126 protein-coding genes, 8 tRNA genes, 7 pseudogenes and 2 riboswitches (2 of these 143 running past the window's edge) are annotated in these 115343 nt (G+C 40.3%); of the genes and pseudogenes, 102 read left to right on the forward strand and 39 right to left on the reverse strand.

All coding sequences use genetic code 11. The annotated features are described in order from the left end of the window. Together HC660_RS02355 and HC660_RS02360 are read left to right on the forward strand one after the other, a co-directional pair. Nucleotides 1-1024 carry the end of a BglG family transcription antiterminator gene (locus tag HC660_RS02355; RefSeq protein ID WP_168746955.1) on the forward strand. Its footprint begins 1061 nt before the window's first position, so 1024 of the gene's 2085 nt are visible here — the last part of the coding sequence; the start codon falls outside the window, past its left edge; its stop codon occupies nt 1022-1024. A 210-nt stretch (nt 1025-1234) separates the two neighbouring features. Further along, nucleotides 1235-2746: a class I adenylate-forming enzyme family protein gene (locus HC660_RS02360; RefSeq protein WP_168746956.1), complete on the forward strand. Its 1512-nt coding sequence runs from the start codon at nt 1235-1237 to the stop codon at nt 2744-2746. A 17-nt stretch (nt 2747-2763) separates the two neighbouring features. Here the strand turns inward: HC660_RS02360 and HC660_RS02365 are convergent, their stop codons facing one another. After that, a complete protein-coding gene (locus tag HC660_RS02365; RefSeq protein ID WP_211090767.1) occupies nt 2764-3360 on the reverse strand; it encodes a class I SAM-dependent methyltransferase in 597 nt (198 codons plus the stop codon). A gap of 151 nt (nt 3361-3511) precedes the next feature. Here HC660_RS02365 and HC660_RS02370 point away from each other — a divergent pair, with 151 nt between their 5' ends. From HC660_RS02370 to amj, 5 genes are all read left to right on the forward strand, one after another. Then, nucleotides 3512-4372 (forward strand): SDR family oxidoreductase, encoded by an 861-nt coding sequence (locus HC660_RS02370; RefSeq protein WP_168746957.1) that lies wholly within the window; start codon nt 3512-3514, stop codon nt 4370-4372. Nucleotides 4373-4386: 14 nt separating this feature from the next. After that, nucleotides 4387-4890 (forward strand): D-lyxose ketol-isomerase, encoded by a 504-nt coding sequence (lyxE, locus tag HC660_RS02375; protein WP_045383391.1) that lies wholly within the window; start codon nt 4387-4389, stop codon nt 4888-4890. A 90-nt stretch (nt 4891-4980) separates the two neighbouring features. Then, on the forward strand, nt 4981-5532 hold the full coding sequence (locus HC660_RS02380; RefSeq protein WP_168746958.1) for a GNAT family N-acetyltransferase: 552 nt from the start codon (nt 4981-4983) through the stop codon (nt 5530-5532). Between the two features lie 77 nt (nt 5533-5609). Continuing rightward, nucleotides 5610-6032 (forward strand): pyridoxamine 5'-phosphate oxidase family protein, encoded by a 423-nt coding sequence (locus tag HC660_RS02385; RefSeq protein ID WP_010333067.1) that lies wholly within the window; start codon nt 5610-5612, stop codon nt 6030-6032. Nucleotides 6033-6540: 508 nt separating this feature from the next. After that, the gene (amj, locus tag HC660_RS02390; protein WP_010333068.1) at nt 6541-7350 is read left to right on the forward strand and encodes a lipid II flippase Amj; all 810 of its coding nucleotides are present in this window, start codon (nt 6541-6543) and stop codon (nt 7348-7350) included. A gap of 38 nt (nt 7351-7388) precedes the next feature. Here amj and HC660_RS02395 read toward each other — a convergent pair whose 3' ends face one another. Both HC660_RS02395 and HC660_RS02400 read right to left on the reverse strand, forming a co-directional pair. Further along, nucleotides 7389-7826, reverse strand: coding sequence for a carboxymuconolactone decarboxylase family protein (locus HC660_RS02395; protein ID WP_168746959.1), 438 nt, complete (start codon nt 7824-7826; stop codon nt 7389-7391). A gap of 126 nt (nt 7827-7952) precedes the next feature. After that, nucleotides 7953-8243, reverse strand: coding sequence for a DUF3817 domain-containing protein (locus tag HC660_RS02400; protein WP_010333070.1), 291 nt, complete (start codon nt 8241-8243; stop codon nt 7953-7955). Nucleotides 8244-8428: 185 nt separating this feature from the next. Here HC660_RS02400 and lrpC point away from each other — a divergent pair, with 185 nt between their 5' ends. From lrpC to HC660_RS02450, 10 genes are all read left to right on the forward strand, one after another. Beyond that, nucleotides 8429-8863 (forward strand): transcriptional regulator LrpC, encoded by a 435-nt coding sequence (lrpC, locus tag HC660_RS02405; protein WP_168746960.1) that lies wholly within the window; start codon nt 8429-8431, stop codon nt 8861-8863. A gap of 64 nt (nt 8864-8927) precedes the next feature. Continuing rightward, entirely contained in the window at nt 8928-11111 is a 2184-nt protein-coding gene (locus HC660_RS02410) for a DNA topoisomerase III (RefSeq protein ID WP_168746961.1), read from the forward strand. A gap of 198 nt (nt 11112-11309) precedes the next feature. Continuing rightward, nucleotides 11310-12404 carry a lipoprotein YdaJ gene (locus HC660_RS02415; protein WP_168746962.1) on the forward strand — a complete coding sequence of 365 codons (1095 nt, stop codon included), beginning with the start codon at nt 11310-11312 and terminating at the stop codon, nt 12402-12404. Beyond that, nucleotides 12385-13236: a diguanylate cyclase domain-containing protein gene (locus HC660_RS02420; RefSeq protein WP_168746963.1), complete on the forward strand. Its 852-nt coding sequence runs from the start codon at nt 12385-12387 to the stop codon at nt 13234-13236. The genes HC660_RS02415 and HC660_RS02420 overlap by 20 nt, the downstream gene beginning before the upstream one ends. Further along, nucleotides 13226-14956 (forward strand): DUF2334 domain-containing protein, encoded by a 1731-nt coding sequence (locus HC660_RS02425; RefSeq protein WP_168746964.1) that lies wholly within the window; start codon nt 13226-13228, stop codon nt 14954-14956. The genes HC660_RS02420 and HC660_RS02425 overlap by 11 nt, the downstream gene beginning before the upstream one ends. Next, complete coding sequence (locus HC660_RS02430) at nt 14949-16211, forward strand: glycosyltransferase family 2 protein (protein WP_010333076.1); 1263 nt, start codon at nt 14949-14951, stop codon at nt 16209-16211. The genes HC660_RS02425 and HC660_RS02430 overlap by 8 nt, the downstream gene beginning before the upstream one ends. A 5-nt stretch (nt 16212-16216) precedes the next feature. Beyond that, on the forward strand, nt 16217-18328 hold the full coding sequence (locus HC660_RS02435) for a cellulose biosynthesis cyclic di-GMP-binding regulatory protein BcsB (protein WP_168746965.1): 2112 nt from the start codon (nt 16217-16219) through the stop codon (nt 18326-18328). A gap of 135 nt (nt 18329-18463) precedes the next feature. After that, nucleotides 18464-18608: riboswitch (cyclic di-AMP (ydaO/yuaA leader) on the forward strand. Nucleotides 18609-18797: 189 nt separating this feature from the next. Then, the gene (kimA, locus tag HC660_RS02440) at nt 18798-20621 is read left to right on the forward strand and encodes a potassium transporter KimA (protein ID WP_168746966.1); all 1824 of its coding nucleotides are present in this window, start codon (nt 18798-18800) and stop codon (nt 20619-20621) included. 55 nt (nt 20622-20676) lie between these two features. Then, complete coding sequence (locus HC660_RS02445) at nt 20677-21129, forward strand: NUDIX hydrolase (protein WP_026014663.1); 453 nt, start codon at nt 20677-20679, stop codon at nt 21127-21129. Nucleotides 21130-21191: 62 nt separating this feature from the next. Next, the gene (locus tag HC660_RS02450) at nt 21192-22916 is read left to right on the forward strand and encodes a pyruvate oxidase (protein ID WP_010333080.1); all 1725 of its coding nucleotides are present in this window, start codon (nt 21192-21194) and stop codon (nt 22914-22916) included. Between the two features lie 203 nt (nt 22917-23119). Here the strand turns inward: HC660_RS02450 and HC660_RS02455 are convergent, their stop codons facing one another. The 4 genes from HC660_RS02455 to HC660_RS02470 form a co-directional block, all read right to left on the reverse strand. After that, nucleotides 23120-23389, reverse strand: coding sequence for a hypothetical protein (locus HC660_RS02455; protein WP_010333081.1), 270 nt, complete (start codon nt 23387-23389; stop codon nt 23120-23122). 107 nt (nt 23390-23496) lie between these two features. Beyond that, the gene (locus HC660_RS02460) at nt 23497-24774 is read right to left on the reverse strand and encodes an Nramp family divalent metal transporter (protein ID WP_168746967.1); all 1278 of its coding nucleotides are present in this window, start codon (nt 24772-24774) and stop codon (nt 23497-23499) included. Nucleotides 24775-25006: 232 nt separating this feature from the next. Further along, complete coding sequence (locus HC660_RS02465) at nt 25007-25264, reverse strand: GlsB/YeaQ/YmgE family stress response membrane protein (RefSeq protein ID WP_010333083.1); 258 nt, start codon at nt 25262-25264, stop codon at nt 25007-25009. 77 nt (nt 25265-25341) lie between these two features. Beyond that, a complete protein-coding gene (locus HC660_RS02470) occupies nt 25342-25794 on the reverse strand; it encodes a DUF2188 domain-containing protein (RefSeq protein ID WP_168746968.1) in 453 nt (150 codons plus the stop codon). A 117-nt stretch (nt 25795-25911) separates the two neighbouring features. Here HC660_RS02470 and HC660_RS02475 point away from each other — a divergent pair, with 117 nt between their 5' ends. From HC660_RS02475 to HC660_RS02495, 5 genes are all read left to right on the forward strand, one after another. Then, entirely contained in the window at nt 25912-26730 is an 819-nt protein-coding gene (locus tag HC660_RS02475; RefSeq protein WP_168746969.1) for an EcsC family protein, read from the forward strand. Nucleotides 26731-26859: 129 nt separating this feature from the next. Further along, nucleotides 26860-27231, forward strand: coding sequence for a glucose starvation-inducible protein GsiB (gsiB, locus tag HC660_RS02480; RefSeq protein ID WP_010333086.1), 372 nt, complete (start codon nt 26860-26862; stop codon nt 27229-27231). Between the two features lie 139 nt (nt 27232-27370). Then, nucleotides 27371-27712 carry a cupin domain-containing protein gene (locus HC660_RS02485; RefSeq protein ID WP_168746970.1) on the forward strand — a complete coding sequence of 114 codons (342 nt, stop codon included), beginning with the start codon at nt 27371-27373 and terminating at the stop codon, nt 27710-27712. Next, on the forward strand, nt 27706-28065 hold the full coding sequence (locus HC660_RS02490; protein ID WP_168746971.1) for a YdbC family protein: 360 nt from the start codon (nt 27706-27708) through the stop codon (nt 28063-28065). Before HC660_RS02485 ends, HC660_RS02490 begins: the two co-directional genes overlap by 7 nt. 138 nt (nt 28066-28203) lie before the next feature. Continuing rightward, nucleotides 28204-28590: a VOC family protein gene (locus tag HC660_RS02495; protein WP_168746972.1), complete on the forward strand. Its 387-nt coding sequence runs from the start codon at nt 28204-28206 to the stop codon at nt 28588-28590. Nucleotides 28591-28631: 41 nt separating this feature from the next. Here the strand turns inward: HC660_RS02495 and HC660_RS02500 are convergent, their stop codons facing one another. After that, nucleotides 28632-29453, reverse strand: a complete 822-nt coding sequence (locus HC660_RS02500; protein ID WP_168746973.1) for a manganese catalase — start codon at nt 29451-29453, stop codon at nt 28632-28634. An 82-nt stretch (nt 29454-29535) separates the two neighbouring features. Continuing rightward, the gene (gene dctB / locus HC660_RS02505; protein ID WP_168746974.1) at nt 29536-30588 is read right to left on the reverse strand and encodes a C4-dicarboxylate TRAP transporter substrate-binding protein DctB; all 1053 of its coding nucleotides are present in this window, start codon (nt 30586-30588) and stop codon (nt 29536-29538) included. Between the two features lie 70 nt (nt 30589-30658). On the opposite strand from dctB, the gene dctS reads away from it, so the two are divergent. The 9 genes from dctS (at nt 30659) to HC660_RS02550 (ending at nt 40493) form a co-directional block, all read left to right on the forward strand. Continuing rightward, nucleotides 30659-32266 (forward strand): two-component system sensor histidine kinase DctS, encoded by a 1608-nt coding sequence (gene dctS, locus HC660_RS02510; protein WP_168746975.1) that lies wholly within the window; start codon nt 30659-30661, stop codon nt 32264-32266. Continuing rightward, nucleotides 32256-32936: a two-component system response regulator DctR gene (locus HC660_RS02515; RefSeq protein WP_168746976.1), complete on the forward strand. Its 681-nt coding sequence runs from the start codon at nt 32256-32258 to the stop codon at nt 32934-32936. Before dctS ends, HC660_RS02515 begins: the two co-directional genes overlap by 11 nt. A 119-nt stretch (nt 32937-33055) precedes the next feature. Beyond that, nucleotides 33056-34321, forward strand: coding sequence for a C4-dicarboxylate transporter DctP (gene dctP, locus HC660_RS02520; protein WP_168746977.1), 1266 nt, complete (start codon nt 33056-33058; stop codon nt 34319-34321). A 148-nt stretch (nt 34322-34469) separates the two neighbouring features. Continuing rightward, nucleotides 34470-35522 (forward strand): AI-2E family transporter, encoded by a 1053-nt coding sequence (locus tag HC660_RS02525; protein ID WP_010333095.1) that lies wholly within the window; start codon nt 34470-34472, stop codon nt 35520-35522. A gap of 48 nt (nt 35523-35570) precedes the next feature. Continuing rightward, a riboswitch (cyclic di-AMP (ydaO/yuaA leader) is annotated at nt 35571-35702 on the forward strand. A gap of 72 nt (nt 35703-35774) precedes the next feature. Then, nucleotides 35775-37013 carry a dicarboxylate/amino acid:cation symporter gene (locus HC660_RS02530; protein WP_010333096.1) on the forward strand — a complete coding sequence of 413 codons (1239 nt, stop codon included), beginning with the start codon at nt 35775-35777 and terminating at the stop codon, nt 37011-37013. Between the two features lie 90 nt (nt 37014-37103). Beyond that, a complete protein-coding gene (locus tag HC660_RS02535) occupies nt 37104-38030 on the forward strand; it encodes an ABC transporter ATP-binding protein (protein ID WP_168746978.1) in 927 nt (308 codons plus the stop codon). Continuing rightward, on the forward strand, nt 38023-38790 hold the full coding sequence (locus HC660_RS02540) for an ABC transporter permease (RefSeq protein ID WP_168746979.1): 768 nt from the start codon (nt 38023-38025) through the stop codon (nt 38788-38790). The genes HC660_RS02535 and HC660_RS02540 overlap by 8 nt, the downstream gene beginning before the upstream one ends. A gap of 95 nt (nt 38791-38885) precedes the next feature. After that, nucleotides 38886-39221, forward strand: coding sequence for a hypothetical protein (locus HC660_RS02545; protein WP_003225151.1), 336 nt, complete (start codon nt 38886-38888; stop codon nt 39219-39221). A gap of 129 nt (nt 39222-39350) precedes the next feature. After that, nucleotides 39351-40493 carry an acyl-CoA dehydrogenase family protein gene (locus tag HC660_RS02550; protein WP_168746980.1) on the forward strand — a complete coding sequence of 381 codons (1143 nt, stop codon included), beginning with the start codon at nt 39351-39353 and terminating at the stop codon, nt 40491-40493. 28 nt (nt 40494-40521) lie between these two features. Here HC660_RS02550 and fbpB read toward each other — a convergent pair whose 3' ends face one another. Together fbpB and HC660_RS02560 are read right to left on the reverse strand one after the other, a co-directional pair. Continuing rightward, nucleotides 40522-40668 (reverse strand): Fur-regulated basic protein FbpB, encoded by a 147-nt coding sequence (fbpB, locus tag HC660_RS02555; RefSeq protein ID WP_168746981.1) that lies wholly within the window; start codon nt 40666-40668, stop codon nt 40522-40524. Next, nucleotides 40655-40820: pseudogene (locus tag HC660_RS02560) on the reverse strand (Fur-regulated basic protein FbpA). Before HC660_RS02560 ends, fbpB begins: the two are co-directional and overlap by 14 nt. Nucleotides 40821-41069: 249 nt before the next feature. Between HC660_RS02560 and HC660_RS02565 the strand changes: the two are divergent. Then, on the forward strand, nt 41070-41942 hold the full coding sequence (locus HC660_RS02565; protein WP_010333103.1) for a cation diffusion facilitator family transporter: 873 nt from the start codon (nt 41070-41072) through the stop codon (nt 41940-41942). A gap of 14 nt (nt 41943-41956) precedes the next feature. Here HC660_RS02565 and HC660_RS02570 read toward each other — a convergent pair whose 3' ends face one another. Further along, nucleotides 41957-42277 (reverse strand): thioredoxin family protein, encoded by a 321-nt coding sequence (locus tag HC660_RS02570; RefSeq protein ID WP_010333104.1) that lies wholly within the window; start codon nt 42275-42277, stop codon nt 41957-41959. A 153-nt stretch (nt 42278-42430) separates the two neighbouring features. Between HC660_RS02570 and HC660_RS02575 the strand changes: the two genes are divergently transcribed. The 5 genes from HC660_RS02575 (at nt 42431) to HC660_RS02595 (ending at nt 48992) form a co-directional block, all read left to right on the forward strand. Continuing rightward, a complete protein-coding gene (locus HC660_RS02575; RefSeq protein ID WP_168746982.1) occupies nt 42431-43516 on the forward strand; it encodes a D-alanine--D-alanine ligase in 1086 nt (361 codons plus the stop codon). Between the two features lie 74 nt (nt 43517-43590). Then, nucleotides 43591-44964 (forward strand): UDP-N-acetylmuramoyl-tripeptide--D-alanyl-D-alanine ligase, encoded by a 1374-nt coding sequence (locus HC660_RS02580; protein WP_168746983.1) that lies wholly within the window; start codon nt 43591-43593, stop codon nt 44962-44964. A gap of 422 nt (nt 44965-45386) precedes the next feature. Further along, complete coding sequence (gene cshA, locus HC660_RS02585; RefSeq protein WP_168746984.1) at nt 45387-46871, forward strand: degradosome RNA helicase CshA; 1485 nt, start codon at nt 45387-45389, stop codon at nt 46869-46871. 170 nt (nt 46872-47041) lie between these two features. Further along, nucleotides 47042-47521 carry a PH domain-containing protein gene (locus HC660_RS02590; protein ID WP_168746985.1) on the forward strand — a complete coding sequence of 160 codons (480 nt, stop codon included), beginning with the start codon at nt 47042-47044 and terminating at the stop codon, nt 47519-47521. Further along, the gene (locus HC660_RS02595) at nt 47511-48992 is read left to right on the forward strand and encodes a PH domain-containing protein (RefSeq protein WP_168746986.1); all 1482 of its coding nucleotides are present in this window, start codon (nt 47511-47513) and stop codon (nt 48990-48992) included. The genes HC660_RS02590 and HC660_RS02595 overlap by 11 nt, the downstream gene beginning before the upstream one ends. On the opposite strand, the gene HC660_RS02600 is transcribed toward HC660_RS02595, so the two are convergent. Then, entirely contained in the window at nt 48989-49588 is a 600-nt protein-coding gene (locus HC660_RS02600; RefSeq protein ID WP_168746987.1) for a rhomboid family intramembrane serine protease, read from the reverse strand. The two genes, HC660_RS02595 and HC660_RS02600, sit on opposite strands and share 4 nt — an antisense overlap. Nucleotides 49589-49682: 94 nt before the next feature. On the opposite strand from HC660_RS02600, the gene acpS reads away from it, so the two are divergent. The 14 genes from acpS to HC660_RS02670 all read left to right on the forward strand — a co-directional run bounded on the left by acpS (nt 49683) and on the right by HC660_RS02670 (nt 60583). After that, nucleotides 49683-50048 (forward strand): holo-ACP synthase, encoded by a 366-nt coding sequence (acpS, locus tag HC660_RS02605; RefSeq protein WP_010333111.1) that lies wholly within the window; start codon nt 49683-49685, stop codon nt 50046-50048. A 165-nt stretch (nt 50049-50213) separates the two neighbouring features. Continuing rightward, a complete protein-coding gene (locus HC660_RS02610; protein WP_081720864.1) occupies nt 50214-51230 on the forward strand; it encodes a LolA family protein in 1017 nt (338 codons plus the stop codon). A gap of 116 nt (nt 51231-51346) precedes the next feature. Then, nucleotides 51347-52516, forward strand: a complete 1170-nt coding sequence (gene alr / locus HC660_RS02615; protein WP_168746988.1) for an alanine racemase — start codon at nt 51347-51349, stop codon at nt 52514-52516. A 117-nt stretch (nt 52517-52633) separates the two neighbouring features. Next, nucleotides 52634-52915: a type II toxin-antitoxin system antitoxin EndoAI gene (gene endB / locus HC660_RS02620; RefSeq protein WP_003225183.1), complete on the forward strand. Its 282-nt coding sequence runs from the start codon at nt 52634-52636 to the stop codon at nt 52913-52915. Nucleotides 52916-52919: 4 nt separating this feature from the next. Beyond that, nucleotides 52920-53270: a type II toxin-antitoxin system endoribonuclease NdoA gene (ndoA, locus tag HC660_RS02625; RefSeq protein ID WP_003156187.1), complete on the forward strand. Its 351-nt coding sequence runs from the start codon at nt 52920-52922 to the stop codon at nt 53268-53270. A 116-nt stretch (nt 53271-53386) separates the two neighbouring features. Then, nucleotides 53387-54211 carry an RsbT co-antagonist protein RsbRA gene (rsbRA, locus tag HC660_RS02630; protein WP_081720860.1) on the forward strand — a complete coding sequence of 275 codons (825 nt, stop codon included), beginning with the start codon at nt 53387-53389 and terminating at the stop codon, nt 54209-54211. Nucleotides 54212-54215: 4 nt separating this feature from the next. Beyond that, nucleotides 54216-54581 carry an RsbT antagonist protein RsbS gene (rsbS, locus tag HC660_RS02635; RefSeq protein ID WP_010333115.1) on the forward strand — a complete coding sequence of 122 codons (366 nt, stop codon included), beginning with the start codon at nt 54216-54218 and terminating at the stop codon, nt 54579-54581. Between the two features lie 3 nt (nt 54582-54584). Further along, the gene (gene rsbT / locus HC660_RS02640) at nt 54585-54986 is read left to right on the forward strand and encodes a serine/threonine-protein kinase RsbT (RefSeq protein ID WP_010333116.1); all 402 of its coding nucleotides are present in this window, start codon (nt 54585-54587) and stop codon (nt 54984-54986) included. Between the two features lie 11 nt (nt 54987-54997). Further along, nucleotides 54998-56005: a phosphoserine phosphatase RsbU gene (rsbU, locus tag HC660_RS02645; RefSeq protein WP_010333117.1), complete on the forward strand. Its 1008-nt coding sequence runs from the start codon at nt 54998-55000 to the stop codon at nt 56003-56005. A gap of 61 nt (nt 56006-56066) precedes the next feature. After that, nucleotides 56067-56396, forward strand: coding sequence for an anti-sigma factor antagonist RsbV (rsbV, locus tag HC660_RS02650; protein WP_010333118.1), 330 nt, complete (start codon nt 56067-56069; stop codon nt 56394-56396). Further along, a complete protein-coding gene (gene rsbW / locus HC660_RS02655) occupies nt 56393-56875 on the forward strand; it encodes an anti-sigma B factor RsbW (RefSeq protein ID WP_010333119.1) in 483 nt (160 codons plus the stop codon). The genes rsbV and rsbW overlap by 4 nt, the downstream gene beginning before the upstream one ends. Continuing rightward, nucleotides 56841-57629 (forward strand): RNA polymerase sigma factor SigB, encoded by a 789-nt coding sequence (gene sigB, locus HC660_RS02660; RefSeq protein ID WP_010333120.1) that lies wholly within the window; start codon nt 56841-56843, stop codon nt 57627-57629. Before rsbW ends, sigB begins: the two co-directional genes overlap by 35 nt. Further along, nucleotides 57629-58228 carry a phosphoserine phosphatase RsbX gene (gene rsbX / locus HC660_RS02665; protein WP_010333121.1) on the forward strand — a complete coding sequence of 200 codons (600 nt, stop codon included), beginning with the start codon at nt 57629-57631 and terminating at the stop codon, nt 58226-58228. Before sigB ends, rsbX begins: the two co-directional genes overlap by 1 nt. Before the next feature lie 195 nt (nt 58229-58423). After that, a complete protein-coding gene (locus HC660_RS02670) occupies nt 58424-60583 on the forward strand; it encodes a Tex family protein (RefSeq protein WP_168746989.1) in 2160 nt (719 codons plus the stop codon). A 9-nt stretch (nt 60584-60592) separates the two neighbouring features. Here HC660_RS02670 and cmpA read toward each other — a convergent pair whose 3' ends face one another. Then, the gene (cmpA, locus tag HC660_RS02675) at nt 60593-60706 is read right to left on the reverse strand and encodes a cortex morphogenetic protein CmpA (RefSeq protein WP_003225207.1); all 114 of its coding nucleotides are present in this window, start codon (nt 60704-60706) and stop codon (nt 60593-60595) included. A gap of 102 nt (nt 60707-60808) precedes the next feature. Between cmpA and HC660_RS02680 the strand changes: the two genes are divergently transcribed. The 8 genes from HC660_RS02680 (at nt 60809) to HC660_RS02715 (ending at nt 62100) form a co-directional block, all read left to right on the forward strand. Continuing rightward, nucleotides 60809-61261: a SprT family protein gene (locus tag HC660_RS02680; protein ID WP_168746990.1), complete on the forward strand. Its 453-nt coding sequence runs from the start codon at nt 60809-60811 to the stop codon at nt 61259-61261. Between the two features lie 122 nt (nt 61262-61383). Continuing rightward, nucleotides 61384-61458 (forward strand) — tRNA-Asn (locus HC660_RS02685). A gap of 5 nt (nt 61459-61463) precedes the next feature. Further along, nucleotides 61464-61554: transfer RNA gene (locus HC660_RS02690), tRNA-Ser, on the forward strand. A 29-nt stretch (nt 61555-61583) separates the two neighbouring features. Beyond that, nucleotides 61584-61655, forward strand: a tRNA-Glu gene (locus tag HC660_RS02695). 12 nt (nt 61656-61667) lie between these two features. Further along, a tRNA-Gln gene (locus tag HC660_RS02700) sits at nt 61668-61742 on the forward strand. Between the two features lie 27 nt (nt 61743-61769). After that, nucleotides 61770-61845, forward strand: a tRNA-Lys gene (locus HC660_RS02705). 11 nt (nt 61846-61856) lie between these two features. Then, a tRNA-Leu gene (locus tag HC660_RS02710) sits at nt 61857-61938 on the forward strand. A gap of 78 nt (nt 61939-62016) precedes the next feature. Next, nucleotides 62017-62100 (forward strand) — tRNA-Leu (locus HC660_RS02715). Between the two features lie 241 nt (nt 62101-62341). Here the strand turns inward: HC660_RS02715 and HC660_RS02720 are convergent. The 5 genes from HC660_RS02720 to HC660_RS02740 form a co-directional block, all read right to left on the reverse strand. Next, complete coding sequence (locus HC660_RS02720; RefSeq protein WP_081638236.1) at nt 62342-62485, reverse strand: YvrJ family protein; 144 nt, start codon at nt 62483-62485, stop codon at nt 62342-62344. A gap of 15 nt (nt 62486-62500) precedes the next feature. Next, the gene (locus HC660_RS02725) at nt 62501-63046 is read right to left on the reverse strand and encodes an N-acetylmuramoyl-L-alanine amidase (RefSeq protein WP_168746991.1); all 546 of its coding nucleotides are present in this window, start codon (nt 63044-63046) and stop codon (nt 62501-62503) included. A 6-nt stretch (nt 63047-63052) separates the two neighbouring features. Beyond that, nucleotides 63053-63256, reverse strand: a complete 204-nt coding sequence (locus HC660_RS02730; protein WP_168746992.1) for a hypothetical protein — start codon at nt 63254-63256, stop codon at nt 63053-63055. A 1-nt stretch (nt 63257) separates the two neighbouring features. Beyond that, entirely contained in the window at nt 63258-63509 is a 252-nt protein-coding gene (locus HC660_RS02735; RefSeq protein ID WP_128473627.1) for a glutaredoxin family protein, read from the reverse strand. Nucleotides 63510-63538: 29 nt separating this feature from the next. Beyond that, nucleotides 63539-63609, reverse strand: a tRNA-Cys gene (locus tag HC660_RS02740). A gap of 195 nt (nt 63610-63804) precedes the next feature. On the opposite strand from HC660_RS02740, the gene HC660_RS02745 reads away from it, so the two are divergent. The 3 genes from HC660_RS02745 (at nt 63805) to HC660_RS02755 (ending at nt 65502) form a co-directional block, all read left to right on the forward strand. Further along, nucleotides 63805-64374 carry a sigma-70 family RNA polymerase sigma factor gene (locus HC660_RS02745; RefSeq protein ID WP_024120311.1) on the forward strand — a complete coding sequence of 190 codons (570 nt, stop codon included), beginning with the start codon at nt 63805-63807 and terminating at the stop codon, nt 64372-64374. Nucleotides 64375-64386: 12 nt separating this feature from the next. After that, nucleotides 64387-64620 carry a hypothetical protein gene (locus tag HC660_RS02750; protein ID WP_168746725.1) on the forward strand — a complete coding sequence of 78 codons (234 nt, stop codon included), beginning with the start codon at nt 64387-64389 and terminating at the stop codon, nt 64618-64620. Nucleotides 64621-64728: 108 nt separating this feature from the next. After that, nucleotides 64729-65502: a phospholipase A2 family protein gene (locus HC660_RS02755; protein WP_168746993.1), complete on the forward strand. Its 774-nt coding sequence runs from the start codon at nt 64729-64731 to the stop codon at nt 65500-65502. Between the two features lie 35 nt (nt 65503-65537). Here HC660_RS02755 and HC660_RS02760 read toward each other — a convergent pair whose 3' ends face one another. Continuing rightward, nucleotides 65538-65795, reverse strand: a complete 258-nt coding sequence (locus HC660_RS02760) for a YesK family protein (RefSeq protein ID WP_168746994.1) — start codon at nt 65793-65795, stop codon at nt 65538-65540. 392 nt (nt 65796-66187) lie between these two features. Here HC660_RS02760 and HC660_RS02765 point away from each other — a divergent pair, with 392 nt between their 5' ends. Together HC660_RS02765 and HC660_RS02770 are read left to right on the forward strand one after the other, a co-directional pair. Beyond that, the gene (locus tag HC660_RS02765) at nt 66188-66523 is read left to right on the forward strand and encodes a DUF3139 domain-containing protein (RefSeq protein WP_164907159.1); all 336 of its coding nucleotides are present in this window, start codon (nt 66188-66190) and stop codon (nt 66521-66523) included. A 23-nt stretch (nt 66524-66546) separates the two neighbouring features. Further along, nucleotides 66547-67107 carry a YiiX/YebB-like N1pC/P60 family cysteine hydrolase gene (locus tag HC660_RS02770; RefSeq protein WP_168746995.1) on the forward strand — a complete coding sequence of 187 codons (561 nt, stop codon included), beginning with the start codon at nt 66547-66549 and terminating at the stop codon, nt 67105-67107. Between the two features lie 258 nt (nt 67108-67365). Here HC660_RS02770 and HC660_RS02775 read toward each other — a convergent pair whose 3' ends face one another. Genes HC660_RS02775 through HC660_RS02785 form a run of 3 tightly spaced genes read right to left on the reverse strand, consistent with a single transcriptional unit; the run spans nt 67366 to nt 69400 of the window. Further along, complete coding sequence (locus tag HC660_RS02775; protein WP_168746996.1) at nt 67366-68472, reverse strand: tyrosine-type recombinase/integrase; 1107 nt, start codon at nt 68470-68472, stop codon at nt 67366-67368. Between the two features lie 11 nt (nt 68473-68483). After that, complete coding sequence (locus tag HC660_RS02780) at nt 68484-68999, reverse strand: ImmA/IrrE family metallo-endopeptidase (protein ID WP_168746997.1); 516 nt, start codon at nt 68997-68999, stop codon at nt 68484-68486. A gap of 17 nt (nt 69000-69016) precedes the next feature. Next, nucleotides 69017-69400 (reverse strand): helix-turn-helix domain-containing protein, encoded by a 384-nt coding sequence (locus HC660_RS02785; protein WP_168746998.1) that lies wholly within the window; start codon nt 69398-69400, stop codon nt 69017-69019. 154 nt (nt 69401-69554) lie between these two features. Here HC660_RS02785 and xis point away from each other — a divergent pair, with 154 nt between their 5' ends. The 7 genes from xis to nicK all read left to right on the forward strand — a co-directional run bounded on the left by xis (nt 69555) and on the right by nicK (nt 73589). Next, a complete protein-coding gene (xis, locus tag HC660_RS02790; protein WP_168746999.1) occupies nt 69555-69785 on the forward strand; it encodes an ICEBs1 excisionase in 231 nt (76 codons plus the stop codon). Continuing rightward, nucleotides 69751-70002: a hypothetical protein gene (locus HC660_RS02795; protein ID WP_375805082.1), complete on the forward strand. Its 252-nt coding sequence runs from the start codon at nt 69751-69753 to the stop codon at nt 70000-70002. The genes xis and HC660_RS02795 overlap by 35 nt, the downstream gene beginning before the upstream one ends. Nucleotides 70003-70055: 53 nt before the next feature. Next, nucleotides 70056-70316 carry a hypothetical protein gene (locus tag HC660_RS02800; protein WP_168747000.1) on the forward strand — a complete coding sequence of 87 codons (261 nt, stop codon included), beginning with the start codon at nt 70056-70058 and terminating at the stop codon, nt 70314-70316. A gap of 202 nt (nt 70317-70518) precedes the next feature. Beyond that, on the forward strand, nt 70519-70635 hold the full coding sequence (locus HC660_RS02805) for a hypothetical protein (protein WP_168747001.1): 117 nt from the start codon (nt 70519-70521) through the stop codon (nt 70633-70635). 47 nt (nt 70636-70682) lie between these two features. Beyond that, nucleotides 70683-71060, forward strand: coding sequence for a YdcP family protein (locus HC660_RS02810; RefSeq protein WP_129093543.1), 378 nt, complete (start codon nt 70683-70685; stop codon nt 71058-71060). A gap of 35 nt (nt 71061-71095) precedes the next feature. Continuing rightward, entirely contained in the window at nt 71096-72538 is a 1443-nt protein-coding gene (gene conQ, locus HC660_RS02815; protein WP_168747002.1) for a coupling conjugation protein ConQ, read from the forward strand. Further along, the gene (nicK, locus tag HC660_RS02820; RefSeq protein ID WP_168747003.1) at nt 72531-73589 is read left to right on the forward strand and encodes a DNA relaxase NicK; all 1059 of its coding nucleotides are present in this window, start codon (nt 72531-72533) and stop codon (nt 73587-73589) included. The genes conQ and nicK overlap by 8 nt, the downstream gene beginning before the upstream one ends. Nucleotides 73590-74003: 414 nt before the next feature. Here the strand turns inward: nicK and HC660_RS02825 are convergent, their stop codons facing one another. Continuing rightward, a complete protein-coding gene (locus HC660_RS02825) occupies nt 74004-74858 on the reverse strand; it encodes a hypothetical protein (protein WP_168747004.1) in 855 nt (284 codons plus the stop codon). A gap of 125 nt (nt 74859-74983) precedes the next feature. Here HC660_RS02825 and HC660_RS02830 point away from each other — a divergent pair, with 125 nt between their 5' ends. The 13 genes and pseudogenes from HC660_RS02830 (at nt 74984) to HC660_RS02890 (ending at nt 86092) form a co-directional block, all read left to right on the forward strand. Next, on the forward strand, nt 74984-75250 hold the full coding sequence (locus tag HC660_RS02830) for a hypothetical protein (protein WP_168747005.1): 267 nt from the start codon (nt 74984-74986) through the stop codon (nt 75248-75250). A gap of 16 nt (nt 75251-75266) precedes the next feature. After that, complete coding sequence (locus HC660_RS02835; protein ID WP_010331229.1) at nt 75267-75545, forward strand: hypothetical protein; 279 nt, start codon at nt 75267-75269, stop codon at nt 75543-75545. 17 nt (nt 75546-75562) lie between these two features. After that, entirely contained in the window at nt 75563-75712 is a 150-nt protein-coding gene (locus HC660_RS02840) for a hypothetical protein (RefSeq protein ID WP_003328171.1), read from the forward strand. Nucleotides 75713-75739: 27 nt separating this feature from the next. Next, on the forward strand, nt 75740-76804 hold the full coding sequence (locus HC660_RS02845; RefSeq protein WP_168747006.1) for a conjugal transfer protein: 1065 nt from the start codon (nt 75740-75742) through the stop codon (nt 76802-76804). 11 nt (nt 76805-76815) lie between these two features. Continuing rightward, nucleotides 76816-77064, forward strand: coding sequence for a transposon conjugation system subunit ConC (conC, locus tag HC660_RS02850; RefSeq protein WP_003328173.1), 249 nt, complete (start codon nt 76816-76818; stop codon nt 77062-77064). 12 nt (nt 77065-77076) lie between these two features. Continuing rightward, nucleotides 77077-77601: a conjugal transfer protein gene (locus tag HC660_RS02855; protein WP_072183615.1), complete on the forward strand. Its 525-nt coding sequence runs from the start codon at nt 77077-77079 to the stop codon at nt 77599-77601. Continuing rightward, nucleotides 77489-79984, forward strand: a complete 2496-nt coding sequence (conE, locus tag HC660_RS02860; RefSeq protein WP_168747007.1) for a VirB4-like ATPase ConE — start codon at nt 77489-77491, stop codon at nt 79982-79984. Before HC660_RS02855 ends, conE begins: the two co-directional genes overlap by 113 nt. Nucleotides 79985-80001: 17 nt before the next feature. Beyond that, nucleotides 80002-80328 (forward strand): YddF family protein, encoded by a 327-nt coding sequence (locus HC660_RS02865; RefSeq protein ID WP_095292607.1) that lies wholly within the window; start codon nt 80002-80004, stop codon nt 80326-80328. A 3-nt stretch (nt 80329-80331) separates the two neighbouring features. Beyond that, nucleotides 80332-82776, forward strand: a pseudogene (locus HC660_RS02870) (CD3337/EF1877 family mobilome membrane protein). Then, the gene (locus HC660_RS02875) at nt 82773-83762 is read left to right on the forward strand and encodes a bifunctional lytic transglycosylase/C40 family peptidase (protein ID WP_168747008.1); all 990 of its coding nucleotides are present in this window, start codon (nt 82773-82775) and stop codon (nt 83760-83762) included. Before HC660_RS02870 ends, HC660_RS02875 begins: the two are co-directional and overlap by 4 nt. Nucleotides 83763-83772: 10 nt before the next feature. Continuing rightward, a complete protein-coding gene (locus HC660_RS02880; RefSeq protein WP_168747009.1) occupies nt 83773-84279 on the forward strand; it encodes a YddI family membrane protein in 507 nt (168 codons plus the stop codon). Between the two features lie 62 nt (nt 84280-84341). Next, nucleotides 84342-84728: a cystatin-like fold lipoprotein gene (locus HC660_RS02885; protein WP_168747010.1), complete on the forward strand. Its 387-nt coding sequence runs from the start codon at nt 84342-84344 to the stop codon at nt 84726-84728. A 218-nt stretch (nt 84729-84946) separates the two neighbouring features. Continuing rightward, a complete protein-coding gene (locus tag HC660_RS02890; RefSeq protein ID WP_168747011.1) occupies nt 84947-86092 on the forward strand; it encodes a response regulator aspartate phosphatase in 1146 nt (381 codons plus the stop codon). Between the two features lie 158 nt (nt 86093-86250). Here the strand turns inward: HC660_RS02890 and HC660_RS02895 are convergent, their stop codons facing one another. Genes HC660_RS02895 through HC660_RS02905 form a run of 3 tightly spaced genes read right to left on the reverse strand, consistent with a single transcriptional unit; the run spans nt 86251 to nt 90461 of the window. Further along, nucleotides 86251-87342 carry a DNA cytosine methyltransferase gene (locus HC660_RS02895; protein ID WP_168747012.1) on the reverse strand — a complete coding sequence of 364 codons (1092 nt, stop codon included), beginning with the start codon at nt 87340-87342 and terminating at the stop codon, nt 86251-86253. A 54-nt stretch (nt 87343-87396) separates the two neighbouring features. Beyond that, nucleotides 87397-88731 (reverse strand): LlaJI family restriction endonuclease, encoded by a 1335-nt coding sequence (locus tag HC660_RS02900; protein WP_168747013.1) that lies wholly within the window; start codon nt 88729-88731, stop codon nt 87397-87399. Further along, entirely contained in the window at nt 88731-90461 is a 1731-nt protein-coding gene (locus tag HC660_RS02905) for an AAA family ATPase (RefSeq protein ID WP_168747014.1), read from the reverse strand. The genes HC660_RS02900 and HC660_RS02905 overlap by 1 nt, the downstream gene beginning before the upstream one ends. Nucleotides 90462-90699: 238 nt before the next feature. Between HC660_RS02905 and HC660_RS02915 the strand changes: the two genes are divergently transcribed. Then, nucleotides 90700-91353 (forward strand): GntR family transcriptional regulator, encoded by a 654-nt coding sequence (locus tag HC660_RS02915; RefSeq protein WP_168747016.1) that lies wholly within the window; start codon nt 90700-90702, stop codon nt 91351-91353. A gap of 333 nt (nt 91354-91686) precedes the next feature. Here the strand turns inward: HC660_RS02915 and HC660_RS02920 are convergent, their stop codons facing one another. Together HC660_RS02920 and HC660_RS02925 are read right to left on the reverse strand one after the other, a co-directional pair. Further along, on the reverse strand, nt 91687-92196 hold the full coding sequence (locus tag HC660_RS02920) for a hypothetical protein (RefSeq protein ID WP_168747017.1): 510 nt from the start codon (nt 92194-92196) through the stop codon (nt 91687-91689). 10 nt (nt 92197-92206) lie between these two features. Further along, nucleotides 92207-93928: a ribonuclease YeeF family protein gene (locus HC660_RS02925; RefSeq protein ID WP_168747018.1), complete on the reverse strand. Its 1722-nt coding sequence runs from the start codon at nt 93926-93928 to the stop codon at nt 92207-92209. A gap of 472 nt (nt 93929-94400) precedes the next feature. On the opposite strand from HC660_RS02925, the pseudogene HC660_RS02930 reads away from it, so the two are divergent. The 3 genes and pseudogenes from HC660_RS02930 to HC660_RS02935 all read left to right on the forward strand — a co-directional run. Continuing rightward, nucleotides 94401-94633 (forward strand): annotated as a pseudogene (locus HC660_RS02930) (lysozyme family protein); the annotation flags it as partial. Further along, nucleotides 94619-94708: pseudogene (locus tag HC660_RS21315) on the forward strand (hypothetical protein); the annotation flags it as partial. The pseudogenes HC660_RS02930 and HC660_RS21315, both read left to right, overlap by 15 nt. 183 nt (nt 94709-94891) lie before the next feature. Beyond that, nucleotides 94892-95416: an NAD(P)H-dependent oxidoreductase gene (locus HC660_RS02935; RefSeq protein ID WP_168747019.1), complete on the forward strand. Its 525-nt coding sequence runs from the start codon at nt 94892-94894 to the stop codon at nt 95414-95416. Between the two features lie 695 nt (nt 95417-96111). Here the strand turns inward: HC660_RS02935 and HC660_RS02940 are convergent. Further along, the gene (locus HC660_RS02940) at nt 96112-97113 is read right to left on the reverse strand and encodes an LLM class flavin-dependent oxidoreductase (protein ID WP_168747020.1); all 1002 of its coding nucleotides are present in this window, start codon (nt 97111-97113) and stop codon (nt 96112-96114) included. 264 nt (nt 97114-97377) lie between these two features. Here HC660_RS02940 and lrpA point away from each other — a divergent pair, with 264 nt between their 5' ends. From lrpA to HC660_RS21320, 4 genes and pseudogenes are all read left to right on the forward strand, one after another. Beyond that, a complete protein-coding gene (gene lrpA / locus HC660_RS02945) occupies nt 97378-97788 on the forward strand; it encodes a transcriptional regulator LrpA (RefSeq protein ID WP_168747021.1) in 411 nt (136 codons plus the stop codon). Nucleotides 97789-98141: 353 nt separating this feature from the next. Further along, nucleotides 98142-98906, forward strand: coding sequence for an MBL fold metallo-hydrolase (locus HC660_RS02950; protein ID WP_168747022.1), 765 nt, complete (start codon nt 98142-98144; stop codon nt 98904-98906). 222 nt (nt 98907-99128) lie between these two features. Then, on the forward strand, nt 99129-100439 hold the full coding sequence (locus HC660_RS02955) for an MFS transporter (RefSeq protein ID WP_168747023.1): 1311 nt from the start codon (nt 99129-99131) through the stop codon (nt 100437-100439). A gap of 65 nt (nt 100440-100504) precedes the next feature. Further along, nucleotides 100505-100587, forward strand: a pseudogene (locus HC660_RS21320) (phosphatase RapI inhibitor PhrI); the annotation flags it as partial. 150 nt (nt 100588-100737) lie between these two features. Here HC660_RS21320 and HC660_RS02960 read toward each other — a convergent pair. Then, nucleotides 100738-101061, reverse strand: a complete 324-nt coding sequence (locus HC660_RS02960) for a YfzA family protein (RefSeq protein WP_168747024.1) — start codon at nt 101059-101061, stop codon at nt 100738-100740. Nucleotides 101062-102055: 994 nt separating this feature from the next. Continuing rightward, the gene (desA, locus tag HC660_RS02965; protein ID WP_010333135.1) at nt 102056-103084 is read right to left on the reverse strand and encodes a Delta(5) desaturase DesA; all 1029 of its coding nucleotides are present in this window, start codon (nt 103082-103084) and stop codon (nt 102056-102058) included. A gap of 61 nt (nt 103085-103145) precedes the next feature. Between desA and HC660_RS21325 the strand changes: the two genes are divergently transcribed. From HC660_RS21325 to cspC (HC660_RS02980), 3 genes are all read left to right on the forward strand, one after another. Beyond that, nucleotides 103146-103430, forward strand: a complete 285-nt coding sequence (locus HC660_RS21325; RefSeq protein ID WP_168747025.1) for a molecular chaperone TorD family protein — start codon at nt 103146-103148, stop codon at nt 103428-103430. Between the two features lie 488 nt (nt 103431-103918). Further along, on the forward strand, nt 103919-104122 hold the full coding sequence (cspC, locus tag HC660_RS02975; protein WP_010333136.1) for a cold shock protein CspC: 204 nt from the start codon (nt 103919-103921) through the stop codon (nt 104120-104122). Nucleotides 104123-104945: 823 nt separating this feature from the next. After that, nucleotides 104946-105149: a cold shock protein CspC gene (gene cspC, locus HC660_RS02980; protein ID WP_010333137.1), complete on the forward strand. Its 204-nt coding sequence runs from the start codon at nt 104946-104948 to the stop codon at nt 105147-105149. A gap of 961 nt (nt 105150-106110) precedes the next feature. Here the strand turns inward: cspC (HC660_RS02980) and HC660_RS02985 are convergent. Further along, complete coding sequence (locus HC660_RS02985) at nt 106111-106572, reverse strand: CarD family transcriptional regulator (RefSeq protein ID WP_168747026.1); 462 nt, start codon at nt 106570-106572, stop codon at nt 106111-106113. 358 nt (nt 106573-106930) lie between these two features. Further along, entirely contained in the window at nt 106931-107314 is a 384-nt protein-coding gene (locus tag HC660_RS02990) for a VOC family protein (RefSeq protein ID WP_168747027.1), read from the reverse strand. Nucleotides 107315-107470: 156 nt separating this feature from the next. On the opposite strand from HC660_RS02990, the pseudogene HC660_RS02995 reads away from it, so the two are divergent. Further along, nucleotides 107471-107637 (forward strand): annotated as a pseudogene (locus HC660_RS02995) (tetratricopeptide repeat protein); the annotation flags it as partial. 168 nt (nt 107638-107805) lie between these two features. Continuing rightward, on the forward strand, nt 107806-108183 hold the full coding sequence (locus tag HC660_RS03000) for a YdeH family membrane protein (RefSeq protein WP_010333140.1): 378 nt from the start codon (nt 107806-107808) through the stop codon (nt 108181-108183). A gap of 43 nt (nt 108184-108226) precedes the next feature. Here the strand turns inward: HC660_RS03000 and HC660_RS21330 are convergent. Continuing rightward, nucleotides 108227-108391 (reverse strand): annotated as a pseudogene (locus tag HC660_RS21330) (hypothetical protein); the annotation flags it as partial. Between HC660_RS21330 and HC660_RS03005 the strand changes: the two are divergent. Next, nucleotides 108385-108978, forward strand: coding sequence for a YdeI/OmpD-associated family protein (locus HC660_RS03005; RefSeq protein ID WP_168747028.1), 594 nt, complete (start codon nt 108385-108387; stop codon nt 108976-108978). The pseudogene HC660_RS21330 and the gene HC660_RS03005 overlap by 7 nt on opposite strands. Before the next feature lie 200 nt (nt 108979-109178). Here the strand turns inward: HC660_RS03005 and HC660_RS03010 are convergent, their stop codons facing one another. Further along, nucleotides 109179-109871 carry a YdeJ family lipoprotein gene (locus HC660_RS03010; RefSeq protein ID WP_168747029.1) on the reverse strand — a complete coding sequence of 231 codons (693 nt, stop codon included), beginning with the start codon at nt 109869-109871 and terminating at the stop codon, nt 109179-109181. Between the two features lie 231 nt (nt 109872-110102). Next, nucleotides 110103-110747, reverse strand: a complete 645-nt coding sequence (locus tag HC660_RS03015) for a YczE/YyaS/YitT family protein (protein ID WP_168747030.1) — start codon at nt 110745-110747, stop codon at nt 110103-110105. 114 nt (nt 110748-110861) lie between these two features. Between HC660_RS03015 and HC660_RS03020 the strand changes: the two genes are divergently transcribed. From HC660_RS03020 to HC660_RS03030, 3 genes are read left to right on the forward strand one after another with little or no spacing between them, the layout of a single operon-like run. After that, nucleotides 110862-111314 carry a MarR family winged helix-turn-helix transcriptional regulator gene (locus HC660_RS03020; RefSeq protein WP_010333145.1) on the forward strand — a complete coding sequence of 151 codons (453 nt, stop codon included), beginning with the start codon at nt 110862-110864 and terminating at the stop codon, nt 111312-111314. Between the two features lie 23 nt (nt 111315-111337). Further along, nucleotides 111338-111856, forward strand: a complete 519-nt coding sequence (gene paiA / locus HC660_RS03025) for a spermidine/spermine N(1)-acetyltransferase (protein ID WP_168747031.1) — start codon at nt 111338-111340, stop codon at nt 111854-111856. Nucleotides 111857-111879: 23 nt separating this feature from the next. Beyond that, on the forward strand, nt 111880-112503 hold the full coding sequence (locus HC660_RS03030; protein ID WP_168747032.1) for an FMN-binding negative transcriptional regulator: 624 nt from the start codon (nt 111880-111882) through the stop codon (nt 112501-112503). A 355-nt stretch (nt 112504-112858) separates the two neighbouring features. Here the strand turns inward: HC660_RS03030 and HC660_RS03035 are convergent, their stop codons facing one another. Continuing rightward, nucleotides 112859-113749, reverse strand: a complete 891-nt coding sequence (locus HC660_RS03035; protein ID WP_168747033.1) for a DMT family transporter — start codon at nt 113747-113749, stop codon at nt 112859-112861. 479 nt (nt 113750-114228) lie between these two features. Between HC660_RS03035 and HC660_RS03040 the strand changes: the two genes are divergently transcribed. Continuing rightward, nucleotides 114229-114861, forward strand: a complete 633-nt coding sequence (locus HC660_RS03040) for a type 1 glutamine amidotransferase family protein (RefSeq protein ID WP_168747034.1) — start codon at nt 114229-114231, stop codon at nt 114859-114861. 392 nt (nt 114862-115253) lie between these two features. Here HC660_RS03040 and HC660_RS03045 read toward each other — a convergent pair whose 3' ends face one another. Beyond that, nucleotides 115254-115343 carry the end of a DMT family transporter gene (locus HC660_RS03045; RefSeq protein ID WP_010333149.1) on the reverse strand. It continues 774 nt past the right edge of the window, so the window shows 90 of its 864 coding nt (coding positions 775-864); its start codon lies off the right edge, out of view; it ends in the stop codon at nt 115254-115256.

The raw sequence follows: 115343 nt of genomic DNA on the forward strand, positions 1-115343 counted from the left end.
CGATATTTATAATCCATTGAAGGAACAGATCAAGCGCGATTATTTTCTGCTGTATATGGCGATAGAAGAGGGTGTGGAGAAATTTTTCCCGGACATGTCCTTTTCCGATGATGAAATCGCCTTTATCGTTCTACACTTCGGTTCAGCGCTTGAAATCAAAAAAGAAGAAGCTAAAGTGAGAGCCCTTGTTGTCTGCTCAAGCGGAATTGGTTCTTCGAAAATGCTTGCTTCGAGATTGAAGAAAGAGCTGCCGGAAATTGAATCGTTTGATATGTCCTCACTGATCGAGCTGAAGGACCGCGACACTCAAGCCTATGATATGATTGTGTCCACTGTGCCGATCCCATATCAAAACATCGACTATATTATGGTCAGCCCGCTTTTAAATGAGGAAGACGCAAACCAGGTGAAGCAATATATCAAGCGGAAAATCCCGCTCATTCTTGAGAAAAAAAGGAGCCCGAAGGAAGAGACGCGGCAAGCCGACATCCCTGACATGCTGGCAACGGCGGAAAGCGTCGGACGATACATGGCGGTCATTCAAGACGTCTTGCGCCATTTTTCACTCACTGAAATGAAAACAAAGCCGGATCACGGCGAGCTGCTGTTCGAGCTTTTTCAACAGCTGAAAAACGATGGCCTCATCCGAGATCCGAAAAAAGCGGCTGATTGCCTTGCAGAACGCGAAAAACAAGGGGGATTGGGCATACCCGGTACAAACATGGCGCTTTATCATCTCAAAAATGATCATATCGTCCTGCCTTTTTTCAAAATGTACGATCTCAGCACATCTTTTGAAGTCAATGGCATGGACGGAAATACCCTCAGGATGACGAGAATTCTCGTCATGATGGCGCCGGCCACATTATCAGCAGAAGGCTCAGAGGTTTTGAGTGCGATCAGCTCTGCCATTATTGAAAGCGGAGAAAGCATGGCGGGCTTTCAGGAGGAAGGGGAACGAGAACTGTATCAGCGTTTAAACCGCATCTTTTTCAATTGGATGAAAGAAAAAAACATCCCGTAATCACACATTTCACACGCCAAAAAAAGGCGTGTGTTTTTGTTTGGATGCAGAACAAAATAAAAAAATGCGGGACTATTTTATCATTCTGTAATGGAATAATTCCAAAATGAAATAGTTTTACAAGTTATCTTTTTTGGGTTAAAATGGGTGAGGTAAGGAAGATAATCTAACAAATTATAGAGGATTCAAGAGATATAGGAGATGACCAATATGGAAACATTACAGCATCTGATTCTGCATGACATGCCGGATAGCGAAGAAATAGAAGCTGTAAAAAGCGGAGCTCACACGCTGACATACGCAGCATATCGCAAACGAATCAATCAGCTGGCGAATGCTCTGCTTCAAAAAGGAATTCAAAAAGGCGACCGTGTGGCATTACTTTGCAAAAACGGCCACCCTGCATCAACACTTATGTTTGCCGCACTTGAAATCGGCGCCGTTGTTGTACCTGTCAGCTGGCAGCTGAAACCATACGAGATGACAGGCATTTTAAAAGCAAGTGAACCGAAAGCATTGTTTTACGGATCGGAATTTAAAGAGACAATGGATGAAGTGCTGCCTGAGCTGTCTTCTGTGTATTTGATCATGGAAACAGGTACAGCGTATGAGACATCTCCAGTGTTTGAAGCGCTTTTTGCAGGTCTTGATCATTTGCCGGAAGCAGAAATAGTTTCTCCAGATGATACAGCGCTCCTGATGTTTACGTCAGGGACAACAGGGAATCCGAAAAGATGCATGATCACCCATGGCGGTATTTACAATTACGTATCAAAATCAAATAGCTCAAGCGCACGAATGAAAAATCTGCGTTTTCTGGCGTGCCACCCGATTTATCATACGAGCGCACTTATTTGTATCATGCTTGGAACGTTTGCGGGAACCACGTTTATTTTTACAAAGGACCAAGATCCTGTTGATATGCTGAAGGTTATTGAAGAAGAAAAAATTCAAACGATCATGGCCCTTCCTGTGTTTTACACTTATTTGCTTGAGGCGTGGGAAAAACATCAAACCGATCTGTCCTCGCTCATCATTTTGATGACAGGCGGAACAAAAGTGCCTAGCAGCCTGATTCAACGTTATCTTGATATCGGCATACAGCTCGCTCACGGTTACGGAAGCACAGAAGCTTGGGGAATCAGCACATGGATCCCTGAAATGGGAATGGATAAAGCGGCCTCTGCCGGTAAACCTGTTGCTGATGTTCAAGTCAAGGTAGAAGATCCTGAGACGAGAGAAGAACTGCCGCAAGGTGAAATCGGAGAAATCGTTGTGCATAGCCCATTCTTATTTAAAGGCTATGAGGAAAACCCTGAAGCGACAGCAAAGGTGCTGCAAAACGGCTGGTTCAGAACCGGAGATTCAGGCTACGTGGATGAGGACGGCTTTATCTTCATCACCGGACGATACAAGGATGTCATTATTTACGGAGGCGATAATGTCTATCCTGATCAGGTTGAAGAAGTTATCCAGCAGATCCCGGGCATCCTTGAAACAGCAGTTGTCGGGATACCGGACCCGCTGTACGGAGAAAAACCAAAAGCCTTTATCGTTACTAATGGCACTCAGGAAATAACGGAAGCGGATGTCATTGCATATTGTAAAGAACGCTTGTCCGCTTACAAAATTCCTGAAATCGAATTCGTAAAGGAACTTCCGAAAAATAATCTCGGCAAAGTAAAAAAAGACGTCTTGCGCAAGCAAGCCGTACATTCATAAAAGAAAAAGCCCGTCATTTATGTGACGGGCTTTTTTGCGGTTGCGCAGACTGAAAGCTCAGGTTTAATGTCTTTATATTGGATATCAATGTCTTTGAAGCCTGCCGTTTTCAGGTCAGTAAGCATCTGTTTTCCGAACGATTCAGTTTTTTCAGGACTGGCATCTGCTTCCCGGGGCTGCATCGTAATGGCTGCTTTGCCGCCGGGTTTTAATGCTTGATAAATCTGTTTGATGCCTTCTTGCTGGTTATTCCAAATCGTGTAGTTGTTAACGGAAATGACTTTATCATAATACGTGGCGGGGAGGGGAAACGTTTCAATGCTGCCCTGTATCAGCCGAACACGGTCTGTTTTTAATCTATGTGCCGCCAGCTTCAGCATAGCCTCTGATACATCAAGCCCATGGATATGAACGCTCTTTTCGCGTTTCAGCATCTGCTTCATGCAATAACCCGGTCCAAAACCGACTTCTAGAATGCGGTCTCCGCGTGTTAATCCAAGCTGATCTATTGTCCACTGATTCAGTGTTTTATTTTCAGCAGCCATGATGTATCCGGCAAGTATGCCGAACATCCCCTTCGGTCTGCTGAATTTTTTAGAAAGCATGTTAATCATTCAGCAACCTCCTTTTCACATCATTTTCCTCCTTGCGTTCCATGTGAAACATTTTTCTGATAAAGCATTCCGAAGGTGCTGAACCATGTTTATCCAAAGTAGGCACGAGGTACACAACAAATAGACATGAAAAAAAAGGAGGAGAATCATTATGGCAAACTATCCGAAAGAACTGCCGGCACAAACCCAAAATCGCCAGCCGGGAATTGAAAGTGAAATGAATCCAAGTCCCGTATATGAGTACGAGCATTATAAAGGTGCTGATAAATTAAAAGGAAAAGTCGCACTCATTACAGGCGGCGACAGCGGAATCGGACGTGCGGTATCCGTGGCTTACGCAAAGGAAGGTGCTGACATCGCCATTGTATATAAGGATGAGCAGGGAGATGCTGAAGATACCAAAAAACGCGTTGAACAAGAGGGCGTGAAATGTCTCTTAATCTCCGGAGATGTGGGCGACGAGGAGTTCTGTAATGAAGCGGTTGAAAAAACCGTGAATGAACTCGGCCGTCTGGATATCCTTGTGAACAATGCCGGTGAGCAGCATCCGAAGGAAAGCATCAAAGATATTTCAAGCGAACAGCTTCACCGCACATTCAAAACAAACTTTTATTCACAATTTTATTTGACTAAAAAAGCAATTGATTATATGAAACCAGGCAGCGCGATCATCAATACGACTTCTATTAACCCTTATCGCGGTAATCCGATGCTAATTGATTATACAGCTACGAAAGGTGCGATCAATGCCTTTACTAGAACAATGGCGCAGGCACTTGTCAAAGACGGCATCCGTGTAAATGCCGTAGCGCCGGGACCAATCTGGACACCGTTAATTCCGTCTACATTCTCAGAAGATACAGTCGCTCAATTTGGGCAAAATACGCCGATGGGCCGTCCGGGTCAACCTGTTGAGCATGTCGGATGCTATGTGCTGCTGGCATCAGATGAATCATCCTATATGACAGGACAAACGCTGCATGTAAACGGCGGAGACTTTGTGACGACGTAAGAGGGAGTGAGGAAATGAGCATCACGAAAGAAGAAGTAAACAGCTACTATCAAAAAGCTGGTATTGTCTTAACAGATGATGAAGTAGAACAAATTCAGCTCATGGACTACGGCTTGGGAAAAGAACGAAAAGTCGGGCTCCAGCTCTTTGTCTATGTGAATACAGACCGGTATTGTTCAAAGGAACTGGTGCTGTTTCCGGGACAGACGTGCCCGGAGCATCGCCATCCGCCGGTCGGTGAACAGGAAGGCAAGCAGGAGACCTTCCGCTGCCGCTACGGAAAAGTATATCTTTATGTTGAAGGAGAAAAAACACAGCTTCCAAAGGTTCTTCCTCCACAAGAGGATAGAGAATACTATACAGTCTGGCATGAGATTGAGCTTGAACCCGGCGGGCAATATACAATTCCACCGAACACCAAGCATTGGTTCCAGGCCGGGGAGGAAGGCGCAGTCGTAACGGAAATGTCTTCAACCAGTACAGACAAACATGATATCTTTACCGACCCTAGAATTTAAGGATGAGGCTTAAAAAGCCCATCCTTTTTTTATATTGAAAAAAACGGAAACACCGTTATAATGGGTAAAAAAGGAAAGAGGGCGAGGGAGATGTTCACCTGCAACGTAAACGAGCACATTACCATCCGGTTATTGGAGCCAAAAGATGCGGAGCGGCTGGTGGCGATCATTCATGAGAACCAGCAGCGAATCAGCCAATGGCTATTCTGGGCTGAAAATCCAAGTGATGCCGAAACGTACAGGGAAACGCTCATTCCGGATTGGCGGCGTCAGTATGCTGACCTAAACGGCATTGAAGCGGGGATTCTATATGACGGCAGCTTGTGCGGCATGATTAGCCTGCATAACCTTGACCAAGTAAATAAAAAAGCGGAAATTGGCTATTGGATTGGCGAGGAATACGAAGGCAAAGGCATTATCACTGCCGCCTGCCGAACACTCATCACATATGCCTTTCAGGATCTGCAATTGAATCGTGTTGCGATCTGTGCGGCTGTCGGAAATCACAAAAGCAGAGCGATCCCGGAGCGCCTCGGTTTTCAAGAGGAAAGAATAGCGAGGGAAGGCATATTCATTAAAGGCAAGTTTCACGACCTCGTCTATTACAGTCTGTTAAAGCGTGAATGGGAAGCAAAAAATTAAAGAGCACATTTTCTTGTTTAAATCGGTCCCGAATGTGGAAAAGTAACAGCGGAGACGTTAAAAAGGAGTGATTCGAGATGAATCAGCAAGATATTAAACAAAAAGTGCTTGATGTTCTAGATCACCATAAAGTAGGTTCGCTCGCAACGGTTCAAAAGGGCAAACCGCATTCCCGCTACATGACTTTTTTCCATGACGGGCTGACGATTTATACACCGACAAGCAAAGAAACTCATAAAGCTGAAGAAATTGAGAATAACCCCAATGTGCACATTTTATTAGGTTATGATTGTGAAGGCTTTGGCGATGCGTATGTCGAAGTCACAGGAAAAGCAAAAATAAACAATTCAACAGAATTGAAAGACAAAATCTGGAGTTCTAAATTGGAACGCTGGTTTGACGGGAAGGATGACCCGAACCTGGTGATTCTTGAAATCGAACCGGAAACTATCAGATTAATGAATGCAGGAGAGAAAACACCAGTCTCACTTGATTTATAAAAAAGATTTGTGTTTTCAGGGGCGATATGTTATCATGAATAGCTAAGCAAGAAAATAAGCAAATAAAAAAGAAAGTAAACTTCTTTTTTCTGTTTGAGAGAGAAGCTTTTACCGCTTCACAAGCAGCAAACCAGCTGCCCTTATTCTTTTCCTTCATAACAAATCGCCCCTAACGATGAGATGGAAAAAAGACTTTTTTGTTTTACAATTCACACCGGCGCGGCTTCGGAGCCGCAGTGACGATTGAGAGGTAGGGCTTTCGTTGTCTTGTGTTCAAGAAATTTCCATGGTGTTTACTTTCCAGAATGATTCTTCGGAACAATGCTTTAGAATCGAACCCGCCCGACTTGGCGGATGATATAATCTTTATTTGCGTATAGAAAAGAATAAGACAAACCGCTCGGCATACGCCGGCGGTTTTTTATTGTGAAAAAAACAAATCACACATGAAACTTCTGGCTGTTTCCTTCAGTCTTATCACTAGGATGAAACTGGAGGAAAGAATACCGTGCATGTTATTACAACACAAGTCGTTTTTATTTTCTGTTTTTTGTTATTGATTCACTCGATAGAAACCCTTGCCTATGCCACAAGGCTTTCAGGGGCCCGGGTAGGGTTTATCGCGTCGGCGCTTTCCTTGTTTAATGTCATGGTCATCGTGTCAAGAATGTCAAACATGGTCCAGCAGCCCTTCACGGGGCACTTAATTGATGATGCCGGAAAAAACGCGCTGGCGCTCGTAGGCGAGCAGTTCCGGTTCCTGATCTTTGGCTCGACGGTCGGGACTATTGTGGGCATTATCCTGCTTCCGTCTTTTGTCGCCCTTTTTTCACGTGCGATCATCCACTTGGCGAGCGGGGGCGGCTCCGTTATTCAGGTCTTTCGGAAAGGATTTTCTAAGAATGGATGTAAAAATGCCTGCTCCTATTTGCGTCTGCCGTCTGCTTCGTATTTGAAGGGATTTCACATGCGTTTCATTCCAAAACGGCTGTTTGTCATTAACATGCTGATCACGTCCATTTATACAATCGGCGTGCTTTCCGCACTTTACGCAGGGCTTCTTGCACCCGAGCGCAGCACGACGGCGGTTATGGCATCAGGCTTAATCAACGGGATTGCGACGATGCTGCTGGCCATTTTTGTTGATCCGAAAGTGTCTGTTCTTGCTGATGATGTGGCAAAAGGAAAACGAAGCTATGTTTATTTGAAATGGACCTCTGTGACAATGGTGACGTCAAGGGTAGCGGGCACGCTTCTTGCCCAGCTTCTGTTTATCCCTGGCGCTTATTATATCGCGTGGCTGACAAAATGGTTTTGATGGAGAAAAGCTGACCTGATGAAAGGTCAGCTTTTTATTTATTCGGCGATGTTGCCCATAGAAATGGCGATTCGGTTCCAGCTGTTAATTTGATTAATGATGAGGATTAAATCAACATATTCTTTTTCATTATAATATTTACGCACCTCTTGATATACATCATCAGGCACACGTTTGTTAGAAATAAAAGTGACATGCTCCGTCAGCAATAACGCTGCTTTTTCTTCAGGGGTGTAAAAATTGCACTCTTCCCAAGCGTTTAATCCGTAAATACGCTGTTCGGTTTCTCCCATTTTTCGGGCATCTTTCGTATGAATGTTAATGCAGTAGGCGCAGCCATTTAATTGTGATCCTCTTATTTTTATTAGCTCTCTTGTAGTCCAGTTAATATTGGACGTTTTTGTGTATGCCTCCATTTTCATCATGATTTGTAATCCATCAGGGGCTGTTTGGTCGTAGGGAATCCTCTTCGTCATCATTCCATCTCCTTTCACTACTGTATAATGATGACATGATGATTGGATTTAAAAAAGAAAACAGCCTGAAGCAGATTCAAGCTGTTTTCTTAATAGTGGCGGCATCACATCATGCCGCTTTATCGTTTATTTAAAGTTCCTTAATCCGCGGTCGTACAAAAAGTTTCCGAATGGGACGAATGCGGCGACGAAACCGGCGGCTGACCATTTCAGCGACCATTTCACAGAAAACGTCACATAGGCCAACACAAGCAAATACAAAATAAACAATCCGCCGTGAACAGAACCGACAATTGTCACCGCAAGCGAAAGGCCTGCCCAATATTTGAGCGGCATGGCGACGAAAAGCAGGATTAAGAGTGACATTCCTTCAATAAAACCCATCGTGCGAAGTCTTCCGATCGGCGTTTGCAGCATAAATCGCCCTCCTCGTGGACACGTTTTCATCTATACTATAAACAATCCGGCGGGCATATATGACAAGTTTCAGAAAATGTTCGGAAAACATTCATATTTTAATAAAAATCTATCTTGGGCTTCAGTCTTGTCATTTACACAAATTCCCGAGATAATGTGAACAAAAATAAAAGAAGGATGTTGATATGAAAATTGACCAAATTGATCTGAATATCATTGCGGAACTGAAAAAAGACAGCCGTTTGTCCATGAGGGAGTTAGGACGGAAAATTAAGCTGTCCCCGCCATCAGTCACCGAACGGGTGAGACAGCTGGAATCGTTTGGCATCATTAAGCAATATACGCTGGAGGTTGATCAGAAAAAACTTGGGCTTCCGGTTTCCTGTATTGTCGAAGCAACCGTCAAAAACGGGGATTACGATCGATTCAAAAGCTACATTCAAACGCTGCCGAATATTGAATTTTGCTATCGGATTGCGGGAGCGGCCTGCTATATACTGAAAATCAACGCGGAAAGCCTTGAAGCAGTTGAAGCTTTCATCAATAAAACAACACCTTACGCCCAAACCGTCACTCACGTCATTTTCTCAGAAATTGATACAAAAAACGGGCGCGGTTAGAGAGTGCCTGGTCAAGTCTGTTATAATAAAAGGATGAGCGTGAAAGAAAGAGAAGTGATCAAGCATGTCAAAAACAGTTGTATTAGCTGAAAAACCTTCAGTCGGCCGCGATTTGGCCCGGGTGCTGAAGTGCCATAAAAAAGGGAACGGTTATCTCGAAGGAGATCAATATATTGTCACATGGGCTTTAGGCCATTTGGTGACACTTGCTGATCCGGAAGGCTACGGAAAAGAATTTCAATCATGGCGGCTTGAGGATCTGCCGATTATCCCTGAACCACTAAAGCTAGTGGTCATCAAAAAAACCGGAAAGCAGTTCAATGCGGTGAAAGCGCAGCTTACCCGCAAGGACGTCAATCAGATCGTCATCGCGACAGATGCCGGCCGGGAAGGTGAGCTCGTCGCACGCTGGATCATTGAAAAAGCGAACGTCCGTAAACCGATCAAACGGCTGTGGATTTCCTCAGTAACGGACAAAGCGATCAAGGAAGGTTTTCAAAAGCTGCGCAGCGGCAAAGAATATGAAAATCTGTACCACTCAGCCGTTGCCAGAGCAGAAGCGGATTGGATTGTCGGCATTAACGCGACCCGTGCGCTCACCACAAAATTCAATGCCCAGCTTTCATGCGGACGCGTGCAGACGCCGACACTAGCCATGATTGCGAAGCGCGAGGCGGACATCCAAGCCTTTAAGCCTGTTCCATATTACGGCATTCGCGCAGCGGTCGATGGAATGACGCTGACGTGGCAGGACAAAAAATCGAAGCAGACGAGAACATTCGACCAAGGCGTGACAAGCCGTTTGCTAAAAGAACTTGATGGAAAACAGGCGGTGGTCGCTGAACTGAAAAAAACAGCGAAAAAAAGCTTTGCTCCTGCGCTTTACGACTTGACGGAACTCCAGCGGGACGCCCACAAACGCTTCGGATTTTCCGCCAAAGAAACGCTCTCAGTTCTGCAGAAGCTGTATGAGCAGCACAAGCTTGTCACATATCCGCGGACAGACTCACGGTTTTTATCCAGTGACATTGTCCCAACCTTAAAAGACCGGCTGGAGGGCATGGAAGTGAAACCGTATGCCCAATATGTCACCCAAATTAAAAAGCGCGGCATCAAATCGCATAAAGGCTACGTCAATGATGCTAAAGTGTCAGACCACCATGCGATTATCCCGACTGAAGAGCCGCTTGTTCTCAGCAGTCTCAGCGATAAAGAACGCAAGCTGTATGACCTGATTGCCAAACGTTTCTTAGCTGTGCTGATGCCGGCTTTTGAATATGAAGAAACAAAGGTCATGGCAGAAATCGACGGAGAAACTTTTACAGCGAAGGGAAAAACTGTGCAGTCACAAGGCTGGAAAGCCGTTTATGACATGGCTGACGAGGATGACGAGCAGGAGGACGACAGAGATCAGACGCTTCCGGTTCTGCAAAAAGGCGCCTCGCTCACTGTCCGCACATTAACTGAAACAAGCGGACAAACCAAACCGCCAGCCCGTTTTAATGAAGGGACGCTGCTGTCAGCTATGGAGAACCCAAGCGCCTTTATGCAGGGAGAAGAAAAAGACCTTGTCAAAACACTTGGCGAAACAGGCGGCCTCGGTACGGTTGCAACGCGTGCCGACATTATCGAAAAACTGTTCAACAGCTTTTTAATTGAGAAAAAAGAAAAAGACATTTTTATCACCTCAAAAGGAAAACAGCTCCTGCAGCTCGTTCCTGAGGATTTGAAATCACCTGCTTTAACGGCAGAATGGGAACAAAAGCTGTCCGCCATTGCGGCTGGAAAATTAAAATCCGCTGTCTTTATTAAAGACATGAAGGCTTACGCTAAGCAAACGGTAACAGAAATCAAAAACAGCAGCCAAACCTTCAGACATGATAACATCACGGGAACGGCATGTCCGGAGTGCGGCAAAATGATGCTGAAGGTAAACGGCAAGCGCGGCACCATGCTCGTGTGCCAGGACCGGGAATGCGGAAGCAGAAAAACGATCGCCAGAAAAACAAACGCGCGCTGCCCGAACTGCCATAAAAGAATGGAGCTTCGAGGCCAAGGAGAAGGCCAGACCTTCGCGTGTGTTTGCGGGCACCGTGAGAAGCTTTCTGTATTTGAAAAACGGAAAAACAAAGACAAAGGGCGCGCTACAAAGCGGGACGTCTCTTCCTATTTGAAAAAACAAAATAAAGATGAACCGATTAACAATGCGTTGGCGGAACAGCTGAAGAAACTCGGTTTGGATAAATAAAAAGAAACCTGTGCGATTCGCACAGGTTTTTTTATTGGACTTAGGTCCTGTTTTTTGAAAGTTCAAAAAGGGAAAAAAAAGCTAGTAATCTTCGTTTTTTTCTTTTATAGTTAATATAATTTGTAACATGGCAGTAATAATTTCGTCATATATTGGTGTGCGTCTGATTCGCTTCGGACGACAAAGGGGGACTTGCCTGTGCGGCATGTGTTGGTCGCTGCTATCTTATGTTGCTTATCTATCGGACTTTCCGCAGGGTGTGTTGAAGCTGGAAATAAAATCCTATATCAGTCGGAGGCAGATAGGAATACCCGACCGCTTCAGCCGGCGGAGTATTTCATCTATCACAATCTTATGAATGACCAGGGGCTTATTAAAACGGATTTCTCAGATCAGCCCTCCTATTTATCAGAATCGATTGGCCTGTGGATGGAGTTTTTGATCAGCAGACAAGACGCCTCGCATTTTCAGGAGCAATATCAGCATCTGACGGATTCTTTTCTTCTGAATCATCAGCTGGTGACATGGAAGATACAAAACGGTCAAGCGAGCGGAACAAACGCGCTGATTGATGATATGAGAATCATGGTGTCTCTCGATCAGGCAGCTGCTCTTTGGGGGAGCAGCCAATATGAAAAAACGGCCCGTGATATCGGCACGGCTTTAAAGACATACAACATGTACAACGGGATGTTTACAGACTTTTACGATTCAGCCTCTCAGGCCGCTTCAAAGGACGTGACGCTTTCGTATGTCATGCCCGATGCACTAGCTGTTTTGAAAAAGTATGGAATCATAGACGAAGAAACAGTACAGCGAAATGCCGATGTTCTCTATCTGGCCCCTTTAAAGAATGGTTTCCTTCCAAAAACGTACAGCGCAGAGTCAAAGCAGTACAAATATGACAGTGAAGTAAACGTCATTGACCAGCTCTACGCCGCGTGGCATTTGCCGGAAGGGAATGAAAAAGCCGCTGTGATAGCGGAGTGGGTCAAAAAGGAATTTCAGGCAAACGGAAAGCTGTACGGACGATATTCAGCAGATACGAAGGAGCCTGCCGTCCAATATGAGTCGCCGTCCGTATACGCGTTAGCTGCTTTATTTTTGGCAAAACAACATGAAGACAGCTCGGTCATCAAAGCGATTTATGATAGAATGAATGACTTTGAAATTCTTGATCCGGCGAAACCGTATTATGGGGGTTACATGAGCGGCTCCGACACGCACTCGTTCGACAATCTGCTGCCGCTGTTAGCCGAAAGGAAGCTTTTTAATGAAACGATCATTCAATGAATCACAAAAATTATTTGCTTATCTTTCAGGGCTTATCGCAGCCCTGTCTCTGTTTATTTTTTATGTGTCCGCCGAGCAGTCGGAGGGCTTTCTGATCATTTGCATCACATTTGTCGTGATCGGAGCCGGCATTTGGTTCGGTCCGATTTACGCGCTGGCGGTCACTTTAATCGTTCTCTTTGTTCTTGGCACGCTCATGATGTTTTTTCAGACTGGACAGGCTGTGATGTTTTCGGCTGAAGACGGGCTGCGCATGCTGATCGTGTGGGGAATTGCGCTTTTGCTGTTTTCCTTTATGTCAGGAAGAATCCACGATATTGCAGCAGAGCTGCGCCGTTCAGTCAAACGTCTTCAATCTGAAATCAAAAGCTTCGTGGCTGTCGACAGAGTGACGGGTTTTGATAACAAGCAAAGAATGAAACTGGAATTGTCAGAGGAAATCAAACGGGCGGAGCGCTACGGCAATTCCTTTGTCTTTTTGCTGCTTCATATGCATTATTTCAAGGAATTTAAGTCTTTGTACGGAGAGAAAGAGACCGACCGCCTCTTTCAATTCGTCAGCCTGCAAATCAGGTCAAGCGTCCGGGAAACGGACAAAAAATTCCGCCCCTCTGACGAGCGCTTCGGCATTGTGCTGACACACACGCCGGCTGAACATATGCCGGCCGTTCTGGCAAAGCTGAAAAAACAGCTGGACACGTATCAGCTGACAAACGGAAAGTATGTGTCGCTTACGTTCCATGTCTGTTATTTACCTTATCGAAGAGATATAAGGACAGCTGATCAATTTTTAGATGAACTGGAAAACGAGATGATGATGAATGAACTTTAGAAGAATAACGCTACTCTGTGTGACCGTTCTGATGCTGACAGCTATTGCTTCTTTTCCCGTGTCGGCCCAAGCAAAGGGGCAGGATGACGGTATACTCATCATCTACTCAACCTTGGACGGCAAAGAGTCGCCTCAAGTCAAAATGCTCGATTTATTGGCTGGCCATTTTACATCTCATGTCACGGTCAGAAAAGATTCGGATGTTACAGCATCTGATGTGAAAGGCAAAGAACATGTTATTTATTACGGGCAAACGAAAAGAAAGCTCAGCAAAAAACTGGTGTCCCTCATCAGCGGCGTAAAAGAACCTGTCGTCGCGATCGGCTATAATGCCGGACAAATCAGCCAATTTTCCGGCCTTTCCTTAACCCGCAAAGAACATGTCTATCAGATTCACAGCAGCACGGAAAGAAACGATGTATCCTTAGAGAGCGGGCTTCACGTGCTGAGCGTATCAGGCCTGAAAGGAAAGGCGCTGTATACCTTTACATCTGGTGACGGCAAAGCGCGTCCGTTTATATGGAAAACGGAAAAATCAAATGTGTATATCGGCTTACCCAATCTGTTAAATGACAATTTGATCGTGGCGAAAGAGCTTCGAGAAGCATTTGGAGAGAAGGCTGGAACCACGCTTTTATATTTGCGGCTGGAGGATATCAGCCCGATGTCTGATGAAACCTTGCTGCTTCAAGCCGGTACATATCTGTACAAGAGACATGTGCCTTTTATCCTGTCAGTCATTCCTGTGTATCTGAATCCGGAAACAGGCGATAAAGTGTATTTGTCTGATAAACCCAAGATGGTCAAGGTATTGAAAAAACTGCAAAGCATGGGCGGCAGTATCATTGTTCATGGCTATACACACGCCTATCGCCACAGTGAAACAGGAGAGGGCTTCGAGTTTTGGGATGCCAAGGCGGACCAGCCAATCACTTCGGAAAATGCCGATGACCCCCCGTCCATTTTGGAAAAGGAACAGGCTTTTCCGAATGAACAGGCCTATAAGAGCTATTTGAAGCCGTTTCAGGAAAAGGAAGAAACATATACAAGGCAAAAGCTGACGCACGCCATTGAGGATTTAACCTCGGCAGGGCTTTATCCGCTGGCATTTGAAGCCCCGCACTATACGATGTCTGAGTACGGCTATCAAATAGCTTCACAGTATTTTTCAAGCATGTTTGGGCAGGTGCAGCTCAGCAATACAACATGGAAAACCTCCGGTGCTTCCCCGTTTTTGACCAAACCAGCTATGCTGCATGGGATGACGCTGTATCCGGAAACAATCGGTTTTGTCGATACATCAAAACAAAACCCGCTCAGCGATATGCAGGAGAACATATCACAGATGATTGATTTTGAAGGCGGAGTGGCCGGAGGGTTTTATCACCCGTATCTTGGGATGAAATATTTGCCGGAGCTTGTTGACCAGATGGAACGCATTCCGGACAGTGAATGGCTTGATTTGAAGAAAACGAAACAAACCGTCAAAACAGACAAAGTGGAAATTCATACAAGCGGTGACGGAACGATTCAGGTGAAAAACGGCGTAAGTGCCGTCGGCGAGTTTTTCGACCACCATCGGCAAACCCCGTTGGAAAAGGCGTTATGGATTCTCTCCGCAGTTGTGCTCTTGTTTGTCATCATGTTTGTCAGCTATACGTTTTACTTGAGAGCCACATTAAAAAAACGAATGTTTAAGGAGAGAAGAAGCCTTGGGTAATATGCTGTTCTTTATCTCGCTGAGTTTAATATGGGTCATGCTTCTCTATCACATGTTTCTCATGCAGGGCGGATTCCGCCACTACATGACCTTCGAGCGGAACATTCCGAAGTGGAGAGAAAACATGAAGGAATTGCCGAAGGTCAGTGTGCTCATCCCGGCCCATAATGAAGAAGTTGTCATTCGGCAGACGCTGAAGGCTATGGTGAATCTTTATTATCCGAAGGACCGGCTGGAGATTATTGTGGTAAACGATAATTCTTCAGACCGGACGGGTGATATCGTCAATGAATTTTCCCAGAAATACGATTTTATCAAAATGGTAATCACAAAACCGCCTAACGCCGGAAAAGGCAAATCCTCGGCGCTCAACTCCGGTTTTGCTGAATCGAACGGTGATGTCATTTGTGTATATGACGCCGACAACACGCCTGAAAAAATGGCCGTGTATTATCTTGTTCTCGGTCTGATGAATGACGAGAAGGCAGGTGCAGTGGTGGGGAAATTCCGTGTCATCAATGCGGCAAAAACGCTGCTGACGAAGTTTATCAACATTGAAACGATCTGTTTTCAGTGGATGGCGCAGGGTGGCAGATGGAAGTGGTTCAAAATCGCTACCATTCCCGGAACCAATTTCGCAATCCGCAGAAGCATTATTGAAAAGCTCGGGGGCTGGGATGATAAAGCGCTGGCTGAAGATACCGAGCTGACCATCCGGGTGTATAACCTCGGCTATCACATCCGCTTTTTCCCGGCTGCTATTACTTGGGAGCAGGAGCCGGAAACGTGGAAGGTGTGGTGGCGCCAGCGGACGAGATGGGCGCGCGGCAATCAATATGTCGTCCTGAAGTTTTTGGCGCAGTTTTTCAAACTGAAACGAAAACGGATTATCTTTGACTTGTTTTACTTTTTCTTTACGTATTTCCTGTTTTTCTTTGGCGTGATCATGTCAAACACGATATTTGTGGTCAATCTGTTTTATGATTTGCATTTGTCGGTCGGTTTTTTGGCAATGATTCTTTGGATTTTGGCGTTTTTCTTATTTATGACCGAGGTCATGATTACGTTAAGCATCGAAAAAACAGAAATGAACAGGCAAAACTTCTTTATCGTATTTCTGATGTACTTTACGTACTCGCAGGCATGGATTGTGCTCGTGATCTATTCTTTATTCGTAGAAATCAAGCACCGTTTATTCAAGCAGGAGGTCAAATGGTACAAGACAGAACGATACAATCAACATAAAAGCGGGTGACCTTTTTGAAACAACTACTTATTTTTCTGACAAGCATTATGCTGCTGGCAATGACCGGACAAGCGGCCTTCGCCCAAGAGATGCAGGTCGATGGCTCTCTTCTAGGCAAAAGCAGCCGTGAACAAGCCAAACAGCAGGTGCTGACAAGCGACCTCATGACACTGTATGGATCAAAAGACAGCGCGGAACTGACGTATCAGATTCCCGCAGGCGCCTCTTCCGGCAGCCAGCAATTGGTGATTGAATACGAGGCATCGGATCTATTAATTTCTCCTTCTTCGTTAACGGCTGTGATTGACGATGAACCGGTCAAAACGGTAAAGCTAAACGGTGATTCAAAACGGAAAACACTGAAGCTGAACTTGACCAAAAGCCAGTCCGCCCAAGGCTACCACAGCATATCACTGAAATTTTACGGCGTCATGAAAGAGGGCGTCTGCGTCAGACAGGATACGTCCGGCAACTGGATCAAAATTTTTCCGGACAGCCGCCTGACACTGGCGGACAGCAGCGAAGCGAAGGGAACGTCACTTGAACATTACCCATACCCATTTGCCCAATCGGGTAATACAGCGGAAGAGACTGCTATTGTCATTCCGGATAACCCGACTTCGGCAGAAATTGAAGCGGCTGTCAAAACAGAAGGATACCTGAAAACTGCGGACAGCAGTGTCAGCATTTCGTTTGTGAAGGAATCTGAAGTGAAGCAAATCGACAAGCCGACCATTTTCATCGGTGTGGACAAGCATTGGAACGGCAAGGTGAAAAAGCTGATCAAACAAGCCGGCTTACAGGCAAAGGGAGAAACACTTCTGCTTGCGGAGCGCGTGCTGAAAGCGCAAGGCAAGCAGCAGCCGGTTCTGTTTGCTCAAGCGGCATCTGATGATGTGCTCTCAGAAAAAATCAGCGTCATCACTGATCAGACTTACACCGGCCAGCTAAGCGGAGAAACACTTTCTATTGGCAAGCTTCACAAGTCTGAAAAGCAGGAAAGCAATAAGCTGACCCTTGAGAAATTTGGGGCAGAAGATATGACTATTGGAGCTGACAAAACATCTTCAGCGCATTATTTTTATCCGGCTTCGGCGGTGATAGATCAAAACCAATCAGCCAAGCTGTCGCTTAAGCTAAAGAAATCGGAAACGATTCAAGCAGCCGCCGCAGAAAGCGATTCATCTTCTCAAGCAGCAGAGCTGAAGGTCCTAATCAACGGGCAGCCGCATTCGGTCCGCCTCAATGAATTAGGAAAAGAAGATAAAAACGGATACTATCATGTCACGCTGAAAGTAGACCCTAAGCTGCTGCAGAAAAACCGCTACATTGATATGCAGTTTATCACCACGGGCTTAAAGGAAGACAATCCTTGCAATACAACTGACGAAGAGAAATGGGTCTTTATTGATAAAAGCAGCACATTGTCTTACACCGTCAAAGGCACAGCTCCGTCAGCGAATTTTCAGGAGTGGCCGCTTCCTTACGCCGGAAATCAGGAACAGGCAACACTGATTGTGCTTCCTGACAGTGTGAGCCAACCTAAGCTTAAAGAGCTTTCTCTCGTTACTGATTCCTTCGGAAGCGAAGCCCAGCAATCATTTACAGTAAAGAAAGCATCTGAAGTCAAAGCGGATGACGCGAAAGGCCGGAACTTAATTTTCATCGGCGGTGTCAGCCAGTTCTCTCTTTTGAAAGAGAAATCTTCTGATCTGCTCGTGCCTCAAGCGAAAAACGGCTCGTTTGACGTGTCGGGCTTTGAAATGCTGAACGAGACAACGAAACAAGTGGCATTTACCCAGGCGTCTTTATGGGATGCAAATTATACGATGGCTGTTTTTGCGCCGCTGAAAGAAAATGGTGCAGCCGTCACAAAAGAAATGATCAGCTTTTTGAACAGCAATGATGACACGGCGACCGTCATCAATGAAACAAACAGCCAGCAGGTGTTTACAAACCACCAGCAGCTCAAATCGGAAACAAACAGTTCTGAAGCAGAAAAAACAACCCAAGATCAAGGCCAAAAACTGCTGTATATCGGCGTGCTGGCTCTCATTATGGTGATTGCGGCATGCTTCATTTGGGTCACCGTTAGACGAAGAAAAAGAAAGATAGATAGAGAATAAGACAGAGGCTGATATCAGCCTCTGTTTTTTTAATTTGGTTCAAATTTTCCATTTGTGGAACCTGTCATTTTATTTTTTTCTCAGGGCCGATAAGCCTCTTTACAACATACGTAAACGGGAGTATGATCTCTTTTAGAAAACAAATCGCTTAATCTGAAAACAGAGCGGGGGACCCATTTTGGCGGCATTTTGCCGCTCGGGGTGAATCCTTTTTAGGTAGGGCAAACTCTCATATGCCCGAATCCGTCAGCTAACCTCGTAAGCGTTCATGAGAGGAGATGAATGAAACCTGTGTTCGATGTTAAGGCACAGGGGCATCCGTTTGCCTCTGTGTTTTTTGCTGTTCAATTTTCAGAATGTAAATCGCATACAGAGACATCATAGCAGAAAGGACTATTATAAAATGTGAGAACAGATGCGGATGTTTTATTGTTTTAATGAAAAATGAAATTAAAAGGGGAAGACATCGATGTATCATTCAATCAAACGTTTTTTGATTGGGAAACCGTTAAAATCACAAGCAGCAGGAGAACAAAAACTGACAAAATTAAAGGCACTTGCCATGCTTTCCTCAGATGCTTTATCATCTGTCGCTTACGGAACGGAACAAATTCTTATCATATTGGCGGCGGTAAGCGCTGCTGCATTTTGGTATTCCATTCCGATAGCGGTCGGCGTACTCATTTTGCTGCTCGCGCTGATTCTCTCATACAGGCAAATTATTTACGCTTATCCGCAGGGCGGCGGGGCGTATGTTGTATCAAAAGAAAACCTCGGCGAAAAGCCCGGGCTGATTGCAGGCGGTTCATTGCTCGTCGATTATATATTAACTGTAGCAGTAAGTATTTCCGCAGGAACGGACGCCATCACCTCGGCGTTCCCGGCACTGCATGATTATCATATACCCATTGCTGTTTTGCTGGTTTTAGTGATTATGATTTTAAATCTGCGGGGGCTGTCAGAATCAGCATCAATACTTGCCTACCCGGTCTATCTGTTTGTGGCGGCTCTTTTCATCCTGATTGCCGTCGGTTTATTTAAGCTTATGACAGGGCAAATAGATCAGCCTGTCCACCATACACCGATCGGCACACCGGTAGCCGGCATTACGTTGTTTTTGTTGCTAAAGGCTTTTTCATCCGGCTGCTCCGCGCTTACCGGAGTTGAAGCGATCTCCAACGCGATTCCAGCCTTCAAAAACCCGCCTGCGCGAAACGCGGCGAGAACGTTGGCTATGATGGGGATCTTGCTTGCGGTTCTGTTTGCCGGTATCACAGTACTTGCATACGGTTACGGGACGGCTCCGAAACCGAATGAAACGGTCATTTCACAAATTGCGTCGGATACCTTCGGAAGAAATGTGTTTTACTATGTCATTCAGGGTGTGACATCGTTAATTTTGGTCCTTGCGGCGAATACGGGCTTTTCAGCTTTCCCGCAGCTTGCCTTCAACTTGGCGAGAGACCAGTACATGCCGCGCATGTTTACAGTAAGAGGCGACCGCTTAGGCTTCTCGAACGGAATTATCTTTTTAGGCGTTGCCTCAATTGTGCTGATTCTGTTATTTGGAGGGCAGACGGAGCACTTAATTCCGCTATACGCGGTTGGTGTGTTTATTCCATTTACGCTTTCGCAAACAGGAATGTGCATCAAATGGATCAAACAAAAACCAAAAGGCTGGATTGGAAAAATGCTGATCAACTCCTGCGGCGCATTGATATCGTTTATGGTTCTGTCCATCCTGTTTGTCACGAAGTTTAATGTCGTATGGCCTGTTTTGATCTTTATGCCGATCGTCGTTTTTTTGTTTTTCGCGATTAAGAATCACTATACGGCTGTCGGTGAGCAGCTTCGTATCGTAAACAAACAGCCGGAAGAAATCAAAGGTACGGTCGTGATTGTGCCTGTAGCGGGTGTCACGACCGTCGTGCAAAAATCCATTCAATACGCAAAGTCACTGTCAGATCAGGTCATTGCCGTTCACGTATCGTTTGACAGAGAACAGGAAAAGAAAGTGGAAAAACGCTGGGAAGAGCTGGATAATGGAGTGCGTCTTGTCACGCTTCACTCTTCGTACAGAAGCCTGATCCATCCGTTTGATAAGTTCTTGGAAACTGTTGAAGCAAAAGCAAAGAAGAAACAGTTTTCTGTCATGGTGCTGTTCCCGCAGTTTATAACAAAAAAACGCTGGCACACCATTCTGCACAACCAGTCAGCCTTCCTGCTGAGAGTCCGGCTGTTCTGGAAGAAGGACATAATCGTTGCCACATTGCCGTATCATTTTAAAAAGTAAGCAGCTAAGACCAAGGGACATCCCTTGGTCTTTTTTAAATAAAGGGGGAATGGCGGTGTATACGGAAGGGGCATTTGTTATAGTGACAAACGCAAAGCGGCAAATTCTGCTGGTCAAACGGAAAGACGTTCCTTTATGGGATTTGCCGGGCGGACGGGTTGAATCAGGAGAAACCCCGGAGGCAGCGGCGATCCGTGAGGTAATGGAAGAAACGGGATATCTGATAGAGCTTTCCGGGAAATTGGGTGTCTATCAAAGACCTAAGTTTCAGGACGAACAGCATGTGTTTGCAGGGAACATAACAGGCGGACAAGCGATAGAAAACGGCATGGAAACGGCCGGGCTGAAGTGGTTTTCGCCGGAGCGTCTGCCGCTTTTGATGGTGCCAAACCGGAAAATGCAAATCAGAGATTTTCTAAACGGTGCCGCGGGCATCAAGAGTACCGTCAAGGACAACAGCTTTTTGGCGGCTCTAGACCTGTTCAGAAGGAAATACAGCAAGCGATAGTTGCCTCCGGGTTTTAAACGGCTCCCCCTGTGGTATTGAAAAAGGAAAAAGGAGGATACGGCATGGCACACAAAACAGCAGGACAAACAATGACAGAACTGCTTGAACAATGGGGAGTTGATCATGTTTACGGCATCCCCGGAGACAGCATTAACGAATTTATTGAGGAACTGAGACACGAAAGAAATCAATTGGAATTCATCCAAACCCGCCATGAAGAGGTGGCAGCGCTGGCAGCCGCGGCTGAGGCAAAACTCACCGGCAAGATCGGTGTCTGCCTGTCAATTGCAGGGCCGGGTGCGGTGCACTTATTGAACGGTTTATACGATGCAAAAGCGGACGGCGCCCCTGTGCTTGCGATTGCAGGTCAGGTTTCCTCAGGCGAAGTCGGGCGGGACTACTTTCAGGAAATTAAGCTTGAGCAAATGTTTGAAGACGTGGCAGTGTTTAACAGGGAGGTACATAGCGCGGAGTCACTGCCGGATCTGTTGAATCAGGCGATCCGCACTGCCTACAGCAAAAAAGGCGTTGCGGTATTAAGTGTGTCAGATGATTTGTTTGCGGAGAAAATCAAACGGGAACCCGTTTATACATCACCGTTGTATATTGAAGGGAATCTTGAACCGAAAAAAGAACAGCTTGTGACATGCGCGCAATACATTAACAATGCGAAAAAGCCGATCATTTTGGCGGGACAGGGAATGAAAAAGGCAAAGCGGGAGCTGCTGGAATTTGCGGATAAAGCAGCGGCGCCGATCGTCGTCACGCTCCCCGCAAAAGGCGTTGTTCCCGATAAGCACCCGCACTTTCTCGGTAACCTTGGGCAGATTGGGACAAAACCGGCCTATGAGGCAATGGAAGAATGCGATTTGTTAATCATGCTCGGCACCTCGTTCCCGTATCGTGATTACTTGCCGGAAGACACACCGGCAATCCAACTTGACTCAGACCCGGCGAAAATCGGCAAACGATATCCGGTAACAGCGGGGCTTGTCTGTGACTCGGCTCTCGGTCTGCGTGAACTGACGGAGTATATTGAACGGAAGGAAGACAGAAGATTCCTAAATGCCTGCACTGAACATATGCAGCATTGGTGGAACGAAATCGAAAAAGATGAAACTGAGGCGACAACACCGCTTAAACCCCAGCAGGTCATCGCGCGTCTTCAGGAAGCAGCAGCAGACGACGCGGTGCTGTCAGTAGATGTCGGCACTGTCACCGTCTGGATGGCGCGGCATTTCAAAATGAACGCGAACCAGGATTTCATCGTTTCCAGCTGGCTTGCGACAATGGGCTGCGGCCTGCCGGGAGCTATAGCGGCGAGCTTGTCTGAACCGGAGCGCCAGGCCATCGCAGTCTGCGGTGACGGGGGATTTTCCATGGTCATGCAGGATCTCCCGACCGCGGTCAAATACAAGCTCCCGATTACGGTCGTTATTTTAAACAATGAAAATCTCGGCATGATTGAATATGAACAACAGGTCAAAGGCAACATTGACTATGTCACAAAACTTCAGAATGTTGACTATGCCGCATTTGCAGAGAGCTGCGGAGCAAAAGGCATCAAGGTGACCAGAGCGGAAGAGCTTGCGCCGGCCTTTCATGAGGCGCTACACTCCGATCAGCCGGTCGTTGTTGACGTAATGATCGGAAATGAACCGCCGCTGCCCGGCAAGATCACCTACGGACAGGCAAAAGGCTTCAGCAAATACATGCTGAAAAACTTCTTCGAAAATCAAAAAATCGAAATGCCGTCATTAAAGAAAAGCTTAAAACGGTTATTCTAAAAAAACAGGGGCGAGGCCCCTGTTTTTTGGATTTTATTGAATCATAAAATTGGTGGTTTGAACCTTTAAAATGACTCGTATACTTATTGGGATCAACATTTTCGCCGTGCCCAAAACGGACACAAGGACAAATGCATCTGCTTTGAAAAAGATCAGCGCATTTGTCCTTGTCTGTTTCATTCAAAATTAATGTCTTTATATGCTTATTTCCCTTTTTTCGAAAGTCCGAAAAAGAAAGGAAATGCAGAACCAACCAATAAAGTGCCGAATAAAAACATGCCGCCGATAAACACGTGAAAATTAGCGCCACCGGCTGTAAAAGCGGTAATTAAGGAAATGATACTGAGCACCACCATGGCGATGCCAGGCGCGATCCTCATTTTTTTACCTGTTGATTTATAAGCGATAACAGAACATAAAATTCCGATAACAATAGGGACAATCCATAAATAAAACAGAATAAATACTGACATTATCAAAACTCCGATTTTTTCTTCTATCATAACAAATTTCTGTAAAAAATGATATCAATGAGCTTTGAAGCCAAAATAAAAAACCGGCTCTATCAGCCGGTTTTTTTCTAACGAAACGTATCGACGATCAAAAACACATTCAAAGCAACAATCAGTACAGCGATCAGCCAAGAAACAACTGTTACCCATTTGGCATTGATCAGTGAACCCATAATCCGCTTATTGCTTGTGAACATAATAAGCGGAATTAAGGCAAAGGCAATGCCGAAGGAAAGAACCACCTGGCTCAGCACAAGAGCCGACGTCGGATTGACGCCTGATGCGATGATCAAGATTGGCGGAATGATTGTGATGAACCGCCGTACATACAGCGGGATGCGGTAATTGATAAATCCCTGCATAATCACATCGCCTGAAAGTGTTCCGACAGACGAACTGGATAGGCCCGCAACCAGTAGGCCGATTCCGAATAGCACGGCTGAAACAGGACTGACAAGATGACCGAACTGCTGAAACGCGACATCAAGATCCTCGACAAACAGCCCGTTTTTGAAGAATAATGCGGCAGCCACAATCAGCATACTCGCATTAATAGCCCCTGCAATCAGCATCGCTATTAAAATATCAATAAATTCAAATCTGAAGATTTTTTTCCGTTCGGCATCTGTTTTGCCGACAACCCGCCGCTGTGTGAGGGCAGAGTGTAAATAAATGGCGTGCGGCATAACGGTTGCGCCGAGAATCCCTGCGGCAAGAAGAACGCTGTCGGTCCCGTGAAATGTCGGAACGAAAAGCCCCTTCATCACTGAGACGGCATCCGGCTTTGCGAAAAAGGTCTGCAGCGCAAAGGCGATGACCACTACAAACAGCATGCCGGCAATACCGGCTTCAAGTGAACGATAACCGCGGCGCTGAAGCTCCAAAATCGCGAAAGAGCCGATCGCCGCAATAATAGACGCTTCGAGCATCGGGATGCCGAACAGCAAATACAGTCCCAGCGCCGCTCCGATAAATTCTGCCAGATCAGTCGCGATAATGACGAGCTCGCCTTGAATCCATAAGCCGATGGAAACGGGCTTAGGAAATTCCTCACGAGCGACCTCAGGCAGGTTTTTGCCTGTCGCGATACCGAGTTTGGCGGAGAGTGATTGGATCAAGAGCGCCATGATATTAGAAAATAAAATCACCCATAGCAGCATATATCCATATTTAGAACCGGCTGATATATTTGTTGCGAAGTTACCGGGATCGATATAGGCAATAGCTGCAATAAACGCCGGGCCTAAAAAAGGCAGTAGTCCTCTGAATCCTCTGCTTTTCCCGTCAAGCGCATCTTGGACTGCTTTGGAACGGGGAGATTGTGCTGTGATGTCCTTATTCATCATGTACTCACCTGAATTCTAATTGTTTTTGCCATACAACAAAGAGTTTCCTTAAACCAAATTATTTTATCTACATCATATGACCATCCCGATTTCTTGTCAACCAATGATGATCAAAATCACTTCTTAAATTTTTCCCTGTTATGTAACATGATATGTAGGGCATCTGATAAGGGTCCATACATAAAAAGACATCGTTTCTGTATGAAACGATGCCTCCTGAATAATCTAACATTTAGGCTTCCTTCCGCAATCCGCGGAATACGAGGCTCAGTAAGAATACGAAGATCGCTGCCCCGATAATTGCCGGAATAATGGCAAATCCTGCAAGGCTCGGTCCCCAAGTTCCGAGTAGGCCATGCCCGATCCATGCACCGATCAGACCTGCAATCATCGAACCGAAGATTCCTCCAGGCATGCGATTGCCGACGATGGCACTTCCGATTAGTCCAATTAAGATAGCAATAACTAATGAAACCAAAAAGCTAAGCATGATATTCACCTCTCCTTAATGATTTATATATCAATAGCCGTTCTAGACAGATCCGAAACGTACAAAAGCACATTTGCTTATGAGTCTGTTTTTATCTTTCTCTGCACACTGCCGTCAGCCAAATGAACAATTACGTCAGTGCCTTTATGCTCAGCAATTTCCTTTGCCCTTTCAATTGCTTCCGTTTTTGTCTCCTTGATTTCAGATACACGTTTGGCATCCTCAGCTTTGACGGCCCAGCCATTTTTATGCTTAATGACATGTTCCGCTTTATTCATCAGCTCGGGTCTGGCGTCATCGTTTGCCTCCTCATCGCGTTCTGTTTCATCATCATGTTTAAGAAAGTCGTCAATTTCTTTTTTTGAGGCGTTTTCAGCCCATTCCTTTGCTTTGCTCGTCGCAATCGGAATGGCGCGTCCGTCCTCATAGCCTTCATCAATCATGGCATTCGCAATTTCAATCGCCTTTTTCTTCACAGGCTTCTCGAGATTTTTCAGTGAAGCGGGGTAATCCTTCATAGACCAAGGCATTTCCATCACTCCTTTTGCTTTTATAAAAAGGGTACCCGCAGGTGAAAAATAAAAACGTTTTAGAGAAAAATGAAGGTATACTATATAGTAGAAAAACGGAAGGGAAGTGCGAGTTGGGTGACAACAGAACGAAAAGAAGACTTACATCAGCAATTAAAAGAAATAGAGAAATGGGAAAAGGAGCAGCAAAAAGTCTGGTTTTGGGAAAAACTCAGCCGTCTCCCGTTTCAGCTGCTGGACAAGCTGACGCCGGAATTCATTCAGAAAAAGATCGGCAAGCTTTTGGATGAGGTGGGCACCTTTGTTCAGACTGGAGGACAGTACCTGACATCGGAAAAACAGATTATCAAAACGTTTCAAAAGAAACTGCCCGAGCAAACCTTTGAATCACTGGAGGACGTACAGAAAGCGCCTCTGGCTGTTATGGATGATGTTGCTGAAGCGATGGGCAAAAACCGAATCAATGCTGCAACCGTTCAGGGAGCGACCACGGGTGTGGGCGGCGTATTTACACTGGCGGCAGACATTCCGGCTGTGCTCGGTTTATCATTAAAAACGCTGCAGGATATCGCAGTGGCCTATGGCTATAATCCAAAGGAGAAAAAAGAGCGTGTCTTCATCGTAAAATGTTTGCAGCTTACTTCAGCAGATGTTGTCGGTAAAAGATCCATTCTGAAAGAATTAAAAGACTATGATCAGGACCGTACATATAAGAATGTCGCTTCCCAAGTCCAAGGCTGGCGGGAAGTGGTTTTAGGCTACCGTGACACCTTTGGCTGGAAAAAGCTTTTTCAAATGGTGCCGGTCGCGGGAATGGTCTTTGGCGCGGCAGCCAATCGCTCGACATTAAATGACATTACCGAAACAGGCATGATGCTCTATAAAAAGCGGCGCATCCTCGAGCGGCTCAAAGAAACAGCACAGAATCATGAATAGAAGAAAAGCAGACGGGCACCGCATTCCGTCTGCTTTTTTCAGTCAAAACACACTCAATGTGTTTTGTTTGTTTAAAAGAAATGACAGGGGGAAAACAACAACCAACACCAATTAAAGGAGGAATTCAAAATGGCACAAGATAACAAAATGAGCAGAGAAGAAGCAGGTAGAAAAGGCGGAGAAACGACTAGCAAAAACCATGATAAAGAATTCTATCAAGAGATTGGTCAAAAAGGCGGAGAAGCCACTAGCAAAAACCATGACAAAGAATTCTATCAGGAAATCGGCGAAAAAGGCGGAGAAGCCACAAGCAAGAATCATGACAAAGAGTTCTATCAAGAGATCGGTGAAAAAGGCGGAGAAGCCACTAGTGAAAATCATGACAAAGAATTCTATCAAGAAATCGGCCGTAAAGGCGGAGAAGCGACAAGCAAAAATCATGATAAGGAATTCTACCAAGAAATTGGCTCAAAAGGCGGAAACGCCCGCGACAACGACTAACTAAGTAAAGCATAAAAGGCAGACAACCTGTAGATAAAAAGCGATCCGGCGCAGCAGCTGGATCGCTTTTTATTTTTGATTTTTTCTCAATTTATGCCAGTGTTGCGATACAATAAGTGAAAAAAAGGGGTTTTCGCCAATGTCCGAGATGCAAAATGTGCTCGCCATCGCTAATGAAGTCAAAGAAAAACACGCCAATTTTTCAATCTCAGAGGTCAACGACCACTGTGTGCGCCTCGCTGTGTTTACAGGAGAATATGACTGGCACCATCACCCTGACTCAGATGAATTATTCATTGTTCTTGAAGGTGAGCTACTGATCGATTTTAAGAACAAAGAAACCGCGGTACTCAAAGCGAATGACAGCCTGCTGATCCCAAAAGGAACGGTTCACCGCACGCGCTCTTACGTCAGAACGGTGAATCTCTGTGTCGAGCATATACAAGCGAAAACAGTCACGATAGAGGAATTGCCATGCTGATCAAAAAGATTGTATGTGAAGTAGACACTGCAAATGCTAAAGCATTTTCAAACGCGCAGTCAAAGTGGGGAGCACTATCACATGTAAATGGCTTCATCAAACAGACCGGCGGTTGGCGGAAAACAGCAGATGGGCTGTTCACCGCAGAGATCATCAGCGTTTGGGAGAACAGAGCTGCCTATGATCATTTTATGGAGAACGAACATGACGTTATCTATGAAGAAATCGGGCAAAAGGCTACGTTATATTCAATAGAAGTGGCGCTTACTCAGGTTGATGCAGAGGGGGTCGCTTTCTTATTTGAGAACTGGGAAATTGAATACGAGCCTGGATGGACCGTGACAAAAGCTTAGTGATGAGAAATCGCCCTCAAAAAGAGGATAAGCTGAGTTTATCGCTCATAATAACAATTAAGATATTCTCCTGTTATTTTGATTGAATTAGAATGAAGAAAATGGCATTCAATTGTGAAATCAGGGGGATTAATTCGGATGACTTTTCATTTTCATGAAATTGACCATATTCAGCTTGCGGCTCCTAAAGGCTGTGAAACTGCTGCAAGACAATTTTACGGCGGGATATTAGGTTTTCAGGAAATTGAAAAACCAGATGAGTTAAAAGCCCGGGGCGGAGTCTGGTTCACTTTTGGGAACAGACAATTGCATATCGGGATAGAAGAACCTTTTGTCCCGGCTAAAAAAGCACACCCTGCATTTGAGGTTTTGAATATAGAAGGCTTAAAAGAACATGTAAAATTAAATGGAATTGCAATTGTTGAGGACAATAAACTTCCGGGAGCGGACAGATTCTATATTTCAGATCCATTTGGCAATCGTCTGGAGATGCTTGAGTGGCAGACAACGCACAAAAAAGGATAGATCACGGTTAATGATGATCTATCCTTTTTATGATAGTGTCTTTATTCGCGTCCTGGAAGTGTATCATGAACAAAAGGCGGTGCTGGTTTTAACTCCGGTTTTTCTCCAAACGCTTTAGCTTCTTTCACATATTCAAAGGATTCTCCATCCGGGGCTTTCTCCTTCAGCCAGTTTTGCTCGGCACTTTCTTCACCTTCAGAGAAATTGATCAACTGATGCGAGAACTCTTGTTTTTCGAGTGCTTTCGGGAATGTCCCCGGCACAATCGGGCCTTCCTGTGCTTCTAATTCTTTAATGGCGGCGAGCCATTGGTTTTGGTGCATCGTGTCACGCGCCAGCAGGAAGCTGAGCATATCTTTGACGCCTTTGTCATCCGTCATTTCAAACAGGCGTGCGACCTGCAGACGGCCTTGTGATTCCGCATTCAGATTGGCGCGGAAGTCTGCCAGCAGGTTTCCGCTTGCTACGATATAGCCGCCGCTCCAAGGTACGCCTGTACTGCTTTCCGGCATGGCGCCAAGTCCTGATACAATGGCATGGTGAGGGTTCATGCCGCCCAGGATGGAGCCGATGACCGGATCTTCAGCGGCTTTTTCCTGCTGATCAAGCGGAGCGTCCTCAAGAAGTCTGGCGATCATCGTAGCGATCATTTCAACATGCCCGAGTTCCTCAGTTGCCGTATCCATCAGCAAATCCTTGTATTTTTCATTTCCTCTTGTATTCCAGCCTTGAAATAAGTATTGCATGGCAACAGAAATTTCTCCGAATTGCCCGCCTAAAATTTCTTGCATTTTTTTAGCGAATAATGGATCTGGACGATCTGGTTTAGCAGGATGCTGCAGCATTTTTGTGTGCTTAAACATGTACCCATCTCCTTTTCGTTTGTCTCTTTTATATTTCCGATCGTATGAAAGATAAACGAAACACAGCGTATCGAGATGGGAACTATGAATCTTTTCGCAGCTCCAAAAGCTCCTGAATCAGCTTCCGGCCGAAGATGGGCTCGTACTGCCGGTAAACAGGATCAAGGCGCTTCATCCATTCTTTTTTCTCTTTATCTGACAGCTCATAAATATGTATAGTAGAATTCTTTTTAATTTCTTCCAGCTGTTCTTTATTCATTTGTTCGGCATACGTTTCATTCCACTCCGTCGTCTCCTTCATCGCTTCAGTTAAAATACGCCGTGTTTCTGGTGTTTGCGCCTTCCAGAAGTGTTCATCAGTCATGACAGCGTAGCCGAGATAACCGTGGCTGCTTATTGTCAAATAGTCCTGAACATTATAAAATTTTTTAGAATAGATGTTTGAGATTGTATTTTCTTCGCCATCGACTATATTGTTTTCTAACAGCTGAAAGGTAGAATTGAAGGATTCCTGATGAGGCGTTGCGCCAAGCAGCTTGAACTGATCCTCGATCACATCGCTTTGCATAATGCGCAGATCTTGCCCTTTTAAATCACCCGGTGTTTTGACCGGCCCTTGATTTGTCGTGATTTGTTTAAAGCCGTTTGTCCAATAGGCCAGTCCTTTTAGCTGGTTTTTCTTTAGAGAATCAAACAGCTGTGTGCCGATGCTTCCGTTCAGCCCTTTTTTGACGGCATTGTAATCTGTAAATGCATACGGCAGATCCAGCACCCCCCATTCAGGAGAGAGCATGCCGAGCTTCGATGTGGAGGGGGCGATAAATTGAACATCGCCGTTTTGCAAGGCTTCAATTTCTTCAATGTCCGAGTACAGGCTTCCATTCGGAAATACTTCAATTTTTATTTTCCCGCCTGATTTTTCGTTCACCAAATCAGCGAATTTATTGGCGGCCAGTCCTTTTGGCGTATTTTCAGCAACGACATGGCTGAATGTAAACACGATTTGATCCTGCAGGCCTTCCTGGTCGTCATCATAAACAATCTCTTTATTGCCGGTATGATCATGGAATCCGATAAATAAAGCGGTTGCAATTCCAGCGATCATCAGACCGAGACATGCAAGCAAACTCTTCACGAAAAGCCCTCCCCTTATGTTAAGGATAATGGGGGCAATGCCATTCGTAAAGACCTGAAAGGAGAAGCTGATGAACAAAAAGAAGCTCTCAATTCGCTGGAAAATCACAATCCTCTCCTACATACTCGTCATTTTCTCCTTTTTGATCGGCGGCATTGTGCTCATAGGCAATATTCAGCATACAGAGGAAAGGGAGCTGAAAAAACGGCTGATGAATACGGCTCGGACGGTGTCGGAGATGACCGAAGTGAAAGAGGCATTATCGCGAAAAGAACAAACAGAAGCCGTCCGTCATGCGGTTGAAGAGATCCGTATGATCAATGAAGCAGACTACATTGTCGTCATGGACATGGATCATATTCGTTATACTCATCCTGTCAGCGCAAACATCGGAAAAAAGTCAAAGGGTGCAGATGAAGAGGCGGCGTTTGCGGAGCACATTTATTTCTCAGAAGCAACAGGCGAGATCGGAACGGCTGTCCGGGCCTTTTATCCGGTAAAGGATCAGGATTTGAATCAGATCGGAGCGGTACTCGTTGGAAAAACACTGCCGGGGATGGCTGATATATTGTTTCATTTAAGAAGGGATATCGCCTTCATTGTAGTGCTGACACTCGGATTCGGCCTGGCGGGTTCGTTCCTCTTGGCCCGTCATATCAAAAAACAAATGTTTCAGCTCGAGCCCCATGAGATTGTCCGCATGTATGAAGAGCGAACCGCTACCTTTCACTCTATGAACGAAGGCGTGATCGCCATTGACAACCGGCATATCATCACAATATTTAATGAAAAAGCCAAACAGATTTTTGTGGTGCAGGGCGATCTGGTCGGAAAGGTGATTTGGGATGTGCTCAAGGATTCGCGCCTGCCTGAAATCGTGGAGCGGAACAAAGCGGTTTATAATGAAGAAATTCGTGTCAGCGGAAAGGTTATCATGAGCAGCAGGATTCCGATCGTTATGAAGAAAAAAGTCATCGGCGCCGTCGCGATTTTCCAGGACAGAACAGAAGCGGCCAAGATGGCAGAGGAATTGACGGGTGTCAAAAACTTTGTCGAAGCGCTCCGCGTCCAAAATCATGAGCATATGAACAAGCTTCATACCATCGCAGGCCTGATCCAGCTCGGCAAATCCGAAAAAGCGCTGCAGCTGGCGTTTCAGACTTCAACCGAGCAGGAAAACGTTACTGAATTTCTGCATCGCTCCATTCAAAATGACGCCGCGGCGGGGCTTTTGCTAAGTAAAATCAGAAGGGGAAAAGAACTCGGCATTGCTGTGCATATTGATGAAAACAGCAGCCTGCAGCAATTTCCCGAGCATGTCGACCAGCATGATATCGTCGTGCTTCTCGGCAACCTGATTGAAAATGCCTTCGGCTCGTTTGAAACCGTTCAGTCTGACGATAAACGAATTGACATCAGTATAGAACAAACGGAGGATATCCTAGCGATATTAATAGAAGATAACGGATGCGGGATTGAACACACACATATGCCGTACCTCTATGAAAAAGGATTTACAGTGAATAAAACAGGCGGCACAGGCTATGGCCTCTATTTAGTCAAGCAAATAACAGACAAAGGGTCGGGTGCGATAGAGGTCGATTCGCACCCGGGACAGGGCACGTCTTTTTCAATCGTTTTTCCGATGAAGGGAGAGGAATCGCAGCATGGCTCGTAAAGAAATCAAGGTTCTGCTCATTGAAGACGATCCGATGGTTCAGGAAGTAAATAAGGATTTCATCACAACCGTTAAAGGCTTTACCGTCTGTGCGCAAGCAGGAAACGGGGACGAAGGCATCAAGCTGATCAAAGAAAAGCAGCCTGAACTCGTAATTCTGGATGTATACATGCCGAAAAAAGACGGAATCAAAACCTTGCAGGAGATCAGAAGGCAAAAGCTTGAGGTAGATGTCATCGTCGTATCCGCTGCAAAAGACAAGGAAACAATTTCTCTTATGCTGCAAAATGGGGCAGTTGACTATATCTTAAAACCGTTTAAGCTCGAACGTATGAAACAGGCGCTTGAGAAATATAAGCGGTATAAACAAAAAATAGAGGAAAACGACACGCTGTCCCAGGATCAGCTCGATGCCATCCTCAATATCCCGCGGCAGACCGTACAGGATCTGCCGAAGGGGTTGAATCATTTTACGATGAATGAGCTCATTGCTTTTTTGAAGCAGCAAACTTCGCCTCTTTCTGCTGAAGAGGTTGCCAAGGCTCTCGGTATCGCCAGAGTGACAGCGAGGCGCTATCTTGATTATCTCGAAAAGAACGGAACGATTCAGCTTGATGTTCAGTACGGGGGAGTCGGACGCCCCGTCAACCGCTACATATTTAATATGTAAATCCGAGACCAAAAAGACCAAAATGTCCGTTATGAACATAAACTTCCCTGGCCTTTATGAAAACGCTATCATTCTAGTAAGAAAGACACAAAGGCGACTAGGACAGGGGGAGGAAGAATATGAAACTGTTTAAAAATTTAACAGTTCAAGTCATAACCGCGGTCATCATCGGGGTCATTGTCGGATTGGTTTGGCCGGATGTCGGCAAAGAAATGAAACCGCTTGGCGATACCTTTATCAACGCTGTGAAAATGGTAATCGCTCCAATCATTTTCTTCACAATCGTTCTCGGGATTGCAAAAATGGGCGATATGAAGAAGGTTGGAAAAGTAGGGGGAAAAGCATTTATTTATTTCGAGGTTGTTACGACCCTTGCACTCATTATCGGTTTATTTGTCGTTAATATGATGAAGCCGGGTGCGGGCCTCGATTACAGCAAGCTTGAAAAGGGAGATGTCTCACAATACACGCAAAATGGCGGTCAGGGGATCGACTGGGTTGAATTTGTCACACACATCGTACCGTCCAACATGGTTGATGCCTTCGCAAAAGGGGACATTTTGCAGGTCTTATTCTTTTCCATTCTTTTCGGAGTCGGTCTAGCGGCGTTAGGTGAAAAAGGGAAAAGCGTCATTGATTTCTTTGATAACATTTCACATGTCTTTTTCAAAATTATCGGCTATGTTATGCGTGCGGCTCCAATCGGCGCATTCGGAGCGATGGCGTATACGATTGGGCACTTTGGACTCGATTCCATCAAGCCGCTTGCCAGCTTAATGCTGTCTGTGTATATCACAATGTTCCTGTTTGTGTTTGTCGTTTTAAATATCATCTGCAAGCTATACGGATTCAGCCTTTGGAACTACCTGCGCTTTATCAAAGATGAGCTTCTCATCGTGCTCGGCACAAGCTCATCAGAATCAGTTCTTCCGAGAATGATGGATAAAATGGAGCGCTACGGCTGTTCAAAATCAGTCGTCGGGCTAGTTATTCCGACCGGCTATTCGTTTAACTTAGACGGAACATCCATTTATTTATCAATGGCGACTGTCTTTCTGGCTCAAGTGTTTGGAGTGGATCTCAGCATCGGGCAGCAAATAACGATTATCCTCGTTCTGATGCTGACTTCGAAGGGAGCAGCCGGTGTGACAGGAAGCGGATTTATCGTTCTTGCATCAACCCTCTCAGCCCTTCAGGTCATCCCGCTTGAGGGCCTTGCGCTTCTGCTCGGTGTCGACCGTTTCATGAGTGAAGGAAGAGCGATTGTGAACCTGATCGGAAACGGAATCGCCACAATCATCGTTGCAAAAAGTGAAAAAGAATTCGATGAAGCAAAAAGCGTAGAGGCTGTGGAAGGCTTGAAAAAAATGAAAACAGCAGTTTAAAAAAAGAGCGGCCCATCCATGGGGCCGTTTTTTTCATTGTTTAGAAATTATTAAGGTTTGGACAGAGACCTCAGCATTTTTTTGTTATATAATTTACAAATGGATACTATATTGAGTGAAGGACGTTTGTCCTAACAGGAGTGTATAAATGGCCGCTTTAGTAAAATTTTTTCAGCACCCGGGAGTAAGGCGTTTTTCCATCTTTGTCGTGTTAACTGGTGTGTTATATCTATTTAAGAGCATGATCAACTTAATATTGCTGACCTTCATTTTCACATTTCTTATGGATCGTTTGGAGCTTGTCGTCCGGCAGTTTTTGAGCCGTTTCTTCCGAGTGAGCCAGCGGATTGTCATTACATTTCTCTACATTTTGCTGGCCGTGCTGCTTACAGTCGGAGGGTTTGTGTTTTATCCGGTCGTTGCCGCACAGATTCAGCAGCTGATCAAGCAAATTAAACATATTGCGTATCATCCAAGCAGCATTCCTTTCTTTGATGAGATCACAAGTGTTTTCGGAGATATCAATATCAGTTCGTATGTCAAAGAGGGTTTCAATGTACTTTATACGTATCTGGCCGATATCAGCACATTCGGCTTGCAGATCGTGATGGCGCTCATTCTCAGCATGTTCTTCTTATTTGAGAAAAAACGGCTGTCTGAATTTATGGAGCAGTTTAAAACGAGCAAGCTTGCTGTGTTTTATAATGAGATTGCTTTTTTCGGAGGAAAATTCGCGAGAACGTTCGGCAAGGTGCTTGAGGCACAATTTATCATCGCCCTCGTGAACTGTATACTGACTTTTATTGCGCTCTGGATTATGCATTTCCCTCAGCTGTTGGGACTCTCCATCATGGTTTTCTTTCTCGGATTGATCCCGGTAGCAGGCGTTGTCATCTCCCTGATTCCGCTCAGTATTATTGCGTACAGCACAGGCGGCGGAATGTATGTGCTCTACATTGTGCTTGTCATTTTCGCCATCCATGCGATTGAGACATATTTCCTCAATCCGAAGCTGATGTCAGCGAAAACAGAGCTGCCGATCTTTTTCACATTTACAGTCCTGATTTTTTCTGAGCATTTTCTAGGCATTTGGGGCTTAATTATCGGAATTCCGATCTTTGTATTTCTTCTTGATATACTTGATGTGACGAACAAGGAAGATGGGCCCAAAAGATTCCGAGAAAAAAGTAACAAAAAATAGTTTACAAAATTGGATCTTTTCTGTATAAATAAACTACATCATACAATAGTAAGCCACACGCTTAATCCTTTTTAAAAGGAGTGGGGGACCCAATCTTTTGGGGTTTATTTTTCATCTGAAAAACGGACATCTCTTCGTCCGAACCCGGCAGCTAACCTCATCAGCGTGAAGAGAGAATCCTGTGGTTTTATGATACAGCCAAAGCCCGCGGGAGTCTCTCGCGGGCTTTTTTTCAAAAAAGGAGGAATGCGGATGAAACTGGCAACAAAGATTATCATTGCATTGGTTCTGGGCGCCGTCACGGGGATTATTTTGAACGTAACATCACCTGAATTATTTGAAAATTTGAATAAGTTTGTATTTGGCCCTCTTGGCACCATCTTTTTAAACCTCATCAAAATGCTTGTCGTACCGATTGTTTTTTTCTCTCTTACATTAGGAGTTGCCGGGCTTGGCGATCCTAAAAAGCTTGGCAGAATCGGTGTGAAGGCCATCTCTTATTTTCTCATCACAACAGCGGTGGCGATTACGATCGGGCTTATACTGGCGCTTGTCATTAAGCCGGGTGAGTTCGGCACTTATGATGTCTCATCCGCTAAATTTGAGGCAGAAGAAGCACCGAGTATTGCTGACACACTTCTGAACATGATTCCGGCCAATCCCGTTCAAGCGATGACTGAAGGAAATATGCTCCAAATTATCGTGTTTTCCATTTTTGTCGGACTCGGGATTACGATGCTAGGCAAAAAAGCAGATATGCTTTTGAAAGTCGTTGAGCAGGGCAATGAACTGATGATGTATCTGGTCAACCTAGTCATGAAGTTTGCGCCATACGGCACGTTTGGTCTCATTGCGACAGCTATCGGCAGCCAGGGATTAAGTGCAATAAAAGCGATGGGGCTGTACATGATTGTTGTTACGCTGTCTCTTGTCATACATGCAATCGTCACCTACGGTTCAACAGTGGCCCTTTTAGCAAAAAGAAATCCGATTACGTTCTTTAAAGATTTCTCAGAAGTTATGGTCGTTGCGTTCAGTACCTCAAGCAGCAATGCAACGCTTCCGGTATCAATGGATGTAGCCCAGAAAAAACTAAAAGTGCCTGAGCCGATCAGCAGCTTCGTTCAGCCGCTCGGCGCGACGATTAACATGGACGGTACAGCCATTATGCAAGGGGTGGCCACCATCTTTATTGCACAGGTATTCGGACATGATCTTACATTTACGCAATTGCTGATGGTGATATTGACGGCTGTATTAGCAAGTGTGGGAACCGCGGGTGTTCCGGGAGTCGGCTTGATTATGCTCGCCATGGTGCTTCAATCAGTCGGCCTGCCTGTTGAGGGCATCGGTTTGATCCTCGGAATAGACCGCTTGCTCGATATGCTTCGTACAGTGGTCAACACAACAGGAGACGCGGCCTGTGCCGTCATCATTACAGAAACAGAAAAGAACAAACAGACAGAGCAAGCACCGACTCTATCGGTTTAACCAAACATTTGGAAGCAACAAATGCTATAATACAAACAGTGCCTATTTTTAGGCACTGTTTATTTTTTGTCGAAAAAGGAGGAAGGCTTTATGGCTGAGCCGATTTTACATATTGAAGGCCTTGATAAAAAAATAGGGTCTAAACAGATTTTAAAACAGATCAGCATGGACGTCAGGCAGGGAGAGATTATCGGTCTTCTCGGTCCGAACGGTTCCGGAAAAACGACACTTATCCGCATCATCGTCGGGCTGTTAAAACAAAACAGCGGAAGCGTAGCCATCAACGGATTCAAGCATGATACTGAGTTCGAACAAGCGATGGAAGCTGTCGGTGCGATTGTGGAAAACCCTGAGTTTTACCCGTACCTGTCAGGCTGGGAAAACCTCAAACACTTTGCAAATATGCACAAAAAAATAGATGATGAAAGACTGGACGAAGTTGTGGAACGAGTCGGGCTGACGTCAGCAATTGATGATAAGGTGAAAACCTACTCACTCGGCATGCGCCAGCGTCTCGGCATTGCTCAGGCCATTCTTCACCGGCCGAAGCTTCTCATTTTAGATGAGCCGACAAACGGTCTTGATCCTGCCGGTATGAAGGATTTTCGCGACCATATTAAGGAGCTCGCCGAAGAGGAAGGAACGGCGGTTTTATTCGCCACTCATTTATTGCGTGAAGTTGAAGACCTGTGTGACCGTGTCATCATCATACAAAAAGGCGAGATCAAAGCAGAAGTGAGCCTGAATGGAGCCGGTCAGAAAACGGAAAAAGCCGTTATTGAAGTGCAGCCGGCGGAAAAAGCGATCGCTTGGCTGGTGGGCAATGGGTACACAGCTGAACGTAAAGACGGCTCCATCGTGGTGGATATAGCGAAAGAAAATATACCAGAGCTGAACCGCTCACTAGTCGGACAAGGACTGAACGTATTTTCAATTATGACTTATACGCAGTCACTGGAAGATGAATTTATAAAAGCGACAACCGCTCATCAAGAGGAGGGAGAAGAGCTTGTCTAAATTAATATGGAATGAACATATGAAACTCTTTAATCGAAAAGTCACATTTGTTTCGCTTATATTGATGGCCGTTTTTCAATTTTTTATGGCGCTGATCATTAAACGGATCGTCATCAGTGCCGGAACTGACGAAAACTTCATCGGCTACTTTTCCTATACACCGAGCCTGAATATCTTGCTGCAGGCGCTAACCATTGTGATTGCAGCCACGATTATTTCTAATGAATTTGATAAAAAGACAATTAAATTTCTGCTCATTCGCCCGGTCAAGCGGCAAAAGGTTTTTTGGTCGAAATTAATGACAGTTATAATGGTCAGCTTCTATCTTTATCTGACATACTACATTCTGGCTTTATTATTCGGTCTTGTCTTTTTTGGCACGTCCGTGACATCTGAATCAAAAACATTGTTCATCAATACATTGGAACTAATTGGCACAAACTGGCTTGAAGCGGTGCTGATGGGATTATTCGGTTTGCTTTGTTCATCACTGTTCCGCAACAGCGCCATTTCAGTTGTCGTTTCCTTTGTCGTTTTATATGGAGCAAGTTCACTTGTGCAAATCATGAAGCTGTTTGAAAACAAATGGGGAAGCTTTTTGCTTTTTGCAAACACAGACTTTACTCAATACAAAAGCGGACAAACGGCTCTGTTTTCAGGCATGACACCATTGTTCTCTGTAGGGATACTTGTAATTCATGCTGTTTTCTTCATTGCCGTTGCCTGGTGGAGCTTCTGCAAACGGGATGTTCGAATCTAAAGGCAAGGAATGACATTTTTGTGAAAAAGCTCACGTAAATCAATATCAAACGATGTTTTGGTTTATAATAAAGGTACTGACGGAGGTGTCTCGAATTGAGAAACTTTATTACCGCTTTACCGATTGTATTGCTGCTTGGATTCTCATTTGTGTCATTTATGTTCCAGTTTGAACATCTTGTGTATTTCAGGCTCGCGCTGGGGTTGTTTTCTCTCGTGGGGCTGTACATGATATATAAAATGAAGACGGGTATCCGTTATTTTATCATTTATCTGTATGCAAGCTGGATTGTGCTTGCGGCAGTTACGGCCTTTGAAGAGCCGATCTTCTCAAGTTTTTTCTTCGGCGGATTGGTCATGACAATGGGTTACCTGACTTATATGCTTATTTATCTCGGTATGAAACAAGACCGGGATGCAAATCCGGTTTAAACACGCTGTTCCCTTGGGAACGGCGTGTTTTTCTATAGTGGACAAAATGTTAACAGTTGCGGAATCAAGGCTGGAAATCTATAATACATATTAAATTTATCGGAATTGAAAAAATGGGGGGGCTGCCGGATGTCATTATTTGTACGGAACGAAAAACAGCGGCAATGGATAGAGAAAATAGGACAGCTAGCGGATGAATTTCAGCAAACAGCCGCTGAGGATGATGAACAGGGACGATTTCCTGCCGAAAAAATCCAGAAATTGCGTGATTCGGGATATACGGCGATAACCGTGCCGAAATCCCATGGAGGAGCAGGAATATCTGTTTATGACATGCTGCTATTTCAAGAGCGGCTTGCACAAGGAGATGCTCCTGCAGCTCTGAGCATCGGCTGGCATTTAAGCGTGATGGGAGAGCTCGGAGAAGGAAACAGCTGGGATGAAGATGTGTTTGCGTTTATCGCAAAGGAAGTTCAAAACGGCGCCGTGATCAATAGAGCGGCGACAGAAGCGAAAACCGGGAGCCCGACCAGGGGAGGGCGCCCCGGGACTGCTGCCGTCAAAAAGGACGGCAAATGGGTGGTGAATGGAAGAAAAACGTTTACGACAATGTCGCAAGCGCTTGATTATTTTTTAGTAACGGCATGGATTGAAGAAAAACAAACAACAGGTGTGGTGTTGGTTCATAAAAATGATCCTGGTGTAACAATTGAAGAAACATGGGATATGATGGCGATGCGGGCTACTGGCAGCCATGATCTTGTATTAAACGAGGTAACGCTCGATGACAATAAACTGGTGGAACTGCTTCAAGGGCCGCGGGGAGCAAAGCCAAACGGCTGGCTGCTCCATATTCCGGCGGTTTATCTTGGTGTGGCTCAGGCCGCCAGAGACTATGCGGTGCGTTTTGCCTCCGAGTATTCGCCAAATAGTTTGAAGGGGCCGATCAAGGACGTTCCGGCCGTTCAGCAAAGAACAGGCGAAATGGAGCTTGAGCTGCTGAATGCCAAGCATTTTCTTTTTCATGCGGCTGAATTGTATGACGATCCGGAGCGCCGCCCTTACTTGAAGAATGAGCTCGGTGCGGCAAAACATATCGTTACAAACGCCGCGCTTTCTGTTGTAGACAAAGCGATGAGAATTGTCGGGGCCAAAAGCCTTGAACGCACCAACCCGCTTCAGCGCTATTACCGGGATGTGCGCGCAGGTCTCCATAACCCGCCGATGGACGACGCGGTTATTCAAAAGCTGGCCGCAGAAGCCTTTCATTAAATAAAAAAGAGCCTTTGCCGGCTCTTTTTTATGTATTGTTTTGTTCCTGGAGATTTTTCTGATGCTTGCGGTCAATTTTGTCGTAAATGACGTTCATCAGCTTTGGATTGCCCATGATCGCCTCTTTGTTTTCCTGGATCAGCTGTTGGTAGGTTTTTATTTTACGCTTTGGCATGCCCTGGCGCCTCCTGACAATGTTTGATATTCCCTTTCCAGCTCCATCAGCGACAATTCATATAAATGTCGCGTTGACTTTTTGTATATACCATTCTGTATTAACAGATGAATGAGATGTTTTTTTCTGATTTCTGCAGACTGAGGTGTCATTGTGTCACCAACCTCCAATCAATCGATATTGATAATCATTATCAATTAACATCAGTATACAATGTCCGCCACAGCCTGTAAAGGTGAAAACAGTCCTATTCTTTCATAAGTAAGCAAACCTTCAACATATCGACAAAAAGTTTCCCGGGCAATAATTTGCTGTCGAAATTTCCCTTCCCGTTGAGAACCGCTGCTGCTATTTTTCATGTTTTTAACCATACTATGTAATAGAATGGAGGCTGGTATTCAATGGGGAGGACAGATAATCTTAAAAAGGGAGAAAAAGGAGCACTCCTCAATATTTTGGCATATATCATTCTTGCTGCTGTTAAGCTGACAATCGGAATATTGTATCATTCTGAAGCACTAAGAGCAGACGGATTAAACAATGGGACAGATATTGTGGCGTCAATAGCGGTACTGATTGGACTGCGAATTTCCCAAAGGCCGGCTGACAGCGACCATCCATATGGCCATTATCGGGCTGAAACAATTTCGTCCCTTATTGCGTCTTTTATTATGATGGCTGTCGGGATTGAAGTGTTAATCGGCGGAGGAAAAGCGATTGCGGGCGGCACCTCAGAAACGCCAAGCCTTATCGCGGCGTGGACGGCTTTAGGCAGTGCGGTGTTTATGTACGGCATCTATTTATATAACAAAAGGCTCGCAGCATCCATTAAAAGCTCTGCACTTATGGCGGCGGCGAAGGACAGCAGGTCAGACGCATTTGTCAGTGCCGGAGCATTTATCGGTGTTTTTTCTTCCCAGCTGCAGCTGGCTTGGATAGACCCGGTTACGGCTTTTGTGATCGGAATCATCATTTGCAAGACAGCCTGGGATATCTTCAAAGACGCTTCGCATTCATTAACGGACGGGTTTCACTTGAAGGACCTTGAACCTTATAAACAGACTGTCGGCCGGATAGAAAATGTGCATCGTCTTAAGGATGTGAAAGCGCGATACTTGGGCAGCACAGTACATATAGAGATGGTCATTACAGTTGATCCGAAGCTGACAGTAGAGGAAGGCCACGGGGTCGCAGATGAGGTGGAAAACAAAATAAAACATGAACACGATGTCACTCATGTTCATGTTCACGTAGAACCCGACGACACAAAATAGGGCTGCTTATCGAATTAGCTTATATGTTCTGATAAGAATTCAGTCACTTCTTCAGGCGTTTTGGCATTGGCGCTGTGAAGATGGCCTGTTTTTTCTCCATTTTTGAAAATGAGCAGGCTTGGAATACCCATCACCTGATATGTTTCAGCCAGTTCAGGAAGCTCGTCCTTATTCAGCTCGTACCAATCGTTTTGATTATACGTTTCCAAAATATCGCCGATGAACATATTCATGCGTGTGCAGTCAGGGCACCAATCAGCATAAAACTTTACAATTATTTCTTTATCAGATTGAATCAGTTCATTAAATTGTTCTTTTGTTGTGATTTTTTTCATATGTCACATCTCCTTTTCAATGCCATTTTAATATAAAATAAAAAGGAATTACATACAAATGCATTCAGCTTCAGCATGCCCAAAAATAATTAGATCATTTTCTTGTGAAAGTGATAAGATAGTAAAGATGAATTGTAGTGGGGGGAGTATCCATTGAAAACAAGTCTAGGATTAGTGTACGGCGGTAAGTCAGCCGAACATAATGTTTCGCTTCAGACAGCTCTGGCTGTAACAAAAGCGCTAAATACTGAGAAGTTTGATATACATCCAATTTATATAACTGAAAAAGGCGAATGGATAAGAGGCGCACGTTTAACAGAGCCTGTTTCCAACGTAAAAATGCTTCAGCTTGAGCAGGGCGGAACCGCTTTTTCTCCATCTGCTCTCAACCAGGAGATGTTTCCGCAGGAAGTATCACAGCAAAATGAAGCAATTGATGTCGTATTCCCGCTCCTGCACGGCCCGAACGGAGAGGACGGAACGATTCAGGGAATGCTTGAACTTTTAAATATTCCTTATGTCGGCAATGGCGTGCTTGCTTCCTCAGCTGGTATGGATAAAGTAGTCATGAAGCATTTGTTTGCACAAGCCGGCCTTGCACAGGCGAAATACACAGCCTTCCTTAAAAAAGACTGGACTCGTTCTCCTGAAGAAAGCTGCGAGCAGGTAGAACAAGAATTGGGCTATCCTTGCTTCGTGAAGCCGGCCAACCTTGGATCAAGCGTCGGAATCAGCAAATGCCGCAATCGTGAAGAACTGCAAAAAGCATTTGAGCTTGCGTTCCAATATGATCGGAAAGTCGTGGTAGAAGAAGGCATCAACGGCCGCGAAATTGAAATCGGCGTTCTCGGAAATGATGATCCTAAATGCTCTGCAGTGGGAGAAATCGCACCTAAGACAGATTTCTACGATTACAAAGCGAAATACGAGGATGGAGACACCGATCTGATTATTCCTGCGTCTGTAACAGATGAGGAATACGCGAAAATCAGTGAGATGGCCATCAGAGCGTTTAAATCAATTGACGGCTCAGGACTTGTCAGAGCGGACTTTTTCCTGACAGCTGACGGCGAAGTGCTGATCAATGAAGTAAACACGATGCCTGGTTTTACACCGTTCAGCATGTTCCCGCTTCTCTGGAAAGAAGCCGGAGTGGAATACGCTGACCTCATTGAACAGCTTGTAGAGCTGGCTAAAGAACGCCACGCTGAAAAACAATTGATTAAACATACATTCTAAATGGAAACTGACACTGCCGGTAAAAGGGCAGTGTCTTTTCCCGTATACCACCAAAAGAAAGAGAGTGACCTTACTTGATTAAGCGAACCGTAAAGCAAATTGCCGAAATGGTCAAAGGCACACTAACAAACCCGCAATATGAAAATACAGTCATTCATGGAGTAGCTACAGATACAAGAAAGCTGGAAAGCAATCAGCTTTTCATCCCGCTGAAAGGGGAACATTTTAACGGCCACACTTTTGTGCCGCAAGCTTTTGAAGCTGGTGTGTCTGCCGTTCTGTGGAACCGCTCTGAACCCAATCCGCCCGAGAATCAAGCCGTGATTTTAGTGGAAGATACTTTGTCAGCGCTCCAGCAGCTTGCAAAAGCCTATTTACAGGAGCTCGGCACACGTGTCATCGGAGTAACAGGAAGCAACGGCAAAACGACGACCAAAGACATGATTCACGCTGTCCTGCAAACGCGGTACCGCGTCCATAAAACAGGAGGAAATTTCAACAATCATATCGGGCTGCCGCTTACAGTGTTAGCGATGCCTGAAGATACAGAAATTGCCGTATTGGAAATGGGAATGAGCGCAAAAGGAGAAATTGACCTCCTGACGCGCTTGGCAAATCCGAATGCGGCAGTGATAACAAATATCGGCGAATCCCACATGCAGGATCTTGGTTCAAGAGAAGGCATCGCGGAAGCAAAACTGGAAATTATCAACGGCCTGAAAGAAGACGGTGTGCTGATTTATATCGGAGACGAACCGCTTTTGCAAAAGGCTTACAGCTGCCAAACGAAAACATATGGTACTGGAGCGCAAAACGATTATCAGCTGCAGGATGTCAGCCAGAGTGAAGCGGGGACCCATTTTACGATCAAAGGCATAGAAAAACCGTTTTTTATCCCTATACTGGGCAAGCATAATGTAATGAACGCCATGGCGGCAATCGCCGCAGGGGTTTATTTCGGCATCACGCTTGAGGATGCGGCAAAAGGATTAAGCAGCCTGAAGGTCACCGGCATGAGACTTGAATTGATGAAAACAGACAGCGGCATTTCTATTATTAATGACGCTTATAACGCGAGCCCGACGTCGATGAAGGCTGCGATCCAATTGACAGAAAGCCTTGAAGGATACGGAAAGAAAATGGTCGTGCTCGGAGACATGCTTGAACTCGGCGATCTTGAAGAAACGTTCCATAAAGAATGCGGCGCTGTGATCAGCCCGGACAAAATTGACCACGTCTTTACGTATGGCAAACTTGGGGCATTTATCGCGGAAGGTGCGATGGAACATTTTGATAAAGAGCGCGTCAGCCACTTCAGCGAGAAAAAAGAGCTTACTCAGGCCCTGAAGAATAAAGCGGCAAAGGGAGATTTGATTTTATTCAAAGCGTCAAGAGGTATGAAGCTTGAAGAAATCGTTAAAGATTTAATGGAGAGCCCGTTTTCTTAAAAAATCCTGCGGAAAAAAGCAGATTGCAATCATAAAATAAAAATGATGTGCAGACACTAATGTATGCCGGCCCGAAATAATTTATGTATGACTGGCTCAGGCTATGGTACAATAATGACAGGTTTATTTCGCGATACGAAAATATGTGTACGGACCGCCATCCGCTGACCTTAGGTTTTCCGCGGACACAAGGAGCGGGATTGGGCATGTCCGGCATATTTGGTTAGCAGGTCAGCGAGCGCATTCAAAATGCTGATCTGCTTACCGCGTTATTGAAAAACAAGTAGTGTAATGGTAAGATAAAACTTAAAGTAATTCGGGCTTTGTATACGTAAGGATCCTGTCCTTTTTCCATGGAGGGCAGTTTTTAAGTGGTAAATCACGACATTACTGAAACAGCAATTAGAAGGAGTTTGAATAATTTGACTATAACGTTTCAAGATTTTCAATTAAGTTCTGATCTCATGAAGGCAATTAACCGTATGGGATTTGAAGAAGCAACGCCGATTCAGGCACAAACGATTCCGCTCGGACTTTCAAATAAAGATGTCATTGGACAAGCGCAAACAGGTACAGGTAAAACAGCTGCGTTTGGTATACCCCTTGTTGAGAAAATTAACCCCGAGTCTCCTAATATTCAAGCAATCGTAATCGCACCAACCCGTGAACTAGCCATTCAAGTATCTGAAGAATTATATAAAATCGGACAAGATAAACGTGCGAAAGTTCTTCCTATTTACGGTGGGCAGGATATTGGACGACAAATCCGGGCGTTAAAGAAAAATCCGCATGTCATTGTCGGAACACCGGGACGTCTTCTTGACCACATTAACCGCCGCACGATTCGTTTAAACAATGTAAATACAGTTGTAATGGATGAAGCGGATGAAATGCTGAATATGGGGTTCATCGACGACATTGAATCTATTCTTTCAAATGTGCCGAGCGAGCATCAGACGCTTCTGTTCTCAGCTACAATGCCAGCGCCGATCAAACGCATTGCAGAGCGTTTCATGACTGAGCCTGAACACGTAAAAGTAAAAGCAAAAGAAATGACTGTTTCTAACATTCAGCAGTTCTATTTGGAAGTGCAGGAACGTAAAAAGTTCGACACACTGACTCGTCTTCTTGACATTCAGTCTCCTGAGCTTGCGATTGTATTCGGACGTACCAAACGCCGTGTTGATGAACTGGCAGAAGCCCTGAACCTTCGCGGATATGCAGCTGAAGGAATTCACGGTGATTTAACGCAGGCGAAACGTATGGTTGCGCTTCGCAAATTTAAAGAAGGTGCAATCGAAGTACTTGTTGCAACTGATGTTGCAGCTCGCGGACTCGATATCTCAGGTGTTACACACGTGTACAACTTCGACGTGCCTCAAGATCCTGAAAGCTATGTTCACCGTATCGGAAGAACAGGCCGCGCAGGAAAAACAGGTATGGCGATGACGTTTATCACACCGCGTGAGATAAGCATGCTTCGCGCAATTGAACAAACAACGAAACGCAAAATGGACCGCATGAAAGAGCCGACACTAGATGAAGCGTTAGAAGGCCAGCAGCAGGTTACAGTTGATCGTCTTCGTACGACAATCAGCGAAAACAACTTGAACTTCTACATGACAGCGGCAGCTGAGCTGCTTGAAGATCATGATGCAGTGACAGTGGTTGCAGCAGCTATCAAAATGGCTACAAAAGAGCCGGATAGCACGCCTGTTCGCTTAACAGACGAAGCGCCGATGATCGGCAAACGCTACAAAAACCAACGCACTTCTAAACGCAGAGACGGACAAGGCGGCGGCTACCGTGGCGGTAAAGGGAAAAGCAACAACCGTTCTTCCTATGATAAAAAGCGTTCAAGCGATCGCCGTTCTTCAGGTGACAGACGCCAGAAAAAATCATACTAATTCTGTAAAGAATATAAGAGCCTAAAACATGAGTTGTTTTGGGCTTTTTTTATGTTCAAATGCATGACCATTAAGCTGACGGAACCGTTTATTCTATGTATGCTTAAAGATGAAACTTTTTCTGCATAAGTGCGTATAAGTAACGATGATAAAAACGGGAGGTAGGTATTTTGAGAGAGCAGCCAAAAAACCAAATCAGTCCAGACGGATTAAAGGTTTGGCGACTTCAGGAGATAATGATATCCGCTGTCTGCTTGCTTATTGTCATAGCAGTTGCAGTGTTAAGTTATTTTTTTCATTGGCCGTACTGGATCAGCGGCGTGCTCGGCGCAGTTTGGCTGCTGGGTTCGATCGTGACGGTTTATCTGATTCCAAAGGTCCGGCACAAAGTGTGGCGTTACGAGGTTCATGAAAATGAAATAGACATTCAATCGGGTATCTTTGTTGTGACACGCGTGATTGTACCGATGGTCAGGGTCCAGCACGTAGACACCTCACAAGGGCCGTTATTAAGAAAATACAATCTGGCAACAGTGAAGATTTTTACGGCTGCAACTGTGCATTCGATTCCTGCTTTAGAGATGAAGGAAGCGGATCAGCTGAGAGACTCCATTTCGCGCCTGGCAAGGGTGACTGACGATGATGTCTGAACCGAAGCGCCTTCACCCGGCGGCAGTCATTTTGAATTTATCCCATACCATTATTCAAACGATAAAAAATATCATTCTGCCATTCTTTTTTGTGTATATCGTCGACTCTAATCACACTGTCCGTTTTTACGGAGCCATCGCGCTCGGCGTTTTGTTCATCTGGCTCGTGGCAGCAAGCATTATCAAATGGAGAAAGTTTTCCTATCGAATCGAAGATGATGAATTTAGAATCGAAGAAGGCTTGTTTGTAACGAAAAAGAGGTACATATCGATTGACCGGATTCAGACAATGAATACGAGTGCGGGAGTGGTCCAGCAAATTTTCAAGCTTGTCAAACTGCAAATTGAAACGGCTGGAGGCGGCAAAGAGGCGGAAGCGGTATTATCGGCTATTTCAGTTGAAGAAGCTGAAAGAATTAAAGAAGCCGTATTTAAGAAAAAAGCAGAAAGACATTCAATCGATACTGAGGAAGGCCTGTCAGAAGCTAAAGAGGCGGTCCCGGATGCGGAGCCGCAGGTGAGCTACAGCATGAATGCAAAAGAATTACTCATGGCCGCTTCAACATCTGGAGGGATCGGCGTAATTATCTCTGCTGTATTTGCGCTCATTTCTCAGCTGGACGAGGTGCTGCCGATGGATTGGCTCTTCGGGAAATTCTCCTTTCTGCAGCACGCCAACATAGGCATATACGCCGTGCTTATCTTTATCGGTTTATTTATCACCTGGATTCTCAGCATAGCCGGCATGATGTTCAAATATGCTAACTTTCAAATCATTAAAAAAGAGCAGGAATTGGTGATTTCAAGGGGAATTATTGAAAAACATCAAGTCACCATACCGCTTCGCAAAATACAAGCCATCAAAATAAAAGAAAACATCATCCGCCAGCTTTTCGGTTTTGCGACGGTGTCAATCGTCAGCGCGGGCGGCGGAGGAGACTCGGAAAAAGCAGAGGGCGCTTCGACCATTCTGTTTCCGATGATTCACAAAAAAAAGCTTCCCGGCATGCTGCGTACTTTTACGCCGGAATACACGGTGGAAGAAAATCGCCGCCATCTGCCGCAGCGCGCATTGAAGCGGTACTTATTCCGCGCAACCATTTTCTCCATTTTTTTAATCATTCCACTCTGTATTTTCTTCCAGCCATGGGGCTATTTCTCGATTGTCCTGCTGCCGATTGAGTTGTTCTTCGGGTATCTTGCCTATAAGGATGCGGCCTGGGTAATCAGCGGAGACCGTCTCCAGCTGACATCGAGGTTTATCGGCAGAACGACTGCAATTGTGTTGAGAAAGCGAATGCAGGTATGCAAGGCGAGCCAATCTTATTTTCAAAAGAAGGGGAAGCTGTATACCCTTTCCACCTCGGTAAAATCGTCGAGCCATATGGAAGAATTAACGGTGAGAGATGTGGGAGAAGAGGATACAGATTTCATTTTAAATTGGTACTCATATGAAAAAGCGGACGGTTAATACCGCCGCTCTTTTTTTTGTACACATAAAAAAGACAGGAGAAACCCGCCGCAAAGTCCAAACAGGTGGGCCATCATGTTAATATTGGAGTTGATAAACGACATGAGAACGGCAAAGGCAAGCAATGTGAGAATCATTTTGGAATTGTCCTGTCCGATCAGCTCTTTACGAAAAAGAACCATAAACAGATAAACGCCGAACAGCCCGAAAATCGCGCCAGAAGCCCCGACATGCAGATAATCCAGCGGTTCTGTAAAATACGTGCCGATGTTTCCGATCATTCCGGAGCCTGCATACACAAGAAGGAAACGCGCTTTTCCAAGCATTCGTTCCAGAGCCGGTGCAAATAAAAAGATGGACATTGAATTAAACAGCAGATGGGTAAACCCTGCGTGAAGGAAAATCGGCGTGACCAGCCGCCACCATTCTCCGTTAGCGACGCCAAGGTTATAGCCTGTGAGAGCGTCTCTCCACAACGCGACTGAAGGAACAGGAAGTGAAAAGAACAGCCAGAGAACGGCCTGAAAAGCCAATATAAAGGTGACAACGGGATAAAGCCTGACAAAGGTTTGAAAGTTTTCAGTCCGTATAAACATGCCTAGCCCCATTTCTTCATTTTGGTATTTCTATAGTAACACGTTTATGAGACAAACCATTCAAATAGTACGAGGGCAAAGGAGGTTGTAAAATATGATTTACGGTATAGGATTGGACATCATTGAACTTAAGCGGATCGCTTCAATGGCTGATCGCCAGAAACGATTTGCCGAGCGCATTTTAACAGGCAGCGAGTTTGCTCAGTATCAGGAGCTTTCTGAGAAAAGAAAAATCGAATTTCTCGCAGGGAGATTTGCGGCAAAAGAAGCTTTTTCGAAAGCATACGGTACAGGAATAGGCAAGAACCTAAGCTTTCATGACATTGAAATCACAAAAGATTCGAATGGCAAGCCTTTTATTGTTTGCGCAAAGCTGAGCCAAGCCGCCGTTCATGTATCGATTACTCATACGAAGGAATATGCGGCTGCACAGGTTGTCATTGAAAGGTTGTCAAGCTAGTCTGCATATTAGGGACACCCCTCTCATATATTTGATAATGCATTAAGGGAGACGAGTTGTTTGAGGCTTTTATGGTACGCCTCTGTTCTGTTTAAACGTTTACCGAGCGTACCGTTAAAGTCAAACAAGCGATTTCTTCCTTTTACATCAATTGAGAAAAAGGGGTTGAAAAAGGTGAGAAAAAGCTTTGTTTTGCTTTTAACGGGACTGCTGGCTGTCCTTATTCTTTCTGCCTGCGGACAAAAATCACAGGAAGATGTCGTTACCGGGCTGGACGAGAAGGCGAAAGAATATACCTCGTACAAAGCAAAAGCAAAAATGACCATTGAGACAGGGAGTGACCCGCAAGTATACAATGTGGAAATTTGGCACAAAAAACCGTCTCTGTATCGGGTCTATCTAGAAAATCCGAAAAAGGACCAAAACCAAGTCATTTTACGAAACGAAAACGGAGTATTTGTTCTCACACCGTCTTTAAATAAGAGCTTCAGATTTCAAAGCGACTGGCCAAACAACAGCAGCCAAGTCTATTTGTTTGAATCGCTAGTGAAGGATATTCAAAACGATTCGGATGCAGTCTTCACTTCAAAAGAATCAAAATACGTATTTGAAACAAAAACGAACTATCAGCATAACAAAATGCTTCCGACACAAGAAATCACATTTAACAAGAAGGACATGAGCCCGTTATCTGTCAAAGTCATGGATACCGACCGAAAAGTGATGGTGAAAGTAGAGTTCAGCAGCTTCCAATTCAATAAGCAATTTGATAAAGAGTCCTTTGACGAAAAGAAAAATATGACCCTTTCTCAAATGGATGTTGCCACTAGCGCGAAACCTTCCGACTCTTTTGCCGTTAAAACGCCGCTCGAACTGCCGCTAGGCGTAAAACTGCTTGAAGAAAAAGATATTTCAACGGAAGATGGCAAGCGCGTCATCATGACTTACGGCGGAGAAAAATCGTTTACCCTGATTCAGGAAAAAGCCCAGGTTGCGAAAGCTTCCTCCTCAGTTACGCTAAACGCGGAACCGGTTAATCTTGGCTACACAATCGGCGCCTTATCAGATGCCTCGCTAACATGGACTTACGAAGGCGTAGATTATCTTCTGTCATCTAAAGATCTGTCACAAGAGGAGATGGTGACAGTCGCCAAAAGCATGCAGGGACAATCATCCAAATAATCTCCTAAAGGCCGAATACAATTTGGCCTTTTTTTCGTCAGGCAGAATTTCACTTTGCCCTATAATTTTAGTATGATATGTAAATGATATTGAATAAACGCTAGGAAGTGTCATAAATGAGCACAAAACCTTTTTACAGAGACACGTGGGCGGAAATTGATCTGTCCGCGATTAAAGAAAATGTCAGTAATATGAAAAAACACATTGGTGAACAGGTCCACCTGATGGCGGTTGTGAAAGCAAATGCCTATGGACATGGGGATGCAGAAGTAGCGAAGGCTGCTCTTGAGGCAGGTGCTTCATGCTTAGCCGTGGCGATCTTGGATGAAGCGATTTCTCTTCGCCAGCGGGGCCTGACAGCGCCGATATTGGTGCTCGGCGCGGTTCCTCCGGAGTATGTGAAAATCGCAGCGGAATACGACGTGACTTTAACGGGGTATTCTGTTGAATGGCTTCAAGAAGCTGCTCGCCACCTCAAGAAAGCTTCCCTTCATTTTCATCTGAAAGTCGATACGGGAATGAACAGGCTCGGCGTGAAAACAGAAGAAGAGATTCATCACGTGATGACAATCCTGGAGCGAAATCCGGGCTTGAAATGCAAAGGGGTCTTCACTCATTTTGCGACTGCTGATGAAAAACAAAGAGGCTACTTTTTGATGCAGTTTGAACGCTTTAAAGAATTGATTGCTCCTCTGCCTTTAAAGAAACTGATGGTTCACTGCGCCAACAGCGCCGCCGGACTGCGTCTGAAAAAAGGCTTTTTTAACGCGGTCAGATTTGGCATCGGCATGTACGGCCTTCGTCCGTCAGCGGAAATTACCGATGAAATCCCGTTTAAACTGCGACCCGCATTCACCCTGCATTCGACCCTGTCGCATGTCAAAAAAGTACACAAAGGGGAAAGTGTCAGCTACGGGGCGGAATACACAGCGGAAAAAGACACGTGGATCGGAACGGTGCCCGTTGGCTATGCGGACGGCTGGCTCCGCAAATTAAAGGGAACAGAGATACTCGTGAAAGGAAAACGGCTGAAAATCGCCGGCCGAATCTGCATGGACCAATTTATGGTGGAGCTGGATCATGAATATCCACCTGGCACAAAGGTCACATTAATCGGCCGCCAGGGGGATGAATATATTTCCATGGATGAGATCGCAGGCAGGCTAGAAACCATTAACTACGAGGTGGCTTGTACAATAAGTTCGCGCGTCCCCCGTATGTTTTTGGAAAATGGGAGTATAATGGAAGTGAGAAATCCTTTATTGCAGGGGAATGCAAGCAAATAGCTCATGTCACGATAGAGAATTTTTAAAACAGCTTTGCTTGATGAGTGAATAATGGTATCATTATCACTGGATGGATAAAAGAGTCGTATCCGTAAGTTTGGTGGAGGTGTATGTTTTTTGTCTGAATCCAGCGCAAGAACCGAAATGAAAATCAGCTTGCCCGAAAACCTAGTAGCTGAATTGGATGGTGTAGCGATGCGGGAGAAACGAAGCAGAAACGAACTGATATCACAAGCAGTGAGAGCCTATGTCAGCGAACGAACAACTCGTCACAACCGTGATTTGATGAGACGCGGCTATATGGAAATGGCGAAGATCAACCTGAATATTTCTTCCGAGGCTCACTTTGCGGAGTGCGAGGCTGAAACGACAGTTGAGCGCTTAGTCAGCGGAGGATAATCATTTGATTGTGAAACGCGGCGATGTTTATTTTGCTGATTTATCTCCTGTTGTTGGCTCAGAGCAAGGCGGGGTGCGCCCGGTTTTAGTGATCCAAAATGACATCGGAAATCGCTTCAGCCCAACTGCTATTGTTGCAGCCATAACAGCCCAAATACAGAAAGCGAAATTACCAACCCACGTCGAAATTGATGCAAAACGCTACGGTTTTGAAAGAGATTCCGTTATTTTGCTGGAGCAAATTCGGACGATTGACAAGCAAAGGTTAACGGATAAGATTACTCATCTGGATGATGAAATGATGGATAAGGTTGATGAAGCCTTACAGATCAGTTTGGCACTCATTGATTTTTAGTAATATTTGCCTAGTTGCTCAAATAGAGCAACTTTTTTTGTTTTCAAAAAAAATTAACGATATAATAGTGGAATAACGAAAAAAATATGTTGTTTTTTATCGGGAGGTAAGCGAATTTGATGTCGAACCAGACTGTATACCAGTTCATTGCCGAGAATCAAAATGAACTGCTCCAACTGTGGACTGACACACTAAAAGAATTAAGCGAACAAGAATCCTATCAGCTGACTCACCAAGTGTATGAAAATATATCTAAAGAATATATCGACATCCTGCTCTCATCTGTTAAGGATGACAGTGCTGCTGAAAGCCAAATCAGCGAACTGGCGTTAAGAGCTGTTCAAATCGGACTCTCTTTAAAGTTTCTGGCTACGGTGCTAGCTGAATTCTGGAAACGCCTCTACACGAAGATGAACGATAAGAGATTGCCAGATCAAGAGAGTACGGAATTAATCTGGCAGATCGACCGCTTTTTCAGCCCGATTAATACTGAGATTTTTAACCAATACTCAATTTCATGGGAAAAAACGGTATCTCTGCAAAAAATTGCGCTGCAGGAGCTATCTGCGCCGCTCATCCCAGTGTTTGAAAATATCACCGTAATGCCGCTGGTCGGAACAATTGATACCGAACGCGCAAAAAGAATTATGGAAAACCTTCTTAACGGCGTTGTTAAACACCGGTCACAAGTCGTGTTGATAGACATTACAGGTGTTCCTGTCGTTGACACGATGGTTGCCCACCATATTATTCAGGCGTCTGAGGCTGTAAGGCTTGTCGGAGCGAAATGCCTGCTCGCCGGAATCCGGCCGGAAATTGCTCAGACAATCGTCAACCTGGGCATTGATTTATCTCAAGTTATAACTAAGAATACCCTGCAAAAAGGAATTCAAACAGCATTGGAAATGACGGATCGAAAAATCGTTTCATTGGGGGAATAACATTGTGAGACATCCGAAAATCCCGATCTTGAAACTGTATAATTGCTTATTAGTATCTATTCAATGGGAACTAGATGATCAAACCGCATTAACCTTTCAAGAAGACTTATTAAATAAAATTTATGAAACAGGTGCTAACGGAGTCGTGATTGACCTGACATCTGTAGATATAATAGATTCATTTATCGCTAAAGTGCTGGGCGACGTCATTACAATGTCTAAGTTAATGGGGGCAAAAGTTGTCTTAACCGGCATTCAGCCTGCCGTTGCAGTTACGCTGATTGAACTTGGAATTGCACTTGAGGAAATCGAAACTGCGCTCGACTTAGAGCAGGGGCTTGAGACATTGAAGCGGGAATTGGGGGAATAGCGAATGAACGACCAATCCTGTGTAAAAATCATGACAGAATGGGATATTGTGGCCGCCAGACAACTGGGACGAAACGTTGCAAAAGAGCTGGGTTTCGGCACGGTAGACCAGGCAAGGATCACAACGGCTATATCAGAATTAGCCAGAAACATTTATTTATATGCCGGCAAGGGCCAGATAGGGATTGAACAGGTCACAGATAGAGGAAAAAAGGGCCTGAAAATTATAGCGGAAGACAAAGGGCCGGGGATTCCAGATATCCGTAAAGTCATGGAAGACGGGTTTTCCACGTCAGGCGGACTCGGAGCGGGACTTCCCGGTGTGAAAAGGCTGATGGATGAATTCAGTTTAAATTCCGTAACGGGGGAAGGTACAGAGATACAAGCCATTAAATGGCTTCGGTAGGAGGTAAGAAAGTGGATTTTAGGGAGGTTATTGAGCAGCGGTATCATCAGCTGCTTAATCGATATATAGCCGAATTAACGGAAACATCTTTATATCAGGCCCAAAAATTCAGCCGAAAAACAATCGAGCATCAAATTCCTCCGGAAGAAATCATCAGCATTCACCGAAAAGTGCTGAAGGAGCTGTATCCAAGTCTCCCGGAAGATGTTTTTCATTCGCTGGATTTTTTAATTGAAGTCATGATTGGATATGGAATGGCTTATCAGGAGCATCAAACCCTTAGGGGGATACAGCAGGAAATCAAATCAGAAATTGAAATTGCAGCTAATGTACAGCAGACGCTTCTAGGAACAAAAATTCCGGAGGAAGAAGCGCTGGACATTGGCGCGATCAGTGTGCCCGCCAAACAGATGAGCGGTGATTATTATCATTTTGTTAAAGACAAAGAGTCCATTAATATTGCCATTGCTGACGTCATCGGTAAAGGGATTCCGGCAGCTTTATGTATGTCTATGATTAAATACGCAATGGATTCTTTGCCGGAAACAGGCATTCACCCATCACAGGTGCTGAAAAACTTGAATCGCGTTGTTGAACAAAACGTTGATGCCAGTATGTTTATTACGATGTTTTATGCCAATTACAATACGGACAATCATCGATTTACATACGCTTCAGCGGGACATGAACCAGGATTTTACTATTCTCAAAAAGATAATACATTTTATGATTTAGATGCTAAAGGGCTTGTTCTCGGAATTTCGCAAGATTATGACTACAGGCAATTTGACAAGCAACTTGAAAAGGGAGATATGATTGTTTTATTTTCTGACGGTGTTACAGAATGCAGGACGGAAAACGGTTTCTTGGAGCGTCACGATATACAGAAGCTCATTGAGGAACATATGTGTTGCGATGCCCAGGAAATGGTGAAAAACATTTATGACAGCCTCCTTAAATTGCAGGATTTTCAGCTTCATGATGATTTTACGTTAATTGTTTTAAGAAGAAAGGTTTAGCGTTCGCCGGCCGTGGGTATATAACTACTAGTTATTTAAAGGATAATTTGAGGTGAAACGAATGAATATAAATATTGATGTGAAACAGAATGTCGATGATATACAAGTAAACATTGCTGGAGAAATTGATGTGTATTCAGCGCCGGTTCTCAGAGAAAAGCTCGTTCCTCTGGCGGAAGAAGGCGCAGACTTAAGGATTTGTCTGAAGAATGTCAGCTACATGGACAGTACCGGACTTGGCGTCTTCGTAGGCGTTTTTAAAACAGTGAAAAAACAAGGCGGTTCCCTTAAGCTTGAAAATCTGTCTGACCGGCTGATCCGTCTGTTCGAAATTACTGGTCTTAAGGACATCATTGATATTTCAGCAAAGTCAGAAGGTGGAGTGCAATGAATAACAAAGCTGATTACATCGAAATGAAAGTGCCGGCCCAGCCTGAATACGTAGGGATTATACGGCTGACTCTGTCTGGCGTTGCAAGCAGAATGGGCTATACGTACGATGAAATTGAAGATCTGAAAATCGCAGTGAGCGAAGCTTGTACAAATGCGGTTCAGCACGCTTATAAAGAAGACAAAAACGGGGAAGTGTCAATACGATTCGGCGTGTTCGAGGATCGTTTAGAGGTCATTGTGGCAGATGAAGGCGACAGCTTTGATTTTGATGAAAAGCAGCAGGATCTTGGGCCGTACACACCTTCACACACAGTCGATCAATTATCAGAAGGAGGGCTCGGTCTATATTTAATGGAAACGCTCATGGATGAAGTCAGAGTGCAAAACAACTCCGGCGTCACCGTAGCGATGACAAAGTATTTAAATGGGGAGCGAGTTGATCATGACACAACCATCAAAAACTACGAAACTAACTAAAGATGAAGTCGATCGGCTCATAAGCGATTACCAAACAAAACAAGATGAACAGGCGCAGGAAACGCTTGTGCGGGTGTATACGAATCTGGTTGATATGCTTGCGAAGAAATACTCAAAGGGCAAAAGCTTCCACGAAGATCTCCGCCAAGTCGGCATGATCGGGCTTCTCGGCGCGATAAAGCGCTATGATCCTGTGGTGGGCAAATCGTTTGAAGCTTTTGCGATCCCGACCATCATCGGGGAGATTAAACGTTTCCTCAGAGATAAGACGTGGAGCGTTCATGTTCCGAGACGAATCAAAGAACTGGGGCCGAGAATCAAAATGGCGGTCGATCAGCTGACGACAGAAACACAAAGGTCGCCGAAAGTGGAAGAGATTGCTGAATTCCTCGATGTATCAGAGGAAGAGGTTCTTGAAACCATGGAGATGGGCAAAAGCTATCAAGCCTTGTCTGTTGATCACAGTATTGAAGCAGATGCGGACGGAAGCACAGTTACCATTCTCGATATCGTCGGTTCACAGGAGGATGGATATGAGCGGGTGAACCAGAAAATGATGCTGCAGAGCGTGCTTCATGTCCTGTCAGACCGTGAAAAACAAATTATAGACCTAACGTACATTCAAAACAAAAGTCAAAAAGAAACTGGGGACATTCTCGGTATATCTCAAATGCACGTCTCGCGTCTGCAGCGCAAAGCTGTGAAGAAGCTCAGAGAGGCCTTGATTGAAGATCCCTCCATGGAGTTAATGTAATGATCCAGGTTGAAGAAAACGAGCATATTCAAACCCTTGTATACCAACTGAATAAAGAAGGAAAATCGATTTGCGGTGACAGTTTTTTTATGAAAGCTGATGATCAAGAATTAATTTGTGCGGTAGCTGACGGACTTGGAAGCGGATCGCTTGCCAACGAATCTTCTTCAGCAATCAAAGACTTAGTGGAAAACTATGCGAACGAAGACGTACAAAGCATCATCGAACGCTGTAATCAGGCGATGAAAAACAAAAGAGGGGCTACAGCTTCTGTTTTGAAAATTAACTTTGAACAAAGGCAGTTTACGTACTGCTCCGTCGGAAATGTACAGTTTATTCTGCATTCCCCGTCTGGTGAAAGCTTTTATCCTCTCCCGATTTCAGGCTATTTATCAGGCAAGCCGCAAAAATACAAAACGCACACCGCTACCTATGAAAAGGGTTCTAAGTTCATTATACATACAGATGGACTCAACGTACCCGATATCCGCTCCCACTTAAAAAAAGGCCAATCGGTAGAAGAAATATCAAATTCGCTGAAAATGTATACGACATCTAGAAGAGACGATCTGACATATATTCTTGGACTGCTGTCCTAGGAATGTAGAAAAAAGAAGCTGGGAAAGCCGGCTTCTTTTTTTGTAGCTGGCTATTAATAAGCCACTTACGGAACTTTATGAGCGGCGGTTTACAGAAACTTTTAGAAATGAATACATCAGCTGTCTTTTTTTATGTGTTTTTTTCTGTTTTTGATACACTAGAGAAAGAACGACAAAATTGGAGGCTATGGTTACATGGAAACGTCAGCCCTTTTGAAACAGCAAATTGCGAAAGAAATAGGTTTATCACAAAAACATGTTGAAAGCGTCATCCGCCTTCTTGAGGACGGCAACACAGTTCCGTTCATCGCCAGATATCGAAAAGAGCAGACGGGTTCAATGGACGAGGTTCAGATTCAGACCATTTCTGAACGATGGCAATACATACAAAACCTGAATCAGCGAAAAGAAGAAGTGATCAGGTTAATCGCTGAGCAGGATAAACTAACAGATGAATTAAAACGCAAAATTGACCAATCCGTAAAACTTCAGGAAGTAGAAGACCTCTACCGTCCGTATAAACAAAAGCGCAAAACGAAAGCGACAGTCGCCAAAAGCAAAGGTCTTGAGCCGCTTGCCGACTATATCATGACCCTTCCGCAAGATGACCGCCTTGCAGAAACAGCAGACCAATATATCAGCGAAGAAAAAGAAGTGTTCACCAGAGAAGAAGCCATTGAAGGCGCCAAGCATATTATTGCGGAACAAATCTCGGACGAACCGAATTTCAGAAAATGGATTCGCCAGGAAACCTTTAAAAAAGGAACGATCAAGTCAGCTGCCGGAAAATCAGCAGACACAGATGAAAAAAACGTGTACGAAATGTACTACGAGTATGAAGAACCAATCGCAAAGGTCGTTCCGCACAGAGTGCTTGCCATGAATCGCGGCGAAAAAGAAGACATTTTAAAGGTGTCTATCGAACCGCCAGCAGATCACATTAAGGCTTATTTAGAAAAACAAATCATCAAAAACCGTTCAACGTCTGTAAAAGACATTTTGCAGGAAACGATTGAAGACAGCTACAAAAGACTGATTCAGCCGGCCATTGAACGTGAAATCAGAAAAGAGCTGTCAGAAAAAGCAGATGAACAGGCGATTCATATTTTTTCTGAGAACCTCAGAAAGCTTCTCCTTCAGCCGCCGATGAAAGGCAAGACGGTTCTCGGTGTAGATCCGGCTTTTCGAACAGGCTGTAAGCTGGCAGTGTCAGATGAAACCGGGAAAGTCTTAAAAATTGATGTGATTTACCCACATGCACCTGTCAAAAAAACGAAGGAAGCTCATGAGAAAGTGAAAGCGATTCTTGAAAAGTATCAAGTGGAAATGGTGGCGATTGGAAACGGCACAGCCTCCAGGGAGACAGAGCAATTCATTGTGAATGTGCTGAAGGACACGCCGCGTGATATTTATTATGTGATTGTCAATGAAGCGGGGGCAAGCGTATATTCGGCTTCTGAGCTTGCCAGAGAAGAATTCCCTGAGCTTCAGGTCGAGGAACGCAGTGCAGTATCCATCGCACGGAGACTTCAAGACCCGCTTGCGGAACTCGTCAAAATTGATCCGAAATCTGTAGGTGTCGGACAGTATCAGCATGACGTCAGCCAAAAACGCTTAAATGAATCCCTGCGTTTTGTCGTTGAGACAGTCGTAAACCAGGTAGGAGTAAATGTCAACACAGCTTCCGCGGCGCTGCTTCAGTATGTAGCGGGATTATCAAAGTCCGTAGCGGGCAACATTGTCAAAAAGCGGGAAGAGCTCGGTAAATTTTCGAATCGAAAAGAACTGAAAGACATTCCAAGGCTCGGCGCGAAAACCTATGAACAATGTATCGGCTTTTTAAGAGTGCAGGAAGGGACAGAGCCTTTGGACAGAACAGGAATCCACCCGGAAAGCTATAAAGAAACAAAAACGCTTTTGAAAAAGCTCGGTGTTTCAACAGAGCAAATCGGCACGGCGGAATTGAAGGACAAAATCAACAAACTGGAGCTTTCTGAAACAGCAAAAGAACTGGGAATCGGTGAAATTACGCTGAAGGACATATGTGAACAGCTGACAAGACCTGAACGTGATCCGCGTGATGAGGTGCCTAAGCCTCTGCTGAAAACAGACGTCCTTCAGCTGGAGGATCTGAAAGAAGGAATGGAGCTGCAGGGCACCGTGCGCAATGTAGTGGACTTCGGAGCGTTTGTTGATATTGGAGTCAAACAGGACGGGCTTGTGCACATTTCAAAACTCAGCAATCAATTCGTCAAGCATCCGCTTGATGTTGTATCCGTCGGTGACATCGTGACGGTTTGGGTTGACGGTGTCGATGTGCAAAAAGGCAGAGTATCACTGTCTATGGTAAAATAAAAGCACTGCTTACGAGCAGTGTTTTTTCCTATAGAAATACCAGCATTGATTCAGCAGTTTAATTTGATAATTATCTTTTTCAAGGAACGCTTTTTGCATCTGTTTTTTCAGCCAATTTGGCATAGGCTCATTCCTCCTCAGCTTTGATATAAGAGGGGCGGTGATTACCCTATTGTATGCGAACAGTGAATTGTCCCGTTCAATGTTTTTTTAGTGAGGTGCACCATGGATAACAAAGATTTGCAAAAGCTTACAGAGGATATTTCCAACACATTTTTCAAAAAGCCGTTTCGACATCAGGCTGTTTTCAACGACAAACTTAAAACGACCGGCGGAAGATACCTGTTAACCTCTCATAACATCGAATTGAACAGAAAATATTTGATTGAGCACGGCAGAGAGGAACTGATCGGCATTATCAAGCATGAGCTGTGCCATTATCACCTTCACCTTGAAGGAAAAGGATACAAGCACAGGGACAGAGATTTCAGAACGCTTCTCCAGCAAGTCAATGCGCCCCGCTTCTGTACGCCTCTAAAGAAAAAAACAGAAAGCAAAAAAACATATAGGTATATATGTACGGCTTGCGGCCAACAGTATATAAAGAGACGCGCCATGAATCCTGACAGATACAGATGCGGAAAATGCCGCGGGAAAATAAAAAGAATTTTTTCGTAAAAAAGGTTGACGAAACTGGCAAGCCTATGTTACATTATAAAAGTCGTCACGAGAGATAAATAAAAAACATTTCCTCTTGACTCTGAATGACAAGCCTGATATAATGAATCTTGTCTCATTATTCCACAGTAGCTCAGTGGTAGAGCTATCGGCTGTTAACCGATCGGTCGCAGGTTCGAATCCTGCCTGTGGAGCCATATTTGGAGAAGTACTCAAGTGGCTGAAGAGGCGCCCCTGCTAAGGGTGTAGGTCGCGTAAGCGGCGCGAGGGTTCAAATCCCTCCTTCTCCGCCATAAGATTGCGATATAAGTTCTCAACCATCGGCCCGTTGGTCAAGCGGTTAAGACACCGCCCTTTCACGGCGGTAACACGGGTTCGAATCCCGTACGGGTCATTCCATTTTCGTTGGGCTATAGCCAAGCGGTAAGGCAACGGACTTTGACTCCGTCATGCGTTGGTTCGAATCCAGCTAGCCCAGCCATTTTTATTTTTTGAAATTAAATAGTAAGAGCCATTAGCTCAGTTGGTAGAGCATCTGACTTTTAATCAGAGGGTCGAAGGTTCGAGTCCTTCATGGCTCACCATTTGTCTTTTTGCGGGTGTGGCGGAATTGGCAGACGCGCTAGACTTAGGATCTAGTGTCTTACGACGTGGGGGTTCGAGTCCCTTCACCCGCACTTTATTTTACAAAGTGCACGCAAATTGGTTTTACTAGGTTAAGAGCCTGAAAACCAGCACAACATTTTAATAGTCACGCGGTCGTGGCGGAATGGCAGACGCGCTAGGTTGAGGGCCTAGTGGGTGAATAACCCGTGGAGGTTCAAGTCCTCTCGGCCGCATCCCAATAATACCAAGGGTTTAACCGCATTTGGTATTATTTTCTTATGTGGAAAATAAGGCTATGGAAGAAGACTTACTCACCAAAACTCACCAGTTACTTAAAGTAAGTTGGTATTGCGGTGTGTGTTTCCTAGGGGAATTATTCATATAAACGTATAGTACTTTAATATATCCGAAAAAAAACCAGTTCTTTGAAATGTTAGCCGCCACAGTAAGCATTTCCCGAACTGGTTTTCTTAATTATTTTTTGTTTTTGAGTTCAATAATTGCTTCCGTCAATGCATCTAATTTGCTCTCTAGCCGTGTTAGTAAATAAACAGCAACTAATATAGGAAAACCAAAATTTCCAATGATAGCAATAAGCGTTTCAGTAGATAAATTCAAGCAACTCCCTCCTTTTTAAAGGTTAGTTGCGATACTGGCAATACTATTAGCCATTGTTTGGCTCAATTCTTCAATAAATGTCGGTTTCTTTAAAAGAGACGCGTCTTTTTTGGAATCTAAAAAAAGATTCTCCAACAAAATAGCTGGCATTTTAGTTTGCCTCAAAACCGCAAAATTTGCTTCACGTTGTCCTCTATCAGTCATACCCTGCAGTTTTAAAAAGTTTATAATATCTTTATGCATCTCTTGTTGGATTTGTCCTGTGATAGTATTCTTTAGACCAGGATAGATGTATGATTCAAATCCTGTTCCCCCACCTGCATTATGATGAAGAGAAACAAAGAGGTTACTATTTAGTTTGTTTGCAATCTGTGATCGTTTATTTAAAGACACAAATTCATCAGTATTTCGAGTTAGATGAACTATCACGCTCTGCTTTGTTTTTAGATGTTGTTCTACTTTTAATACTAAGTCCAAAGTTAAATTTTTCTCAATCAAACCATTGCCTGTTGCCCCACTATCGTTACCTCCATGACCCGCATCTAAAACTATATTAGGCATTCAAAGTCACTCCTCATCAGAACACAACTTCAGACCATACTTTTTCTCTAATAACCTATTTATTTCTTTCAAATGTTTACTGTAACAGAGCACAATATCTTGATACATCTCTTTTTCTTCAATATTGCATGAGTTTAACTTTTGAGCAACTAACAATAAATCTTTTTTCAATTGATAATACTGATTCAGTGAATTATCAAATTGTTTCATTTTAATCCCCCAATAGAAGACTCTCTAATTTATTAACATTAAATCCTGCAACAGTAATCTCTTTTGGCTCTCTTTCAAAAGTAATAATGGTAAAGGGTACCCCTAAAACCTTTCTTTCTAATAGTTCTCGTTTGTGTTTTTCAACTTCTACTTTTTTTTCTAGGTATTCAATAGAATGTTTATCTAACCATTCTTTTTGTTTCTTGCAAAAAATGCAATTAGCAGCTGTAAAAACAATAATATTTGGTTTCATTAATATTCACCTTCCTAAATTGAAATTAAAGGCAGCAATCGGATTCGAACCGATGATAAAGGTTTTGCAGACCTTTGCCTTACCACTTGGCTATACTGCCATTTGTACCAAATAAAGTGAAAAATCCACCATGGATGTAAACGTTCTTTATAAACTTTTAACTATTTCCTAAATTTCTCATGAAAAATTGAAAAAATTTAATCATTGGTTTAAAATAGAACATGCGTTCCCTAATTTTACATAATCGTTTACTTCTTCTAATTTAATTTCACTAAATAGGTAGAGGTGATTTTTCATGAGCAAACAAACATTGTTAAATTTTCAATTTTTGAATGAACCAATAGTTAAAAAATTTCTTACAAACTCTACAAACAAAAAAGTTTTTAAAAAGGCCACCGAACATCCTACTCTACAAAATCAACAGTTATTGGATCAGAGATTCAAAAAGTTTTATAAAAAAGCGCGTATACTTAAGTACCTAACCACAATGATTAAAGTATCTTCAATTGATTTTGACAAGCGAAACCGCAGAATGCAGCAAAGATTTTTACTTACACTAGATGCTCCATTAAAACAAGATGAAGAAATAACTGCATCTAGAATAGAAACTATTCCAGATAAGACTGAAGTCGATACTCTTACAAAGTGTTGTATCAGCTTGGATGAATGTATCACAGATCCACAATTACATCAGGCTTATACAAATCTCAATGAAAAACAGAAAAAAATTCTAAATTTAATGTATATAGAAGGTCTAACTCTCCAAGACATAGCTACTTTTCTAGGGGACTCAAGGCAAAACGTTTTTAATATCTACAAAAGAAGCCTTAATAAATTGAAACAGACTTGTAATCAAGAAGATTAGGAGGAAATTGAAGTGGATTTTTTGTGTAAAGATGAAAACATTCTCTCTCAAAAAGAAAAAGAAGAAATAATAAAGATGATGGCACCCCTTATCAAAAAATGTTTATATAATGTTTCTTTTCAAGAAAGAGAAGATTTTGAACAAGAAATAATAGCTAAAATGTTGAGTAAATTAAACTGGCTCTACCTTCAAGATGTTCCTGGTTTTTGGGAGTTTGCAATTATCCATGAAAATAAGCTTGAATAATTTTTAAAGAGAGTTTACTTTTCATATACTCAATTCACTTTGTAGATCAGGAGGCAATAATCAGTAAGAGCAATTAGCGCCTCTAAAAAATTAAAGGAGTTGGGATATTTGCAAATCTTAAATGGTGTTTACATGGAAGGTCAAGAACTGCAAGAATTAAAAGAAAGGGCATTTAATGACAGTTCATTTGATGATCTATTAGTAGTGGTAAACCAGCAGTTCAATAATGAACAAACAGTTTCAAAAAAAGATTTGAAAGTAGACAAAGGTTATAAAAGTGACATTGAACTTGAGGAAGGATATGTTGTCTCAGGTAAACAAATTGTCTTTATTAATGAATCTAAAACTGTACGAATTGCATATTACGAACTAAATGATTATGAATTACCAATAGAGTATAAAGAAGTAGCTCAGGTTTTAACAACAGATAAAACTGATTCGCATTATTTATTAGGTATTACCTTTAATACAGAAGGTGAAATTGAAATTGATACCCTATCTGTTGATTATCCAGAATCACAACTTCCAGATATAACTGAGCCTTTGCCTAATGATCCTAATTATATTCCTCAAGATACAGGAAACTTTATGGATTCGGGGGAAGAAACCTCAGGAGATTTCACAACAAAAGTATGGTGGACTTCAAATGGATGTTTGCCAGGAGGATACCAACATTGCGGTGGAAACTGTGGCTACAACGGAGATCATGGCGGCGGAAAACCAATCAATTATACCGATAGTTGTTGTGTGTTACACGATAGATGCTATGGTAAGGGGTTAAGGAAATGTAAGTGTGATACAATGCTAGTTGAATGCGTAAGAAATGAAGTAACCTGGGCTGCATTTGGAATTAGAATGTATTTTGGACCTAAAGGCTGTTAAAAGGGTGCCTGGCTAATGACTAGCCAGGCTTTTCTTTAGTCCTTCAAAAATCCTAATGCGCTTATAACGATCAAAGCGATTACTGATGAAACAAACAAAGAGACACTGATAGCCCCTAACCCTATTCCTTCCCATCGACCAACAATGAAACTTACAATAAATAAGATTATACTTAGCACCATTAAAACTGATGGGATACCATACTGTAGAGGAGATTTCTTTTTTTTAAATAATAAAGAAATGCCCACAATAATAACACAAAAAATAGCTGTCATTAGCCAGAGTGTCATCATTACTCATCCCCTTTTAAAAAGTTTTGGAAAGTTTTATTATAACAGATAATTTATAGATGAAGGCCTCTCATACAGGATTAGTGACAATATGAGCAGAAGCAAGGGGAAGGGGGAGAGAAACTGAATCCATATGCCTAAAAAAGACTATTTCCCCTTTTAGTTCAGTTGCTTAGAAAAAATAATCGAATAGAAGCAACTTTCCATTTTTAGTAGGAAAGTGTTATCTATTCTGCAATTTTCTTCGAAAGGTCTTAAAACTGAATCCTTTGTGATAACAATGTAAACATTTTTAGGAATAGGGTTAACATTGATAGAGATATAGTGTACAATTGTCTCAACATCCCATTTTATACAAGTACTCTTAATGTTTGGAAAAGGAGATGGATCACTTAATGAACAAGAAAATAGCTTTAATTATTATTGCAATAGTTGCGTTAATTGTAATTGGGTTCTTTTCAGTAAACTATTTCTATGATTATCAAGCCAAGAAAATTGCATCTAAAACTGAAAATTATTTGATTAATGAAGAGGATAAGAAAAAAGAAGATATCAAAGAAGTTAAAGGTATTCGATCTAAGGTTGGAGATTATGGGATTTTGGTTAGAGTCATATATAAAAACGAGCCTAACATACATTATTTCTACATTTCGAATAACGGCAAAATAACGTTTGAAGGAAAGGAGGATCTTAGTAAAGCCAAAGATCCCATTCTTAATAAAAATGAATGACAAATCGAAGGGGGAAATAAGTTTTGTTTGCTAGGATTTTAACTATTTTCTTTGTTGCTTTAGGATGTTTGTTTACTAACGGATTGCATTCAGCACAAGCAGTAAAATACAGCAATGGTCAAACAGCAAAAGCTGGAGATGTATTGATCTCGAAAAAGTCATTGGACAATTACTTTGTTGGACACGCTGCAATAGTTGGGGGAGATGGTGCTACTGCAGTGGAAGTATATAAAGGAAGAAGCACTGTAAAAAGCTCTAAGTTAAGTGATTGGTTTAAAAAGCAAGACAGAGGATATAATGTAATGCGTTACAAGAGTTCTAGCATAGCATCAGGTGCTGGATATTGGGCGAGTTATAATGTAGGAGCAAAGTATAACTATAGGATTGTTTCTTCTTCTGCCTTAAGAGATTGGAAAGATCTTTATTGTTCCAAATTTGTATATCAAGCGTTCTATTATAGTGGTGGTGTTAAACTTAAGATTTTAGGAGATCAAGCTGAAATGTGGGAATACCCTCCTACGTCAAACTGGGTTATCAATCCTAACTTAATGGTTGTTATGGAGGACTTCACTCGGATTAAATGAGGTCATATAATTACATACTAATTTAACATTAAGTTTTAAGTAATGTCTTGAATAGTCTATATAGCCAGAAAAGAGAGATAAGTTTATTCTTATCTCTTTCTTTTTTGGGGAAAATTAGTTTGATTACCCTAATCAATACTAAAAAATTTGAGTTGTAGTGAGATTCATAATCTGGAGACTAATTATTGGAAACCTTGCTGGTGATATGAATAGGTCTAAATTTATTGGGAATTTTCAATCCTTCGATATCTGAGTTATTTATAGCAATTCGTCCAAACGATCTGCAGTTTCCTTCTGTTTATTAGGAAAAAGATGTCCGTAAGTATTCATTGTGAAAGAAACGGAACTATGCCCTAATCGTTCTTTTATTACTAAATAATCTTCCCCTTGATGGATAAGTAAGGCTACATGTGAATGCCTCAAATCATGGAAGCGGATAGGATCAACATTTCCTCTCTGACAAATCTGTTTTATTTTCCTGCTGAAAATATCTTTGGTAGGCGGTCTGTCTTTGTACTGGAACATATAAGTTTCTTCTGATTGATGAATTCCTAATTCATCAAAGATTTCCTTCTGATGTCGTCTCCATTCATCAAGCAATGTTATAAGTTTTGAATTGATACTTATACGGCGAATAGAATTTTTAGTTTTTGGAGATGTAATTATATATTCTTGGTTTATATATGTTAAAGCTTTGTATACATTGATTTCTCTTCTAAACTTGTCTAAATCCTTCCATTGAAGTGCTAAAATTTCTCCTAAGCGCATTCCAGTCAGATAATCGGTCGTATAGAACACCTTAAAAATAAATTCGTCTTTTTCTATGAGACTAATAAATTCTTTGAACTGATCAGGAGTCCAAAACTTCATCTGTTTTTTGACAACACTTAAATTTTTCACCTTTGCACATGGGTTTTTGATTAAAACATCTTCTACGATACCTATATCAAAAATTTTGCTGAGAATAATCATTGTGTTGTTTATTGTCTTATTTTCAAGTCCTTTATCAACTAGTAATTTTTGAAAGTCTTGAATTTCATTATGGGTAACCTTTTTGACAATACAATTTTCAAAATGCGGGATGATATGTTTTTCTATTGTATATTTTTCAATATTATAATAATTGGGCTTATGGTGAAGCTTACATTGTTCCAAATAAATGCTCACTAGTGTAGAGAAACTGACTTCCTTATGGCTTGTTAGTAAACCATCACTGTGTGCTTTTTTTATTGCATGATACATTTCTTCAGCATGTTTTTTCGTTTTTAAGGTCATTGTTTTTCTTTTGCGTTTTCCTGTTACTGGATCAAAACCAAGACTAACGTCGATTCTATATCTTCCATCTTTAGTTTTCCTTATAGACATTATTTTGCTCCTTAGAATTGTGCTATTAGTTTATTATCGAAAACGTTGAAACCTCTTGAAGAAGAAAACTTCAGCTGCTCAATTTTATGTTTGATTACAAAAGTAGGGACATTAAAATAAGTTGCAATGTCGTTTAACGTATATTCATTGAAGTTGATATTTGCATCTTGAATCATTTTATCAGTTACCAAAAGTTCAGAAGCGAATATGTTGGCCTGATGTTCCAACTTTTCTTCCAAGATGAGTGAACAATTAGACAATTTGAAAGAATTCAATTTCTTGTGGAGAAAAAAGTGCCCAAGTTCATGGGCAATAACAAAATTTCTGTAACTGGCATTTTCATTGATGTGAATAATGTACTCATCTTCCTCTTCACAGTATTGAAGGAAGCCATTTACGTTGCCTAGGTTACTTTCTAAATGAAAAATTCTTAAATTGTTACAAATGATATTTACATTGTTGGTTTTATTTTTTTTAATAATTTCTTGTGCTTTGTGTTTTATACTTTTTGAAGTGTAAATGTTCATCACTCTTTCAATGTTTATTATTTGTCTTTGCGCTTCATTTCGTTAACAAACCGGACTCCATTCTTTAATGCTTTTTTTATTAATTCAGCTGTTTCTTCGTCAATATCACCATTTTTCATAAAGAGAAGTGTTTCTTCGTCTTTAAGTTCTTCAATTGCTTCATTAAATGCTTTTTCTAGATTAGATTTTTTCTTTTGAGGAGGTTGAGGTCTATCTAATAAGAAATCAATAGATACATCAAAATAATTTGCAATCTTACTTAATGTTTCGCTTGTAGGTAGGATTTCGTCTTTCTCAAACCTTGTTATGGAACTTTGACTTAAAAATAATTTTTCAGCTAATTCTTTTTGGGTTAATCCTCTTTGTTTTCTCAAAGTTTTTAATTTATGACCAAAACTCATTTTTAAGACCTCATTTTTATTTTTATATTACAACTAGTCATATTTTTTTAAAAGAAAATATGCGTATTTTGCATTTTTTGTGTTGACATCATGCGTATAGTCATTTATTATATAGATAGTTAATGATTATACGCATTTTTCCGGGGGTGATAATTTGAATGAGTTTCTGAGTGCAAAGGATATTCAAAATATTTTAGGTGTAAAGCAAGCAAAGGCATATGAAATAATTCGATCACTTAATAAAGAAATGGAGAATGACGGCTATATGGTCATTCAAGGTAAAGTTAATCGTGCAAAATTTGAAGAACGTTATTGTTATAAAAGCAGAAGACAGGAACAGGATGATCATTATGAATCTAAGCCAAACTCATTCATTTATGCGTAAAGCAATTCCTTTGGCCAAACAAATGGAAGGTGATTGGATAGCGCGAATGAAGATTGCTCTTAATTCGGTCATCATAAATCATTATTTAAACCTTCCTTTAACAAATGAAAATGTTAATGAATTACTGCGGAAAGGCGTTTCGTATCGCAGGATATGTAAGCATTATGGCATTGGAAGAAAAGACATTGAAAAGCTGCGGCAATCATCCATAGTGTGACGCTATATACCACTATAGGGAGCCGTTATGAACTCTTTGAAAGGGGGGATGCGATGAAAATAAAGGTGAATGCAACAATCATTACTGATGTTGAAGCTTTAAAGGCTGATAAGGATTTGAAGCATTTTAAAGATTATGCCACCTGTGAATCATATGTTGTTGATGCTGATAATTATTTGAAGGCCAATAAAGAAATATCTGAGCTGTTAAAAGGCTGGGATTGGTGGTGTATATGGTCAACTCGTCCATTGAATAAGAAAGAAAACCAAGTATTTACTTTGTATAACGATGAATTGTATAACTTGTGTCGCTAGGGGTGTTTGTTCTTTGAAAACTATATACAGACAAAAAAAGCGCCTTGACGAATGATCATCAAGAACGCCGTGTAAAGATTAGACACCTTTATTATACGGCACTTTTATAAAAATGTCATGCGTGAGTATTTGAGTGATGAACAGCAATCATTTTAAATGCTGTAGCAGGCTAGAATAAGCGTGCGGAATAGCTGTAGTCAGCTTGATGGCTATAATTAGCCTACTAGGTTGCCATGAGGGCATAACGCCGTTAGCAACTGATAAGCGCCAAGATGGATACAGAACCGGAGCGAATCCAAGAAATAAAATCGAAATTTAATGATCTTTTGAAAATAAATAATAAAAAATGAAATGGGGATATGAAAAATGAACTTAAACTTTATTGTACCGGACATCAATATGACTTTTGGTGAACTGAAATTTTTAGGTTTAAACCGTGAGCGCTATGCCTATGTGGATGGAAAAAGAACGGATACTTTGGAATCGAGGATTTATAATCTAGGGTCAAGTGTGCAAGGTGGGCAGATCGAAGTGACAATTCCTGCTTATGTGGATTTGAAGGAATTTGATTTCTTTAAGGATGTTGAATTGAAAAATCCGAAAATCATGGCTTCTGCTAGAGCAAATGGGACTTTTGCTAATGTTAACTGGACTGTTGAAGCTGAAGACCTTGTATTAAAAGGTACGGGATCTGCTGTATCCTCTAAACCTACCGCGGCAACTGGCGGGAATGAAAAGAAATAAAATGATCCTCTCATATCGACAGGCGGGTGATGTATATGAGTGATTTCTTTAATAAAAGGTTTTGGAAGTACAGGGGCAAACGAATCCGCCCATACATGAGAAACAACGTAAAATTAGCAGGCGCAATTATCTTTGTGCCTGTTTTTTTATTGTCTATGTTCATCTTTTGGAGAGAACAACTCATTCATTTTGATCTATCTCAAGCGATAAAACATTTTGAATGGAATGTACCTTTAATCATTAAAAGCGTTTTATGTTCTGTGCTAATTGCTGTTGGAAGCATAGTTGCATCTTACTTTCTTTTGTTTGACAGCTATAAGAAAATCCTTCACAGGCAAAAGATTGCTAAAATGATTTTCTCTAACAAGTTTTACGAAAAAGAAAATGTGAAAGTAAGAAAAATCTTTTCAAATGAAACTGACTCAAAGGAAAAGATCACATACTTTCCTAGAATGTATTACCAGGTCAAAAACAACCACATCTATATTCGTATTGCTATGGACATGAGCCGTTTTCAGAATCGCTTCCTAGACTTAGGAAAGGATTTGGAAAACGGCTTATTTTGTGACTTGGTTGATAAACAAATGGAAGAAGGTTTTGTATGCTTTAAACTTCTTTACGATGTCAAAAAGAATCGTATTTCCATTGATGATGCAGTAGCTGAGAATGGAGTCCTTCCGTTAATGAAGCATATCTCATGGCAATTTGATAAGTTGCCGCACATGCTTATTGCAGGTGGTACAGGTGGAGGAAAAACATACTTCATGCTGACGATTATTAAGGCAAGCGTAGGACTGGGGGCAGATGTAAGAATATTGGACCCTAAAAATGCAGATTTAGCAGACTTGGAAGAAGTCCTTCCGAAAAAGGTATATTCCCAAAAGAACGGCATTCTTATGTGCCTAAGAAAGTCTGTGGATGGCATGATGGAACGAATGGATGAAATGAAACAGATGCCTAACTATAAGACAGGTGAAAATTATGCCTATTTAGACTTAAAACCTGTTTTTATCTTCTTTGATGAATATGTAGCGTTTATGGATTTGTTAGATATGAAAGAAAGAAATGAAGCCCTTTCTTACATGAAACAGTTGGTCATGTTGGGGAGACAGGCGGGGTATTTTCTCGTTTTAGGCGCACAACGTCCAGATGCAAAATATTTAGCTGACGGTATTCGTGATCAGTTTAGCTTTCGTGTTTCATTGGGTTTAATGTCCGATACGGGTTACGGAATGATGTTTGGCGATGTTGAAAAAGCATATGTGAATAAAAAGGAGACAGGGCGAGGGTATGCCAATGTGGGCACAGGTTCAGTGTTGGAGTTTTACAGCCCTATCGTGCCGAAAGGATATGATTTTATGTCATCTATTAAAAATGCGCTGGTTGGAGTCGAGGGAGCGCAGGCGACGGCAGTCGCCAGCGGCAGCGTAAGCGACCAGACGGCCAGCGGCGAGGGAGTGAGCGAAGCGAATGGATGAGCTAAAACAACCCCCCCACGCTAACAGGGGGGTAGTAATCGTAAAAGAAAAAAATGAAACCGTTGAAAGTCCTTTGGTATCAATGGTTGACTATATTCGAGTCTCTTTTAAAACTCATGATGTTGACCGAATTATTGAAGAGGTTCTTCACCTTAGCAAAGACTTTATGACTGAGAAACAATCTGGTTTCTATGGCTACGTTGGCACGTACGAACTGGACTATATCAAAGTCTTTTATTCTGCGCTAGATGATAACAGAGGTGTTTTGATAGAAATGTCCGGTCAAGGTTGCCGTCAATTTGAATCCTTCTTGGAATGCCGGAAAAAAACATGGTACGACTTCTTTCAAGATTGTATGGCACAAGGTGGTTCATTTACTCGCTTTGATTTGGCTATTGATGATAAAAAGACATACTTTTCTATACCGGAATTGTTAAAGAAAGCTCAAAAGGGCGAATGTATTTCACGGTTTAGAAAATCGGATTTCAATGGCTCCTTTGATCTATCTGATGGCATTACAGGTGGAACGACAATATATTTCGGTTCTAAAAAGTCAGAAGCATACCTTTGCTTTTACGAAAAAAACTATGAACAAGCAGAAAAGTATAACATTCCGTTGGAAGAACTAGGCGATTGGAATCGTTATGAACTGCGGCTTAAAAATGAACGTGCACAAGTGGCTATAGATGCGTTATTGAAAACAAAGGATTTAACCTTAATTGCTATGCAAATTATTAATAACTATGTAAGGTTCGTTGATGCTGATGAAAACGTCACTAGAGAGCATTGGAAAACGAGCCTTTTTTGGTCTGAATTTATAGGTGATGTTGGGAGACTTCATTTGTACATCAAGCCACAAAAAGACTTCTATCAAAAATCAAGAAACTGGCTTCGTAACTCTTGTGCTCCCACTATGAAAATGGTGCTGGAAGCTGATCAGCACTTAGGGAAAACTGATCTGTTAGATATGATCGTAGAAGCTGAACTGGCAGACAAACATAAAAAAATGTTAGATGTGTTTCTTGCTGATGTTGCTGATATGGTTGTTTAAAAACAATCTGCTAAACCTTTATAAGAACAGGTGATGCGATTAAACGTATGTGTCAACGGTACCGGAACGAAGTGAGGATAAGGAGTTGACATATTCAGCGCTACCCAAACCCTCTTGGCATTGAACAAACAACCGTTTGTTCCTGCCTACCGGCGAGGGAGTCCCCCGATGATTCGGGGGAATAGGGGGCTAGATAATTATTATATATGGGGTGATTAAGACTGAATAAATTAATAATGATAGCAGAGAGAGCTTATGTTTTCCTTTGGATTATAAATTATTTACTATGGTCATTTGTCACTTTTTTAATTTTGTATCAATCCGTGTATTCACGTAATTTTGTTTATGCATTCACTAGTTTAATTTTATTTGCTATGCTTTCAAGCTACCATGTTTTAAAAATTTATAAAAAACTTAAATTAAAAACTGAAACAACAAAGGAATAGCAAACAACAGTAATATAGCAATCCCAAAATTGTATTTTGCTTTCGTGGAAAAAAACCGATCTTTTATGAGTAACATCTTTAATAAATAGGTTGCAACTATTAAAGAAGCGACTATAAGTAAGCCCATTAAGAAGGGAGGGGTTATCTCTAGTAAAGAATGAATTGTGACGTTTTCTTCTGGTTCAGGAGCTTCATTAACAATTTTAAAAAACTCGTCACCTAAATTCTTAATTTTAAAAACTGTGAGAGTAAGGAAAGCTCCTATATTTATAAATAAAAGATATATCCAAGTAAATATGTTTTGAATAGATACTTTCTTCGTAGAAAGTAACAGCAAGTTTAAAAACAAAGCAATACTTAATCCGAAAATTAAATGTAGAGTTAATTGCCCAATACTTTCAAATGCATTCATGACGGAGGCTTCAAATGTTTGTATATTGCTCATAATACCCTTATTTGAATCCCAAGCTGAAGAAATGTTATTAATCATAATGATAGCGCCCGTTATGTAAATAATGGATATAAAAACTTTATCAATGATACTAGAAAAACGCTCAAACTTTAACTTTTTTTGTTTAGCTTTTTCCAGTTGGTTTTGCAAAGAGAAGTATTCTTCAGTTTCTTTATTATGGACTACATTAATATTCATCTCATTATACAAGCCATGTTGAGTGTAATTTGTGACTTTACTGTATTCGTTTTGGGTGCTCATTTCATTTTTTTGCAACACGTATTGCCTATAGGTAATAACGAAGGACACAACAGGAATTATCATTTCGACAAAAAAAGTTGCCCAGTTCTGCAATTGATTAACAAATAACATCCATAAAATCCCTTTCTTTTTTGGTATATACTACACCAATACCTAAAACTGGTCAATTCCCCTTTAGCAATTTTTGTCGAAATTTGACGTTCGGTAAACATAAAGTACTAACTTGGAGGGATAAGATGTTTAACATTAATCTGTTGAATAAGGCCCGACTGGAAAGTGATTTGGAATCTCTTGGCTGTTTGGATATTGCTGAGGAATTGATTGAAAAAATGATGGAAGATGTCTTTTACAGTGACGTTGCTCAAAGAGTCATAGTCCAAACTCTTGCGGTTATTGATAACGTTAATGCTAAACTTCAAGCCACATTCAACATACTGGAGGATGAAGACGATGGGACAGAAGAAAGAATTGTGGAGTTTGAAGGAATTAGCTACTACCAATAAGGGGTGAAAATGAGCGGTGTCTGCTGTAGACAAACGATTCAAAAGCTTGGGTTTTAATGTGGGTATTCCCTCTTTAGTTTTTGTGAGAAGTTTAAGCAGAGATTGTATGTTGGTTGTCGAAGGCGAACGAATAAAAGGGTTTGCTGAATATCGTTACACATTTTACAAGACAAGGTATTTGCCGGACGGTCGAATGACTAGCTTAAAAGTTTATATGGAGAATCAAAGCATAAAAAGGGTGTTACATCGTGTAGCATCCTTTTTATTATTCCTTGAAAAAACAAAACAGGTTTAAAGAAAGCGAGGTCTTTCATGAAACAGAGTGTTGAGGTTGTTGAAATTAAAGGTAAGCCAGTGGAAGTTATCGTGACGGAGTTAAATGAACCGAACTATGAAAAAATGGCGAGAGCCATTTTGAAAATGACAAGAAACATGAAAGTAAACCAGGAGGAAAGTGCTTAGAAATCTATGAAAGGAGAGTGAAACAAATTGCTCCATAAAGAAATAGGCTCGGATAAAAAAGATGATTCCTTTTTTCGATCTGCCTTTCAAAAGCTGAAACGAATTGAAAGACCGGAAAAAGATAAACAGAAAGTTCCTCGTGACAGGTCGAAGCTGATAGCCGTCACATTGTGGTCTTGTGTTGGGGGTTTACTGTTTATCTGCTTGCTCGCTGTGCTTCTATCAATTAACACACGATCCCAAATTAATGACATGAAAGAAGAAGCTAATAAGCCAACAAATGACGATAAACAAAAAATTTCGGTGACTGCTGCTGAAAACTTTCTATCAGGGTTCATCAATGAATATGTGAATGTGAAGAACGATCAAGAATCTATTGAAAAACGCATGCAGAGCCTTGAAAGCTACATGGTGAAACAGGAGGATAACCATTTTGAAGATGAAGAACGCTTCAATGTGGATGGTTTAAAAGGTGATCGAGAGTTGAAAGATTACAGCTTATATAACGTGAAAGAAGGTGATAAATACAGCCTTTTTCAATATAAGGTCACATATGAAAATCTATACCCTGTAGAAAAGGAAGTTGAAAAAGAAGTTAAAGACGGAAAGAAGAAAAAGAAGGTGAAAGAAAAGGTTAAAACAAACGAAAAATCTGAGAAACAAATGTTGCTGAATATTCCAGTCACAAATAAAGATGATTCCTTTGCGGTGTCTGCTGTCCCTTACTTTACACAGATTTATGATCTGAAAGGCGATATTGCTTTTAAGGGAAAAGAAGAAACTAGAGACGAATATGGAGGCGAGAAAAAAGAATCTATCGAATCATTTCTTCAAAATTTCTTTGAGAAATACGCTTCTGAAAAGAAAGAAGAAATGGTTTATATGATGAAAAAGCCGGAAGCATTGGAAGGAAACTTGTTATTTGGGGAAGTGCAGTCAGTGAAAATCTTCGAGACGAAAAAAGGTTTCGAGGTTTTTTGTGCTGTCCGATTTAAGGAAAAAGAAAATGACATTCCGGTAAATGAAAAATTCAGTCTAGAGATTACGGAAAACAGCGGTCAGTTTTATGTAAATAAACTTAAACATCAATAGGAGGTTTAAATATGGATTTCATGAATTTCTTTATTCTTGGCGCAGACCTTCCAACACTTGGAGGGGTAAAAGGTTGGGCATCAGATGTTGTTATCCAATTCATTACGATTGTGGTCATGTTCATAGCCGCAAAGAATCTTATGAAATTAAAAATGGGCGGCATTATCTTTGTTTGCTGTATTGGTAGTGCGGTGACGTGGGTTATTAAACACTGGTCAGAATTCTCCGGCTGGATCAATGCGCTAATGGAAAAATTGTAAGGGGGCATATGAATGGGGCGTCTGGTATTCAACTACCGGAAGGCAATGAGAGAGCCGAAAAAAATTCAGCAATTAACCGAAAATTATTCGTTACCCTTTGCAGTTGAGTTAATACCGGCTATTAACTATTTCATTTTTGTTGGTCTCTGCTTTGGATTCTGGTACGGCGTGAGGATGATTTTCCCTCACGCTTTTGATAACAGTTACGTCATCGTGATTTTTGGGATACCATTTTTTTTAACGATGCTTGTAACGAAAATAAAGCCGGAAGGCAAAAACATCTATTTATACTTCTTTGATTTTGCAAAGTATTACTTCTTCATTAAGCTTCCACAAAAGAAGTTTTGCAATGACCGAAAGGTTGATTTAAGTAATGAAAAACAAATTGAGTTTCGAAAACTTGTGAAGGTGGTGGATTATTCAAATGAGACTAAAAACGCCTATGAAGGCAATACACAAGAATTTGCTGTTAACAAGAACGGGCGACGTGTGGGCGTACTACCGAATAAAGAGCAATTCGATTCCTATGCAAAATAAAGAAAAAGTTGAGTCGTACAAAAAGAAATGGCAACATCTTTTTGAAGAAATTACATCTTATGAGGATTTTCACTTGATGATGTATCCAAGTGAGTATGAATTAGAAAAACGATTTAAGGATTTAGAAACAGATATTGCGGCAGATGCAATGGATGTGGCACGTTACTACAATGAAGAAACCGTAAGGCTGTTAGAACAGCGATTAGGAAGGCTGACAAAGTATGATTTCATTTTAGGTGTAAAACTGAAAAGCAGTCTTGTCAATATTAGTGTGGAACTTAAAGACAATATACTATCTTTTTTCAATACGGCGACTGATACAGTTGTGAAAATGCTCGGGTGGGAACAAAATGTTTCCACCTCTTTTTTTGAAAAATATGAGGAAGTTGAAGAAACATTAGCCAATATCATGGCTTCTGTTCGCGGAGAAAGGCTTTCAGAATCCGAAATGACATACATTAACCGTTATCACTTTGTACGTGGGTTAAAGCACCAAACGAATGAAGAAAGTGAGATAAAGGATGTTCGCTCTATTACAAACACGATCATAGACCCCACTGACCCATCCGTTTTACATCTGCATAGTGACCAAGATGAAGGCTATTCAGCTTTTGTAGTGATTGACGAATTTCTTCACAATATGTCGGAAAGTGATTTGTTTTATGAAGCGCAGTCTCTTCCCTTCCCTGTTGAAGTACAGATGAAAATTCAAACGGAATCAAAGTCCATTACCAAGCCTGCCCTCAACCTCAAAAGACAGCAATTGAAAGAAGAACAAAAAGAACAACAAAGCACAGGCGATCGAAGTGATGTTTCTACTGTCACAAGTGCCACAATGATAAGGCATTTACAAGATGAAATAAAGAAAGAAGATGTGCACGTGATGAACTGGCTGTCTGTGATAGTCGTTCATGGAAAGACAAAAAAAGAATGTGTGGGGAAAGCAACGATTGTCAAAAGGCATTTAAAAGGCGCTGGCATTACATGCCGACTTCCGGTGGCTGATCAACTAAACCTTTTTTATAAAATGCTCCCTGGTGAAAAGTTAGATATAACCGATAAGAACTGGATTCAAAAAACGACACAAGATGGAGTTGCAGAAGGTCTTTTCGCTGTTAACTCTGATATTGGTTCGAAAATTGGATTCTTTCTCGGTTGGGTTGATCGTTTTCAAGAGCACACAGACTTAGAAAGTGCCATTATGTCCAGCCGTGATTTTGTCTTATTCCACCCTTTCTTAGCGAATCAACAGTTAAAAGGTTCAAAGACACGTTCTCCCCACTGCTTAATCACAGGAGACACAGGAAACGGCAAGTCGTATTTGGCGAAACTGATCTTTAACTATATCAGCATGTTAAACATCAAATCTCTGTATATAGACCCTAAAAAGGAAATGAGAAAGTGGATTCAAAGAGTCTTGAATGATAAGTACATCCGAGAGAACTTCCCCTTATATATTGCACATTTAGAGAAATACAACTATATCACGCTAGATCATGAAAATACGCACAACTGGGGAGCGCTTGATCCTGTTTCTTTCCTCCCTCCTATGAAAGCAAAAGAGCTAGTTCAAGTCATTTTTGAACAAGTATATGACTTTAAAGGGAAAGACGATGTGAACACAGCTTTCCTTCGTGCTACGTCAGAAGTAATTGAGTTGAAGCAAAAAGGCGAACAGGTCGGCTCACTTGATATTATTCGGAGGATGCAGAACCATCCGGAAGAAGCTGTACAAAAAGCTGGCGACTATTTAAATGAGGTTGTGTCAGATTCCATTTTGAAACTTTGTATTCATGATGGTTCAAACCCTGCATTGTCACTTGAAAAACGAATCACCATTTTAGAGGTTGAAAATATGGATTTGCCTGATCATGCTGAGCGACTTGAAAACTACACCATATCACAATTAAAGTCTAGTGCCGTCATGTTTGCGCTTGGTAAGTTCTGCGAACTATTCGGTATGAATCAAGATGAACAAACTGTTGAATTTATAGATGAAGCATGGATATTCACCACTTCCCAACAAGGAAAAAAAGTAGAAAGACAAATGCGCCGGATTGGTCGTTCATACAACAATGCGGAATACTTCATTTCACAATCCACAAAAGACGCTTTGAAAGAAGAAGATTCCGGAAACTTCGGTGTTGCCTTTGCCTTTGACGAACCAAACGAACGTGAAGAAGTGTTGAGGTGGATGAATATGGAGGTCACAAAAGAAAACAAAAAAATGATGGAATCCATGTTCCAAGGTCAATGCTTATTTAAAGATTACTATGGCCGCACCTCCAAAATTTCGATTGAATGCCTATTCGAAGAATGGCAAGGTGCTCTGAAAACAGTTGAGAAAAAAGCCGTCGCATATGCGGAAGAAAAATATTTGTAAAAGGGGTTGAATCGTACATGGAAATAGCTTTCTTAAACTCTCTTGTTGTCACGAGTCCAGGCTTTTATAAAGCTGAAAAAATCACATTGGACGAAGTTAAACAATGGTTGAGACATTATGACGGACGATACAAAAGTTTTATTGGGCATAAATCAACGGCACAGTTTCTTCAAAAATTATTAGGCATCAAGATTGAACAAAACCGAAAGACTTTCAGACATATGAAATATCAAAAAGCAATCTGTTTCTCTCTGTATGAACGATATCCCGAAAACGTGCTGCTAACACAAAGAGACTTAGAGAAAGCCAGATACCAATTTTATTTATTAACTCGATTAGATTAGGAGGTGGCTGTAATGAAAAAGAAAAGGATACTGATTGTGTCGGCTATCGTGTTGTTGTTTCTAACTGTTGCTTCAGCTGTAACAGTATTTTCGGCTGACGGAGATACCACCACACAGCCAAAAATCGAAAAAGCCGGCGGCGTGGAATTGAAGGTGAAAAGATTTCCTATCTCACGCTATCAAGCGAATAATGAAGCATCTGACGACTTAATCAAGGGGGCGTTTGTTGGGCTGACAAACGTCACTTTTTCTTTTGCGGGCAATATTGTCCGTGTGGTTGATGCGGGAATGGATATTTTGTATAACTTGCAACCGATTGACGAGTTCGCAAACTCCATTACAAACGTCTCTAAAACAGTTTATAAAACCCTGAAAAAGAATTTCGGTGAAGCCTTATTCATCTTCACGTGCGCCTATGTTGTCTACCTGTTCTGTGTGAGAGGTAGCGTAAAAGAAGCAATGCGACGGAGTATTCTATTTATTTGTGTCATGGTGATCGGCGGGCTTTGGATGTCAAACGCTGGTTATTACATGAAAGCATTGAATGCCTTGTCTGTAGAAGCACAAGGAAAGCTTTTAACTGCGGGAAATGGATTGGTGGGCATTGTTCAAGATGAAGGGAATTTTGCTGACAGTTCTGCGATTGAAAAAGGAAAGGAAATGGAAGGCACAGTCGCAGTTATGCGTAATCTATACTTTGACATTGCTTTGATGAAGCCATTTCTAATCGTGAATTTTGGAGAAACAAGTGAAGCAAAAATTAATGAAAAAGGTGATTCGAAAGAGAAATTATCAAGGGTCGATAAATTGCTTTCATACAAGCTGTCAAAAGGCGGAGAAAAAGAAAAACAGAAGCATATAAAGGATACTGAAATTGAAGAATATGAAAATGAGTCTATGACCTCTGGGAATGTTTTTAATCAACTTGGAGAATCTTTTATTGCTGTGGTCGCTTCTATTGTCATTGGGATACCATTTTTAGCATTAGCTTTCTTTAACTTCTTGCTCCAAATAATCGCTCTAGTGATTGTATTCTTTGTACCATTCGCTTTCATCTTAGCGTATGTTCCCCAATTAGCTTACTCGGGATTTGTCACCCTTGGACGCTTGGGGAGTGTTTACCTACTAAAAGCAATGTTAGGGGTTATCGTTCTGTTTGTGTACGTGACTTGTTTTATCGTTGACAAGTTAATACCGCCAAATGGTTTTGGAATGTATCTTTTAAATGTTGCTGTCCTTGCCTCAATCTTGTGGATTGGTTTTCACAAGAGGGATGCCATTATCAAGTTTGTGACTGCTGGAAAAGTTGTATCAGTTGATAATAATATGATGGAAAATATGAGACAAAACATTGTTCAGCCTGCTTGGGAACATGCAAAAAAAATAGGTGGAACATTGGGTAACGGTGGGGGCGTATTTACTGACTTTGCAAAGAATTTTAAGGGGAGAAAAGATGGTTCGAATGCTGATGGTGTAAATGGTGCTCCAAGTGGAAGTGGTAGTAATTCACCGAGTGGTGCTGCTATGGGGTATGATAATACTCATGCTATTTCAAGAACCCCGCAAAAAGAGACTCCTAACGGAATATCTAATCATAATAGCCGAAACTTAAAACGAAATCCTCAAACTCTGTCGAAAGAACAAGAGAAACAAAAAGAAGCATTTGCGAATGCAAAAGAAAATAAACAGCAATCCCATTTAGATAGATTGAGAAAAGACGGAATAAACTCTCCTATGCTGAAGGACGTTTTGCAAGAAGGTAATGAAGAGTTATCCAAAAGAGCGCCTATCTTACAGGATAAAAAGGATGAATCAGCTAGAACAGATCAAAAAGAATATGTTGAACAGCTTCTTAAACAGCCAGATAATCAGCAACAAACTGATGATGCATCATTACAACATGAAGAAGAAACTGCTTCTGATCGAGCACCAGTCTTACAAGAGAGTGATAAAGACACAGAACGTACTGATCAAAAAGCGTATGTTTATGAAGAACAAAACCAGAATCCTGAACCAGATATGCAACAAGATTTTGAAGTCCAGAAAGATGATTCTGTTTCCAAAAGTGAACCTGTAGCACAAGAGAGATCAGCAGACATCAAACGTTCAGACCAAAAAGTCATAACGAGTCAATCTGAACCACAAAATGGCTTTGAAAGCTCTCAACCTACAAAAGTAGAGAATCAACCTGTTGTCAATAATGAACGAAAAACCAGATCATCTGAACCCGCAAAAGTTCATTCAGATGGTATTCGTGCTGAGAAAAAACAGACGGATACACCTGCTGAAAGTAAGACTGTTTTAAGAGAAAATCAGCCTTCATCACAAACGATTAAGCGAATTTAACAAAACGTAAATACATTTGAACAAGTATCGTTAAATGAAATTGCAAGACGTTCTTCATCAAAAGTAGAAGATCGACTGAGAAGGGATGAAAGAACAAGATGATGAGTAAAAAGGTAGTTCTTCCTTTGGTGTTCTCGGCTCCTTTTATCTTCTTTTTTGTTTTATGTATCGTAGTGGTTATGACGATTTCAAGGGAGAATCAAGTCGGAGACGATTTTATAGGGGGCGGTGATGGCGAATATGAAACGGTTGGTATTGCACCGGAAGTCGAACGATTTAGGGCTGTATTTGAGAAGTACGCCCGTAAGGAAGGTGTTTTTGATCAAGTGAATATTATTATGGCGCTCACCATGCAAGAAAGTGGTGGGCGTTCTTTAGATCTAATGCAAAGTTCCGAAAGTATCGGCTTACCTCCTAACTCCATAACTGACCCAGAACGTTCAATTGAAGTCGGCATTAAACATTTTAAGAAGGTTTTTAAACAGGCTGGCGGTGATGTTCGTTTAACCTTACAGGCATACAACTTTGGTTCTGGATTTATAGACTATGTCAAAAAGAATGGCGGGAAATACACAAAGAAATTGGCACTTGATTTCAGCCGTTTGCAAGCTTTTAAAATGGGCTGGAAAAGCTACGGTGACCCAAGTTATGTTGATCATGTCATGAGGTATGTGAAAGGCTCTGATAAAAATGTGAAGCCTGTGAATGGTGCTATGGATTTCTATGAAACGGTCATGAAAGAAGCTTTGAAATATGAAGGGCAACCGTATGCCTGGGGTGGTTCAAACCCGAAAACTGGATTTGATTGTTCGGGCCTTGTTCAGTGGTCTTTTGCGAAAGCAGGAATCACTCTTCCTAGAACAGCACAAGAGCAACATGGGGCAACAAAGAAAATAAGTGAAAAAGAAGCGACTGCGGGTGACTTAGTGTTCTTTGGCGGCACATATGAAGGAAAAGCCATTACTCACGTCGGCATCTATGTAGGCAATGGCAGAATGTTTAATTCAAATGACAGTGGAATCGAATATTCTGATCTGAAATCAGGTTATTGGAGAGATCACCTTGTATCTTTTGGACGAATTAAATAGGAGTGAAAACATGAAAACACATATTGCATGGGCTTTGTCTTGTTTGTTATTAATATTACTGACGGGATTTTTCACGAATGGACAGCAAACGTATAAGATTGAAAAGTTAAAGGATAAGAATGAAGTTTTGACAGAAAAAATTAAGGAATTGAACCATATAGAATCAACAAGTAGCGCTTCGGAAAACAAGGCATTTTTTGAAGCGTTTTTTAATTACTCGGACATAGATAAGCGATATGAGACAGTTAAGAAGCATACAACTGGAAAAGGATTTGACTATGCATTCCCTTCTCGTTCTGATCAAAAGCACACAGTCAGTGTGCAAAGTGAATTACTTTCTTTAGAGAGTTATTCAAAACCCTTAGATCAATCCCATGAATTGTTTTTGAACATTGTAGAAATCTCAACGACTGCAAATTCAGTTACTACGAATCAAGTGTTGATTGTTCAAACGACTATGAAAAAAGATAAAGATGGTTGGTTAGTCGATAATGTGCAGGTTAAGGGAAATGGATAAAAAGTGGAAAAGATTAAATTGTTTGTTTATACTAAATATTGAAAAAGGAGGGAATATTTATTTTGAAAAACCTTTTTATTTTCCTTAGTTTGATGATGATGTTCGTTTTAACTGCATGTGGTGGCAATAAGTATGATGATGCGATTAATGAAGTTATTGAATTAGACAAAAAAAGCGCAAAAGAATCGGGCGCTGATACGAGTATATATACAAGAGAAAATGCTTTAATACGTGTGTATGATGGGGGAAAGTATATTCAGGTTGCTTTTTATCTTCCAGAAGATCATTCCCGTGAACTTTCACCATATGATTACTTTGAAAAACTAGGTGATAAATATGAAGAAATGGATAGCATGCCTGGAAACGGAGAGAATGATAGATTGGGTTTGTCAAAGAAAACACCAGACTATGAAGAAGCAAAAGGTGAAGAGACAAAGTTAGAGGAGTAGACACACTGTGTTTATTCCTCTTTTTTTGTGTGTTGAAAGTTTGGGTGCGTGGTTGGCGTCAAGTCGCAAAAATACTGCTATAACCGCAAAAAAACCGCAAAAAAGTAGATAAAATGTACCTTTTTGCAATTCATCTTTGTAAAATAAAGGATGTTCTGACATAATACAATTATTGTAAATATTCTTATAATTCAAATAAAGATGGGGGAATTATACAAGTGGAGCCGGTTTTCTTGCTGAAGGGGAAGATTCCATATGATCTTGTTACTAAAAAATTAAATGCTTGGTATACAGCGATCAAAAACGATCGTGTGGAACAAGCGGAAAATATTAAACAAGAAGTAGAAATGGAACTAAAAAGTATGGAAGAAAATCAAGATGCTTTGTTGTATTATCAGTTATTAGAATTTAGACATGAAATAATGTTGAGTTATATGGAATCAAAAAGAATTGACAATCTGACAAGTACTTATGAAACAATTAAGGAGATAGAAGAGCAAGGGCAATTAACAGGTATGCTTGAATATTATTTCTATTTTTTTAAGGGGATGTATGAGTTCAGGAGAAAAGAGTTAACAACAGCGATCAGTGCTTACAGAGTAGCTGAAACTAAGTTATCAGAGGTAGAGGATGAGATAGAGAAAGCTGAATTTTTCTTTAAGGTGTCGTATGTTTACTATTATATGAAGCAAACTTACTTCTCAATGAATTATGCAAATCGAGCACTTAACATATTTAAAGATTATGATGAATATGCTGTTCAAACAATTCGGTGTCAGTTTATTGTTGCAGGCAATTATATTGATTCGATGGAATTTGAAAAGGCCCTCAATGTCTTTTTTAATTCACTTGACGTTGCAAAAAGCATAAATAGTGATCATCTAATTGGGATGTCGCATATAAATATTGGCATCTGTTTTGATGAGTTAAAGCAATATGAAGATGCAGCGACTCATTTAGAAATATCCTTGAAATTCCTTGAAAAGAAAAATAATTCATTTTTACCAAAGGCTTTGTTTATTTTGACACATGTGAAGGCAAAACAGAACGATTTAAAAGCATCTTTAACATATTTTAAAAAAGGTCGATTCTATTCAAAAATAAATAAAGATCTTGAATATGATGCAAAATTTAAAATCTTAGAAGGACTTTACTTTTCTAATGGTGAATATCAACTCATAGAAGATGCATTTGCATATCTTAAATCGAAAAAGATGTTTGCTGATGTTGAAAATTATGCAATTGATGTGGGTGATTTTTTTCATGAACGAGGAAAATTATTACTGTCTAATGAATATTATCGTATGAGTATTGAAGCAAGACGTAAAATCAAAAAAGGAGAGATTAAACATGAAAATTTGTAGGTTTCTGTTAGTAATGGTTGTATTCAGTAGCGTTTTTACTTTTACTCATCTACATGAAGAAGGAGGACAGATGAAAATTTCATCAGACAGAGTTGCTGCATAAAAGAATAAGAATTAAAGAGCAAACTAGAGTGTTTGCTCTTTAATTTGTCTGATCATTAAACTGAGAACAATTTAAGTTGTTCATATCCGTTTCTTGCTTGTTCAAGTTTTTTAGGATCAATACTATGAAGCAAGTTTATTAATGTCTCCCCTATTATTTTACCTAATTTAGGAGGCACAGCGTTACCTATAACCTTATATTTAGAAGCTAAAGAAGTTCCTACAAATATAAAATTATCAGGGAAAGATTGTATTCGAGCGACTTCTCTTACAGAATATCGTCTATTTTCTATTGGATGAATTATGCCACAATTCTCAGGAGTAGCTGCTGCAGTAATTGTCCCGTTTATTTCGTCCCTAGCAAATCTTCTATAAAAGTTAGGGGCTCTATATTTTTTCATATCTTCTCTTATTTTTTTTAATCGAGGTGGTAAATGGTCAAAGGGTATGTCTTTCCATGAACCACCCTCTTTAATGAAGGGAATTAATTTCTTAGACTGAGGGGACAATTCCCAAATTTCATCTTGATTAGGTAGACCAGCAATATTTTTCAGAACATTTCCGACCGTCAGATCTGGATCATTGAGACTATGAGTAGGTTCTGGAAATTCATAATCAACTCCTAAATCCTTTCTTATTCCTATAAAGATTACTCGATAACGTTGTTGAGGTACTCCATAGTCGCTTGCTTTAAGAAGTTTATAAGTTATGTTGTAACCAGGTTCTATATCTTTTAGAGTTTCAACAATGGAATCTATCAATAAAGAACCATCTAAATTTTTAGTCGATAAGAGACCACGAACATTTTCGAATAAAACAATTAGAGGTTTCTTAGCTTCAATAACCCTAATAGCTTCCTCAAAAAGAGTGCCTCGTTCGTCTGAAACACCCTTTCTGGAACCTGCTGACGAAAAAGGTTGACAAGGAAAACCTGCAGCTACGAGATCGCATTCAGGTATTTCATCGGTACTTATTTTGGTAATATCTTTTTGAATGACTACAGAATTCATATTATATTTATAAGTATCAACTGCTGTTTTATCTATGTCATTAGCCCATACAACGTTAAATCCTGCTTGCTCTAACCCAAGATCTAATCCACCACATCCACTAAAAAGAGAGACAACTTTTAGCTTTTTATTTAACAAAAAACCAACTCCAAGTGAATATATAATAAAAATTCTATGAATCTAAGCTATTCCTTAATTATTATTCAATAGAGTCATCATACCATCCTCTAACTCAGAATAATCATTCAGCGAAAAGCTATTCTTATTTAGAAACATATTATATACCTTCTCATCTGAAAGGTAAACAAGGAAGATTGGCTCCTTACTGATAAAATCCAGTTTAACATGTCCAAAAACTTTTAATGGAAGAGGACCAATTTCATTTGAGGGGAACAAGAAAATATTTCTCATTACTTTATGTTTTGTTTCTTGTTTAAATGCTAATTCATACAAAAGTTGTTTTGATACATCGTTTACTGAAGGATTATTTATTAGGCTATTCTTAGTAAATTTAATATCATAGTACTTCGCATCTAATATCCAAAAGTAATCCTGTTTATTTAATTTGAATGTAGTAATTATGTCTGGTATAAAAGATTCCTTTTTTATTTCAAAAGGAGAGCCAAGCTCCTGCCAAGTTGGAGAAGGAATCCTGTCTATAAACTTATCAATACAGTTATTAAAGGCATGGGCACAAACTTTTTCCCACACGTGAGCAAAGCTTTTAATTCCAAACAAATTAATACGTTCATCAGGCCCTTCGAAGAAAAAGTCTATTATGGCTAATATTGCCTTTAATAAATGAATTTTGTGATCGACAAATGTTTGATTGAGTTCTTTATTTATTACATGCCTAATAAAGCCTTCAGAACCTAGTATACTTAGAGAATAAGGAGGATTAATTATTAACTTATTAACTCCTAATAATTCCCCGAAATAATGATATGAAAAGCTAATAGCCCATTTATGCAGTTCAATTATTAGGTTAGAGTCATCATTGAACTTATGCAATGTGTATTTATTGAAATAGTGTGGTGTACCGTTAGAAAATATTGGTTCAATCTCATTAACTGTTCTGTTCCACAAGATCTCCCCATTTCCATTTAAGTTAATGTTATTTTTATTTTTTTGGTAAAGACCAAATTTTAAGTAATCATCAATAATAAATTTTGCTACACTAAAGATGTTATTTGATTGCGTATAAGTAGTATCTTCAATGAAATCAAAGTCTTTATCAGTTACTTTGTTATATTTACCGTATCTTTCCATTACTTTCAGAATTACTTTCATTTTATTAAAGAGGTAATTTTCATTTGTTGCATACTCTTTAAGATACTTTGGTACAATGAAAATTAGTTTATCTTTATAAATCAAAAAGCCCACAAATTGAAACTTTATGATATTTTTGCTTTCATCTTCAATACATATCTTTTTTGTTTTTAATAATCCTAAATAGTGGTTGTCGAATATTGACCTTAAAAAATGAATCCCGTAAAATTGCTGTTCCACCAAAAATATATTTTTCATCATTGCTCACTACTTAACTCTTCTTCAGGGAAAGTGAAAATATTGTACCCGTTGTCATAGTCTTCTATAATATCGGAGAAGTTCTTCTTTAGGAACAATTTGTCATAGTTGTATCTTAGAACATCATCTCGTAAATATAATAATAATTTATTTTTAAAAGAATCTGGATCTGTGAGTTCGTTTGGCTTTAAAAAGAAAGGACCTATTAACTTATCTTCTGGCACAAAATCTTTAATACGATCGTTAATTGTTTTTCTGAATTTATTCCAAGGAACTTTTTGATCCTTAATAAAAGATAGGTATATATCATAGTCATCCATTGCCTCTTCATTTTTATTTAAGGGTAAGTATTCGAAAGACCATCTTCTCTTAAAAGCTGTATCCATAGGGATAACTCCTTGGTCTGAACTATTCATTGTAGCCCAAATGAATAAATTAGATGGTATTTTAATTTTGGTCTCATAAATACCTTGGCTTCTTAAAAAATTCATTATATCGGCATTAAAAGTAATTCCATACTCACTCTCCGCATTTTTATTACGATCTAATAATTGAAAAGTATCGCCAAAAACACTGGCAGTATTTGCACGGTTTATTTCTTCAATAATTATAATAAAACTGCTATCTGGGTATTTATATGACTTCACAAGAGTCTCTAAAAAAGGACCAGGAACAAATTGATAGTCGATGATGGGTTCAAGACTCTCTTGTAAAACTTCCGTTTTGTCAGCTTTATAAATCTCGTTATTAGTTTTTTTATAGAGAGGTACTGGTTTATATGTTCCAATAAATTGACTATAGGTATAATCAGGATGGAATGTTATTCTGGATAATAGCTCTTCATGTTTAAAAAGTTCTATTACTTCTTCATTTAAGGAGTAACTTTTCCCAGTCCCAGGTGCGCCATAAACAATTTTATTTCGTGGTATATCCAATTGAATCTTGACTGCTGGATATATATTTTGTTTAGATGAATTTACATCGGTGTATGGTTTTTTCTCCTCGTTTTCAATGTTTTTGAATAAATCTGTATCAAGTTTATCAATACTCCATTTTTCAGTACCAATAAAAGAGGGTTCCATTTTATCTGGGAACGCTGCGTTTTCTAATAAAAATTCAGAAAGATCCTCAGTGAATATTTCTTTTAACTCTTTTTCTACCCATGGTTTCATGGACATATCTTTTTCTAATCTTAAGTCTCTCAATAAAAATATAATTAAAGGTAATGTATTTTGGCCGCATTTTCTGAAATCTATGTATGTTAATAAATTGTTTTGCCAATCCTTATGTTTAGATATGGTGTTTTTACTTCCATTATACTCAACCCCTAATTTTAATATTGGACTATTTTTAGGGCGAGTTGGATAATCAAATGTTTCAGCTGAGGTAGAGGCTCTATAAACTTGTGTGGATAAAAAATTCTTTCCGGTTTTAATGAAAATTGAATTCTTTGAATCTTCTATGTTTAATACCCCTAAGTGGTTTGCCTGAACTTCTTCATTAGTTTTAGTATCGACTGCTAATATCTCTTTAACTGCGTTTTGAAACTCTTTTCTTAAATCTGAATTAGATGATACATCAATTGTATCGACACTATATTTTTTTTGTAATTTATCTTGTGCTAGGAAATAAACAAGTGAAGACGTTCTTTCTAAATTAGTTTTTCCTGTTTCCTTTACCGTATTTAATAGCTTGTAATAATGACTGAACCCTTTTGATGTGAAATACAAATCATTAACCTCCAGAATATTTTTGATTCAATAATATTATATTAATTACATATATTACATTAAATATAAAGCATTATATGGTTATCAGCAAGATTAAAAAGAAATGATTAATTCAGTCAAAGTGAAAGTAAGAGAATAAAGTGATATTTGTTTTATATAATATAGAAGAACAAAAAATCTTTTGATCAATTTGTGATAAAATGCAATTGAAAGTTATACAATAGAGGATGAGATAAACATGATTGAAAGACCTAGGCCATTTTATGAACAGGCTTATCATGCCATAAAAAGAATGATTTTCGAAGGGAAATTAAAACCAGGAGAACAGATTGCTGAAGCAAAGCTGGCTAATGAACTTGGTGTTAGTAAGGGGCCTTTAAGAGAAGCAATCAGAGTTTTAGAAAAAGAGGGACTTATGATTGTAAATCCTAGGCTGATGGTATATAAACCAACGATTAAAGATGTAGAAGAGATTTATTTTTGTCGGATAGCACTTGAATCCTCTGCTGCAGGGGAAATTGCAAATACTGCTTCTGGTGAAGAATTAAAATTAATAGAGGATATATTGAAAAACACAGAGGTTGCTTTGAAAGCATTAGATCATTCTAAAGTTATTTCATTAAATGAAAAATTTCATGAGTTAATTGTACAATTAACTCATAATAATAAACTTTATAAAATGATAAGTGATTTGAACAATGTGATTCATTTTTATAGAGTTTTGAGCTATGAAGGAAAAACCAGAGCTGAAAACATTTTAAAACAACATCAACAAGTGTTTCATTTTATTAAAGAAGGAGATGAAGAACAGGCATCTAAAGCAATGGCAAAACATCTGCGAAGTGATCTTGAGCATCTAATTAATATTATGAAAAAAAATAATTTTTCTTAGAAAATGTCCATCTTATATATAATTCAGCTTTAGTTAGGAGCTGATTTTTACAAACTTTTTTAAAAACATAACAAACAATACCAAGTTCTGATTAGTAAATAAGGTATTGTTTGTTATTAAATTTGTAATAAACCTCAGACTAAAGGATAAGGGAAAGACCATTGTCCCGAACGGGCCTCCTAAACCATAATCAGTTATTATTTATAAATTTATGGAAGGGCTACTCTATGATCCTCTTCTATTTCTTTAATTTGTTTATCAGAGACGCCTCCAGTATATTCTCATCAAAGAATTTTTCCACTCTAGAGTTATTCACATTCAGCCTCACATCCATTAAATTTTGGTTTGTAATTCATCGATCTTATTAAGTTCATACTCATAATCACAGGTTTCTTGTAAAACAAAGTTCATAGTTTCAAAGAAACTCTTTGCATTCTTTAAGAGTGTTTCAAAAAAATCAAGTTTCGGTAGTAATACTTTTTGTTGTTGGCCTATTTCAAATAACAACATATCATTCGATATTGATTTCATTTTCAATAGAAGGGGTTGATCTGGAAAATAAGTTTCGCTTTCTCCTGTTTCAATAGCTTCTTCAATTAGATTTAAAAAATAAGCCCACAATTGGTCAACCAAGTCCCACATAGTGACATCGAGCAAATCTTGTTCACCATATTTTAAAATAATCGCCCCAGATAAATAGTAAGAGTCTAACTGTGGTTTTATGTTCTTTAGTCCCTCTATATTGCTAAGTGGAACAAAGTAATCGTCAATATTATTTTTTAAGATTGAAAGATCGTTTATCTTCTTATTTGGCCTAAGAATTAGTGATTGAATATAAAACATTTTACCTCTCCTATTTTTCCGGATAGAATTGTCCTACTCTTCCTTTTTGAAAGCCAACAACATATTTTTGACCCTCATATGTTCCTCTAATTTGATAACTAAATTTAGTTCCTTTTTGCGTTAACTCTTCACGGTTTTGTTTCATAATTGATTCTATCGCATCTGCAACATCGTTAACAGTCATCTCTTTATTGAGAAAAGATTGTTGAGATTTAATTGAACCATCCCATACATCAGGATGATGGCGTTCTAAAATATGCTTCATTCCTCGTTTGTCTATGAGGAATGATTGTCCTCCGAAAATGTATTTTCTGCTTTGAAAAGTTTTTAATTCGTTCACAACTTCATGTGGCTTAGCTTTCTTTAATCCTTGTACAGTAGATGAGGTCTTGAATATTTCAAGTGCAGAGCTTTTATAATTCTCTCCATCAATCACGTTGAAAGGAAAAGTCCCTGAACCACCAGCCATTGCATACTGTTGTTCAAAAACATTTGGTATTTTAACGTATTCAATACCTTTTTTTATTCCTGCTTTTGAAACTTCGAGCGTCTTAATTGCAGTAACTTTTGAACCGGCTTTTGCAACTTTGGATACTTTATCAATACCCTTTGAACCAACTAATGCAAGGACAACCGTACTGCCTACATAGGAAACCCATTTTGCTCTGCTATAGGTATCTCCATTAATCATATCACGTTGAAATGTGTCTTCTATGTCTTTTGCTATGATCTTATATGTATTGATTGGATGTAAGGCTGCGTTCACAGTTCCCGAAAGCGTTTCAATAGGGTGTCTTGCAAGTTGATAGAGACCCATCACTGTATCTTTACCGGCTTCATACATTCCCATTGCAATACCTTTTCCAATTTCAGCTTTTTGTTGGAGTTCTTCGAGTTGGCGGAAATAAACTTGCTGCTCAGGTTCCAAATTCTCGTATCCTATTTTCTTCGCAATTTTTAAATACTCGTCTGGATCTGTTACCTTTACAAGCTGTTTTTTCAAATCTTTTATTTCGTGTTTTTTAGCTTCTTCTTTTTTGATCTTCAAATAAGCTTCAGATTGCTTCTCGATATCGCTTTTTTTCTTATGTATATCGCTCTCACGATATGCCTTGGCATTATAGTGAAGGGGTGTAGCGTTCTTGCACTTACCTGTTGATTCCTGTAACTTTTGAAAGTCTGCTTTAATGAATTGTTCGTTAGGTTCAGTTATTGCATATTCAGTTTTTAAGTTTTCGTCCACATCGCCTATTTTATCAACAGTCTTTTTCCGTTTGTTTTCGGCAGAAGAGAGCTCATCCTTAAAAGTCTCTGTTGAAAATAAATCAAGTGGAAGAATGTCATCGATATCATTCAGAATATCTTTCATTGCTTTCTTCTGCTCAGACATAATTGATTTTGATTTTTTATATGCGTTTGCTAATTCATGTTCCAAGAAGGATTCTTCGATATATGCATCAGATAAGCTGGCATCTTCTAGAACACCGGAGATACTATTAAGGAAAGCGATCTTCATTTCAATTAAATCAATCCATTGATCGGTGACACCCACATGATCGTGATAAAATGCTTTGATATTGTTTGCTCCCTTGCCAGAGAACTCACTGTCATCAAGATCAGCAACAGCTTTAAATGCTTTTCTTAGCTTAATCATTTGATTTTTCAAGTCTTTATAATCTTTTGCTCGTTTTTCAGCTTCAGATAACAAAGACTTAGCTTCAAATATCTTCATTGTCCAATCCTTTCAGTGATTTTATATCTAAATATTACCATGGAATGGATGTGAAAGTTTTAAAAATTGTTGTTTAAGAAGAAGTAACGAGTGTTAAAACATTTGATCCTAGTGAGATTGGAGAAGTGGGGGAGTATAGGGTTTTTTTTGCTCACCAAATATTAACCATAATTCATACAAACCTATAGAAATGAAGTAAAGTGAAGTTAGATAGTGTAATGAAAATAAGCTTTCATAACCAATAATACGGATTTACTATGTTGAGGGCCTAGTGGGTGAATAACCCGTGGAGGTTCAAGTCCTCTCGGCCGCATCCCAATCATACCAAGGGTTTTAGACCTTTGGTATTTTTTGTTTATTTTTAAATGATCTACTGGTGTCTCTACAATGATGATGGTTTATTTGTTTATACTGAAATAATTTATTATTCACCGCATGCAATAGTGGTTATAACCATTTCACTAAAGCAGGAGGCGGCGGAGATGGCGAATATGAAACGGTTGGCATTGCACCGGGAAGTGGAAAGAATTTAGGGCTGTATTTGAAAAATACGTCCGTCAGAAAGGTGTTTTTGACCAAGTGAATATTATTATGGCGCTCACCATGCAGGAAAGTGGTGGGCGTTCTTTAGATAATATGCAAAGTTCTGAGAGTATTGGCTTACCTCCTAATTCCATAACTGACCCAGAATACTCGATTGAAGTCACTGATTATCTTCATGAACAAGGAAATTTAATGCTCTCTAATGAATATTATCGTATGAGTATTGAAGCAAGACGAGATTATTTTGTTATATCGGATTTTTACAAAACAATGTCTTAAGTTATCATTGATTTGGGTGCCCAATTAGTGCCCTGAATTCATGAAAATGATAAAATAAGTGTAAATAAAGTGGCTATTTAAAATTAGAATCAATTCATTATCGTAAAATAACTAATCGGCGAAGAAAGGATGATCAGTCAAATGAAAACATTAGTTATCGTTATACATCCTAATTTGGAAACGTCTGTTGTCAACAAAACCTGGATGAATCGTTTAAAGAAAGAGAATGACATTACGGTTCATGACCTGTACGGTGAATACCCTAATTTTATCATTGATGTAGAAAAAGAGCAGCAGCTCCTGTTAGATCATGAGCGTATCGTTTTTCAGTTCCCAATGTATTGGTACAGCAGTCCCGCGTTACTCAAACAATGGGAAGATGATGTGTTAACACATGGCTGGGCTTTTGGAACTGGAGGAACGAAATTGCATGGAAAAGAACTACTTTTAGCTATCTCCCTAGGCGCACAGGAAACTGATTATCAAGCAGGCGGAGACTATAATATTACGATCAGCGAGCTTATCAGACCGTTTCAAGTCACTGCTAACTATATAGGAATGCGTTTTCTTCCTGCGTTTACACAATATGGGACACTTCACCTTTCAAAAGAAGATGTTAAGAACAGTGCGGAGAAATTGGTTGACTATCTTAAAGCTGAGCATTGATCCGGTATTCGCGAGGGAAGCTGAAACAAATGAAGTGTTGTGAAAATAAGGGTTTGTGATAGATTTTAATCAAACTTTATTTCAAAGTTACATCGAATACTGAATGCAGGGGGGCATAGAGCGAGGGCTTAACATTAATGACAGCAGGGCAATGAGTACATATTTCTTATGATATGTAGAGTTCCTTGGTCTCTAATAGGTGCCCAATTTGTGCCCAGAATTCATGAAAAATGATGAAAATAAGTATAAATAAAATAAACGGGATGCTTTGAATAAAAGCCTTTGTAACCCATGATATGTTTTTACTATGTTGAGGGCCTAGTGGGTGAATAACTCGTGGAGATTCAAGTCCTCTCGGCCGCATCCCAATAATACCAAGGGTTTAACCACCTTTGGTATTATTTTTTTATGCGGAAAATACGGCTATGGATGAAGACTTACTCACCAACTCACCAGTACTTAAAGAGTAAGACATCCAAACGGTGGCAGTTTCCTACTATTTATTAGGAAAAAGATGTCCGTAAATATTCATTGTAAAAGAAACGGAACTATGTCCTAATCGTTCAAAAAAATAAAGGGTGGTACATACTATACATGACTAACATGCATTGACCATTTCCTTCTTTTTCAGCACCCGATTGTTGAAAAACATAAGCTAATACAACTGACTCGACTTCTAAAGTTTGCTCCATTCTTTATTCAAACAACTCATCCACAACATGTTTTAAAATCTCGTAAGACTGAATTTCCTTGCTCAATTCGTAAATGTTAGACAACACAATTAATTCATCTGCTTGATACATCTGTTGGAAATCAATTAGTTCGCGACGAATTGTTTCTGGATCACCCATGATTGTATACCCCAGTCGACGATGGAGAATTTCTAATTCAAACTGTGATAACGATTCTAGGAAGTTTTCAGTGGGTGGAATAAGCTTACTTAAATTATTTGTATAAATATCAATATACACCTGCAAATGACTGGCAGAAATAAAAGATGCCTCTTCCATAGATTCTGCTGCAATCACATTAATACAAGCGATCACATAAGGCTCTTGTAAATAAGAAGACGGTTGGAAATGTTCTCGATAAATAGCGAGCGCTTCTTCCATCGCATGAGGTGAAAATTGAGCGCCAAATGCATAGGGTAAACCAAGCTTTGCAGCAATTTCCGCTGAATCCGTTGAGGATCCTAATACAAAAACAGGCACATGCGTTCCAATACCCGGATAAGCGCGAACCTCTCCCTGCACACTCTTATCCCCAACAAAACGCAAAATATCATTTACTTCTCTTTCAAAGAAAAACACGCCATTATGGTTGGAACGACGAATCACATCGGCCGTTTTTTGATCTGTTCCCGGTGCGCGTCCTAATGCCAAATCTACACGATTTGGATATAATGTTTCAAGTGTTCCAAATTGCTCCGCTACAACTAATGGGGAATGATTTGGCAACATAATGCCTCCTGAACCTACGCGGATGTCCTTTGTATTTGCTAATATATGTTGTACAATTGATACGGTTGCTGCACTTGCATAAGCGTCGTGATTATGGTGCTCTGCAAACCAAATCCGTTTATAGCCCATATGATCTACAGCTTTAGCTAATGACACTGCAGAATCAATCCCTTGTTTCATTGTTTCTCCTTGTCTTAATGGAGCAACTGATAAAACAGATATATCAAATTTCTTCATAATTTCACCTCTAATTATAATGAACTTATACAAAATCAATGGAAAAAACCATTTTAAATAAATGTCTCATATTAAATGGTGTACATTCCTCTTTTGATTTGTACGCAAATAAATATATACTTTCTCAATCGATCAATACATAGGGAAAATAAAGTGATTTCACAATATCACTTTATTTTTAAAGTTTTAAGCAAACATAAACAAATTGTACAGCGAACAAACTATGTAAAATACATCTTATTTTTTCAGAAAGGATACAAGAAAATGATTGATGAAATAGATAAAAAAATACTTGATGAATTGTCTAAAAATAGTCGCATTACAATGAAAAAATTAGGGGAAAAAGTACATCTCACTGCACCAGCAGCCGCATCAAGAGTAGTAAAGTTATTAGACAATGACATAATAAAAGGATGCAGTATTGAAGTGAATCAAGTGAAATTAGGCTTCTCTGTACATGCTTTTCTTAATATTTATATCGAAAAAATCCATCATCAACCCTATTTAGCCTTTATAGAAACACAAGGTAACTTTGTAATAAACAATTATAAAGTTAGTGGAGACGGTTGCTATTTGCTTGAATGTAAATTTCCTTCAAACGAGGTATTAGATCAATTTTTAAATGACTTAAACAAACATGCAAACTATAAAGTGTCGATTGTTATTGGTAAATAGTTACCTTTATAAAACGGAGATGTGTGGTCATATAACATGATATATATCTGCTCTAAAAAAGCCCTAGTTTGGATATGATACTTACCAAGCTAGGGCTTTTTTTATACATATGGAACTGCAGCTGCTGGCTATGTTAAGTGTACTCTCTCCCTGATCTTCATTGTAATTTGGCTATTATGACTTACTTTCACTACAATTTTTTATCTGTTTGATCTAGTTGAACGTTAATTCCTTTCGAAAATAAAGTCAAAGAGTTAAAACACTTTTTTTTATCTATGTATTTGAACACTGCTGATAGTATACACTTAACTCTGTCGAAGTAAGACAAATAAAAAAGAAAGTGAGTTGTAAATATGAATATTACACAAATTCGAAATGCAACAATTGTTGTAAATTACGCAAATAAAAAATTTTTAATAGATCCTATGTTAGCAGAGAAAGGTACGTACGCTACTTTTCCTGAAACGATCAGGCAAGATTTATTTAATCCTTTGGTGAGTTTGCCAACATCAATTGATAACATTCTGGATGGCGTAGATGCAGTAATTGTTACTCATCTACACCTAGATCACTTTGATGATGTGGCAAAAAACGTATTGCCAAAAAACATCAAAATGTTTGTTCAAAATGAAGCAGATGCAAAAGAAGTAAAAGCAAGTGGTTTCAAAAATGTAGAAGTACTGCAACAAGACACTGTTTTTGAAGGGATCCAATTAGTAAAAACAAAAGGTGAACATGGCAGAGGAGAAGAGTTATTAAACTTAATGGGTGAAGTTTGTGGAATAGTATTCAAGCACCCAAGTGAAAAAGTTTTATATGTAGCTGGGGATACAGTTTGGTATGATGCTATCGAAGACGAGATTCATACACATCAACCAGAAATCATTGTGGTTAATGGGGGAGACAATCAAAGATTTGATTTAGGTTCACTCATCATGGGTAAAGAAGACATCTATGAAGTTCACAAGGCTGCTCCTCATGCTAAGATTATATCTGTTCATATGGAAGCTGTTAACCATTGGACACTATCTAGAGAAGAATTAAAAAACTTTAGTAAAGAAAAAGGATTCTCAAGAAATATTTTAGTACCAGAAGATGGCGAGTCTTACACATTTTAGTATAAACACCGAAAAATAATATTGTCTTGTTCATATTTAAAAATAAGAAATAGAAGAAGCTCATAATTATAAAAAATAATCATGAGCTTCTTCTCATAATGAATATAATTAAATTTTAGATATACCGAAAATTAAAAAAAACGGAATAACAAAAATGGAATGTTCCAATGATGACAAAAAAACTTGAAAGCAACAAAGATTTGTCGTTAGGAGGTAGAATTCATGGTAATGACAAAAAAAGATACAAATATATCAACACAGCAGCCTGTTTGGTTACAAGGTTATATTGATTCACCAGAAAAACAAAACCAACTTTATAAAAAAACGTTAAAAATCTTGATTTTTTCACAAATATTTGGGGGAGCAGGACTTGGTGCTGGGATAACAGTTGGGGCGCTTCTTGCACAAGATATGATAGGATCGGAAAATGTAGCAGGAATTCCAACTGCCCTCTTTACTTTTGGATCTGCCGTAGCTGCCCTACTTATAGGAGCATCCTCACAACGTTATGGCCGTAGAGCTGGACTTGCAGGTGGTTTCCTTATAGGTGGATTAGGTGCTATAGGTGTTATAATTGCGGCTTTAATCAACAGCGTTGCCCTATTATTTGTTTCCCTTCTTATTTATGGAGCAGGTATGGCTTCTAATCTTCAAGTTCGGTATGCTGGGACAGACCTTGCAAATGAGAAACAACGGGCAACTGCTGCAAGCATGGCCTTGGTTTCTACTACTTTAGGAGCTGTAGTAGGCCCTAACTTAGTTAATACAATGGGAAAATTTGCAGAATCAATTGGTGTTCCCAATTTAGCTGGTCCGTTTATCATGTCAGGAGCAGCTTTTATAATTGCTGGAGTTATTCTCTTCATTTTTCTTCGTCCAGATCCGTTGTTAGTATCTACAGCTATTGCGAATGCTGAGAAAAAAGACGATAAAGTACAAATAGGAGGAAGTCTAGAAAATCCTCCCTTAAATAAAAAAGGAATAATGGTAGGAGCTGTCATTATGATTTTAGCTCAACTTATCATGACAGCTATTATGACAATGACACCAGTTCACATGGGTCATCACGGTCATGGTTTAAGCGAAGTGGGATTAGTGATAGGGCTCCATATTGCAGCGATGTATCTTCCTTCACCATTGACTGGTTTATTAGTAGATAAGTTTGGTCGCCCTACTATGGCTATTGCTTCAGGTGCTACACTGCTTGCCGCTGGATTGGTGGCAGCTATTGCACCGGCAGACTCATTATCATTACTAATCCTAGCACTAGTATTACTAGGGGTAGGTTGGAACTTTGGTTTACTAACGGGAACTGCCCTCATTATAGATTCAACACATCCATCTCTACGTGCAAAAACACAAGGAACATTCGATGTTTTAGTAGCACTATCAGGAGCAGCAGGTGGAGCCTTGTCAGGAATGGTTGTTGCACATTCTAGTTATACAATACTATCAATTTCTGGAGCCGTTTTGTCATTGTTACTTGTTCCTGTAGTTATTTGGTATTTTAAAGGGAATCAGATAAAAGCATAAGCTTTTTGAAAAAAGGAAGTAATATTTATTTTGAAGTACCTTTTTATTTTCGATGCTCAAGTTGAGCAGCAGAGATTTTAAGTAGCGTATTTTCAATAACCTATTTGCAAAGGAACATAAAACTGAGATCAAAGTGGCTGCCAGATAGGGTAAGGGGCATAGGTTACTAAATAATTAAAAAAAGCTTAATCTTTTTGATTAAGCTTTTTTTAAAAGTTCTGTTAAAGTTTAATGTTGATTTACAGTCTAAGTAAAACTCTTCTCAAACTTTATTCATTTTAATAAACCATATTTATTTTTAATCACGGTTATTAGAGCTATTACTATAGTGTCTAGGCGAAAATACGTTTTTTAATGCACTTATTATTCCAGGCACAAGAAAGAAGGCACCAAAAAAGACAGTAAGTAAATTTAATTGTGGTGTTTCATAAAAAGTAAACCATTCTATAAAAATTGACGATTCCGTAATTCTCCCAAATAGTGTTCCATCAATCTCTCTATAGTTAGGTAACCATCCTGTTGTTTCAAATGCAATAAAAATGATCTGTGACAATAAAAACACACCAATTTGAGAAACCCAATATTTTTTCAAAAATGGAACACTTTTTTGCTTTTCAGCCAACTAATATCCCTCCCTGCATTAGATACCATTTTATATTGATATACGGAAAATCAAAGAACAAGTTTCAAAATTTAACATATTTTTCTATTGTTTATTTTCTTATTGAACTCAACTGCATGTTTAGTTTAATAACAAATGCGGTGTCGTCTGCAGAGCTTTATTCGAAACCAGTAGCGGTTATTACAGCTTCATGTGATGGGGAAAATGCGCATTAAGCATTACAACTCAATCTAAGTATGTTAAATGTGAATGTATTCAATGGTGGAGCGTTATTAATTTCACGAGCAAACAATAAATTGAACGAAGACGGGGAATTTATAGATAATGAGGTTAATTCCTCACTAGAGTTATTAATATGTAAATTGCTTGAAGAAGTCAAAAAGAAAGGTTCTTTTTAGAACAGGTGTTTAGATAAATAAAAAGGACAAAGGGTAATTGCCAGCAAATTTGTTAGTATGCTAAGTTTTTTGTTTTCTCCGATCTGCTCGGTTTTCAGCTCCAGATAACAAAGACTTTGCTTCAAATACCTTCATTGTCCAATCCTTTCAGTGATTTTATATCTAAATTTACCATGGAATAGATATGATAGTTTCAAAAATTGTTTTAGAGAAGTCACGAATGTTAAATCGTTTAATCCATAATGAGAAGTGGAGAAGTATAGGGGTGTTAATTGCTCACCAATTATTAACATAATTCATACAAACTTATAGACATGATGTAAAAAGGAGTTAGAAAGTGTACTGAGAATAAGCTTTCATAACCAATGTTAAAGAATTACTATGTTAAGGGCCTAGTGGGTGAATAACCTGTGGAGGTTCAAGTCCTCTCGGCGATCCCATTAATACCAGGGGTTCCATCACCTTTGGTATTATTTTTTGTTGCAAGTGTATGTGGCATAAAAAAAGTGCTGACCCCTGCACAACACTTGTTGCGTGAGTCTGCACTTTTATTCTTCAAGATACACTGCCCCTTATCTCGATTAAGAGGAGTGTATTTAATCCGTTTTTAGCCGCACTGATACTTGGCTTTTAGGAGCTTTTTTTAAATGGCTAAAACCAACAAATTTTTTGCCTTCTTCATCCCATAGTCGGAATTTTAACGACTTAAGACTTGTTCCCAGTGTAATGGTCGGAACGTTTTGCAATGGTTCAGTGTTGTTATGTACTTCTTCAAGCTTATAGTTTGGGACTCTCGGGCTTAAATGATGGACATGATGGAAACCGATATTGCCTGTTAGCCATTGCATGATTCTCGGAAGCTTATAAAAAGAGCTTCCTTCCACTGCTGCTTTTACATATTCCCAATGCTCATCTTCTTCAAAATAAGAATCCTCAAACGTATGCTGAATATAAAACATCCAAATTCCGAGAGTTCCCGATATCATAAAAATTGGCGCTTGAACCAGCAGGAAGTTTTGCCAGCCGATAGCCCAACATAAAAGTGCTGCCAAAGCGACGATCCCCAGGTTCGTTACATACGTATTCATCCGTTCTTTGCGTTTTGCCCCTTTACGATTAAAACGATTGGTAATCCCGAAGACGTAAATCGGCCCAATAATAAACATGACAAACGGATTTCTGTACAAACGGTACATGATTTTTGTCTTCGTTGAGGCTTCCTTATACTCCTCAACGGTCAGTACCCAAATATCGCCTGTACCGCGTTTGTCCAGGTTGCTGCTTGTCGCATGATGGACAGAATGGTCGTGTGCCCAATGATCAAAAGGATGCAGAGTCAGAATTCCTGTTATTGTTCCAAGGATTCGATTCGCCCTTCTGTTCTTAAAAAAGGAATAGTGGCAGCAATCATGAAAAATGATGAAGGTTCTCACCAAAAACCCGGCCGCAACGACAGAAATTGCTAGTGTAAGGAAATAAGAAATTGACAAGCTCTTATATGCCAAAAACCATAACAGGAAAAATGGTACCAATGTGTTAATGATTTGATAAATACTTTTTTGTAAATCGGACTTTTCGTAAGGGGTAACCAGTTTTCTCAAAGTCCTTAGGTTTTCTTTACTCATTTATTAAAGTTTCCCCTTCCCTAATGTTCTTAATCTCAGTATAGAAAACGTTTTATTCCCTTTGAAGTCCCAGCTGTCATACTCCATATATGATAAGTATCATGGTTTTGTTATAACTTTCCAGCCAGTTAAGGATCCTTTTCAAAAGCTGTCAAATGGAGCGATTTTTCAATCCGTCTGTAAAATAATCAGAAATGCGAAACTAATTTCCATCTTAATTAAATCTTTATTAGCAGAGACAGCCTGGAAACAAAAGTTGTATAAAGATTATACCCATCTCTTTATCGAGCCAAACTCTCTCCCTGCTCTCCTATGGGAATCGGTTTATTTAGACCGTGAACCTTGATTGAGAAGCAAACATTACAAGTGTAAAGGAGTTATGAAGAAAAGGAAGATGATTTGAGATCAAGTTTTAATTTTTATGAGGATCTTGGCAAAATGGGGATATACCATGGTGACGTTTGCACATCTGCAGAAATAAAGCTTTACCAGTGAACAGCCCTGGTTTTAGCACTTGAGCCGAGCTTTGTAAAGAAATCCTTAACAATCAATAATGAAGTACGATTAAGCAAAGAAAAAGGGTTGAAGAAACTCGCGATTCATTTTCACGGTGTTTTCAAACCATAGTTATTGAAGGCCTCTTTTTCTGCATATTAAACAAATAATGCCACGAATAAAACAATAATATTAATTTGCATTTATTTCCGTTTCGTGTTATTCTAAAGAAGAATTATTTTTGTTCGTGTAAAGGATGAATATTGACTTTTCGTCTTGATGATACTTTGGGCAGGGATAGTAATTAAATGTGTGGTAACACACTAGGAGGCAACAAAAATGGAACAAGGTACAGTTAAATGGTTTAATGCAGAAAAAGGTTTTGGATTTATCGAACGTGAAAATGGAGACGACGTATTCGTACACTTCTCTGCAATCCAAGGTGACGGATTCAAATCTTTAGACGAAGGTCAAAAAGTAACGTTTGACGTTGAGCAAGGTGCTCGTGGAGCTCAAGCTGCTAACGTTCAAAAAGCTGCTTAATCTTAAAACGTTTATAGAAACAGGCTCTTTATATAGGGGCCTGTTTTTTTACGTTCTCTATAATACTAAAACTCAATAAAAAACCCTACTCAACGTGCGAGTAGGGAGATGTTACAAGGTAATAGCAAAAGATTTAACGCTTCAAAGGTTTGTTTATAGTATAACACACTGGATTGACAATATGCGGAATGTATATAAATTATTTATTTTTCTTTTCGAATACAAGTACATACTATTCTTTCTTTTCTTACTAACCTGTGGAGATCGGTTGATTTAGACCGTGAACATTGATTGAGATCGTAAATACGGATTGAATGTTGAGTGTCAAAATTATGGAAATACTATGGAAAGTGGTAATGAAGAAAAGGAAGATAATTTGTGGCCCAATATTCTTGGCAAACAGGGCTAAACAATGAGTGACAGTTTGGAGACATCTGCAGAAACAAAGCTTTACTAGTGAACAGCCCTGTTTTCAAAAGAATATCTTGCACTTCGAACAAGAAACAGCTGAACTTTTAAAAAAATTGGGGGTTTCAAACCGTAGATATTAATAAGCTCTCTTAGACCATGTTATAAACTCGATGCGGGCTTATTGACATTTTCCATTTAGCCTACCGCTTATGCACAGTATCCACACCTTTAACAAATATGCCATGACTAAAATGATAATATTTAATTGCAATTATTTCCGAATCGTGCTATGATAAAGAAAGATTATTTTTGTTCGTGTAAAGGATAGTATGAATATTGACTTTTCGTCTTGATGATACTTTGGGCAGGGATAGTAATTAAATGTGTGGTAACACACTAGGAGGCAATATAAATGGAACAAGGTACAGTTAAATGGTTTAATGCAGAAAAAGGTTTTGGATTTATCGAACGTGAAAATGGAGACGACGTATTCGTACACTTCTCTGCAATCCAAGGTGACGGATTCAAATCTTTAGACGAAGGTCAAAAAGTAACGTTTGACGTTGAGCAAGGTGCTCGTGGAGCTCAAGCTGCTAACGTTCAAAAAGCTTCTTAATCTTAAAATGTTTATAGAAACAGGCTCTTATATTAAGAGCCTGTTTTTTTGCGTTCTCTGTATAATACTCAATAAAAAACCCTACTCAACGTTCGAGTAGGGAGATGGTACAAGGTAATAGAAAAAAATTTAACGCTTCAAAGGTTTCTTTACAAGTATAACATAATGGATTGACAATATGCGGTAATGTATATAAGTTATTGATTTCTTTTCAAACACACCTACATCTTATTAGGAAGTAAACTTTTACGCGAAATTTTAAAAATCATAGCCAACTCTATGTGTCGTGTACCAACCGCTAAAAGCGCCACGCTAAACGGGAGTCATCCAAGATAATTCCGACACTCTCCTTCCTTTTAATCCATCACCTCAGATGAAGTTTATGTATATTCTCTTATTACCAACGGTGAACAAAAAGGACCATTCCTTTTGTAAAGAATCATCCTTTTTTTAAGTATTCTTGAAATGAACATAACAGGTGATCCATCTGCAAGATTTCCACCCACTTCAATTTTTTCATAAGACTCCGTCTTATTTTTATCGTTGACCATATTTTATGAAAAGAAGATAAACAATTACAATTTTCTGTCGCAGTGGATATAGGAAATTCCTAAAGATAGAGGGGAGATTGATTGATTTTTTTCTAGAAATAATCACTTAGCTATTCCTAACACAATGAAAGCCCTACCTCTCTTCCATCCTTACGGCTCCTTGTCCGTGCCAGTGTGAATCAGGATTACAAAAATCAAGTGACTATTTTAACGAGTTTTTGATAAAACTTCAAATGTTTGTAGAAGAAATTTAAACAATAAAAATGAATTAGCTGTAGGAATAACAAAAGAGGTTAATGTTCTAAAAGTACGTTGAAGAAGTAGAACGTCTGAAATGATTAGGTTTAATCATAACATTCTGAAAAATACAGGATGTTTATTGGAATGCCATACATTTTCTATAATTAACTTTAACAGAAACTTTTTATTTGATTTTCAGTGATTCCTTTAATTACTTCCAGTTCACTAATCAAAAATTCATATGCATTATCCAACATTTTTTTTTCGCTTGAATTAAGTGCTTTTTCTTTCTTCATACGCATTAAATCACGTACAACTTCAGCACCTTCTTGTATTTCACCCGTTTTTATTTTGTTCGTGTTTACTTGATACCTTTGTTTCCACGGCAGTAACCTATCTGATTCTCCATGATGAAAAATGTGTATAATACGTTTTAAAGCAAGTATATCAGTAACTGGTCGTATACTTGAACTCAATATTTTACGCGTTGGAATCATAACTGTCATATTACTGATTGACATTTTTATGACATAATACTGTTGTTTTTCCTCTAAAAATTCTTTTTCTTCAATGGCTTCAATTATTCCTGCTCCGTGCATTGGATAAACAATGTTATCGCCAATTTGAAACATATCATCCACCTCCATATATGGTAACCTTTTTAAGCTTACCATATATGGAGGTGGAATATCAAATATTTAATAATAACATGATAATATTTTTATTGTCAATAACTTTTTGAAAAAAATTAAATCGAGCAAAAACAACATCAAAACAATAGGGAACGTGTCGTATTCCCAATAAAGGAATGTCAATCGGCCCTTGTATATCTTGAACTCGACGAAATTAACATAGATCAGTTTTTCATTGAAAATGTGTTATGAAATTCCTTTAGGAATTCAAGACTTGGCATCAATGACATGTTTGCTGGTCTAAATGGGCACAAATTTAGTCAAGGAGTAGACCATGTGTTTACTCCTCGTCCTGAAGCTACTTCTGTATGATCTGAATAAGGTTGCCGCATGTATCGTCAAATACAGCTATTGTGACTTCTCCCATTTTTGTCGGCTCCATAGTGAACTTCACGCCTTTTTCCTTTAATCGTTTGTACTCTTTTTGAATATCTGTAACGCCAAACATTGTTGCTGGGAAGCCCTCGGCGAATATCTTCTTTTGATACTCCTTAGCGGCAGGATGTTCATTTGGTTCGAGTAAAAGCTCGGTTCCGTCTTGATCATCTTGAGAAACAAGCGTTATCCACCTGAATTTACCCATGGGAACGTCCTCCTTTTTTACAAACCCCAGTTTTTCTGTATAAAACTCCAGTGCCTTGTCTTGGTCTTGTACGAATATACTGGTAACAATGATTTTCATACTGTTTTTGCCTCCTTTGATATGTATGACGCATGGTACTGGCTGCAAGCAAAAAACCCAGACATTTGTCAGAAGTCCTGTTCCGAGTGTCATGAAACAAACGTATTCCTTACATGAATTAGGGAAATCGTACACTCAAAACTTAAGAGCATATTAAAACGAAGCTTCCTAACAAAGACTTTATTTACTTTAACTTATGTTGAAGCTAAATGACAAAATTATGTTGATTTGAAATACTTTAGGGAAGGGGATTTAATTACCGATAAAAGTCATGATAAAAATACTCAGCGAAATTTTTTTCTAATGGTGAAACTCAACTTCTATGCACTTAAAGGGGTTATTTACTAATCTGTAAATTTATGTCTTAATAGTAAGGGGTGAAAAATATTACTTATAGCCCGTGATTTGGCTGCATAATCTTTCTCTGAATATAAAATGGAAAAAGGCAGTGCCCGTTTATAGGTACATGTATAAAAAAAGGAGCCATAACAATGTTAAAAAGATTTCTTCTGGTTTTACTTACACTGATTATGTCTATAGTTGTTATACTAGTGGCTGCTAAAGATTCCCCTGGAGATAATGTCATTTCATTTGATGAGCCTATGATCTTAATGATATCCATTGGGATTGTTGTATTCTTATTCATCCCTCCATTAGCCTTGTCCTTTTTTGGAAACATGGTTGTAAGAATAATATCAGGAGTATACCAATGTTTTATCGTTTTCACTTTTCTAGGAATGATTCCAATTGGATTTCTAATTCCCAATGGCTTTTTGACAATTCTTGTTTCGGTTTTAGGAACTTTAGTCAGCATAATTAGTGTTGTAGTAACCTTATTAATTGATAGGAATAAAGAAGTTAAATCTTAATATTGAAAAGCTTATCGCTCTTATCGAGGAAAGAGGCCTTTCATTGATCAGTGACACTAACATGATCGTGATAAAATGCTTTTGCTCCTTGGAACTCATTGTCATGCAAATCAGCAACAGCCTCCAATGCTTTTCTTAGATTTATCATTTGATTTTTCAATTCTTTATAATCTTTTGCTTGATTAAATGAGGAGGGTCCTGATGACAAATCGTAGAACGAATCCTAAGGTTGATGAATTTTTAAGTAAAGCTGAAAAGTGGAAGGAAGAATATGAGCGGTTGAGAAATATCGTTCTTGACTGTGAGCTGACTGAAGAATTTAAGTGGATGCATCCTTGCTATACGTTTAATAAGAAAAACGTCGTTTTAATACATGGATTTAAAGGATATTGTGCGCTTCTGTTCCACAAAGGCGCCTTGTTACAGGATCCTCATGGGATTCTCATCCAACAAACGGAGAATGTACAGGCGGCGCGCCAAATTCGGTTCACCAATGTTCAGGAAATAGCTGAAATGGAACCCATCTTGAAAGCTTATATTAATGAAGCCATTGAAGTTGAAAAAGCCGGTTTGGAAGTGAATGTTAAAAAGAATACGGAATACATCATTCCAGAAGAACTTCAACATAAATTCGATGAATTTCCTGCTTTGAAAACGGCTTTTGAAGCATTGACCCCGGGACGGCAAAGAGCATACATTCTTTATTTTTCTCAAGCCAAACAACCCAAAACTCGAGAGTCAAGGATTGAAAAATATATGGAGAAAATTCTCGATGGGAAGGGATTAAAGGATTAGTATATTCGTCAGAAAGGCATTTTGCTAAGTGAGATTTCTATGAATCTGTCATGAAAGAAGCATTGAAGGATGAAGGAATACCAAGAATTTTGAGTTCCTTGGTATTCCTTGTGTCACAAAAAAATACAGAGGGGCGGTTCAAGTATGAAAGAACCGCCCCTTATTTTGTTTGGCATTTTCGTTTAAATAAACCGATGGCGTTAATGAATAGCCATTATGTCAATGAGGCGCTTGATTTTTTCACTGTCTCCTGTATCAACGTACACGGTTTTTGCATTTTTTATTATATTCTCAGTCACTTCCCGCATTACGCCATTACTTACATCATCAGATGAATCCCAGCGTAAAGGAACATTGTATACTTTAATCGTGCCGTCGCCATTACCGCTATAGGTTACAGAGCCATCCACTAATCGAGAGCCTGCTAACTGGATAACATCTTCCGGATAGCTAGTACTGGTGTCATCATTTGGATTGATTGGTTCGCCAGCCGAAATATGTCGAACATTCAATTCATCTATCTCTTGATTTGCTCCAAGCTGCAACCAAACTCTGGCATATTCGATTTTCTCAGAGGAATATTCCGCTAATACATTGTCTTTTTGGCTTTTTTCCTTATTTCTTATTTCTTCTGAAGAGGTTTCTTGTGATTCATCAGTTGACGATTCTTTTGAAGCATTTTCATTTGGTACGGATTTTTCTGATCCTGTTGTTGTTTCTGATTCACCCTTGCTTATTTGGTTGCTATCGTCAGTCTCATTATTATTTTCTTCAGAGTGTAATGAAGAATCATTATTTGATTTTTCTTCCTTACCGCCCATACATCCAACGAGCAATAAGACGAGCAGCATCAGGACAGCATTACAATAAAAAATATTTCTCAGTTTCTTCATTATTTCATTCCTCTCCCTCATCAACAGCCTTACATGCTTTTCTTAGTTTATTCAGTTGATTTTTCAGTTGGTTATACCTAATATTACCATGGAATAGAAATGAAAGTTCGAAAAAATTATAGGAGAGGTAACGAATGCTAGATCAATCGAGTAAATCTCGACAGCTTTTTGAAATGATGACCACACGATATACGGGTGGCATTTCATTGAGGAATCCCTATCTTTTATCAACTATATTGAATGCTTTTTATTTATTTCATCATTTGGTGATGTACTAGAGTGTGTGAATATGCGGTCTAATATCTGTTCTGTAAATGGCATAAAGGAATTAAGGATTATACCTCCTAAACAAACGGTTAATAAAGTCCCGACGCCAACTGGCCCATTTAAAATGATTGCAGCTATCAAGAATAAGAGGTAAATGAATGTTCTCGAAAAAAAGATATTTGTTCTGGTTAATTCTTTTATGATGAATGTCAATCGGTCAACTGGAATCGGTGCAAAATTTGTGTGCAAATAGGTTGCAGTTCCTAATCCTATAACAACTAAGCCGATTCCAAAACAAATCACTTTGCTGTACCATAGGTCAGGTGTTAACAAATTGTGCAATAAAAAAAGCCACATATCAATGCCAATCCCCGTTATAAATGCTGTTAACATCCCCAAAACTTCTGGTCTTTGTTTTTTCAAAAATGAATTACAACATATCAATATAAATGCTATTATGATTTCCCAACTTCCCACTGTAAGCCCCACATTCTTGGACAGTCCTACCACAACTGCATCAAAGGGTGAAGTTCCAAGGTTTGATTGGATAGTGAAAGAAATACCAAGGGTTAAAATGAAAATTCCTAATACATAAACAATATATTTCACTGTACTCGACCTCTTTTTTGTTCATTTTATTGCAAATACAACAAAGTTAATTTATATTTAATATATAGCATCTTTGTTGTATTTGCAACAAAGATATGTACTAAGGAGGTCATGATGAAGGAAATTCTTCGCGAAATCGGAATGATTGCCAGGGCATTAGATTCGATAAGCAATATAGAATTTAAAGAATATAACCTCACAAAAGGGCAGTATTTGTACCTTGTCCGAATATGTGAAAACCCAGGAATCATTCAAGAAAAATTAGCTGAAATGATTAAAGTAGACCGAACAACAGCGGCTCGTGCCATAAAAAAGCTTGAAATGAATGGTTTTATTAAAAAGATGGATGATGATCATAACAAAAAGATAAAAAAACTCTTTCCAACAGAAAAAGGGAAAGATGTGTTTCCCGTTATAAAAAGAGAAAATGATCATTCGAATAGTGTCGCATTAGCGGGGTTTTCTGAAAAAGAAGCAGAAACCATTTTTCACCTTCTTCAACGAATTAGAAAGAATGTAGAAGTTGATTGGGAATATGTAAAAAAGGGGAACAAGAGAGATTATTAATTTTAAAAGGAGCATATATGAGCATGAGTATAAAACTAAAAAAGTGCAGCCATGAAGATTTAAAAATACTCCAAGAAATAAGTATTGAAACATTCAATGATACATTCAAAGACCAGAATTCTCCAGAAAATATGAAAGCTTATTTGGAACGTGCATTTCATTCTAAACAGTTGGAAAAGGAATTATCCAATACCTCTTCACAATTCTTTTTTGTTTATTTGAATCATGAAGTCGCTGGATACTTAAAGATCAATACCAATGAGGCTCAGTCTGAAGAAATGGGTGATGAATCACTAGAAATCGAGAGGATTTATATCAAGAACAAATTTCAAAAACATGGTCTTGGCAAACATCTGTTCAATAAAGCTGTGGAAATTGCGCTGGAATCTAATAAAAAGAAAATCTGGCTAGGCGTATGGGAAAAAAATGAAAATGCTATTGCTTTTTATGAAAAGATGGGGTTTGTTCAAACTGGAGTCCACTCTTTTTATATGGGTGATGAAGAACAAATAGACTTTATCATGATCAAAACACTCGTATAACTCTTTATGAAAGGCGGGTTTATATGTATATTCCAAAATACTATAAGGTGACAAATGTTGATGACATTTGGGACTTTGTTCAAAACAACTCATTTGGCACAATTGTCACAACAGCACAAGGGAAACCAATTGCCACCCATTTGCCATTGCAGTTAATAAAAGAGGGAGATACTTACTATATCACGGGGCATATTGCTTATGGGAATCCTCAATGGAGAACATTTGAAGCCTGTGAAGATGTGCTTGTTATGTTTCAGGGACCGCACGCCTATATCTCTTCCTCTTGGTATGAAAAGGAAAATGTCCCAACGTGGAACTATCAAGCCGTACATGTATACGGTACAGCCAGCATCTTGAACGAAGAAGAGTTAAAACATGACCTGACAATGTTGCTGCAAAAATACGAAAAACACCGTAAGAATCCAGTTTTATGGGATAAGCTTTCTCCTCAGCTCTTAGAAAGCCAACTGAAAGGTATTGTCGGATTTAAGATGAAGGTGGGAGAAATTCAGGCTTCCTATAAATTAAGTCAGAACCGAAATGAAAAGGATTATATGAATATCATTGATCAATTACGAAATGAAGGAGATTCAAACTCAAAACAAATGGCAGAACTGATGGAAAAGCGATTAAAAGATGAAATATAAGTCCACTTTTATTAGCGAACTTTGGATTAATGAATAGTAATCAAATTTTTGATTCTACGCCTTCAACTTGTGTGAAAGTTCGAGGAACACTTGATGTTTTTTATTCCATTAGCGGGTGCTTCTGGCGGGGCTCTTTCGGGGGTGTTGATCTTTAATACAAGTTATGCCCTGCTATCTCGGAGTGACTCTAATCTATTTTTTTATGCACTTCACGTATAGCATCTCTTATTAATATCTCATCAGGTTTAACAAGTCACAATAGTAATAGAAGTAATCGGCACCTATTTTGGGACAAGTTCCAAACAAAAGAACAAAACAGCGGGTCACAAATGCTTCCCACTGTTTTGTACGTTACTTAGCTGATATTTTCTTTAATTGTTTTGGAAAATGTGATTGATTTATTCTCGCTAACAAATGTTGAGCCTAAAAGGAGTGCGCCACCTAGCATTTGAAAAATGGTCATTTGTTCTCGTAGGATAATGGCAGAAATTAATATAGCTACAAATGGGTCTACATAGCTTAGCATAGCAATACTCTGTCCTTTTAATTTTTGCATACCCGAGAAAAATAACCAAAATCCAATCCCAGTGTTTACAATCCCTAAAATGATGATAAAAGGAACGGATGATCTAGATACTCCAAAGATACCGAATCCTTCTGTAAAAAACACATATGGCAAGAGCAGCAATGCTGTTAATCCAAGTTGGATGATTGTAATCTCCAACCTGCCCATGCGGTGTATAAATTTATTTAGTAACATCAATGCAGTGTAACATGCAGCCGCAACTAATCCAAAAAAGATCCCAAGCAAATCATCTGTTCCAGAAGCACTTATGCCATTTCCAACAATCAATACCATGCCTATGATCGCTACACCAATACACACCATTTTTTTGACAGATAATTGTTCCCTAAGGACAAATGGTGAGAGGATCATGACAAACACAGGTGCAAAGTAATACCCTAGTGTGGCATTAGTAAGTGTTGTATGATTGTACGATTGATAAAGAAAGATCCAATTTCCCCCTAATGCAATACCAGAAAGAAATAAAGTATAAGCATTCGCTTTGACTAATTTCCATGGAATGGTTTTCTTCATCATCATGAACACGACTATTAAAAATAGACATCCAATTGAACTGCTTAGTAAAGCTGTTTCACTCGAAGATAAATCAATGTATCTTACAACTAAACCCATTGTGCCGAAAATGAACATTGATAATATAAACTGAATCTTAGATTTCATTGTCTACTCCTTCGAATCTGCGAAACAGCTTATATTTCGCAGATTCTTAATCTGTTTTATATATAAGCTTATTCACTGCTGATTCAACAGCTGGAGTAAACGGCGGTGGCGGTGAAGTTGAAAATGGCTTCCAAGTGTATAGAGTTGTATTTGAATGTGGCATGCGAATCCCCCTATTTATATGCGTATTTTTGAAAAACTGGATATGACGAAAAGATGGTTATACTAGATTATACATGAAATTTTTTCCTGAAAGATATGAATGTTTCATATTTGATTACGGCTCATAAAATAACATCTTTTAGATAATAATCACCCCACACAAAAAGGAACCCTTGTCGCAGAACGGTTCTGCTAAGGTCTCTTTTCCAGAGTAAGCAACTTTTTCTGCATTGATTTTTCAAGATGTAAAAAAATACAACTTATTTACTTTTATCATACTATAATAGACTATATCAATAGGATCGGAGTGTGATTGGATGCAAACGAAAAAAGTTTATCTTTATATATGTAATACAATGTCAGACTGGGAATATGGATATTTGATTGCTGAACTAAACTCAGGAAGATATTTCAAAAAAGATGCAGCACCTTTAAAAGTAGTTACAGTAGGAGCTAATCAAGAAATGGTTACTACGATGGGAGGTCTGAGCATAAAACCAGATATTTCTATTGATGAGTGTACCCTTAAGAATAAAGATCTTTTCATTTTACCTGGAGGGAATACTTGGGGAGAAGATATTCATCAGCCTATCTTGAAAAAAGTTGGCGAAGCTTTAGAACTTGGCACTATTGTTGCTGCAATTTGCGGTGCAACGGAGGGCCTCGCGAATATGGGATACCTAGATTCTAGAAAGCATACAAGCAATGATGTAGCGTATCTTAAAATGGTCTGCCCTCATTATAAAGGAGAAACATTTTATGAGAGGGAGCCTGCAGTATCTGATGAGAATTTGATTACTGCATCAGGAGTAGCTCCTCTGGAATTTGCGATGGAAGTACTGAAAAAATTAGATGTATTTGCGCCAGATACATTATATTCATGGTATAACCTCAATAAGACTCATCAGCCTGAATACTTCTACCAATTAATGAATTCAATAGAGAGATGATCGAAATCATTCAACTGAGTTTTTCGATGATAAACTTATTTTAATAACACTAAGAAGTGATGTATTGTAATAAAAACAAACCTCTTAACCCGAAACTGATTGAAACATTTAGGTTCCTCCACCTCCATTGTTATGTGGCATACATGCCCATAACACCACTACTACGGAGTGTAAAGAAAATAAGCTTTGATTTAGGGGACTAGTAGGTGAATAATCCATGAAGGTTCAAGTCCCTCGGCCGAAACAAAGATACCAAGGGTTGTAGACCCCTGGTATCTTTTAATGTTCTCTTTAGCTTTTGCAGTTTTTTCCTTTTTGTTCCACTCGTTACAACATTCAGTTAAAGTGAAATGGGATAAACAAAGGTTTTCCCCGTTTTTGCATAGTCTTTCTTACTTTGCGAATCGCCGAGCAGCTGCCACGCACAATATAACGGCGATATTCACGGCTACGAGTGCCCAGCCCACTTTCTCGTGCAGAAT

Origin of the sequence: Bacillus mojavensis, from assembly GCF_012648005.1 — a bacterium.
GTDB classification, from domain to species: domain Bacteria; phylum Bacillota; class Bacilli; order Bacillales; family Bacillaceae; genus Bacillus; species Bacillus mojavensis.

Bases quoted from the DNA above. Each gene is read 5' to 3' on its own strand.
- HC660_RS02385 (WP_010333067.1), top strand. From the start codon at position 5,610: ATGAATCAGCAAGATATTAAACAAAAAGTGCTTGATGTTCTAGATCAC.
- HC660_RS02465 (WP_010333083.1), bottom strand. From the start codon at position 25,264: ATGCTTAGCTTTTTGGTTTCATTAGTTATTGCTATCTTAATTGGACTA.
- HC660_RS02745 (WP_024120311.1), top strand. From the start codon at position 63,805: ATGAGCAAACAAACATTGTTAAATTTTCAATTTTTGAATGAACCAATA.
- HC660_RS02550 (WP_168746980.1), top strand. From the start codon at position 39,351: ATGTCATTATTTGTACGGAACGAAAAACAGCGGCAATGGATAGAGAAA.
- HC660_RS03040 (WP_168747034.1), top strand. From the start codon at position 114,229: ATGCAAACGAAAAAAGTTTATCTTTATATATGTAATACAATGTCAGAC.
- HC660_RS03030 (WP_168747032.1), top strand. From the start codon at position 111,880: ATGTATATTCCAAAATACTATAAGGTGACAAATGTTGATGACATTTGG.
- kimA (WP_168746966.1), top strand. From the start codon at position 18,798: ATGTATCATTCAATCAAACGTTTTTTGATTGGGAAACCGTTAAAATCA.
- conC (WP_003328173.1), top strand. From the start codon at position 76,816: ATGGATTTCATGAATTTCTTTATTCTTGGCGCAGACCTTCCAACACTT.
- HC660_RS02365 (WP_211090767.1), bottom strand. From the start codon at position 3,360: ATGATTAACATGCTTTCTAAAAAATTCAGCAGACCGAAGGGGATGTTC.
- HC660_RS02670 (WP_168746989.1), top strand. From the start codon at position 58,424: ATGGAAACGTCAGCCCTTTTGAAACAGCAAATTGCGAAAGAAATAGGT.
- HC660_RS02725 (WP_168746991.1), bottom strand. From the start codon at position 63,046: ATGCCTAATATAGTTTTAGATGCGGGTCATGGAGGTAACGATAGTGGG.
- HC660_RS02495 (WP_168746972.1), top strand. From the start codon at position 28,204: ATGACTTTTCATTTTCATGAAATTGACCATATTCAGCTTGCGGCTCCT.
- HC660_RS02810 (WP_129093543.1), top strand. From the start codon at position 70,683: ATGAACTTAAACTTTATTGTACCGGACATCAATATGACTTTTGGTGAA.
- lrpA (WP_168747021.1), top strand. From the start codon at position 97,378: ATGATTGATGAAATAGATAAAAAAATACTTGATGAATTGTCTAAAAAT.
- nicK (WP_168747003.1), top strand. From the start codon at position 72,531: ATGGATGAGCTAAAACAACCCCCCCACGCTAACAGGGGGGTAGTAATC.
- HC660_RS02360 (WP_168746956.1), top strand. From the start codon at position 1,235: ATGGAAACATTACAGCATCTGATTCTGCATGACATGCCGGATAGCGAA.
- HC660_RS02680 (WP_168746990.1), top strand. From the start codon at position 60,809: ATGGATAACAAAGATTTGCAAAAGCTTACAGAGGATATTTCCAACACA.
- HC660_RS02535 (WP_168746978.1), top strand. From the start codon at position 37,104: ATGGCTGAGCCGATTTTACATATTGAAGGCCTTGATAAAAAAATAGGG.
- HC660_RS02760 (WP_168746994.1), bottom strand. From the start codon at position 65,795: ATGATGACACTCTGGCTAATGACAGCTATTTTTTGTGTTATTATTGTG.
- HC660_RS02565 (WP_010333103.1), top strand. From the start codon at position 41,070: ATGGGGAGGACAGATAATCTTAAAAAGGGAGAAAAAGGAGCACTCCTC.
- HC660_RS02470 (WP_168746968.1), bottom strand. From the start codon at position 25,794: ATGCCTTGGTCTATGAAGGATTACCCCGCTTCACTGAAAAATCTCGAG.
- rsbX (WP_010333121.1), top strand. From the start codon at position 57,629: ATGATCCAGGTTGAAGAAAACGAGCATATTCAAACCCTTGTATACCAA.
- HC660_RS02460 (WP_168746967.1), bottom strand. From the start codon at position 24,774: ATGATGAATAAGGACATCACAGCACAATCTCCCCGTTCCAAAGCAGTC.
- HC660_RS02935 (WP_168747019.1), top strand. From the start codon at position 94,892: ATGAAAACATTAGTTATCGTTATACATCCTAATTTGGAAACGTCTGTT.
- HC660_RS02600 (WP_168746987.1), bottom strand. From the start codon at position 49,588: ATGTTTATACGGACTGAAAACTTTCAAACCTTTGTCAGGCTTTATCCC.
- HC660_RS03020 (WP_010333145.1), top strand. From the start codon at position 110,862: ATGAAGGAAATTCTTCGCGAAATCGGAATGATTGCCAGGGCATTAGAT.
- HC660_RS02875 (WP_168747008.1), top strand. From the start codon at position 82,773: ATGATGAGTAAAAAGGTAGTTCTTCCTTTGGTGTTCTCGGCTCCTTTT.
- HC660_RS03010 (WP_168747029.1), bottom strand. From the start codon at position 109,871: ATGAAGAAACTGAGAAATATTTTTTATTGTAATGCTGTCCTGATGCTG.
- HC660_RS02515 (WP_168746976.1), top strand. From the start codon at position 32,256: ATGGCTCGTAAAGAAATCAAGGTTCTGCTCATTGAAGACGATCCGATG.
- HC660_RS02450 (WP_010333080.1), top strand. From the start codon at position 21,192: ATGGCACACAAAACAGCAGGACAAACAATGACAGAACTGCTTGAACAA.
- HC660_RS02765 (WP_164907159.1), top strand. From the start codon at position 66,188: ATGAACAAGAAAATAGCTTTAATTATTATTGCAATAGTTGCGTTAATT.
- HC660_RS02410 (WP_168746961.1), top strand. From the start codon at position 8,928: ATGTCAAAAACAGTTGTATTAGCTGAAAAACCTTCAGTCGGCCGCGAT.
- cspC (WP_010333136.1), top strand. From the start codon at position 103,919: ATGGAACAAGGTACAGTTAAATGGTTTAATGCAGAAAAAGGTTTTGGA.
- HC660_RS02985 (WP_168747026.1), bottom strand. From the start codon at position 106,572: ATGTTTCAAATTGGCGATAACATTGTTTATCCAATGCACGGAGCAGGA.
- sigB (WP_010333120.1), top strand. From the start codon at position 56,841: ATGACACAACCATCAAAAACTACGAAACTAACTAAAGATGAAGTCGAT.
- HC660_RS02775 (WP_168746996.1), bottom strand. From the start codon at position 68,472: ATGTCTATAAGGAAAACTAAAGATGGAAGATATAGAATCGACGTTAGT.
- HC660_RS02420 (WP_168746963.1), top strand. From the start codon at position 12,385: ATGAAACGATCATTCAATGAATCACAAAAATTATTTGCTTATCTTTCA.
- HC660_RS03000 (WP_010333140.1), top strand. From the start codon at position 107,806: ATGTTAAAAAGATTTCTTCTGGTTTTACTTACACTGATTATGTCTATA.
- HC660_RS02530 (WP_010333096.1), top strand. From the start codon at position 35,775: ATGAAACTGGCAACAAAGATTATCATTGCATTGGTTCTGGGCGCCGTC.
- rsbV (WP_010333118.1), top strand. From the start codon at position 56,067: ATGAATATAAATATTGATGTGAAACAGAATGTCGATGATATACAAGTA.
- HC660_RS02400 (WP_010333070.1), bottom strand. From the start codon at position 8,243: ATGCTGCAAACGCCGATCGGAAGACTTCGCACGATGGGTTTTATTGAA.
- desA (WP_010333135.1), bottom strand. From the start codon at position 103,084: ATGAGTAAAGAAAACCTAAGGACTTTGAGAAAACTGGTTACCCCTTAC.
- gsiB (WP_010333086.1), top strand. From the start codon at position 26,860: ATGGCACAAGATAACAAAATGAGCAGAGAAGAAGCAGGTAGAAAAGGC.
- HC660_RS02525 (WP_010333095.1), top strand. From the start codon at position 34,470: ATGGCCGCTTTAGTAAAATTTTTTCAGCACCCGGGAGTAAGGCGTTTT.
- rsbT (WP_010333116.1), top strand. From the start codon at position 54,585: ATGAACGACCAATCCTGTGTAAAAATCATGACAGAATGGGATATTGTG.
- HC660_RS02735 (WP_128473627.1), bottom strand. From the start codon at position 63,509: ATGAAACCAAATATTATTGTTTTTACAGCTGCTAATTGCATTTTTTGC.
- HC660_RS02455 (WP_010333081.1), bottom strand. From the start codon at position 23,389: ATGTCAGTATTTATTCTGTTTTATTTATGGATTGTCCCTATTGTTATC.
- HC660_RS02500 (WP_168746973.1), bottom strand. From the start codon at position 29,453: ATGTTTAAGCACACAAAAATGCTGCAGCATCCTGCTAAACCAGATCGT.
- rsbW (WP_010333119.1), top strand. From the start codon at position 56,393: ATGAATAACAAAGCTGATTACATCGAAATGAAAGTGCCGGCCCAGCCT.
- HC660_RS02485 (WP_168746970.1), top strand. From the start codon at position 27,371: ATGTCCGAGATGCAAAATGTGCTCGCCATCGCTAATGAAGTCAAAGAA.
- cmpA (WP_003225207.1), bottom strand. From the start codon at position 60,706: ATGCCAAATTGGCTGAAAAAACAGATGCAAAAAGCGTTCCTTGAAAAA.
- HC660_RS02940 (WP_168747020.1), bottom strand. From the start codon at position 97,113: ATGAAGAAATTTGATATATCTGTTTTATCAGTTGCTCCATTAAGACAA.
- HC660_RS02785 (WP_168746998.1), bottom strand. From the start codon at position 69,400: ATGAGTTTTGGTCATAAATTAAAAACTTTGAGAAAACAAAGAGGATTA.
- dctP (WP_168746977.1), top strand. From the start codon at position 33,056: ATGAAACTGTTTAAAAATTTAACAGTTCAAGTCATAACCGCGGTCATC.
- conQ (WP_168747002.1), top strand. From the start codon at position 71,096: ATGAGTGATTTCTTTAATAAAAGGTTTTGGAAGTACAGGGGCAAACGA.
- HC660_RS03005 (WP_168747028.1), top strand. From the start codon at position 108,385: ATGACAAATCGTAGAACGAATCCTAAGGTTGATGAATTTTTAAGTAAA.
- HC660_RS02925 (WP_168747018.1), bottom strand. From the start codon at position 93,928: ATGAAGATATTTGAAGCTAAGTCTTTGTTATCTGAAGCTGAAAAACGA.
- HC660_RS02730 (WP_168746992.1), bottom strand. From the start codon at position 63,256: ATGAAACAATTTGATAATTCACTGAATCAGTATTATCAATTGAAAAAA.
- cspC (WP_010333137.1), top strand. From the start codon at position 104,946: ATGGAACAAGGTACAGTTAAATGGTTTAATGCAGAAAAAGGTTTTGGA.
- HC660_RS02800 (WP_168747000.1), top strand. From the start codon at position 70,056: ATGAAAATAAAGGTGAATGCAACAATCATTACTGATGTTGAAGCTTTA.
- HC660_RS02990 (WP_168747027.1), bottom strand. From the start codon at position 107,314: ATGAAAATCATTGTTACCAGTATATTCGTACAAGACCAAGACAAGGCA.
- HC660_RS02490 (WP_168746971.1), top strand. From the start codon at position 27,706: ATGCTGATCAAAAAGATTGTATGTGAAGTAGACACTGCAAATGCTAAA.
- HC660_RS02920 (WP_168747017.1), bottom strand. From the start codon at position 92,196: ATGTTTTATATTCAATCACTAATTCTTAGGCCAAATAAGAAGATAAAC.
- HC660_RS02825 (WP_168747004.1), bottom strand. From the start codon at position 74,858: ATGTTATTTGTTAATCAATTGCAGAACTGGGCAACTTTTTTTGTCGAA.
- HC660_RS02425 (WP_168746964.1), top strand. From the start codon at position 13,226: ATGAACTTTAGAAGAATAACGCTACTCTGTGTGACCGTTCTGATGCTG.
- HC660_RS02880 (WP_168747009.1), top strand. From the start codon at position 83,773: ATGAAAACACATATTGCATGGGCTTTGTCTTGTTTGTTATTAATATTA.
- HC660_RS02915 (WP_168747016.1), top strand. From the start codon at position 90,700: ATGATTGAAAGACCTAGGCCATTTTATGAACAGGCTTATCATGCCATA.
- HC660_RS02395 (WP_168746959.1), bottom strand. From the start codon at position 7,826: ATGACGAAGAGGATTCCCTACGACCAAACAGCCCCTGATGGATTACAA.
- HC660_RS02595 (WP_168746986.1), top strand. From the start codon at position 47,511: ATGATGTCTGAACCGAAGCGCCTTCACCCGGCGGCAGTCATTTTGAAT.
- HC660_RS02795 (WP_375805082.1), top strand. From the start codon at position 69,751: ATGAATCTAAGCCAAACTCATTCATTTATGCGTAAAGCAATTCCTTTG.
- HC660_RS02570 (WP_010333104.1), bottom strand. From the start codon at position 42,277: ATGAAAAAAATCACAACAAAAGAACAATTTAATGAACTGATTCAATCT.
- HC660_RS02370 (WP_168746957.1), top strand. From the start codon at position 3,512: ATGGCAAACTATCCGAAAGAACTGCCGGCACAAACCCAAAATCGCCAG.
- HC660_RS02900 (WP_168747013.1), bottom strand. From the start codon at position 88,731: ATGAAAAATATATTTTTGGTGGAACAGCAATTTTACGGGATTCATTTT.
- HC660_RS03035 (WP_168747033.1), bottom strand. From the start codon at position 113,749: ATGAAATCTAAGATTCAGTTTATATTATCAATGTTCATTTTCGGCACA.
- paiA (WP_168747031.1), top strand. From the start codon at position 111,338: ATGAGTATAAAACTAAAAAAGTGCAGCCATGAAGATTTAAAAATACTC.
- lyxE (WP_045383391.1), top strand. From the start codon at position 4,387: ATGAGCATCACGAAAGAAGAAGTAAACAGCTACTATCAAAAAGCTGGT.
- alr (WP_168746988.1), top strand. From the start codon at position 51,347: ATGAGCACAAAACCTTTTTACAGAGACACGTGGGCGGAAATTGATCTG.
- HC660_RS02840 (WP_003328171.1), top strand. From the start codon at position 75,563: ATGAAACAGAGTGTTGAGGTTGTTGAAATTAAAGGTAAGCCAGTGGAA.
- dctS (WP_168746975.1), top strand. From the start codon at position 30,659: ATGAACAAAAAGAAGCTCTCAATTCGCTGGAAAATCACAATCCTCTCC.
- HC660_RS02855 (WP_072183615.1), top strand. From the start codon at position 77,077: ATGGGGCGTCTGGTATTCAACTACCGGAAGGCAATGAGAGAGCCGAAA.
- lrpC (WP_168746960.1), top strand. From the start codon at position 8,429: ATGAAAATTGACCAAATTGATCTGAATATCATTGCGGAACTGAAAAAA.
- acpS (WP_010333111.1), top strand. From the start codon at position 49,683: ATGATTTACGGTATAGGATTGGACATCATTGAACTTAAGCGGATCGCT.
- HC660_RS02830 (WP_168747005.1), top strand. From the start codon at position 74,984: ATGTTTAACATTAATCTGTTGAATAAGGCCCGACTGGAAAGTGATTTG.
- HC660_RS02950 (WP_168747022.1), top strand. From the start codon at position 98,142: ATGAATATTACACAAATTCGAAATGCAACAATTGTTGTAAATTACGCA.
- fbpB (WP_168746981.1), bottom strand. From the start codon at position 40,668: ATGCCAAAGCGTAAAATAAAAACCTACCAACAGCTGATCCAGGAAAAC.
- conE (WP_168747007.1), top strand. From the start codon at position 77,489: ATGAGACTAAAAACGCCTATGAAGGCAATACACAAGAATTTGCTGTTA.
- HC660_RS02955 (WP_168747023.1), top strand. From the start codon at position 99,129: ATGGTAATGACAAAAAAAGATACAAATATATCAACACAGCAGCCTGTT.
- HC660_RS02780 (WP_168746997.1), bottom strand. From the start codon at position 68,999: ATGAACATTTACACTTCAAAAAGTATAAAACACAAAGCACAAGAAATT.
- HC660_RS02380 (WP_168746958.1), top strand. From the start codon at position 4,981: ATGTTCACCTGCAACGTAAACGAGCACATTACCATCCGGTTATTGGAG.
- HC660_RS02865 (WP_095292607.1), top strand. From the start codon at position 80,002: ATGGAAATAGCTTTCTTAAACTCTCTTGTTGTCACGAGTCCAGGCTTT.